The sequence below is a fragment of the Sphingomonas sp. CL5.1 genome, from assembly GCF_013344685.1.
Classification (GTDB): domain Bacteria; phylum Pseudomonadota; class Alphaproteobacteria; order Sphingomonadales; family Sphingomonadaceae; genus Sphingomonas.
In genome coordinates, this window is sequence record NZ_CP050137.1 from 2625022 (window position 1) to 2736112 (window position 111091).

113 protein-coding genes and 6 pseudogenes (2 of these 119 running past the window's edge) are annotated in these 111091 nt (G+C 65.4%); 59 read left to right on the plus strand and 60 right to left on the minus strand.

The window, feature by feature from the left end:
• The 6 genes from F9288_RS12700 to F9288_RS12720 form a co-directional block, all read right to left on the minus strand.
• A protein-coding gene (locus tag F9288_RS12700; protein ID WP_174837127.1) for a site-specific DNA-methyltransferase crosses the window boundary here: on the minus strand, positions 1-50 show its 5' portion. Its footprint begins 721 nt before the window's first position; the window shows 50 of its 771 coding nt (coding positions 1-50); the start codon lies at positions 48-50; its stop codon lies beyond the left edge, outside the window.
• A 217-nt stretch (positions 51-267) separates the two neighbouring features.
• A complete protein-coding gene (locus F9288_RS12705) occupies positions 268-1158 on the minus strand; it encodes a replication initiator protein A (protein WP_174837128.1) in 891 nt (296 codons plus the stop codon).
• 3 nt (positions 1159-1161) lie between these two features.
• Positions 1162-1425, minus strand: a complete 264-nt coding sequence (locus tag F9288_RS12710; RefSeq protein WP_174837129.1) for an AlpA family transcriptional regulator — start codon at positions 1423-1425, stop codon at positions 1162-1164.
• Positions 1426-1551: 126 nt separating this feature from the next.
• Complete coding sequence (locus F9288_RS12715) at positions 1552-2037, minus strand: DUF2285 domain-containing protein (RefSeq protein WP_254620867.1); 486 nt, start codon at positions 2035-2037, stop codon at positions 1552-1554.
• Complete coding sequence (locus tag F9288_RS22175; RefSeq protein ID WP_254620868.1) at positions 1997-2329, minus strand: DUF6499 domain-containing protein; 333 nt, start codon at positions 2327-2329, stop codon at positions 1997-1999. The genes F9288_RS12715 and F9288_RS22175 overlap by 41 nt, the downstream gene beginning before the upstream one ends.
• Before the next feature lie 129 nt (positions 2330-2458).
• A complete protein-coding gene (locus F9288_RS12720) occupies positions 2459-2770 on the minus strand; it encodes a DUF736 domain-containing protein (RefSeq protein WP_174837130.1) in 312 nt (103 codons plus the stop codon).
• Between the two features lie 523 nt (positions 2771-3293).
• On the opposite strand from F9288_RS12720, the gene F9288_RS12730 reads away from it, so the two are divergent.
• Positions 3294-3791, plus strand: coding sequence for a MucR family transcriptional regulator (locus F9288_RS12730; RefSeq protein WP_174837132.1), 498 nt, complete (start codon positions 3294-3296; stop codon positions 3789-3791).
• Between the two features lie 281 nt (positions 3792-4072).
• On the opposite strand, the gene F9288_RS12735 is transcribed toward F9288_RS12730, so the two are convergent.
• The 3 genes from F9288_RS12735 to F9288_RS12745 form a co-directional block, all read right to left on the minus strand.
• Positions 4073-4402, minus strand: a complete 330-nt coding sequence (locus F9288_RS12735) for a hypothetical protein (RefSeq protein ID WP_174837133.1) — start codon at positions 4400-4402, stop codon at positions 4073-4075.
• 288 nt (positions 4403-4690) lie between these two features.
• Positions 4691-5146 carry a hypothetical protein gene (locus F9288_RS12740; RefSeq protein WP_174837134.1) on the minus strand — a complete coding sequence of 152 codons (456 nt, stop codon included), beginning with the start codon at positions 5144-5146 and terminating at the stop codon, positions 4691-4693.
• A 135-nt stretch (positions 5147-5281) separates the two neighbouring features.
• Positions 5282-5446, minus strand: coding sequence for a hypothetical protein (locus F9288_RS12745; RefSeq protein WP_174837135.1), 165 nt, complete (start codon positions 5444-5446; stop codon positions 5282-5284).
• 402 nt (positions 5447-5848) lie between these two features.
• On the opposite strand from F9288_RS12745, the gene F9288_RS12750 reads away from it, so the two are divergent.
• Entirely contained in the window at positions 5849-6124 is a 276-nt protein-coding gene (locus F9288_RS12750; RefSeq protein WP_174837136.1) for an HU family DNA-binding protein, read from the plus strand.
• A 48-nt stretch (positions 6125-6172) separates the two neighbouring features.
• Here the strand turns inward: F9288_RS12750 and F9288_RS12755 are convergent, their stop codons facing one another.
• Together F9288_RS12755 and F9288_RS12760 are read right to left on the minus strand one after the other, a co-directional pair.
• Positions 6173-6481: a hypothetical protein gene (locus F9288_RS12755; RefSeq protein ID WP_174837137.1), complete on the minus strand. Its 309-nt coding sequence runs from the start codon at positions 6479-6481 to the stop codon at positions 6173-6175.
• Between the two features lie 68 nt (positions 6482-6549).
• Entirely contained in the window at positions 6550-6870 is a 321-nt protein-coding gene (locus tag F9288_RS12760) for a DUF736 family protein (RefSeq protein ID WP_174837138.1), read from the minus strand.
• A gap of 623 nt (positions 6871-7493) precedes the next feature.
• Between F9288_RS12760 and F9288_RS12765 the strand changes: the two genes are divergently transcribed.
• Both F9288_RS12765 and F9288_RS12770 read left to right on the plus strand, forming a co-directional pair.
• The gene (locus F9288_RS12765) at positions 7494-7766 is read left to right on the plus strand and encodes a hypothetical protein (RefSeq protein WP_174837139.1); all 273 of its coding nucleotides are present in this window, start codon (positions 7494-7496) and stop codon (positions 7764-7766) included.
• Positions 7756-8208 (plus strand): PIN domain-containing protein, encoded by a 453-nt coding sequence (locus tag F9288_RS12770; protein ID WP_174837140.1) that lies wholly within the window; start codon positions 7756-7758, stop codon positions 8206-8208. Before F9288_RS12765 ends, F9288_RS12770 begins: the two co-directional genes overlap by 11 nt.
• Before the next feature lie 169 nt (positions 8209-8377).
• On the opposite strand, the gene F9288_RS12775 is transcribed toward F9288_RS12770, so the two are convergent.
• From F9288_RS12775 to F9288_RS12785, 3 genes are read right to left on the minus strand one after another with little or no spacing between them, the layout of a single operon-like run.
• Entirely contained in the window at positions 8378-9235 is an 858-nt protein-coding gene (locus tag F9288_RS12775) for an aldo/keto reductase (RefSeq protein WP_174837141.1), read from the minus strand.
• A 19-nt stretch (positions 9236-9254) separates the two neighbouring features.
• Entirely contained in the window at positions 9255-10271 is a 1017-nt protein-coding gene (locus F9288_RS12780) for an aldo/keto reductase (RefSeq protein ID WP_174837142.1), read from the minus strand.
• 23 nt (positions 10272-10294) lie between these two features.
• Entirely contained in the window at positions 10295-10639 is a 345-nt protein-coding gene (locus F9288_RS12785) for a carboxymuconolactone decarboxylase family protein (RefSeq protein ID WP_174837143.1), read from the minus strand.
• A gap of 89 nt (positions 10640-10728) precedes the next feature.
• Here F9288_RS12785 and F9288_RS12790 point away from each other — a divergent pair, with 89 nt between their 5' ends.
• Both F9288_RS12790 and F9288_RS12795 read left to right on the plus strand, forming a co-directional pair.
• Positions 10729-11652, plus strand: coding sequence for a LysR family transcriptional regulator (locus F9288_RS12790; RefSeq protein ID WP_174837144.1), 924 nt, complete (start codon positions 10729-10731; stop codon positions 11650-11652).
• A pseudogene (locus tag F9288_RS12795) lies at positions 11619-11717 on the plus strand (IS5/IS1182 family transposase); the annotation flags it as partial. The gene F9288_RS12790 and the pseudogene F9288_RS12795, both read left to right, overlap by 34 nt.
• 194 nt (positions 11718-11911) lie before the next feature.
• Here the strand turns inward: F9288_RS12795 and F9288_RS12800 are convergent.
• From F9288_RS12800 to F9288_RS12810, 3 genes are read right to left on the minus strand one after another with little or no spacing between them, the layout of a single operon-like run.
• On the minus strand, positions 11912-14944 hold the full coding sequence (locus tag F9288_RS12800) for an efflux RND transporter permease subunit (protein ID WP_174837145.1): 3033 nt from the start codon (positions 14942-14944) through the stop codon (positions 11912-11914).
• Positions 14941-15963, minus strand: coding sequence for an efflux RND transporter periplasmic adaptor subunit (locus F9288_RS12805; protein ID WP_254620869.1), 1023 nt, complete (start codon positions 15961-15963; stop codon positions 14941-14943). Before F9288_RS12805 ends, F9288_RS12800 begins: the two co-directional genes overlap by 4 nt.
• Positions 15960-17303, minus strand: coding sequence for a TolC family protein (locus tag F9288_RS12810; RefSeq protein WP_174837146.1), 1344 nt, complete (start codon positions 17301-17303; stop codon positions 15960-15962). The genes F9288_RS12805 and F9288_RS12810 overlap by 4 nt, the downstream gene beginning before the upstream one ends.
• A 118-nt stretch (positions 17304-17421) precedes the next feature.
• On the opposite strand from F9288_RS12810, the gene F9288_RS12815 reads away from it, so the two are divergent.
• Genes F9288_RS12815 through F9288_RS12825 form a run of 3 tightly spaced genes read left to right on the plus strand, consistent with a single transcriptional unit; the run spans position 17422 to position 20460 of the window.
• Positions 17422-18420, plus strand: a complete 999-nt coding sequence (locus tag F9288_RS12815) for a YncE family protein (RefSeq protein ID WP_174837147.1) — start codon at positions 17422-17424, stop codon at positions 18418-18420.
• A gap of 20 nt (positions 18421-18440) precedes the next feature.
• Positions 18441-19115 (plus strand): response regulator transcription factor, encoded by a 675-nt coding sequence (locus F9288_RS12820; protein WP_174837148.1) that lies wholly within the window; start codon positions 18441-18443, stop codon positions 19113-19115.
• Complete coding sequence (locus F9288_RS12825; RefSeq protein ID WP_174837149.1) at positions 19108-20460, plus strand: HAMP domain-containing sensor histidine kinase; 1353 nt, start codon at positions 19108-19110, stop codon at positions 20458-20460. Before F9288_RS12820 ends, F9288_RS12825 begins: the two co-directional genes overlap by 8 nt.
• On the opposite strand, the gene F9288_RS22180 is transcribed toward F9288_RS12825, so the two are convergent.
• From F9288_RS22180 to F9288_RS12910, 17 genes are all read right to left on the minus strand, one after another.
• Complete coding sequence (locus F9288_RS22180; protein ID WP_254620870.1) at positions 20453-21133, minus strand: phosphatase PAP2 family protein; 681 nt, start codon at positions 21131-21133, stop codon at positions 20453-20455. The two genes, F9288_RS12825 and F9288_RS22180, sit on opposite strands and share 8 nt — an antisense overlap.
• Positions 21133-23427, minus strand: a complete 2295-nt coding sequence (locus F9288_RS12835; RefSeq protein ID WP_174837150.1) for a TonB-dependent receptor — start codon at positions 23425-23427, stop codon at positions 21133-21135. The genes F9288_RS22180 and F9288_RS12835 overlap by 1 nt, the downstream gene beginning before the upstream one ends.
• Positions 23428-23910: 483 nt before the next feature.
• Entirely contained in the window at positions 23911-24849 is a 939-nt protein-coding gene (locus F9288_RS12840) for a nucleotidyltransferase domain-containing protein (protein WP_174837151.1), read from the minus strand.
• 69 nt (positions 24850-24918) lie between these two features.
• On the minus strand, positions 24919-25857 hold the full coding sequence (locus F9288_RS12845) for a DUF2493 domain-containing protein (protein ID WP_174837152.1): 939 nt from the start codon (positions 25855-25857) through the stop codon (positions 24919-24921).
• A 274-nt stretch (positions 25858-26131) separates the two neighbouring features.
• Positions 26132-27226: a toprim domain-containing protein gene (locus F9288_RS12850; protein ID WP_174837153.1), complete on the minus strand. Its 1095-nt coding sequence runs from the start codon at positions 27224-27226 to the stop codon at positions 26132-26134.
• 11 nt (positions 27227-27237) lie between these two features.
• Positions 27238-31584: a strawberry notch family protein gene (locus tag F9288_RS12855; RefSeq protein WP_174837154.1), complete on the minus strand. Its 4347-nt coding sequence runs from the start codon at positions 31582-31584 to the stop codon at positions 27238-27240.
• 91 nt (positions 31585-31675) lie between these two features.
• Entirely contained in the window at positions 31676-31870 is a 195-nt protein-coding gene (locus F9288_RS12860; RefSeq protein WP_174837155.1) for a hypothetical protein, read from the minus strand.
• Positions 31871-32053: 183 nt separating this feature from the next.
• Positions 32054-32353, minus strand: coding sequence for a DUF4326 domain-containing protein (locus F9288_RS12865; protein ID WP_174837156.1), 300 nt, complete (start codon positions 32351-32353; stop codon positions 32054-32056).
• Positions 32354-32570: 217 nt separating this feature from the next.
• The gene (locus tag F9288_RS12870) at positions 32571-33374 is read right to left on the minus strand and encodes a hypothetical protein (RefSeq protein ID WP_174837157.1); all 804 of its coding nucleotides are present in this window, start codon (positions 33372-33374) and stop codon (positions 32571-32573) included.
• The gene (locus F9288_RS12875; RefSeq protein WP_174837158.1) at positions 33371-33661 is read right to left on the minus strand and encodes a hypothetical protein; all 291 of its coding nucleotides are present in this window, start codon (positions 33659-33661) and stop codon (positions 33371-33373) included. Before F9288_RS12875 ends, F9288_RS12870 begins: the two co-directional genes overlap by 4 nt.
• Positions 33658-34134 (minus strand): hypothetical protein, encoded by a 477-nt coding sequence (locus F9288_RS12880; RefSeq protein WP_174837159.1) that lies wholly within the window; start codon positions 34132-34134, stop codon positions 33658-33660. The genes F9288_RS12875 and F9288_RS12880 overlap by 4 nt, the downstream gene beginning before the upstream one ends.
• A 71-nt stretch (positions 34135-34205) precedes the next feature.
• A complete protein-coding gene (locus tag F9288_RS12885; RefSeq protein ID WP_174837160.1) occupies positions 34206-34952 on the minus strand; it encodes a hypothetical protein in 747 nt (248 codons plus the stop codon).
• A gap of 83 nt (positions 34953-35035) precedes the next feature.
• Positions 35036-35254, minus strand: a complete 219-nt coding sequence (locus F9288_RS12890) for a hypothetical protein (protein ID WP_174837161.1) — start codon at positions 35252-35254, stop codon at positions 35036-35038.
• The gene (locus tag F9288_RS12895; RefSeq protein WP_174837162.1) at positions 35251-35637 is read right to left on the minus strand and encodes a hypothetical protein; all 387 of its coding nucleotides are present in this window, start codon (positions 35635-35637) and stop codon (positions 35251-35253) included. Before F9288_RS12895 ends, F9288_RS12890 begins: the two co-directional genes overlap by 4 nt.
• Positions 35638-35647: 10 nt before the next feature.
• Entirely contained in the window at positions 35648-36112 is a 465-nt protein-coding gene (locus F9288_RS12900) for a DUF6878 family protein (protein WP_174837163.1), read from the minus strand.
• A gap of 84 nt (positions 36113-36196) precedes the next feature.
• The gene (locus F9288_RS12905) at positions 36197-36391 is read right to left on the minus strand and encodes a hypothetical protein (protein ID WP_174837164.1); all 195 of its coding nucleotides are present in this window, start codon (positions 36389-36391) and stop codon (positions 36197-36199) included.
• 59 nt (positions 36392-36450) lie between these two features.
• Complete coding sequence (locus F9288_RS12910; RefSeq protein ID WP_174837165.1) at positions 36451-38592, minus strand: ParB/RepB/Spo0J family partition protein; 2142 nt, start codon at positions 38590-38592, stop codon at positions 36451-36453.
• A gap of 231 nt (positions 38593-38823) precedes the next feature.
• On the opposite strand from F9288_RS12910, the gene F9288_RS12915 reads away from it, so the two are divergent.
• The 8 genes from F9288_RS12915 (at position 38824) to F9288_RS12950 (ending at position 42056) form a co-directional block, all read left to right on the plus strand.
• Entirely contained in the window at positions 38824-39084 is a 261-nt protein-coding gene (locus F9288_RS12915; protein WP_174837166.1) for a ribbon-helix-helix domain-containing protein, read from the plus strand.
• A gap of 3 nt (positions 39085-39087) precedes the next feature.
• Positions 39088-39507 carry a putative toxin-antitoxin system toxin component, PIN family gene (locus F9288_RS12920; RefSeq protein ID WP_174837167.1) on the plus strand — a complete coding sequence of 140 codons (420 nt, stop codon included), beginning with the start codon at positions 39088-39090 and terminating at the stop codon, positions 39505-39507.
• A gap of 72 nt (positions 39508-39579) precedes the next feature.
• Positions 39580-39849 (plus strand): DUF6771 family protein, encoded by a 270-nt coding sequence (locus F9288_RS12925; RefSeq protein WP_254620871.1) that lies wholly within the window; start codon positions 39580-39582, stop codon positions 39847-39849.
• Positions 39850-40049: 200 nt separating this feature from the next.
• Positions 40050-40244 (plus strand): hypothetical protein, encoded by a 195-nt coding sequence (locus F9288_RS12930; RefSeq protein WP_254620872.1) that lies wholly within the window; start codon positions 40050-40052, stop codon positions 40242-40244.
• A 56-nt stretch (positions 40245-40300) separates the two neighbouring features.
• Positions 40301-40501: a hypothetical protein gene (locus F9288_RS12935; RefSeq protein WP_174837168.1), complete on the plus strand. Its 201-nt coding sequence runs from the start codon at positions 40301-40303 to the stop codon at positions 40499-40501.
• 70 nt (positions 40502-40571) lie between these two features.
• Entirely contained in the window at positions 40572-41051 is a 480-nt protein-coding gene (locus tag F9288_RS12940) for a thermonuclease family protein (RefSeq protein ID WP_254620873.1), read from the plus strand.
• Between the two features lie 8 nt (positions 41052-41059).
• Positions 41060-41767 carry an NRDE family protein gene (locus F9288_RS12945; protein ID WP_174837169.1) on the plus strand — a complete coding sequence of 236 codons (708 nt, stop codon included), beginning with the start codon at positions 41060-41062 and terminating at the stop codon, positions 41765-41767.
• Between the two features lie 151 nt (positions 41768-41918).
• On the plus strand, positions 41919-42056 hold the full coding sequence (locus F9288_RS12950; protein ID WP_174837170.1) for a hypothetical protein: 138 nt from the start codon (positions 41919-41921) through the stop codon (positions 42054-42056).
• A 170-nt stretch (positions 42057-42226) separates the two neighbouring features.
• Here the strand turns inward: F9288_RS12950 and F9288_RS12955 are convergent, their stop codons facing one another.
• Positions 42227-43699 carry an integrase family protein gene (locus F9288_RS12955; RefSeq protein ID WP_174837171.1) on the minus strand — a complete coding sequence of 491 codons (1473 nt, stop codon included), beginning with the start codon at positions 43697-43699 and terminating at the stop codon, positions 42227-42229.
• A 597-nt stretch (positions 43700-44296) separates the two neighbouring features.
• Between F9288_RS12955 and F9288_RS22185 the strand changes: the two are divergent.
• Positions 44297-44431, plus strand: a pseudogene (locus tag F9288_RS22185) (IS110 family transposase); the annotation flags it as partial.
• 230 nt (positions 44432-44661) lie between these two features.
• On the opposite strand, the gene F9288_RS12965 reads toward F9288_RS22185, so the two are convergent.
• On the minus strand, positions 44662-44979 hold the full coding sequence (locus F9288_RS12965; protein WP_174837172.1) for a hypothetical protein: 318 nt from the start codon (positions 44977-44979) through the stop codon (positions 44662-44664).
• On the opposite strand from F9288_RS12965, the gene F9288_RS12970 reads away from it, so the two are divergent.
• Positions 44957-45685 carry an APC family permease gene (locus tag F9288_RS12970; RefSeq protein ID WP_174837173.1) on the plus strand — a complete coding sequence of 243 codons (729 nt, stop codon included), beginning with the start codon at positions 44957-44959 and terminating at the stop codon, positions 45683-45685. The two genes, F9288_RS12965 and F9288_RS12970, sit on opposite strands and share 23 nt — an antisense overlap.
• Positions 45686-45700: 15 nt before the next feature.
• Here F9288_RS12970 and F9288_RS12975 read toward each other — a convergent pair whose 3' ends face one another.
• Entirely contained in the window at positions 45701-45853 is a 153-nt protein-coding gene (locus F9288_RS12975; protein ID WP_174837174.1) for a hypothetical protein, read from the minus strand.
• 328 nt (positions 45854-46181) lie between these two features.
• Here F9288_RS12975 and F9288_RS12980 point away from each other — a divergent pair, with 328 nt between their 5' ends.
• The 3 genes from F9288_RS12980 (at position 46182) to F9288_RS12990 (ending at position 49245) form a co-directional block, all read left to right on the plus strand.
• Entirely contained in the window at positions 46182-46703 is a 522-nt protein-coding gene (locus tag F9288_RS12980; protein WP_174837175.1) for a DUF3830 family protein, read from the plus strand.
• An 18-nt stretch (positions 46704-46721) separates the two neighbouring features.
• Positions 46722-48017: an FAD-binding oxidoreductase gene (locus F9288_RS12985; protein ID WP_302675297.1), complete on the plus strand. Its 1296-nt coding sequence runs from the start codon at positions 46722-46724 to the stop codon at positions 48015-48017.
• Positions 48018-48078: 61 nt separating this feature from the next.
• Positions 48079-49245 (plus strand): pyridoxal phosphate-dependent aminotransferase, encoded by a 1167-nt coding sequence (locus tag F9288_RS12990; protein ID WP_174837177.1) that lies wholly within the window; start codon positions 48079-48081, stop codon positions 49243-49245.
• Positions 49246-49292: 47 nt separating this feature from the next.
• Here the strand turns inward: F9288_RS12990 and F9288_RS12995 are convergent.
• From F9288_RS12995 to F9288_RS13005, 3 genes and pseudogenes are all read right to left on the minus strand, one after another.
• Positions 49293-50006 (minus strand): annotated as a pseudogene (locus tag F9288_RS12995) (ABC transporter substrate-binding protein); the annotation flags it as partial.
• Between the two features lie 304 nt (positions 50007-50310).
• The gene (locus F9288_RS13000; protein ID WP_174837179.1) at positions 50311-51300 is read right to left on the minus strand and encodes an ABC transporter substrate-binding protein; all 990 of its coding nucleotides are present in this window, start codon (positions 51298-51300) and stop codon (positions 50311-50313) included.
• Between the two features lie 108 nt (positions 51301-51408).
• Positions 51409-52356, minus strand: a complete 948-nt coding sequence (locus F9288_RS13005; protein ID WP_174837180.1) for a LysR family transcriptional regulator — start codon at positions 52354-52356, stop codon at positions 51409-51411.
• A 110-nt stretch (positions 52357-52466) separates the two neighbouring features.
• Here F9288_RS13005 and uraD point away from each other — a divergent pair, with 110 nt between their 5' ends.
• From uraD to F9288_RS13020, 3 genes are read left to right on the plus strand one after another with little or no spacing between them, the layout of a single operon-like run.
• Positions 52467-53021, plus strand: coding sequence for a 2-oxo-4-hydroxy-4-carboxy-5-ureidoimidazoline decarboxylase (gene uraD / locus F9288_RS13010; protein WP_174837181.1), 555 nt, complete (start codon positions 52467-52469; stop codon positions 53019-53021).
• Positions 53014-54450: an MFS transporter gene (locus F9288_RS13015; protein ID WP_174837182.1), complete on the plus strand. Its 1437-nt coding sequence runs from the start codon at positions 53014-53016 to the stop codon at positions 54448-54450. The genes uraD and F9288_RS13015 overlap by 8 nt, the downstream gene beginning before the upstream one ends.
• Positions 54447-54941: an ureidoglycolate lyase gene (locus tag F9288_RS13020; RefSeq protein WP_174837183.1), complete on the plus strand. Its 495-nt coding sequence runs from the start codon at positions 54447-54449 to the stop codon at positions 54939-54941. The genes F9288_RS13015 and F9288_RS13020 overlap by 4 nt, the downstream gene beginning before the upstream one ends.
• Positions 54942-54962: 21 nt before the next feature.
• Here F9288_RS13020 and alc read toward each other — a convergent pair whose 3' ends face one another.
• The 3 genes from alc to uraH are packed head-to-tail and all read right to left on the minus strand — an operon-like array spanning position 54963 to position 57234.
• Complete coding sequence (gene alc, locus F9288_RS13025) at positions 54963-55955, minus strand: allantoicase (RefSeq protein ID WP_174837184.1); 993 nt, start codon at positions 55953-55955, stop codon at positions 54963-54965.
• Positions 55952-56890 (minus strand): allantoinase PuuE, encoded by a 939-nt coding sequence (puuE, locus tag F9288_RS13030; protein WP_254620874.1) that lies wholly within the window; start codon positions 56888-56890, stop codon positions 55952-55954. Before puuE ends, alc begins: the two co-directional genes overlap by 4 nt.
• Before the next feature lie 2 nt (positions 56891-56892).
• The gene (gene uraH / locus F9288_RS13035) at positions 56893-57234 is read right to left on the minus strand and encodes a hydroxyisourate hydrolase (RefSeq protein WP_174839076.1); all 342 of its coding nucleotides are present in this window, start codon (positions 57232-57234) and stop codon (positions 56893-56895) included.
• 248 nt (positions 57235-57482) lie between these two features.
• Here uraH and F9288_RS13040 point away from each other — a divergent pair, with 248 nt between their 5' ends.
• The 4 genes from F9288_RS13040 to F9288_RS13055 all read left to right on the plus strand — a co-directional run bounded on the left by F9288_RS13040 (position 57483) and on the right by F9288_RS13055 (position 61187).
• Positions 57483-58403 carry a TonB-dependent siderophore receptor gene (locus F9288_RS13040; RefSeq protein WP_174837185.1) on the plus strand — a complete coding sequence of 307 codons (921 nt, stop codon included), beginning with the start codon at positions 57483-57485 and terminating at the stop codon, positions 58401-58403.
• A 27-nt stretch (positions 58404-58430) separates the two neighbouring features.
• A complete protein-coding gene (locus F9288_RS13045; RefSeq protein WP_174837186.1) occupies positions 58431-60323 on the plus strand; it encodes a TonB-dependent receptor in 1893 nt (630 codons plus the stop codon).
• Between the two features lie 140 nt (positions 60324-60463).
• Entirely contained in the window at positions 60464-60937 is a 474-nt protein-coding gene (locus F9288_RS13050; protein ID WP_174837187.1) for a MarR family winged helix-turn-helix transcriptional regulator, read from the plus strand.
• Between the two features lie 94 nt (positions 60938-61031).
• The gene (locus F9288_RS13055) at positions 61032-61187 is read left to right on the plus strand and encodes an IS3 family transposase (RefSeq protein ID WP_174837188.1); all 156 of its coding nucleotides are present in this window, start codon (positions 61032-61034) and stop codon (positions 61185-61187) included.
• Between the two features lie 357 nt (positions 61188-61544).
• Here F9288_RS13055 and F9288_RS13060 read toward each other — a convergent pair whose 3' ends face one another.
• Together F9288_RS13060 and F9288_RS13065 are read right to left on the minus strand one after the other, a co-directional pair.
• Entirely contained in the window at positions 61545-62126 is a 582-nt protein-coding gene (locus F9288_RS13060; protein ID WP_174837189.1) for a GSU2403 family nucleotidyltransferase fold protein, read from the minus strand.
• A gap of 522 nt (positions 62127-62648) precedes the next feature.
• A complete protein-coding gene (locus F9288_RS13065) occupies positions 62649-63230 on the minus strand; it encodes a DUF4142 domain-containing protein (protein ID WP_254620875.1) in 582 nt (193 codons plus the stop codon).
• Positions 63231-63365: 135 nt separating this feature from the next.
• Between F9288_RS13065 and F9288_RS13070 the strand changes: the two genes are divergently transcribed.
• From F9288_RS13070 to F9288_RS13085, 4 genes are all read left to right on the plus strand, one after another.
• Entirely contained in the window at positions 63366-63767 is a 402-nt protein-coding gene (locus F9288_RS13070; protein WP_174837190.1) for a DUF3597 domain-containing protein, read from the plus strand.
• Positions 63768-63793: 26 nt separating this feature from the next.
• A complete protein-coding gene (locus F9288_RS13075; RefSeq protein WP_368076156.1) occupies positions 63794-64984 on the plus strand; it encodes a DUF2252 family protein in 1191 nt (396 codons plus the stop codon).
• Between the two features lie 794 nt (positions 64985-65778).
• Positions 65779-66072 (plus strand): hypothetical protein, encoded by a 294-nt coding sequence (locus F9288_RS13080; protein WP_174837191.1) that lies wholly within the window; start codon positions 65779-65781, stop codon positions 66070-66072.
• A gap of 31 nt (positions 66073-66103) precedes the next feature.
• Positions 66104-66721, plus strand: a complete 618-nt coding sequence (locus tag F9288_RS13085) for a hypothetical protein (protein WP_174837192.1) — start codon at positions 66104-66106, stop codon at positions 66719-66721.
• Positions 66722-66956: 235 nt separating this feature from the next.
• Here the strand turns inward: F9288_RS13085 and F9288_RS13090 are convergent, their stop codons facing one another.
• On the minus strand, positions 66957-67244 hold the full coding sequence (locus tag F9288_RS13090; protein WP_254620876.1) for a VOC family protein: 288 nt from the start codon (positions 67242-67244) through the stop codon (positions 66957-66959).
• A gap of 493 nt (positions 67245-67737) precedes the next feature.
• On the opposite strand from F9288_RS13090, the gene F9288_RS13095 reads away from it, so the two are divergent.
• The 11 genes from F9288_RS13095 to F9288_RS13145 all read left to right on the plus strand — a co-directional run bounded on the left by F9288_RS13095 (position 67738) and on the right by F9288_RS13145 (position 84200).
• Positions 67738-68895, plus strand: coding sequence for a dipeptidase (locus F9288_RS13095; RefSeq protein ID WP_174837193.1), 1158 nt, complete (start codon positions 67738-67740; stop codon positions 68893-68895).
• 224 nt (positions 68896-69119) lie between these two features.
• Complete coding sequence (locus F9288_RS13100) at positions 69120-69677, plus strand: bacterioferritin (protein ID WP_174837194.1); 558 nt, start codon at positions 69120-69122, stop codon at positions 69675-69677.
• Between the two features lie 85 nt (positions 69678-69762).
• On the plus strand, positions 69763-70986 hold the full coding sequence (locus tag F9288_RS13105; RefSeq protein ID WP_174837195.1) for an FAD-binding oxidoreductase: 1224 nt from the start codon (positions 69763-69765) through the stop codon (positions 70984-70986).
• Between the two features lie 561 nt (positions 70987-71547).
• The gene (locus tag F9288_RS13110; protein ID WP_174837196.1) at positions 71548-73335 is read left to right on the plus strand and encodes a PLP-dependent aminotransferase family protein; all 1788 of its coding nucleotides are present in this window, start codon (positions 71548-71550) and stop codon (positions 73333-73335) included.
• 98 nt (positions 73336-73433) lie between these two features.
• A complete protein-coding gene (locus F9288_RS13115) occupies positions 73434-74309 on the plus strand; it encodes a carbon-nitrogen hydrolase family protein (RefSeq protein WP_174837197.1) in 876 nt (291 codons plus the stop codon).
• 22 nt (positions 74310-74331) lie between these two features.
• Positions 74332-76692 carry a TonB-dependent receptor gene (locus F9288_RS13120; protein ID WP_174837198.1) on the plus strand — a complete coding sequence of 787 codons (2361 nt, stop codon included), beginning with the start codon at positions 74332-74334 and terminating at the stop codon, positions 76690-76692.
• A complete protein-coding gene (locus tag F9288_RS13125) occupies positions 76692-78170 on the plus strand; it encodes a sulfotransferase (RefSeq protein ID WP_174837199.1) in 1479 nt (492 codons plus the stop codon). Before F9288_RS13120 ends, F9288_RS13125 begins: the two co-directional genes overlap by 1 nt.
• Positions 78167-80272, plus strand: a complete 2106-nt coding sequence (locus tag F9288_RS13130; protein WP_174837200.1) for a hypothetical protein — start codon at positions 78167-78169, stop codon at positions 80270-80272. The genes F9288_RS13125 and F9288_RS13130 overlap by 4 nt, the downstream gene beginning before the upstream one ends.
• A complete protein-coding gene (locus F9288_RS13135) occupies positions 80269-81447 on the plus strand; it encodes an MFS transporter (protein ID WP_217482514.1) in 1179 nt (392 codons plus the stop codon). Before F9288_RS13130 ends, F9288_RS13135 begins: the two co-directional genes overlap by 4 nt.
• A gap of 9 nt (positions 81448-81456) precedes the next feature.
• Complete coding sequence (gabT, locus tag F9288_RS13140) at positions 81457-82734, plus strand: 4-aminobutyrate--2-oxoglutarate transaminase (RefSeq protein ID WP_174837202.1); 1278 nt, start codon at positions 81457-81459, stop codon at positions 82732-82734.
• Positions 82735-82781: 47 nt separating this feature from the next.
• A complete protein-coding gene (locus tag F9288_RS13145) occupies positions 82782-84200 on the plus strand; it encodes an NAD-dependent succinate-semialdehyde dehydrogenase (RefSeq protein ID WP_217482655.1) in 1419 nt (472 codons plus the stop codon).
• A 55-nt stretch (positions 84201-84255) separates the two neighbouring features.
• Here the strand turns inward: F9288_RS13145 and F9288_RS13150 are convergent.
• Positions 84256-84483, minus strand: a pseudogene (locus tag F9288_RS13150) (transposase); the annotation flags it as partial.
• Positions 84484-84823: 340 nt separating this feature from the next.
• Positions 84824-85471, minus strand: a complete 648-nt coding sequence (locus tag F9288_RS13155) for a TetR/AcrR family transcriptional regulator (protein WP_174837204.1) — start codon at positions 85469-85471, stop codon at positions 84824-84826.
• A gap of 112 nt (positions 85472-85583) precedes the next feature.
• Between F9288_RS13155 and F9288_RS13160 the strand changes: the two genes are divergently transcribed.
• The 3 genes from F9288_RS13160 (at position 85584) to F9288_RS13170 (ending at position 90848) form a co-directional block, all read left to right on the plus strand.
• A complete protein-coding gene (locus F9288_RS13160; RefSeq protein WP_254621202.1) occupies positions 85584-86966 on the plus strand; it encodes an aspartate aminotransferase family protein in 1383 nt (460 codons plus the stop codon).
• Between the two features lie 295 nt (positions 86967-87261).
• Positions 87262-89457 (plus strand): TonB-dependent receptor, encoded by a 2196-nt coding sequence (locus F9288_RS13165; protein ID WP_217482515.1) that lies wholly within the window; start codon positions 87262-87264, stop codon positions 89455-89457.
• Positions 89457-90848 carry an APC family permease gene (locus F9288_RS13170; protein ID WP_174837207.1) on the plus strand — a complete coding sequence of 464 codons (1392 nt, stop codon included), beginning with the start codon at positions 89457-89459 and terminating at the stop codon, positions 90846-90848. The genes F9288_RS13165 and F9288_RS13170 overlap by 1 nt, the downstream gene beginning before the upstream one ends.
• A 9-nt stretch (positions 90849-90857) precedes the next feature.
• On the opposite strand, the pseudogene F9288_RS13175 reads toward F9288_RS13170, so the two are convergent.
• Positions 90858-91617 (minus strand): annotated as a pseudogene (locus tag F9288_RS13175) (IS5 family transposase).
• 821 nt (positions 91618-92438) lie between these two features.
• On the opposite strand from F9288_RS13175, the gene F9288_RS13180 reads away from it, so the two are divergent.
• From F9288_RS13180 to F9288_RS13190, 3 genes are all read left to right on the plus strand, one after another.
• Entirely contained in the window at positions 92439-92915 is a 477-nt protein-coding gene (locus tag F9288_RS13180; protein WP_217482516.1) for a hypothetical protein, read from the plus strand.
• Between the two features lie 337 nt (positions 92916-93252).
• A complete protein-coding gene (locus tag F9288_RS13185; RefSeq protein ID WP_174837209.1) occupies positions 93253-94287 on the plus strand; it encodes a helix-turn-helix domain-containing protein in 1035 nt (344 codons plus the stop codon).
• A gap of 169 nt (positions 94288-94456) precedes the next feature.
• Positions 94457-95089 carry a PEPxxWA-CTERM sorting domain-containing protein gene (locus F9288_RS13190; protein ID WP_217482517.1) on the plus strand — a complete coding sequence of 211 codons (633 nt, stop codon included), beginning with the start codon at positions 94457-94459 and terminating at the stop codon, positions 95087-95089.
• A gap of 606 nt (positions 95090-95695) precedes the next feature.
• Here F9288_RS13190 and F9288_RS13195 read toward each other — a convergent pair.
• A pseudogene (locus tag F9288_RS13195) lies at positions 95696-95806 on the minus strand (pyruvate, phosphate dikinase); the annotation flags it as partial.
• A 357-nt stretch (positions 95807-96163) separates the two neighbouring features.
• Between F9288_RS13195 and F9288_RS13200 the strand changes: the two are divergent.
• On the plus strand, positions 96164-96352 hold the full coding sequence (locus F9288_RS13200) for a hypothetical protein (RefSeq protein WP_174837211.1): 189 nt from the start codon (positions 96164-96166) through the stop codon (positions 96350-96352).
• A gap of 104 nt (positions 96353-96456) precedes the next feature.
• On the opposite strand, the gene F9288_RS13205 is transcribed toward F9288_RS13200, so the two are convergent.
• Entirely contained in the window at positions 96457-96723 is a 267-nt protein-coding gene (locus tag F9288_RS13205) for a GNAT family N-acetyltransferase (RefSeq protein WP_254620877.1), read from the minus strand.
• A gap of 391 nt (positions 96724-97114) precedes the next feature.
• Between F9288_RS13205 and F9288_RS13210 the strand changes: the two genes are divergently transcribed.
• The 3 genes from F9288_RS13210 to F9288_RS13220 all read left to right on the plus strand — a co-directional run bounded on the left by F9288_RS13210 (position 97115) and on the right by F9288_RS13220 (position 97756).
• Complete coding sequence (locus F9288_RS13210) at positions 97115-97327, plus strand: cold-shock protein (RefSeq protein WP_174837212.1); 213 nt, start codon at positions 97115-97117, stop codon at positions 97325-97327.
• Positions 97328-97400: 73 nt separating this feature from the next.
• Entirely contained in the window at positions 97401-97613 is a 213-nt protein-coding gene (locus tag F9288_RS13215) for a hypothetical protein (RefSeq protein WP_174837213.1), read from the plus strand.
• Positions 97610-97756, plus strand: coding sequence for a hypothetical protein (locus tag F9288_RS13220; RefSeq protein ID WP_174837214.1), 147 nt, complete (start codon positions 97610-97612; stop codon positions 97754-97756). Before F9288_RS13215 ends, F9288_RS13220 begins: the two co-directional genes overlap by 4 nt.
• A gap of 182 nt (positions 97757-97938) precedes the next feature.
• Here the strand turns inward: F9288_RS13220 and F9288_RS13225 are convergent, their stop codons facing one another.
• The 3 genes from F9288_RS13225 to F9288_RS13235 all read right to left on the minus strand — a co-directional run bounded on the left by F9288_RS13225 (position 97939) and on the right by F9288_RS13235 (position 99799).
• Entirely contained in the window at positions 97939-98118 is a 180-nt protein-coding gene (locus F9288_RS13225; protein WP_174839079.1) for a hypothetical protein, read from the minus strand.
• 38 nt (positions 98119-98156) lie between these two features.
• On the minus strand, positions 98157-98606 hold the full coding sequence (locus tag F9288_RS13230) for a YaiI/YqxD family protein (protein ID WP_174837215.1): 450 nt from the start codon (positions 98604-98606) through the stop codon (positions 98157-98159).
• 152 nt (positions 98607-98758) lie between these two features.
• A complete protein-coding gene (locus F9288_RS13235; RefSeq protein ID WP_174837216.1) occupies positions 98759-99799 on the minus strand; it encodes a cytochrome c oxidase assembly protein in 1041 nt (346 codons plus the stop codon).
• Positions 99800-99922: 123 nt separating this feature from the next.
• On the opposite strand from F9288_RS13235, the gene F9288_RS13240 reads away from it, so the two are divergent.
• The gene (locus F9288_RS13240; protein WP_174837217.1) at positions 99923-100909 is read left to right on the plus strand and encodes a cytochrome c oxidase assembly protein; all 987 of its coding nucleotides are present in this window, start codon (positions 99923-99925) and stop codon (positions 100907-100909) included.
• A 6-nt stretch (positions 100910-100915) separates the two neighbouring features.
• Here the strand turns inward: F9288_RS13240 and F9288_RS13245 are convergent, their stop codons facing one another.
• Positions 100916-101533, minus strand: a complete 618-nt coding sequence (locus tag F9288_RS13245) for an SCO family protein (protein WP_217482519.1) — start codon at positions 101531-101533, stop codon at positions 100916-100918.
• A 12-nt stretch (positions 101534-101545) separates the two neighbouring features.
• A complete protein-coding gene (locus tag F9288_RS13250) occupies positions 101546-104221 on the minus strand; it encodes a winged helix-turn-helix domain-containing protein (protein ID WP_174837218.1) in 2676 nt (891 codons plus the stop codon).
• Between the two features lie 169 nt (positions 104222-104390).
• Here F9288_RS13250 and F9288_RS13255 point away from each other — a divergent pair, with 169 nt between their 5' ends.
• Together F9288_RS13255 and F9288_RS13260 are read left to right on the plus strand one after the other, a co-directional pair.
• A complete protein-coding gene (locus tag F9288_RS13255) occupies positions 104391-105113 on the plus strand; it encodes a hypothetical protein (RefSeq protein WP_174837219.1) in 723 nt (240 codons plus the stop codon).
• Between the two features lie 23 nt (positions 105114-105136).
• The gene (locus F9288_RS13260) at positions 105137-106315 is read left to right on the plus strand and encodes a hypothetical protein (protein WP_174837220.1); all 1179 of its coding nucleotides are present in this window, start codon (positions 105137-105139) and stop codon (positions 106313-106315) included.
• Positions 106316-106322: 7 nt separating this feature from the next.
• On the opposite strand, the gene F9288_RS13265 is transcribed toward F9288_RS13260, so the two are convergent.
• Positions 106323-107021 carry a DUF4336 domain-containing protein gene (locus F9288_RS13265; protein ID WP_174837221.1) on the minus strand — a complete coding sequence of 233 codons (699 nt, stop codon included), beginning with the start codon at positions 107019-107021 and terminating at the stop codon, positions 106323-106325.
• A gap of 234 nt (positions 107022-107255) precedes the next feature.
• On the opposite strand from F9288_RS13265, the gene F9288_RS13270 reads away from it, so the two are divergent.
• Positions 107256-108557: a chloride channel protein gene (locus F9288_RS13270; RefSeq protein ID WP_174837222.1), complete on the plus strand. Its 1302-nt coding sequence runs from the start codon at positions 107256-107258 to the stop codon at positions 108555-108557.
• A 20-nt stretch (positions 108558-108577) separates the two neighbouring features.
• On the opposite strand, the gene F9288_RS13275 is transcribed toward F9288_RS13270, so the two are convergent.
• Genes F9288_RS13275 through gntA form a run of 3 tightly spaced genes read right to left on the minus strand, consistent with a single transcriptional unit; the run spans position 108578 to position 110664 of the window.
• Positions 108578-109333: a DUF72 domain-containing protein gene (locus F9288_RS13275; RefSeq protein ID WP_254620878.1), complete on the minus strand. Its 756-nt coding sequence runs from the start codon at positions 109331-109333 to the stop codon at positions 108578-108580.
• Between the two features lie 45 nt (positions 109334-109378).
• The gene (locus F9288_RS13280) at positions 109379-109981 is read right to left on the minus strand and encodes a DUF1989 domain-containing protein (protein WP_174837224.1); all 603 of its coding nucleotides are present in this window, start codon (positions 109979-109981) and stop codon (positions 109379-109381) included.
• On the minus strand, positions 109978-110664 hold the full coding sequence (gntA, locus tag F9288_RS13285; protein ID WP_174837225.1) for a guanitoxin biosynthesis heme-dependent pre-guanitoxin N-hydroxylase GntA: 687 nt from the start codon (positions 110662-110664) through the stop codon (positions 109978-109980). Before gntA ends, F9288_RS13280 begins: the two co-directional genes overlap by 4 nt.
• Before the next feature lie 398 nt (positions 110665-111062).
• Between gntA and F9288_RS13290 the strand changes: the two genes are divergently transcribed.
• Positions 111063-111091, plus strand: partial view of an O-methyltransferase gene (locus F9288_RS13290; protein ID WP_254620879.1) — the beginning only. The gene runs 613 nt beyond the window's last position; the window shows 29 of its 642 coding nt (coding positions 1-29); it begins with the start codon at positions 111063-111065; the stop codon falls past the right edge of the window.

Below are 111091 nucleotides of genomic sequence, written 5' to 3' on the forward strand. Positions count from 1 at the left end.
GGCGCGCGGCCGGGCATGATCGCGCGGCAGTCGCCGACCAGCACCGTCATCGCCTCCTCCATGCGCGGCGATGGGGGCGGACGGCCGGCGCGAGGCGCCGATCGCGATCCGTTAGAAGGAATCCGAAGGATTCTATTCTATTAGCATGGTTATAAGGGCACGGATTCGGCCAGCGATTTCCGCATGTTACAAGGCGCTCCGGTTCCCGATAGGACGAGCCTGCGGTTCCTGATCGGACGACTCCGGCGGTTCCTGATAGGACGACCGTCATGCCCGTCCATCCTCGGCCGGAAGCCGGACGCGCCGCATCGCCGCCGCGAAAGTATCGATCGGCAGCGGCACGAAATTGAGCCGCTCGCGGCCCAAGGCGTGCTCGATCGAGAGCGTGTAGCCGGGCAACGGCTGGCGGCGGACGATCGCGCGCAGCTCGAACGCGAACCGCTTGAACGGGGAGAGCACGCCGGACTTCAGGTGGAGGTGAGCGAAGTCGAAGCTCCACCCGCCGGCCTGTCGCCCGCCGTGCTTGCGCACGATCCGATAGAGCCAGCGTTCAAGCCCGCCGGTCAGGTCGAAATAGGTGCGGTCGATGGTGAGGATCAAAGAGCGGTCGAGGACACCGGCATAGAACCAGTCGGGCAGGATCAGCTCGATGCCCTGCGGTCGCCCATGGGGATCGAGCCGTTCCTGCCATTCGTTGATCCACGAGAAGCGATGCCGGCGGCGCTGATGCTGCTGGCGGATCGAGGTCGCGACCGTCGTCGACTGGAGCCGGTCGAGCCCGGCCTTGAGGCGATCGTAATTGTCGCGCCCGGTGCCGCGTCCGATGAAAGTAAGGATTTCGTGCGGGGTGGTCGCCATGAGCCGCGAGGTCGGACGCTGCGCATCGCGCGCGCCGACGAGCTGGCTCGCCGCCCAGATCAGGACGTCGGCATCCCAGATCGTCGCCATGCCATGTTCGGGGACGGCCTCGACCGAGATCCATGTCGCGCCCATCCGGAAATCGATCGGCGCGGTGCGGCGGGACTTGGCGAGGCTGAAGAACGGCCACGCCATGAGATCCTGCGCGTCGCGCGCCGCGACGGTGCCGGGGATCGAGCGGAACAGGTCGAGCTGGCCGCGTTCGCCGGAATCTACCGCCAATGTCCGGGATCGGCTCATCGCTCAACGCCGGACCGGACCGTTGCGGCGCTTGGCGGGAAGGCAGACGCCCGTCCCCGGATCGGAGGTCGACCGGCGCAGACCGAGCTGCGCCCATGCGTCGAGCGCTTCCACGGTATAGACGACGCTGCCGCCGAGCTTGTGGTAGGCCGGACCGGTGCCATAGACGCGATGCTTTTCCAGCGTCTTGGGGCTGAGGCCGAGATGCAGCGCCGCATCGGGCGTTTTCAGATAATAAGCGGTCGGCCGGGGCGGTGGCGTGTCCATGGGATGCTCCAGAGTGAACGGGATGCCGCGCGCGCAGTGCGGACGGGGCTGGAGCGCTGTGGCGGACGGGGCTGGATCAGGCGGAGCGGCTATTTCGCGGCGTGGCTTTTTGTCGCACCGCGCGCCTCATCCGCGCAGCAGGGTGCGATATCCGCCCCGCATCAGCGCGAAGGCCTCGTCGATCAGGCGCTGGGTGCGACGCCGTTCGGCCGACGATTTCCATTCGGCCCCGCGCCCGATCGTCATCCCCGGATAGACGTAGCGGCGCGCGATATCGTGGGTGGTGGGCGGCCGCCCGGCGGAATCGAGCGACGCGTCGAGGATCGCGAGGAGCATCGACAGGCGGCGGCGCTGGAACGGCGTCGGCTGGAAGCCCGGCGGCAATTTCGCCGGCGGCGCGCCAGCGAGCCGCCGATCGAAGCGCTGGAGGGCGGCGAGACGGAGCGGCAGCGCGTCGTCCCGCACGACGACATAAGCGAGCGGCTGGCCGGCGAGGATATCCCGAATCCAGAGCCGATGCGGGCCGTCGATGTCGCCCAGCACGATATGGCGACCGCTGGAGAGGGTCCGGTCATTGAGGATGATCGGCCAGTCGGTGAGATCGACCGGCACCGCCGCGGCGAAGCCGGGCGGGGCGACGTCGAGGATGATCGTGCCGGGCGCGACCGCCGCGAGCCACAGAGCCGGCTGGTCTGCCGCGAAGACGTCCGGGTCGCATGGGAAACGAGAGGCCCCATCGCCGGGCCATCACCTCCGGCGCCATCGAGGGGGTGGAGTCCGCAGGATGGCGCATCAGCTCGCGATATTGTGCCCGATAGTCGGCGTTGCGGCGGAGGAACTCCTGTGCGAACCCGGCAAGGTCGAGAGCGCTTGGTCGCGCGGCGCTCTGTTCCCCTTGCTGCATCCGCGACCCCTCTCGCGCGTGGGCTTGCAGCCTGATCGGGCGTCGCGGGATGCTCCATTCCCATAATTGGGGAGCCGCCTCCCCAGAAATGGTGACCTCCGCCGGCCGGGGCCGGCGGAGGGGTGACGATCAGTCGCGGCGGGCGGGCCGCGTCCAGGTCAGGTTGAAGTTGCCGTCGTCGCCGTCCCACAACTGGGCGTAGATCGGAGCGACGAAGCTGGGATCGTCAAGCTTGAGCGAGAGGAAGGGGCGTTCGTCGTTGGTGCGCTTCGGCCATCCCGCGCCGATCTCGACGTCGCCGACAAATACCCGATGGGTCGGATTGTTGCCGGTGACTTCCGCCTCGGGGACGATGCGGACCGACTTGGCCTTTATGGCGAGGGTGGCAATCTCGCCGCGGAGTTCGCCCGAAACCTTCTTGAAGGTGCCGATCTTGGCCATGTGCTGTTCCTTTCGTTTCGAGCCGCGCCATTGCGGTCTCGATGCGCTGGTTGGGCCGGCAGGCGACCGGCGCTGCAGCCGAAGGCCCGGAGCGAAGCGGAGGACGGCGTGGGCCGGGCTTTCTTGTCGCGCGAGGAACGGCGGCACGCCGGGGGAAGAAAGTTTGGTCCCACGCTGTTGCAGCAAGCCGGGCGAGCGTCAGCGACCCTGCCGGCATCAAGCGCATCGATACGAGACCGCTTTGGCGTGGCGCGGAATGAAGGGGGCGGCACTGGCCATGGTCGACGCGTGAGGGTGGTTCGGGCGAACTTCGCGGCGAGGTTGTCACCCTGACATGGGTGGGCAATGTCGAAATCGCGTCGTGCGAGGCGGAAGTCATCGGCGACGATCCGGTCGGGTCGAGGAACGTCGGCAAAGTCGAGATCGGTGCGGGATGGACGCTCGCCCACGGCGAGGTCGCTTGCTATCGTCAGCCGGCGTGACCGGGATGGGGTGCTCGATCTACGCGCAACTGGGGGACGGCATGGACGATCAATTCAACCGGGTCAGGATCGCGGCTCGCCTCGCCGCGGCGTGGTTGTCGAATCCGAGGACGGTCGCGACGGCGGAGTCGATCACCGACATTCTGTCATCGGTGCATGCGGGCCTCCTCAGGATCGAGGAAGGTGCGCGTCGCGAGCGCGATGCTGCTGCGGTGCCAACTTATGTCCCGGCGGTGTCCGTGCGGCAGTCGCTTGCCTCACCGATGCGGATCATTTCGATGATCGATGGCAAGCCCTATGCAACCTTGCGCCCACACCTCGCCGCGCACGGCCTGACCCCGGCCGCCTATCGGGCGCGCTATGATCTCAAGCCCGATTATCCGATGGTCGCGCCGGCGCTGACCGAGCAGCGTCGAGCCGTTGCCGCCCGGATCGGCTTGGGCCGATCGCGCGGCAAGGCGGCGATCGCCGAGGCTCCGGTCGAGCCGGTCGCTGCGGCGCCCAAGCGACGGAAGCTCACGCTGGCGCTCAAGGGCTGACCACGCTTTCGGCGCTTCCCGGCGGCGCGGCGGGGTCAAGGATCGCGGGGCTCGTCCCGCGACCGCGTGCGGCGATGGGGGAAACGATTTTCCTGTGCGCGGTCGGCGGCAGCGCCGCTGCGCGCAGGAAAATGGTGGGGCCCCGTCGTCCTTGAGGCCGCCGCGCCGCCCTTCCGACGATCGGTGCCGTCGGGGAATGATCGCCATTCCCCGGCGCGGAGCTTTCCGGGCGACCGAAAGCCGTGGCGGCTGGGCGCCGCCACGACCTTGGTCTGCTGCGCCTAGAAGGGCACGTCGCCCTCGCGGTGCGGCAGCGGCTCCTGATCCTTGCCGATCTCGATGACGTGGGCCGCTGATATGACTGCGTGATGGTCGATGAAGCTGCCCATGTAGCGCGGCGAATCGATGATCGTCAGCGCGTGACCCCGCGCCGCGATCTTCGCGAGCTTCCACATCTTCCTGATCGCCTTGTCCCGCTTGTGCCCCTTGAGCGGACGCGCATGATCGAGCGCCTCGCGGACCGCGTGCAGCATGACATAGGCGCGCGCCATGGTGAGCAGATATTCGGGATCGTTCTCGCCAGCGCGGCGATCGTGGATCGAGAGTTTCATGGTCGTTCTCCTCTGGTGTTGAGGAGATCAGCGTGTCTCGCGCAGTGGCGCGGGTCGGGGACGCGGCCTTGGCCGCGCCGCGAAGCGGGCAATGGTGGAGCCGATTTTGTTGCATCATGACAAAAAGGAACGCGCGCGAAGCGCGCTCCCCTTTGCAAGAAAATTGGGGGACCGTTGATCCTCGACGCGTGACGCAGCGTGAGATACGCTGATCTCCCTGGCAGTTTTCCGACACGCGCCACACGCTCGGAATCCGCGGCGGCGAGATTCGGCCCGACCCCGAAAATGCTAGATCGAGGTGGTGACAGACGGCGCCCTGGTCGATTCAGCCGGTGATGTCGCGACGTCCAGCGTCGTGAGCCGCCGCCACGCGGCGGCTGCTACGACAAAGGCGCCGATCCAGCTCAGGATCGTCACTATCGCCCCCGCGCCGATCGCCATGACGCCGATGCCGTAAACGGCGTGATAGCCGGCAATCCCGGCCGGGACGGCATAAAGGAGCGCGAGTCCGAGGCGTGCGAGCGGCGAGCGCACCGTCGAGAACAGCACCTGGCCGCCGGCGAGCACGAGAATGGCAACCGCGAAGCCGCCGAGGATCGAGGCGACCAGGCCCTGGCTGTGATTGTGCATGAAGAAGGCGGTCGTCACGCCGGCCCAGAACGGAAGCGCATAGATCGCCAGGCTGAACACCAGCCAGAGCATGTAGAGACCGGCGAAGACGCCAAGGATGAGAATGATGGTCATAGAGCGTCCTTCTCTGACGAAAAGTTGGACGCGCCTGCCACCTCCTCCACAGCGCTATGTCCTCGTAGGATAGCGCCGCCGGCGATCGAGCGAAACCGAATTCTGCCCGATCGGGAAAGCGGATCGGCGCGCCGATCAACCGGGAAAGGGGTCATATTCACGCACGACCTGCGCGTCGTTGCCGTCGAACTCGTCCCACGGCATCACGGCATAGCCGTCGTCGGTGCGGACCAGGACGATGACCTTCATCAACGTCCGCGCGAGATTCCAGGCGAGCCTCTGGGCGGTGGTGAGCGGCATGGGAATGGCTCCTGTCGGTGGAGCGGGACCATTCCCGCTCGACAGGCGCCCCCAGGGCGGAAGGCTGGCCGCAATCACCGCGCCCCGTAGGGCGCGGCCGCACGCCGCGCGTAGCGGACCCTTTACGGGTTGATTGGCCGAGGTCAGCCTTCCACCAGGGGAACAGCGCTTGCGATGCGGGTGGTCCGGTTCATCCGACCGGTGCTGTTTGCCGCTCTGCGCTGCCGGATGCCCGGATGGATCGCGATCGGTGTTGGAGGTTCATCGTTGCCGGGAGCTGGCGCCGGACGGGCATGGCCGGGATGGGGCGTGACAAGGGCGGGCAGATTGATATGTCGGCGGTCCGCGCGCTTAGGCCGGCCAGCCTCGGGGTGCGTATCTCATCAACGGGAGCAATGTTGCGTGAACAATAATGACCTCGCCGAGGCGCTTGCCGCGTCCAACGGCATCACCAAGGCCAACGCCCGCAAATATGTCGACGACATGTTCGCCGCGATTGCCGCCGCCGCGGCCAAGGGCGATGAGATCGCCTTGTCGGGCTTCGGCAAGTTCAAGGTGAAGCGCACCGAGGCGCGCGACGGACGCAATCCGTCAACCGGCGAGACGATCAAGATCGCCGCGTCGAACAAGCTGACCTTCGCGCCCGCGAAAGCGGTCAAGGACCGGCTAAACGGCTGATGCATGCTGTCGGGGCGGCCGCGAAACCGCCCCGACGGTTCCGGCGCGTCAGGTGAGTGGCCAGCCGAGGCGCTCCATCAGCGAGCGGCCGCGCGGTTGCGCCGCTTCGCGCGCCATGTCGACAAGGATCTCGTCGTCGAGCGTATCTAGGTCGAAGCCGCGCTCCTTCGCCGCAGCAATGAGTGAGGCGAGGTCGGGATATTGATCGAAGCGCGTGCCGAGCCACAAGCGCGGCTGCTCGGTCGCCGGATCCTCGAACGCCTGGAGGAAATAGGTCCGCATCGGGGGATCGTAGCCGATGATGGCATTCTCGTCGGTGCGATCGGGGGAGCGGACGATGACGGGGTGACGGCTCATGTCATTGCCTTTCAGCAAGAGGTGGCAAGAAGGCGGCCCCATCTTGCGATGGGGCCGAAACCGGCGCGTCAGGCCGGCGGATTCCAGATCGCGACCTTCTTCGTCGGGTCGTCGCCGGGCGCGTTGGCGATGTTGGCGTAGATCGTCCCGAACTCCGGTGCCGACAGCGAGAGCGAGGTGTATTCGGCGCCGGTGCTCTGGGACTCGCGATCCCAACCCGCTCCGAGTTCGAAGCTGTTCTTCCGGCTGAGGACGCGCCAGTCGGGGTCGTTCTCCTTCATCTTACGCGCATTACGGATGATCGTGATCGGCGCCGTGACGTTGAGGGTGGTCAGCATGCCGTCCATCGTGCCGTCCGGCTTCACGGTCAGGGTCGCAACGATAGCCATGTCAAATCTCCTTGGGTTACCCGGAGACCATTCCCCGGTGTCGCCCATCGGAGGGGCCGTGGCCCGCCGTCACCGAAGCGCAGCGGAGGGCGAACCCCGAACGGGGTTGACGGCATAGGGGCTCGCGCCCCGCAGTCAGGCGGCAAGGAGGGGATTGGTCACGGGCAATCTGGGAGCTGATACGGCTATCGTTTCCGGTCGGTGATCTGACGGACAGTGGGATTGTCGGTGATCGACACCACCCGATGGGTGGCATCGTGACGGCCGAACCGCCGCATTGGAGGAGAGATACACGCTCTGGCCGCAGGCGGGGAACGGCGTGATTGGGGCGTGGGAGGAAGGTATCCTGGCCCCGTGGCCGATGATCCGAACAGCGTCCCGTGCGTCGGTTCGGGCGGATCGGACGGCGCGACCCCATCGCGGCGAGCACCATCGAGGAGGGAGCGCATGGGGTATCTCGCCGTCGCGGCGTTGCTGGGAGCACTCGCATCGGGGGCCGCCCATGCAGACCGGCCCGGCCGCAACTGGATCAGCAGCGCCCGACAATGGGTGAGATAGCAAAAATCGCGTATTGCTAGCAATCGGCGTCGCGACGCCCTATATGGAGGGTCAGGAGATTCCCCATGGCCCGTGCCGCCGATAATGTTCAGCTTAACGTGCGCTCGGCGTTCGCGCGCGATCGTGTCCATGCGCTCAGCAAGCTCACCGGCATGACCGCCAGCGAAGTGGTCGAGGATGCGCTGCGCGGTTACGTCCCGCCCGGTCTTCCCGCCAATACCGGAAAGCTGGTGCGGCGCGGCGCGCTGCTGGTCCGTCCGTCGACGGGCAAGCGCATCAGCCTCGAGGAAGCCAACGACGCCCTCGACCGCAGCCGCGAGCGCGACCTTGAAGATTGATGCGCTGGTCGACAGCAATGTGATCATCGCCGCGCTCGCCGGCGAGCATGAGCATCATACCGCATCGGCCGATCTGTTCGACGGCGCGCGCGGCGCGACGCTGGGCATTGCCGCGCACAGCTATGCCGAAGCTTATAGCACGCTCACCCGGCGCGGACCGCACGCCCCGTTCCGGTTCACGGCGGAGGAAGCCTGGGCGGCGCTGGAGAGCGTGCGGAGCATCACCCAGTTGATCGGCCTCACGCCCGCGCAGACCTTCGAGACCGTGCGCAGTTATGCCGGGGACGGCGGGATCGGCCCGCGCCTCTATGACCGGATGATCGGCGAGGTGGCGGTCGCCCACGGCATCCCGACGATCGTCACCTGGAACATCGGCCATATGCGCGGGCTGTTTCCGGCGCTCGAGGTCAGGACGCCGGGCGACTTCTTGCAAGTTCACTAGATCGTTGCCTGATAAAACTATTTGTCGACAAACGCCCGATAGCTAAGTCCGAGGAGGCAAGCAGTATTCCAGTGGACTACGACGTATTCTTGCCGCCAGGGCATTATCCCATTTGCGCAACCTGAAACTCTGGCGGAGGTAGGCGTGGCAGGTAATGAGCCGGACGCCTTTACAGCTTTCGCGTGCCGAGCCACTTCACTTTCTCGGGGTCGCGGTGGTCGAAGAAGCTGCTGGTTTTCTGGTCGAGCGTTGCGATCAAGGCGAGATCGTCTTGATCGAGCTCGAAATCGAAGATCGCGAAGTTCTCGGCCATGCGCTCCTTGCGCACCGACTTGGGGATGGCGACGATACCACGCTGGTTCAGCCAGCGTAGCACGACCTGCGCGATGCTCTTGCCGTGCTTATCCGCGATCGACTGGAGCATCTCGTTGGAAAACAGCCCGTTCCTCCCCTCGGCGAACGGCCCCCATGCTTCGGGCTGGACCTTATACTCTTCGAGAACCTTCAGCGCGTCGCCCTGCTGGTGGAAGGGATGAATCTCGATCTGGTTCACCGCCGGCGCGATCGCGTTATGGAGCACAAAATCCACCAGCCGGTCGGGATAGAAATTGCTGACGCCGATCGCGCGGATGCGGCCGGCGCGATAGAGTTCCTCCATCGCCCGCCAGGCGCCATAGACATCGCCATAGGGCTGGTGGATCAGCCAAAGGTCGAGATAGTCGAGTTGGAGCTTGTTGAGCGAGCGCTCGAACGCGGCCTTCGCGCCCTCATAGCTCGCGTCCTCGATCCAGAGCTTGGTGGTGACGAACAGGTCACTGCGATCGATGCCGTGGCTGCGGATCGCGCTGCCGACCGCTTCCTCGTTTCCGTAGGAGGTCGCGGTATCGAGGAGCCGGTAACCAACATCGATCGCGTCACGCACGCTGCGCTCGCATTCGGTGGGATCGGGGACTTGGAATACGCCGAAGCCGAGCATCGGCATCTCGACGCCGTTCGCGAGGGTCGCCGTGCGGGTGTTGTTGGTCATGGTCCTGTCCTTCCTCGATTCAGATATTCTTCTCGGGCGCCTCGCGGCCGACCATCTCCATCTGCTGCGGTGCATACCGCTCGCCCGCGGCTTGCAGACTGGAAGCACCAGCGCTGATTTCGCTGACCTCGGCGTCGGTCAGTGTCACGGCAGCCGCGGCGATATTCTCCTCCAGGCGGTGCAGCCTGGTCGTGCCGGGGATGGGCACGATGTAGGGTCGCTGTGCGAGCAACCAGGCAAGCGCGATCTGTGCCGGCGTGGCGCCCTTGCCGTCGGCGACCAATTTCAACAGATCGACAAAAGCTTGGTTCTTCTCCATTGCGTCGGGCGAGAAGCGCGGCACGCTGCTGCGGAAGTCATTCGCCGGCAGCTTCGTATCCTTGCTCATCGCTCCGGTGAGGAAACCCTTGCCGAGCGGGCTATAGGGTACGAAGCCGATCCCGAGTTCGTCGCAGGTGTCGAGAATGCCGTTGGTTTCCGGCGCGCGCCACCACAGCGAATATTCGTTCTGGAGCGCGGCGACCGGCTGGACGGCATGCGCCCGGCGGAGTGTCTGCACGCCCGGCTCCGACATGCCGAAATGTTTCGCCTTGCCCTCGGCGATCAGCTCCTTGACCGTGCCGGCCACATCCTCGATCGGCACGTTCGGGTCGACGCGGTGTTGATAGAGTAGGTCGATCGTCTCGACGCCGAGCCGTTTCAGCGACCCTTCGACGGCCTGCCGAATATGCTCCGGCCGGCTGCTCACGCCGCGGTTCTCGCGCGTGTCGGGATCGATGTCGAAGCCAAACTTGGTCGCGATCACCACCTGGTCGCGGATCGGTCGCAACGCCTCGCCGACCACTTCCTCGTTGACGAACGGGCCGTAAACCTCGGCGGTGTCGAAGAAGGTGACGCCGCGCTCGGCAGCGTCACGAACGAGCTTCACGCCGTCCTCTGTCGAGAGGCTCGTTGCGTAACTGAAGCTGATGCCCATGCAGCCGAGGCCGATGGTGGAAACATGAAGGCCACTGCGGCCGAGTTCGCGATTCTGCATATGAAATCTCCGTCAAGTGGCGATCAGGCGACCGACGCCGACCTGGCGTCCGCCTCGGCGAAAGTCCGGCGCACGAGGCCGATCGCGGTGCTTGCCGTCGGCCAGCCGGCATAGAAGGCGAGGTGAGTCACCATCTCGACGATCTCGTCGCGCGTGACGCCGTTTTCGAGCGCCTTGCCGAGATGGAAAGGCAGCTCGTTGATGCGATAGAGCGAGATCAGGCTGGCTACCGTGATCATGCTACGGTCTCGTGCCGAAAGGCCAGGCCGCCGCCAGACGTCGTCGAACAGAATTGTATCGGTGATCTCGGTCAGCTTGGGTGCGATATCGCCCCACGGTGCCCGCATCGGTTTGGTCTCTTCGGTCATGGCTGCTCCTCGTCGCCAGGCATCTAGGCTTCCGCCGCCGGGACGATTAGACTGCACAATCGGGAAATGGCTTTGAGTAGAATTCAACAATGGCGCGCAAGGACTTCCACGACCTGCTAGCCTTCCGCGCTATCGCGATGGAGAGAAGCTTCACCCGCGCCGCCGCGCGGCTCGGCGTCTCCACATCGGCGCTCAGCCACGCGCTGCGGGGGCTGGAGGAGCGGATCGGTATTCGCCTGCTCAACCGCACCACCCGGAGCGTGGTGCCGACCGAGGCCGGCGAACGCCTGCTGACGACGGTATCGGCGCTGTTCGACGGCGTTGAAGCCGAGCTGGCGAGCTTGGCAGAGTTGCGCGACAGGCCGGCCGGAAACATTCGCATCACGACGAGCGCGCATGCGGCCAAAACCATATTGGAGCCGGCTCTGCTCCCGCTCCTCGCGGCTTATCCCGACCTGAAGGTGGAATTGAGCGCCGAGGCTGGCTTCGTCGACATCGTCGCCGAACGCTTCGATGCCGGCGTTCGGCTGGGGGAGACGATCGCGCAGGACATGGTCGCCGTCCCGATCGGGCCGGACATGCGCATGGCGGCCGCGGCATCGCCGGACTATTTCAAGCGGCGCCCGCCGCCGATGACGCCTCATGATCTGAGCGATCACAACTGCATCAACCTGCGATTTCCGACCTATGGCGGACTCTATGCATGGGAGTTCGAGAAGGACGGCCGCGCGCTGAACGTCCGGGTGAACGGGCAGTTGACGGTGAATGACACGGCTCTCGCACTTCAGGGGGCGATGGATGGTCTTGGCATTGCCTATGTCACCGACGATCAGGTGCTTCCGCTGATCCAGGAAGGTCGTCTGGTCCGCGTGCTCGATGACTGGTGCCCGCCGTTTCCAGGCTATCATCTCTATTATCCCAGCCGCAGGCAGCACTTATCGGGCTTCGCCGCCGTCATCGAGGCGCTGCGCTACCGCTCGGAAAGCCTCGGGCAGTCGATCGCCGGGTGTTAAGCGGCCTCATTTTCGTGAACCGCAACGGGCTGCGGTGGCGGGACGCGCCGAAGGATTATTTGCCGGGTCGGATTGGTCAGCCGGGCCAGAGCGGTGTGGATATCGTCGACCACATCCTCGATCTCTACTCGCCCCAGGAGTGCGCAAACTACTTCGCCGCCTGCGGCTATGATGCAAAATGATCGAAAACCGCTCTAACCGGCGCGGGATGCATTGAGGCTTGGTTGTCACCATCGGTCACGCCGTCGCCCAATCTACTTCAAACGGCGTTACCCGTTTTTCCTCGGGTGAGGCCGATCAGCACCGGCATGGCGAGCAGCACTAGCGGATATTGCAGCAGCAGGCCCGCGATGATGGCGATCGCCAGCGGCTGCTGGATGCCCGCCCCGCGCCCGATCGACAGCGCCAGCGGCAACAGGGTGAGGATCGCGGCGAGCGTCGTCATGGTGATCGGGCGCAGGCGGTTGCGGCTCGCCTCGCGCGCTGCGTCGCCGTGAGGCATGTGGCGGGCCAGTTCCTCATATTCGCTGACGTAGAAGATCGCCATCTCGGTGCCGATGCCGATAATCATCGTCATTCCCATCAGCGCGGTGATGTTGAGATCGACGCCCGTCAGCCACAGCGCCGTGAACACCGCCGTGGTGGACAGGAGCGAGCAGCCGATGATGACGAGCGGCGTCGCGAAGCGGCGATAGAGGATCAGCAGAAGGATAAACTCCGCGATCAGCGCGGCGAGGAACACGCGGGCCAGCCCCGCGAAGGCGATCTGCTGCTGCTGATAAAGCCCGCCGAGGTCGTAGCGGATGCCAGGCGCGAGCATTCCCGGCTGCGCCAGCACCGCCTTGATATCCGCGATCGTCGCGCCCAGCCCGCGCCCTTCGATGCGGCCGGTGACGGCGACTATCGGCTCGAGATTCTCGCGTGCGATCTGCGGCTGGCCGGTGACGGGCTGGAGATCGGCGACCCGCGACAGCGCGAAGACATGGCCATCGCCCGCGCGGATCGGGAGGTCGGCGAGGCCTTCACGGGTGATCGTCATCGCTTCGGGAAGTCGGATGCGGACGTGGATCGCCTTGATCGGCTGGGGGAGAGTGGTGGCGACCGCTCCGTTGAGCGCAGCGTCGATCGCATTCTGCACCTCGGCCGGCGTGACGCCCTCGAACCCCGCGCGGATCGGATCGATGCGCACGTCGATCGCGTCACCGGCGAGTTGCACGCCATCCTTCACCTCCACCACGCCGGAAACCTTGCCGATCGCGGCGGCGACCTTGCGCGCCTGATCGGTGAGGATCGTGGGATCGGCGGCGAACAGCTTGATCTCGATCGGCTGCGGCACGGCGGTCAGGTCGCCGATCAGGTCTTCTATCAATTGCGCGACCTCGACCTGCACGCCGGGCACTCGCGCCTCGACCTGATGCGCGATGGCCGAGGCGACTTCCTCCGTGCCGCGCGCGTGATCGGGCTTGAGCCGGACGAAATAGTCGCCGTGGTAGCTCTGCCCGAGATCGCCGCCGAGGCCGGTGCCGAGCCGGCGCGAGAAGGTCAGCACGTCCGCATCGGCGCGCAGCAGCGCATCGACCTCGGCCATCCGCCGCTCCGTCTCGATCAGCGAGGTGCCGGGCGGGGTGTAATAGTCCATCACGAACCCGCCTTCGTCCACCTTGGGCATGAAGCCGGTCGGGACGTTGGCGTAGCCGATATAGCCGAGAACCAGCAGCGGCGCACCGACCGCGGCGAGCAGCCACGGCCGGGCCAGCAGCAAGTCCAGCCCTCGATCGTGCCAGCGCGACAGGCGTCCCTCGCTCGCGGGATCGTGCGTCGTGTCGAAATCGACCAGCCGGGCGGTGAGGGCTGGGACGACGAAGGCGGTCATCGCCCATGAGATCGCCAGTGCCGCGCCCATCGTCAGCGACAGCGCCTTCGAGAACGCCCCCGTCACACCGCTGAGGAAGGAGAGGGGGAGGAACACGATCAGCGTCGCGAGGCTCGATCCGGTGAGCGGGGCCATGAACTCTCGCGCGGCGGGCAGCACCGCGGCCTTGCCGCCCGATCCTTCCGCGCCGGCACGGCGGACGATATGCTCGACCATCACGATCACGTCGTCGATCAGCAGGCCGACGGCGGCGGCGATCCCGCCCAATGTCATGATGTTGAAGCTCATGCCGCAGATCGTCAGCACCAGCACGGTGATCGCAAGCGTCGCCGGCACGATGATTGCGGCGACAAGGGTGATCCGCCAGCTTTTGAGGAACATCAGCAGCACCAGCGCCGCGAGCACCAGCCCGATCAGCACCGCCTCGCGCACGCTGGCGACGGATTCGGTGACGAGCTGGCTCTGGTCATACCAGCAGACCAGCCGCGTGCCCGGCGGCAGCTTCACATGCGCGAGCTTTTGCTCGACCGCCTTTGCGATCTGTACGGCGTTACCGTCCGGCTGCTCGTAGATGTTGAACAATACCGCCGGCCGCCCGTCCTCGCTGACGCGCAGCCATTGCGGCATGATGCCCTGCTGCACGGTCGCCACGTCGCGGACGCGTACCACGCCGGCGGGATCGGCCTTCACCACCACCTCGCCGACCGCCGCCGCGCCGGGCAGCGTGCGGTCCGCGATCACCAGCGACAGCCGCCCGCGATCCTGCACCCGGCCGACCGCGCCCAGCACGTTGCCGTTGGCAATCGCGGCGGAGAGGTCGCCCATCGCAAGGCCGTGCGCGGCGAGGCGGGCGGGATCGGCCAGCACCTGGATCTCCGCCGTCTCGCCGCCCTGCACGTCGACGCGGGCGAGGCCGGTGATGCTGCTCAGGAGGGGCACGACCTGATAGCGCGCGAAATCCTGCAATTGCGTCGGCGTCGCCTGTTTCGATTCGAGCGCATAGGAGATGATCGGGAAGACCGTGGGGTCCATCCGCCTCACGCTATAGGTGGTGCCGGGCGGCAGCGCTCCGAGCGCGCGCGACATCGCGCCTTCGACCAGCAGCGTGCTCGCCACCATGTCGCGGCCCCAGCCGAAGTCGATCGAGATTTGCGCCGCGCCGCGCGTCGTTTCCGATCGCACGCTCTGCACACCCTGCACCGCGCGCAACGCCTGCTCGACCGGCGTGGTGACGATCAGCGCGGTCTGATCGGCGGGGCGCGATCCGGCGTCGACGTCCACCACCACGCGCGGGAAGGAGACCTGCGGGAACAGTCCGATCGGCAGCGAGAAGGCCGCCACGACGCCCGCGATCGCCAGTGCGACCGCGATAGTGAGGAAGGCGCGGGACTGGCGCTGGAGCAGGGCGGCGTAAATCATCGCCGGACGGCATCCCCATCCGCGAGCTGATACGCGCCGTCGACGATCAGCCGCGCGTGGGCATCGAGCTTGCCGGAGACGAGATCATTGTCCGCGCGCGCCACCTCGACCGTGACGGGCACCGCCTTCGCCTTGCCGCCGGCGATCTGAAACACCTGCGCCTTGCCGTTGCTATCCACCACCACCGCGCGATGCGGCACGAGCCAGCCTTCCGCGCGGCCCGTCTCTATCTCGACGCGCATCGCCTCGCCGGAAAGGATCGTGCCGGCGGGGTAGGCGATGTCGACGTCGATCTGGCGCGTGCGCGGGTTGAGCATCGCGTCGATGCGCTGGACCCGCCCGGCGACGCCCGCACCGCCGTCAAGCCGATTGAGCGAAACCGGCGCGCCGATGCGCAAATCCGCGCGGCTGGCGGGATCGACCCCGACCGTCACGATCATCGCCCCCGCCCGCGCGATCGTCGCCAGCGCCTGCCCCGGCTGGGTGCGATCGCCGGTGGCGACGGGCAAGGTGTTGACGACCCCGGCGAAGGGCGCGCGCAACGTGATCGTCGCCGCGCCCGCGCCCTCCTTGGCGAGCGCGGCGCGCGCGACGCGGGCGTCGACGACGGCCTTCTCCGCCTGCACGAGCTGGTCGCGCGTCGCGAGCTGCTGGGTGACGAGCTGCGCGGTCGTGGCGCGCTGCGATTCCGCCGCTCTCACCGCGCCTTCAGCCTGAAGGTAGAGGCTGCCCGCTGAGGGAGCGACAGCGAACACCACCACCGGCTGCCCCGCCGCGACATGCGTGCCAGCAACGGCGGGGATGGCGGTGACCTGCCCCGGCTGCTGAACGCTCAATGTCGCCACGCCGTTCGCCGAGGGCGTTGCCTGACCATAGCCCTCGATCACGCGCGGCAGGCTGCCGCGTCGCGCGAGCATGGTGGAGACGAGCGTCGAGGATTGCGCGCCCTCATCCGCCGGTTCGGACGCGCCGCATCCACCGAGCGCCAGTATCAGCGACAGGATCGCGAGCCGCCTCACCGCGCCGCCCCCTTCGCGCCGGGATCGGGCAAGCCGAGCGTGTCGACGCTCGGCAGGCCGGTGCCGAGGAGCGCCTCGATCGCGATCTGCCGATCGAGCAATGCGGTTTGCAGCACGGACACTTCCTGTTCCTTGGTGAAGCGGTTCGTGATCAGATCGACATAGGCGCGCTCGTCCAGCGCGGCGCTGCCGAACGCGGCGCTCGCCCGCGTCGCGGCGGCGCGGACGGCGGGAAGATCGCGCTCGACGAGCGCGAGTTGCGCGCGAAGCTGCTCCATCTCGGAAAGCAGCGCGCCGATCTCGCCCGACGCCGCATCGAGCCGCGCGGCATATTCGGCGCGAAGCTGCTCCCGGGTAGCGCGGGCGATGGCGATATTGCCCTGGTTGCGATCGAACAAAGGCAGGCCGATCTGCGCGTTCGGACCGGCGTTGACGACCTTGCTGTTATCGCTCGATACGCTGCCGCCGAGGATGAAATCGGGGAATTGCGACAGGATCGCCCCGCGGAACGCCTCATCTTGCGAGGCATAGCCGAAGCGCAGCGCGAGCAGATCCGGCCGGCGCGCGGCGAGCGAGGGCACGGCGGCGCGGGCGGCCGCGATATCCAGCGGAGCGATATCGGGCGCGGATTGCAGCGGGACGATCGCATCCGGAGCGAGGGCGAGCAGCGCGTTGAGCTTGTGCCGATCCTGCAGTTGCTGCTGATCGAGCGCCTGGAGATTGGCGCGCGCCTGCTGATAGCCGAGCGCGCTCGGCGCGGCCGTCACCAATGTCACATTGCCGGCGCCGAGCGCGCGCTGCGTCACCTCGTAACGGTGGCCGAGGATCGCCAGGGCCTCTTCCAGCAACGGGCGCTCGCGCGCGTGCTGGATGATATCCGTCGCCAGTTGCCGCGCCTGGCCGGCTACCTGCCATTCCTGCCACAGCAGGTCCGCGCGGACCTGCGCCACCGCATCGCGCGCGCCGCGCAGCTTCGGCCCGCGAATGATGAACGCCTTGAGATCCTGCGCCAGCCCGAAATTCCACGCCGGAACGCTCCCCGCTCCGGAGACGAGGGGCAGGAAGGCCCCCGTCAGCGCCGGATTGGGCAGGACGCCGGCCTGCACCAGTTGCGCCTCCGCGACGCCCCGTTTCGCGCGCGCCGCGACCAGATCGGGCGACCGCGCGACGGCAAGCGCGGCGATTTCCGCGACCGAAAGCGGGCGATCCGGCACACCGGGCAAGGCGCGAACCTCACCGGCCAGCGCGGCCCGCTCGGCGAGCGGCGCTGGCGCATAATGCGCGCAGCCGCCCGCCAGCATGGCGAGAAGCAACGCAACGGCCGGTCGGAGGGTCGTCATGGCCGTTTGCGTTAGCCGCCGCCGGGGCCGAACCCACATTGTATTATCCCAATGTTGGGGAAAGCACTGGCGCCGCGGGGGCCGCTTCCCGAAAATCGAGGCGAAGGAGACTCGCCCGATGTTCCCCGCCCGCCCGCTCGCGCTGGCCCTTGCCGCGCTGCTCGCCACCGCCGCCGACGCCCCGCCCTATCAACTTGCCGCGCCGATCCCCGCGCCCGGCGACGGCGGCTGGGATTATGCGCGGGTCGATCCCGCCGCGCGCCGGCTCTACGTGGCGCATGGCGACGAAGTGGCGGTGATCGACCTCGCGGCGAGGCGCGCCATGGCGCCGCTCGGCCCGATCGCGCACGGGCACGCCGTCGTCCCGCTCGCGACGAAGGAACTGGCGGTGACGAGCGGCAACGACGCGACGGTGCGCTTCTTCGATCCGGCGACCGGCAGGCAGACCGCCAGCGTCGCGGTGGACGGGAAGCCCGATGCCGCGATCGTCGATCCCGTCACCGGCCACCTGCTGACGATGAACGCCAAGGGCGGGACGGTCGGCGAGATCGACATCCACGCACACCGCCTGATCCGCGCGATCCGCGTGAAGCCCGGCCTCGAATATCCCGCGATCAGCGGGCGCACGCTCTACGTCAACAACGAGGAAGCGAACGAGATCGAGGTGATCGACCTCGCTACCGGCACGGTCCGCGCGCCGATCGCGCTGCCGGGATGCGAGGAGCCGAGCGGGCTGGCGCTCGATGCGGCGCGCGGGCGGCTGATCGGCGCCTGCGCCAACGGCGTCGCGGCGGTGGTGGAGCTGAAGGCGCGGCGGCTGACGCAGACGGTGCCGATCGGGCGCGGGCCGGATGCGGTGCTGATCGACGCGCGGCGCGCGGTCGCGCTGATCCCTGCGGGGGCTGACGGAATGCTCGACGTGCTCGATCTCTCGGGCACCAGAGTGACGCGCAAGGCGAGCATCCGGACCGAGCCGGGCGCGCGCACCGGCGCGCTCGATCCGGCGAGCGGCGCCGTCTATCTCCCCACTGCCCGTCTCGCCCCGCTCGTCGCCGGTAGCAAGCGCCCGACCGCCGCGCCCGGCAGTTTCCATATCGCCGTGGTGAAGCCGCTTTGACCTTATGCTAGGGTTCGGCGATGCGCGTGCTGCTTGTCGAGGATGATGCCGAAACCGCCGCGCTGATCGTGCGCGGGCTGGGCGAGGCGGGGCATGAGGTGCAGGTGGTCACGCGCGGCGACGAGGCGCTGGCCGTGAATGCCGGCGCGCACGACCTTGCGATCATCGACCGGATGCTGCCGGGGCTGGACGGGCTGGAGGTGGTGCGCCGCTGGCGGGCGGAGGCCGTCAGGACGCCCGTGCTGATGCTCACGGCGCTGGGCAGCATCGGCGATCGCGTATTCGGCCTGAGCGCCGGGGCGGACGATTATCTGGTGAAGCCGTTCGCGCTGGCGGAGCTTTCCGCGCGCGTCGGCGCGCTGCTGCGCCGCCCCCCGTTCGCCGATACGCCGACGCGATTTCAGGTGGGCGACGTGACGCTCGATCTGCTGCGGCGCGAGGTGCGGCGGAGCGGAAACGAGGTGCGGTTGCAACCGCGCGAATTCGGCATCCTCGAACAATTGATGCGCAATGCCGGCCGCATCGTCACGCGGACGATGCTGCTGGAAACGGTATGGGGTTTCCATTTCGATCCGCAGACCAACATCGTCGAGAGCCATCTGAGCCGGATGCGCGGCAAGCTCAACGAGGGTTTCGACAGCGACCCGATCGAAACGGTGCGCGGCGTGGGATATCGGATGCGCGGCCATGACTGACTGGCGGCGCAGCGCCGCCTATCGCATCGCCTTCACCTGTTCGGCGGCGTTCGCGCTGGCGGTGACGTTGCTCGGCGGGCTGGTCTATCTCGCGGCCCATCGCGCTTTTCGCGCGCAGCAGGATATGGCGCTGGCGGAGGCAAGCGCCGCGCTGGTGCAGGATTATCGCCAGCAGGGGCTGGCCGTGCTGGCTGGAACGATCCGGCGGCGCAGCGCCACCAACGGTGTCGTCACCTTCGGCTATGCGCTATTCGACGCCGCAGGCAGGCGCATGGCGGGCGATTTCGAACTTGCGCTGCCGCCCGTCGGCTATTCCGATGCGGTGTTCCGTGATCCGGTGGAGGGGCCGGACAGCGCGCGCGTGCTGACCACGCGGCTGGATCGCGATCACCTGATTGTCGTCGGCATCGATTCACAGGCGTTGGAGCGGATCGATCGCGTCATATTGTCGCTGTTCGCGGGCGCGTTCGTTCTGGTGCTGCTGGTTGGTGGAGCAGGGGCGGTGCTGCTTGGTAATTATCTCCGCCGCAGGCTGGAGCGGATCAGCGGCACCGCGCAGGCGATCATGGAGGGCGACATGCGGCGGCGCGTTCCGGTTTCGCCGCGCGGCGACGAGTTCGACCGGCTGGGCCAGGTGCTCAACCTGATGCTGGACCGGATCGCCGGGCTGCTCGACAATCTGCGGCAGGTGTCCGCCGACGTGGCGCATGACCTGCGCACGCCGCTGGCGCGATTGCGCGGCGGGCTGGAAGCCGCGCTGGCGCAGCCCGACGATGCCGCGCGCGAGACGGCGATCCGCGATGCGGTGCGCCAGAGCGACGCGCTGCTCGCGCTGTTCGGCGGCATCCTGCGCATCGTGGAAGTGGATGCGGGCGATATCCGCCAAAGCTTCGCGGCCGTCGATCTCAGCGCGCTGGCGGAGGATCTGATCGACAGCTACGCCCCCGCCATCACCGACAGGGGGCGCCATCTGAGCGGCGATATCGCGCCCGGCGTGATCGTCGCGGGGGATCGCGAGCTGATCGCGCAGGCAACGATCAACCTGCTCGACAATGCGCAGGCGCATACGCCGCCGGGCACGGCGATCCGGCTTTCGCTGCGCGCGGAAAACGGCTTTGCCCTGCTCGATGTGTCCGACGACGGCCCCGGCGTGCCGGAAACCGATCGCGCGCGGATCGTCGAGCGCTTCGTGCGGCTCGATCCCAGCCGCTCGGCGCGCGGGCACGGGCTTGGCCTCAATCTCGTGGACGCGATCGTGCGCGCGCATGGCGGCGCGATCGCGATCGGGGACGCCGCGCCGGGGCTGCGCGCGGTGCTGCGCCTTCCGCTGGCCGCCGCTACCTGATCCCGGCCGCGGCCAGCTCGGCCGCCGCGGCATCATAAGCGGCGCGGAATTCCGCCTTCGCCATCAGCCGCTCGGAGACCATCATCCCCAGCGCTTCCCCGGCGGTCACGTCGCTGCGGAAATGCTGGAGGCAGACGACACGGCTCTGCCCGTAGCGTGCCGCGCGGGCGAGGATCGCCGGCGCCTTCGACGGGATCAGCCGCGCCAGCACGGCGCCCATCGAGAAGGCCATGGTGGTATGGCCGCTGGGATAGCTGGTCAGCGGGTCGCCGCGCTTCTGCGAGCAGATGTCGAGCGCATGATCGATATCCCATGGGCGCGGGCGTTTGAACTCGTCCTTGCCGCGATCGGCTGCGTCCTTGGCCGTCGCGCGCACCAGCTTCATCAGGTGGACGGTGGCGGGAAGCGCCTGGAGATCGAAGGCCGGGCCGATCGCGCCGGGGAAGATCGAGGCGCTCTTCGTCTCGCCGTCCAGCGCCGCATCGGCCTTTTCGTCCGCCGATCGCGCGCGCTGGACCATGCGCAGCTCGTCCATCTCTGCGCGCGCCTGCACGCCGTTCGCGGCCGGCGGGGGCGGGAGCACCAGCGCCGGATCGAGATCGGCCTGCGTGAGCAGCGGCACGGGCTTCGGCGCGTCGGCGCCCGCGAGCAGCAGCGCGAGGAGCGGCAGCATCAGAATTTCACCGTGATGTCGCCCGTCACCGTGCGGCCGACCTGATAGAAATATTGGTCGGACGCGGCGGTCTTGCCGGTGTTGATGTTGGTGACGCGCTGCGAGTCGAACAGGTTGTTCACCTCCACGCCGAAACGGATCTTGCCCAGATCGTAGCGCGCGGAGAGGATCGCGCTGTTGTAGCCGTTGCTGCGATAGAAATTGTAGCTGCTGAGCGACTTCGCATCGCCGGGGACGATCGTGCTGGGATCGGTGAACCACTGCCGGCCGGTCCATTTGTCGATCAGCGAGAAGACCATCGGCCCATGCTTGAACAGCACGCCGCCCGCGGCCGTCCATTCCGGCGCATTGGCGACCTGAAGCGACAGGAAGTTGGCGTTCTGTGTCTTGGCGTAATTGCGCGATCCGTTGGCGAATACCGCGAGGCCACCGGGGAAGGCATAAGTGATCTGGCCCTCTATGCCCTTGTATTGCACCGATCCCTGATTGAACCAGATCGTGCCGACGCCGGGGATGGGCGATGTCATCGAGGCGAACTTGTTCGAGAAATCGATCTTGTACATATCGGCGTCGATGCTCAGCCGTTCGCCGTGATAGACGACACCCGCCTGATAATTGGTCGACTTTTCCGGCTGCACCGTGGAGCGGCCCGGAATATCGACATAAAGCACGCTGAGCGACGGCGCGAGGAAGCCCCGCGCATATTGCCCATAAACCGAAAGCCCCGGCGTGATCGCATAGTTTACCGTCGCGAACGGCAGGTTGGCGCTGTAGTCGCTGCTCAGTTGCTGGGCGTAGCGCGTCGTCTGGTTGTAATCTGCATCGACGCGGCGGTTGAAGTCAACATGCTTGAGGCCCGGCGTGATCTTCAGCCCCGGAATGGGCCGCAGCTCCAGCTCGACGAATTCCTCAGTGTGGTTGGTGTTGCTGTTCTGGTCGAACTTGATGTTCTGCGGGGTGGCCGCGCCGGTGACGGGGTTGGTCACCTTCTTCTCGATATAATTGGGTAGCATCGTCACCAGATCGACATCGCGCTGCTGGCGGTATGTATCGGACCATTCGATCCACGCGCCGGTGGTCAGCGTGCCGAAACCGAAATCGAGATGAACCTTCGCGATATCGCCATACACGCGATATTTGTTGGTCTTGGTATAACCCGGCACCCCCGGAACTGTGACCTTGGAGCCCGGAGTGAGCGTCACCGTGTTCGATTCGGGTGTGGCGTGGCCGTAGGCGGTGACGTCGCTGCCGCTCAGGGTCTCATTATCGTAGCTGTAGGTATAGGCGCGGTTCTCGAAGCTGGATTTTTCGCCGAGATCGGCCTCGAACTTGATGATCTCGAAATCGGTGGTCTTGCGGGTGTGGTTATAGCCCCAATAGCCCTGGCTCGTCGGATCGTTGTTCAGGCTGTAATATTTGCCGTATTTCGCGATCTGGTCCTGCGTCGCGCCGTCCTTGTCCGGCTGGTTGAAGCGGTTGACGTTATAGGTGCCCAGGAACGTCAGCCGCGCGTGATCGCCCAGCGGCACCATCACCTTGCCGAAGATGTTCCACGAGCGGAACGGGCTGTAGGTGCGCGCGCCGTCGGACTTCACCCATTGCGTGCTGAACACGGCTTCGGTTCCGCCGAGCTTGTCGATCGCGCCGGTCTGCGCGACGGCGCGGAGCAGATAGGTGTTGAAGCTGCCATAGGCGGCCTTGCCCTCGAAGCTCGCATCCTCGCGCGTGGCGCGGCTGAACAGGTTCATATTGCCGCCGAACGTCGCCTGCCCGAGCGTGGAGGCATTGCCGGGGCCGCGATCGACGATCAGCGTCTCCACCGTGTTCGAGGGGAAGAAGGTGTTCGAATGGTGCGTCGGGTCGTTGGTGTCGCCGAACGGCACGCCGTCATAGGTGACGTTATATTCGCCGTCCTGGAAGCCGCGGATCTGCGCCTTGGATTCGGACAGGCCGGAGCCGTTGGCGTTGCCGTAATTGGAAACGCTCGGCGCGATCAGCGCGATCTGGTTGAAATCGGCGGTGGCGGGGAGCGAATCCTCGATGAAGGAGCGCGAGATGATCGATTGCGGCTGCGTCGTCTTGAGCGAGGCGGTGACAGGCGCGATCTCGTTCGCCCTCGTGCCGGTGACGACGACGTCAGAGCCTTCGGCAATCCCGTTGTTCTGCCCGTCCGGCGCATTCGCGGCGGCATCCGCGTCGGTGGGAGTGGCGGAGGCCGGCGCGGTGATGGACAATGCATAAGCGATAGCGGTCGCGGCCAGCAGATGCCGGCGCGTGGAAAACGCGAACTTCATGATGATGCCCTTTTGGCCGGAAACGGCTGGCGCGTCGCTAGATCAAGCGTGTGACGGATTCGTTGCGGTCATATGTCAGGATGAAGATTGTGATTTTGCAATCTTCCTGAACCCGGACGGGTTGCCTCGCGCGAGGTGGCCGAGCTTCTCGGCTCTCGGGACGCCGCGCCCGGATGTCGGCGTCTGCGGCCCAGACATTTGGACACACGTGAACGACAGATTTTGGCATGAGCGGACATCTACAATGTCTGCCGGGTACGACCGGCATGGGTCGCTTGCCGCCGTAAGCCGCCGCCAGCTCGTGGGGACTAAGCCGCTATTCGCGACCATGATCGCGATCGGTAGGTTTCGGATGAAGCGGTCGTTCGCGATTCGGCGGCAGTGAGCCAGGGAACGAGCAAGCCTAGGCCGATAACGGTCGTTTACGAGTTCGCAACCTAAAGCCTATCCAACGGTGCCGAGCCTCGAGATGGGGAGGCGAGGTCAACCGCTCGCCCGCGCCGCGTTCGCTTTCGTCTCCAGTTCGGCGATTCGTTCGGAGCAAATCTCGTGCACGGCGCGCCCGAGCTCCTCAACACGGTATCCGAGCCAGCGCAATTCTTCTTCGGATATCTGATAGTGCTTCGAGTAGCGTGCCTTCACGTAAGCTTCCTTGAGCTTCTCCCAAGTGCGCTGCTCGAACCGGTTCTCGCGTGGCCAAGCATCGACGAGCCGGCGGTCGAGCCGTTCCGCCTGCGTGCGCAGGAAGCCGATATTGTGAACATGTGGCGTGTAGAAGGTCTTTACCAGCAACACGCAGTGATAGAGCGCCTCGGTGCCTTGATGGAGTAAGAACGCAGCCTTTTTCCAGCTTCTTCTCCCCATATAGAAATTGTAGCCCTCGATGAATTCGGCGGCGCTAGGCATCCACTCCTCAAAATACTCCCGCGCCATCTCCAGCGCCTTGGGCGGCGTTTTGGGCCTGGGTTCATGCAGCTCAGTCGGCAGCGTCTGGTAGATCGCGATGCCGTCGCGCTTGACGTCCATGAAGAAGTAGCGGCCGTGCGCGAGCCCGTCGTTCACCTCCTGGAGCGTGTGGACGATGAAATTGACCGGCGTGCGCAGCGTCTTGGTAATCGCCAACTCGCGGTTGAGCCGCTCCTCCAGCTTGAGCCAGTAATCGACCCGATCGGTCAGGCGCTTGTCGTTGACGATGATCAGCAGGTCATAGTCCGACTGATAGCCCTTGGCGGTGTGCGGCTCATCGACCCAGCCGCCGCGCGCGTAGCTGCCGTAAAGGATGATCTTCTCGATCCGCCCCTGCTTCTTCCATTTGTGCTTCGCCAGCGCCAGCGCGTCGGCGAATTCCTCGAAGATGATCTGGACGACCCGCTCAAGTTCGCGGCGCTTCTGGGCAGGTAGGTGATCGAGATCGGTCCGCATTGAGAACAGCCTAGCAACAGATGAGGAGGGATGCACGGTGGAAAGCCGATGCGGCGCACGGCCGGGCGATCAGGGCGCCCGGCGCTCGCGGAAGTCCCAGACCTTGATGCCGAGCTTGCGCGCCTTGTCGGCGAGATTGTCCTGGATGCCCGAGCCGGGGAAGACGATGACGCCTTTGGGCATGACCTGGAGCATGACGTCATTGCGCTTGAACGGCGCCGCCTTGCCATGCTTGTCCCAGTCGGGCTTGCGCGGATCCTGCGGCACGTCATGGTTGCGCGCCCAGCACGCGGCAATGTGCTCGCCACCCGTCGGCGTCTTGCCGTGCACCAGCACCATGTCGGGAAACTGCGCGAGCAATTTGTCGAGCGTGCCGCAGATGAGCGCATGGTCCTGGTAGTTCGGACCGGCGCTGAGGACGAAGCGGGGACCATCGGGGTTGAGGACGCGGGCGTCCTGATAGGCGCGCTTGTCGATCTGCTTGCGGCTGTCGAGCACCGCCGAGGTCAGCGCCTTGTGGTTCACCATCGGCCCCGACCACGGCATCCACGGCTTGCGCAGATATTTCTCGAATTGCTCGGCGCCCATGTCGCGGAAGGATTCCATCGTGTCGCGGCGTTCCATCATGGTGATGCCTTCGGCGATCTTGCGTTCCAGCTCGACCGACTTCACCTCGCTGCCATCCTGTTGACGCTGGAGCCGCTTCTGCGCCTGTTCATTGTCATCAAGCTCGCGCTCGATCCGCTCGCCGGTGCGCTGGAAGACGTTGACGATGTTCCAGGCGAGGTCTTCGAGGTCGGGCTCGATCCGCGTGTCGGTCAGGCAGGCTACCATCGCGTCGAAGGTGTCGGCGATCGCGCCTTCCATCATGCAGGCGTCGGGAAGCGGGCGGGCGTCGGGTTCGTCCTCGAAGGGACGGTAGCCGTAGAGCTGCATCTCCTGAAGGACATAGGCGGTGGAACCGGGCTGGGGTTCGTCCTGTTCGGGCTGGTCGAGATCGATCGCCATGGGAAGTCTCCGGATGAGCCGCGCCTGTCGCGGCCTTCGCGGCGACGACCGGCGGCGGGCGGCACGCGGCTGCACCGCGTCCCCGAAGGGGCGCGGCCGGAGCGCCAGCGGAGGATGGCGGGCCAAGGCTATTTTGCTTCGCGATGCAAAGGGGCTGCGGCCTCAGCCCGCACCCCGGCGGAAAATAGCCGCCGGCCCCGCCATTGCCGCCGCGAGCCGCTTGTCGCAGTCGCCCTCTATCGAAGGCCGACGGCGTGGCCTCTGTCGGGGATGGTCATGGCGATGATCGTTGCCGGCCGATCTGGGGAACCCGGCCGGATCCATCGCCGGTGTCGAGGAACTGCGCGGCGTCTTCGGGCCAGAGCTGGGCGGACAGGCTTTGCGCGATGCACCGGCGTCCGAGATTGACGAGATCGCTGTTGAAATCGTCGAGACAGGGGTCGAGCGGCAGGATGTCGATCCCGACCGGTAGCGCGCGCTGGACCAGGGTCGTGAACGCGGTGGCGCCGGCTGGATCGTCGTCGCGCGCGACATAGAGACGGCGCAGACCGGCCGGGAATAGGATGGCGGCGAGATGCGCGGCGGAGAGGCCCGCGATCGCCGGAAGCATGGGCATGACCTGGCGCAGCGACAGCAACGTCTCGATGCCTTCCGCGGCAAGCATGACGGGACCGCTCGCGCCGAACCGCACGCCGTTGCCGAGCAGATGCCCCATGGCGCGGCGGGGATAGGCGATCGGCGCCTTGGCCGAGCCGTCGCGCTGGAGCCAGGTGCGGTGGACGCCGGTGACGGTGCCGTCGAGATCGGTCACCGCCGCGATCATCGCCGGCCATGCGTTGCGGACATCGGGCTGATCCTCGTCGGACGGCCGATACCAGCAGCGTGGGTGGAAGCGCAGCGCGTCGCAGCCGCTGAGGTCGGTGATGCCGCGTGAAGCAAGGTGGACCGCCGCAATCGTGCCGGCGATCGGTTTCGACGCGGCCAACAGCCGTCGCGCCGCTTCCGGCGTCCCGGTCGGCGCCTTGCTGCGACGTGGCGAGGGCGTGACGCTCGGCGGGGGTTGCGGCAAGCTCAGGAAGCGTCGCGCCTCATCGAGCGTGTCGCGCAAGGTCCGATGCCCACAGGAGACGGCGATGATATCGAGCAGGTCGCCGTGATCGCCATTCTGGGCATCGGTCCATTTGCCGGCCAGCCCGCGCCCGTCGGTCGAGGCGACCAGCCGAACATAGAGGCTGCGCCCGGCGGCATTGTGGACGTCGCCGACCAGCCAGTAGCGGCCTTCCTTGCGGCCATTGGACAGATAGCGGCGACAGACCGCCTCGGCCTGGTCGGCAAGGGCGGCGGCTATCTGGCTGGCGGGGCTTTGCATCACGGGGCTCCTCAGGCGGCCTTGCGCGCCGAGACCCGCTCGATCAGATAGCGTTCGAGCAGACGCCCCAGCACATCGGCGCCGACAGCCCCTGTCGGCACATAGAGGCGGAGTTTCCACGAGACGATCTCGGAGATCAAGCCCATCGCCTTGAGCCGCTCGACGCCGAGATCGTTGAATCCGGTCAGCTCGATCCGCCAGTCACCCATCGCGCGCACGCGCTTCAGCACCTGTCCATCGGCGAGGAGCAGCACGGTGTCACCTGAAAGCAGCATCGTGCGCGCCTCGTCGCCCGAGAGCTGCACCGGCTTATTGTCATTGGCGACGGTCGCGGCCCAGGCGGGCGACACGCGGCGGCCTATGATCCGCTCGCCCTCGTCGGTCTGGAGCCGATAGACCCGCGTCGACTCGTCGGGGAGCCGCTTCCAGATCGGCAGCAGCAGGCCCGACACGATATGCAGCGTCGACGTCTCGAACGCGGGGAGGTCGGCCAGCTCCGCCGCCCATGCCGCGCTGAATGCCGTGCGATCGGCGGGCTGCCACGCGCTTGCCGCGAGCGGCTCGGCGCGCATCACCGCGTCGGTCAACGGCCAGACCAGGCGGACGCGCGGATGGACCGCACCGTCATCGTCGGTCACGCTGCGCGCCCGGCGCCGGAGCGCCGCGCGGCCGGTCTGGGCGTTGACCAGCATGACCGCGCCGCGATCGTCGACCAGCGCCAGCGCGTCGTAGAGCGACAGCGGGACGAGCTTCTCCTTGCGCTCGATCGTGAGCAAGGCCGTCTGCGCCCCGGTCCCGGGATGGCTGTAGATCGGCGCGCGATCGATGACGCGGAAACTCGCGGCCTGAAGCGTTTCCAGCCCGAGTTCGAACGTGCCGCTGGCGATCGCGCCCTCGATGCGGGCGCTGAGCAGGCCCTCGAAGACGCCGAACAACAGATCCTGCATCGCGATGGTGAGCGCCAGCATGCGATTGAGGAAGGTGGTGATGCCGGGCAGTTCCTCACGCATGCCGCCCTCGCCGGTGAGCAGGGACAGGCCGGTCGCCGCCTCGAAGTCGTCCAGCGAGCAGCCCGCGACCGCGCCGCGCGCGATCAGCCGATAGAGCTGGTTGAGGGCATCGCGCGCATAAGCGGATTCGAGATTGTCCTCCGGTCGGAACATGTTCTGGCTGCCGGTCTGGCGCTGCCCGCGCGTGATCGCGCCGAGCGAATCGAGCCGGCGCGCGATGGTCGAGATGAAGCGTTTCTGCCCCTTCACGTTGGTCGTCACCGGCCGGTAGCGCGGCGGCTGCTTCTGGTTGGTGCGGTGATCGCGGCCGAAGCCCTGGATCGCGCTGTCCGCCTTGAACCCGAATTCGAGCCCGTAATGGTTGCGCAGGCGCTGGTTCCGGCACGCGAGGTCGGCGTGATAGCTGCGGCCGGTGCCGCCCGCCTCCGAGAAGATCAGGATCGGCTTCACGTCATCCATGAACGCCTGCGTCTCGGCAAGGCTCGCCGATGCCGGGCGGTTCTCGACCGCGAAGCGGATCGTGCCGTCCTCCCGGCGTTTGGGCACGATGCGCCGCGACCGGCCGGTCACCTCGGCGACCTTGTCGCTCCCGAAATGCTGGATGATCTGGTCGAGCGCGCCGGGCACCGGCGGCAAAGCCGCCAGTTTCTCGATCATCGCCTCGCGGCGCCGAACCGCCTCGCGACTGATCACCGGATTGCCGTCGTCGTCGCGCGCCGGCCGGGACGCGAGATTGCCCTCCTTGTCGGTGAACGGCTCGAACAATTGCACCGGGAAGCTGTGCTCAAGGTAATCCAGCACATATTCGCGCGGGGTGATATCGATCGAGACGTCGTCCCATTCGGCGGTCGAAATCTCGGCAAGGCGGCGTTCCTGCAGCGCTTCGCCGGTCGAGACGATCTGGATGACCGCCGCCTCGCCCGCGGTGAGATCGCGCTCGATATTGGCGATCACGCTCGGCGTCTGCATCGCGGTAATGACGTGATTGAAGAAGCGCTGCTTGGTCTGCTCGAACGCCGATCGCGCGGCGGACCTGGCCTGGGCGTTGAGCGTGCCGTGGCTCGCGCTGGTGATGCCGGAGGCCTGCATCGCGGCATCGAGATTGTTGTGGATGATCTGGAACGCGGCCGCATAGCTGTCGTAGATGCGGACCTGTTCGGGCGTGAGCGTATGTTCGAGCACCTCATATTCGACGCCGTCGAACGACAGCGACCGCGCGGCATAGAGCCCGAGCGCCTTGAGGTCGCGCGCCAGCACCTCCATCGCCGCGACCCCGCCATTCTCGATCGCGGTGACGAATGCCGCGCGCGTCTCGAACGGAAAATCCTCGCCGCCCCACAGACCGAGCCGCTGGGCGTAGGCGAGGTTCTGGACCGTGGTCGCGCCGGTCGCCGAGACATAGACGATCCGCGCATCGGGCAACGCGTGCTGAAGACGAAGCCCCGCGCGCCCCTGCTGCGACGGTGCGACGTCGCCGCGCTCGCCCTTGCCGCCGACCGCATTGGCCATGGCGTGCGCCTCGTCGAACACGAGGACGCCGTCGAAGTCGCGGCCGAGCCAGTCAACGATCTGCTCGACGCGGGATTTCTTGCCGCCGCGATCCTGCGAGCGCAGCGTCGCATAGGTGGTGAAGAGCACGCCTTCCTCGAGCCGGATATCGCCCTGACGGAATCGCGATAACGGCGTCACCAGCAGGCGCTCCTGGCCGAGCGCCGACCAGTCGCGCTGGGCGTCTTCGAGTAGCTTGTCGGACTTGCTGATCCAGACCGCCTTGCGACGGCCTTTGAGCCAATTGTCGAGGATGATCCCGGCGACCTGCCGCCCCTTGCCCGCGCCCGTGCCGTCACCCAGGAACCAGCCGCGACGGAAGCGGACCGCGCCCGCGGCGTCGTCGGGCGCAGCCGAGACGATCTCCCATGTCTCATCGACCGTCCAGGCGCCCGAAAGATGACCGGCATGCGCCTCACCGGCATAGATCACGGATTCGAGCTGGGCGTCGGACAGGATGCCGAGCGTCACCAGCGACGGCAGCAGATGCGGGCGGTAGGAAGGCTTGGGCGGGGCGACCGACGCCATCGCGGCCGACTGGACCAAAGGTGAGGGGTGGGGGAGGGCGCCGGGAATGGCGAGCGACTGGAGCGCATAGGGCTCGTAGATGCTGTCGCCGAGACGCCCCTCCGGCGGCGTCCAGTCCCGCGTCTCGTACGCGAGTTCGACGCCTTCGGGCTCGGAGACGGCCGGCGCTGGCGTAGCGGTCGTTGTCGAAGGCTTCGCGCGGACCGCCGTGGCTGACGCGCTGATCGGCAACGCCGCGACCGGCGCGGGCGTGGTCGGCGTGCGCGGTGGCATTTGATCGAGCACCCATGCGAGGAGCGTCGCGGTGTCGGGCGCCTTGCCCGCGCTTTCGGGGAAGCGATCGGGGTCGTCGGCCGGGATCTTGTCGATGACGGTGAGCCGCGTGGCGATCGACGTCCCGTACCGGGCATAGACGCTGCCGTCGATCGCGGCGGTGAACTGGACCCGGCCTTGCTCCTGAAGCCGGGCGAACGCGCTGCGCCATGCCGGCGCGGCCGGTGCGCAATTGGCGCCGGTAATCGCCACCAGCCGCCCGCCGGGTTCGAGCCGGGCGAGCGCCGACGCGATATGGCGCAACGCGGTGTCCTTCATCGCGCGATCGACGTCGGCCGTGGCTGAGAAAGGCGGATTCATCAGCACGACGGTCGGGCAAATCGCCGGCGACAGCCGATCGTCGATCGACGCGGCATCATGGTGCGACACCGCGATGCCGGGGAAGAGGTGGCCGAGCAGCGCGGCGCGGACCTCGGCCAGCTCGTTGAGCGCGAGATCGGCCCGCGCCAGTTCGGCATGGATCGCGAGCATGCCCGTCCCGGCGGACGGTTCGAGCACGCGATCGTTCGGGCCGATCGCGGCCGCGACCGCGGCGACATAGGCAAGGCCGGGAGGGGTGGAGAATTGCTGGAGCGCCTGGCTCGTCTCCGATCGGCGCGTATGGGTGGGGAGCAATCCGGCGATCCGCTCGATCAGCGCGAGCGAGCTGGCGGGCGTGCGGGCAAGGATCGTGCGGCCATATTTGCGCAGGAACAGGATCGTCGCCGCCTCACAGGCATCATAGCCGGTCTTCCAGTCCCACGCGCCTTCGGCATCGCCGGCGTTGAAGGCATGCGACATGGCGGCGCGCAGTTCGGCGGCGTCGACCTGTCGGCCGGCTTCGAGCGTGGGCAGGAGCCGGGCGGCGGCAAGAAGGATCGCCGCGGCGGGGGTGGCGAAGGCGGACGCGGCGGCGGCTGGCGCGACGTCGGGCGCCGCGTCGGACAGGGTGCGGGTCATGGAAAGTCTCCGGGAGGGTGGGTTGGCCAGCCCGCGGATCTCTCCCTCTGGTCCTACCGGGCTCGCCCCTTTCCGGCCAGCCCTCTCCCTCTCACCCGGGTCCGATATCGGGATCCTGCTCGACGCCGAGAGCCTTCAGCCGCGCATGGTCGAGATAGCTGACGATCTCATAGTCGTCGGACATATGCGCAGAGTCACCCGCCCGGACCTCGCCGAGCGTTGCCCAGGTGCCATCGGGCCAGACGGCGATATCATCGCTGCTATGGGGGTGTGCATTGCGGTTCATGGCTGTCTCCGTTCCGTGCGCGGGACGATTCCCGCCGACGCCGCGGACAAGGGGCCGGACGAAACTGTCACCGAGCGTTGCGAGGGGAACCCGCCTGCGGGTTGACGGTGGCGACGCCATGCCCCTTACCGGGCGTCGTTCGGGCGGGATGGCAGACGCACGGGACGGGGGTGACCAGGATCGCTACGCCGCCGCGCGCCACCAGGCGATCCGCTCCTCCCGACTGGCATTGGCCAGCTTGAGCAGCAGATCGCCGTGACAGGGCAGAGGCGCGCAGAAGCAGACGAGATCGTACCCGCGCAATTCGTCGAGCGCGCGAAGCAGATGATGCTGGGTGCGCAGCCAGGCCGCATATTTCGCGATGACCATGGCCCGGTCGCCGTCGGTGCCGATCCTGAACGGATTGCCCCATTTCGAGCCGCGGCCGATATAGATCGCACCAGTCGCGTTTGCCGCCGACCGCTTGTTGAGAACCCTGCACATGCGCCGTCTCCACGCCGCCAGCACGGCGGCACGAGAGCGGGTTGGGCGCGGCCGCTCACGCCGACCGTCACCGAAGGGGAACGGCTTGCCCGTTGACGGACGGCGAGGCCGCGCCAGACCTCGTGCTGCCGAAGTGCGGGCGTGAGATGCGGATGATCAGGGCCTCTGGTCGGCGGGCATGGAAAAAGCCCGTCCCGACGTGCGGAACGGGCTGAGGTCAGGCGGCGAGCCGCGAATGGCGTTCGAGGTCGATCACGAAGCCGTGTCGGCCGATGACATATTCATGCTCCGCAACGAGAAATTGTCGTCGCTCGGCTTGGTCGCGGCGGCCTCCCAGGGTCGCGACCGTTTCGACGAAGCCGGGATGGCGATCGGATCGTGCGGCCGCGATCACGACCCAGTCGTCGGCATGCTCACGCTCGAAGCGCTGTCGATCGCGGGCGAATGACTCCTCCGCCGTCAGCGGCCGGCCATGGACAGCCTCCCAGGCATCCGGTTCCCAGTCGCGTAAAGTGCGATCGGCCTGCGCCTTCTCCCGGTCGGTAAAAAGGTCGGGATAGCCCATAGCGACACGCGCCCAGTCGCTATCCTCTTCATACCACCCGCCCCTGATCCGAAACGCAGGATGCAGGGCGGCATTGCGTGCCCGGTCGAGCTTGAACCCGCCGTGCGAAGCGGTCGAGTGGAAGACGACGCCCTCCGCATAGATCGTCGCGCCCTGCGACATGCCCCAGGGCGTCGAGATCGGCGTCCGTTTCTCCCGACGTCCGAACGCGGCGCGCTGGGTAAGATGGACCGCGATGGCCTCGACATGCGCGCGGAAGCCGGCCTCGTCGGCGACCGTCCCTTCGTTGCCGAAAACATCGGCCGCAGTCCATTCGCCGATTGGTTTCGAGAGGCGCCAGCCCGACGCGAGACGAAGCCCGTCCCCCGCCGGTATGGCGATATAGCCCAGGTCGCCGACCCGGGCCGCGAGCAGGTTCCCGGCGGTCCTGCCATAATTGACGAGAACCGCGCTCATGCCGCCCGCCTGTCGTTAGAGATACGGGCGGGCATGAAATCGGGGCCATAGTTGCGCGAGCGCGCGAAGTCCGGGTCATCGGCCTCATCGACCAGATATTCGGTGACCTCCTCGGCATAATCGGCGTCGACGACCGCCGTATGGACGGGACTCAACTCTACGGCATGCCTGTCGCCGAACACGACCGCGTCGGCTGCCTGCATCGCCGCGCGATGATTCTCGGCATCGACCGCGACCTTGATCCGGATGGTCGTATAGACATGCACGAAATGGCGCCGGACCGTCATGCCGCCCTCCCCAGACGAGAGGGCAACACGACCGGGTCGGGATCGTTCACGACCTCGAACCGCGCGTCGGTGTAGCGGTTGCGATCGAGCCAGTCTTGCGCCGAGGTCATGTCGGGCGCGAGGAAACGCAGCTCATCGCGCCCGGCGTGGCTGGTCAGCACACGGACCATGCCGGGCTTCGGCGTCTCGGCGATCTCGAAATGAAGCGCGCTCTCGACCGAATAGTGGCGGCGCACGACGATCGCGATGATGCCCTGGCTGCCATAATTGCCCAGATGGAGACAAAAGCCTGCAGGGGATCGGTATGTCGGACGGACCTCCTCGGCGGTGCGTTCGACGAGGCGGCCGATGCCATTGTCGTTGTTCCACGCCTTGAGCTTGCGGGTGAAGCGCTCGGGCGGACGCGGTTCGCCATTGGAATAACGGATCAGGCTGCCGAGCGGCGCGGTATCGTAGATGTCTTGAGCAAGCATGTTTCAAGTCCTTGAAACGCGAAAGCCCGGCACGACGGCCGGGCTTTCGCGGGATGGATGGGGTGAAAGGGTCAGGCGTTGCGGTGTCGAGCGATCGCGATGGCAGCCCGTGCCGCCACGGCGGCGATGGCTCCGTGCTGGACGGCGAGATCAGTCGCCTCGACCGTTTGCAGGCAGGCGGCCCGGATATCCTCGTCGGTGACGCTCGACGCATCGGGCCCGGCGGGGAGATCAGCGTCCGCGATCGCCGTGATCGCGCGGCGGACCTCGGCTTCGTCGAGACGCAGCAGCGCATGGCTGCCGTGACCGGGCGCGCAGCCGAGTTCGCCATATTCGGCGCGATCGAGCAGCTCGCATTCCATCTGACCGGTCGTGGACGTCAGGATATGATCGGCGGTCACCACGGTCACGCCGCCGCCAAAGCCGTCGGGCCGCATCTTGCTGCACATCCAGGCGGAGGTGATGGTGACGTGATCGAGCTGGTCGCAGCGCCGGACGATCGCCTGAAAGATGCGGTCGTCGCCCTGATCCGCCAGATCGAGTTCGACTTCATCCTCATCGGGTCCGAGCGCGGCAAGCTCGTCCCGAACCAGCTCGGCGACGCTGCCGGGGGCGATCGTCTCGCCCGCCAGAACCTCGCGAAGCTCGGCGGCCTTGAACCACAGGCAGTCGTTGGTTCCGCCGCTGGCGAAGAAATAGACCGCATCGCCATCGGGTTCGTTCTCGTAGATCTGGGTCAGGAGCACCAGTTCGAGCGGGGTGATCGCGTCGGCCGGAATGCTCGGCCAGACGACGGTCGGAAAGAAATAGTCAGCCATGTCATGTCCTTCGATAAGAACGCGAAAACCCGGCGCGGCGGCCGGGTTTCGCAAGGGTTGCAACGGGGGTCGGAGGATTGCCGCTAGTCGGGCGGATCGGGTTCAGGCGGACCGTCGCGGATCGAAACCCGCAGCGTCCAGGTCCGGACAAGGGCATCGGCGTCGAGGAAGCCGTCGCCCATCAGCCGCGAGCGAATGGCGCGGTCGGTGTCCTGGGCCGCGAGATCGAGCGTCTCGCGATCGACGACCGGCACGCCGGCCCAGTCCTCCAGGTCGAATTCGAGGATGGCCTGGATCTTCATGCCGCCTTCCTTTCGATCGGAGGAGGCACCGCGAACGGATCGACGTCGCGATGGATCGGCTGCGCGCGGCCCATCCACGGTTCGGGCCGGATGCAGCGGACCCAGTCGGCGAAGCCCGGGATGTAGCCGAGATCCTCGCGGACATGCTGTTCGCCGATCAGCCGGACGGGCACCGTGCGCCCGGAGGCGATGGTGATGGTCGGGCCGAAAAAGCGTTCGAGCATGAAGATGCCCTCGGCATGATGGCGCAGCGCGCGGTGCCGGAAATCCGCCGTGATCAGCTTCGACGGCTCATCGAACCATTGATGGAGCGGCAGATAATCCTCCGGCGCGCCGCCCCATTTCCGGACCGAGGACAGCGCGTGATGGTAGCAATGTCCCATCATCCCCTCCTCACAGGCTGTATTGATGATGTTCCGACGACATGAACCGCTCGTTGTAATCGAGCGTGATCGTGCCGGCGGTCACATCGAAGGTGAACTCGCCATAGGCGCCGTCCGAATTCTCCCAGCCCGCGTGCTCCTGCTGGAGGAGGTCGTAAGCGAGATATTCCAGCGCCTGGCCGGCGCTGAACTTGCGCTGCTTCGGTTGGGCCTCGCCATAGGGCAGATCGAGAAAGGCAAGCTTGCCCTTGGGGAGGTCGACCAGCGTGTCGCCATTATAGGGCTGGATGTCCTCGATCTGGCCGCTGTCGCCCTCGCCGTCGAAGGTGACGATGACGCGCGTGATGGGGCCCAAGCCGAGGAAGGCGAACAGCCGCTGTCGGTTTTCGGGAACAAGCTGTGCCGCGGCGGCTTCCCAGGCCGCGTATCGTCGCATCGCCTCGGCTATATCGATGGGCGCATGGGTCTTCGTCATTGCGGTTCTCCAGAAACGGCAAAGCCCGGCGCGATGGCCGGGCTCGTCGGGTTGATGGGATGAAATGTCGGCGGCGGCGTCGCGTCATTCTCGCAGGCCGCCATCGGCGATCGTCTCGATCCAGTCGGCCGCTTCGTCGAAATCGGCATCGCCATCGTCGACGATCCGGGCCAGCGCGACGGCGCCCTCGCGGCCAAGCTCGCCGAGGCGCTGAAGGGCGGCAAGGAGCAGCGGCGCCAGCTCGTCGGCCGTGGCGAACGGAATCTGGGAAAGTTTCACGATCAATCTCCTGATGGTGGGGAAAAGGACGGGGCGACCGAAGCCGCCCCGCCAGAAGGTCAGGCCGCGGTGGCGATCGGCGCGCCGTCGTCGTTGTCGGCCTCAGGGGTGCCCTCGTCGTCGAGGAAGGCCGGGAGCGGAGCCGCTTCCTCCTCCCCGGTCGCGTCCGCCGCCGAGAAGGCATCGGCGATGTTCGGCGTGCGCATCGGCTCCGGAAGCCAGCTGGCGTCTTCGAGCAGGCGTTCGGCCTCGCGCGCAATGTCGCCCTTCTTGAGATGGTCGATCATCTCGGCGAACCGCGCGCCCTTCGCCTCGGCCACGTCCGCGAGGATGCGCGGCTTGGTGATCGAGGAGAAATAGCCCGCGACCGTCGGCCGCCAGCCCGCGCCCACCAGATCGAGTCCGACCGCCCGCGCCAGGATGTCGCTATGCGCGATGCGCCGCTCGATCATGTGGTGCGAGATGCGCCCGGTGCCGTATTTGCCGACAACCTCCTGCTGGGCGTTGACCGTGAGCGAGGCGCAATGCGCGAACAATGCGGCCTGCTCGGCGGCATCGAGCTGGAGCAGCGCGTCCCACAATTCCTTTTCGGAATCGGGCAGGCGGTCGGCCCAACGCTTGTGACGCTCGGCGATCGCCTTCGCGGGGGCGCTGTCGCGCAGGCCGGTCGGGGAGAAGCCGAACGACGGCTTGTTGAGCGAGATCTGGAGGCACGATTCGCTCGACGCATAGTAAAAGCTGGCGATCACGAAGGCGTGCAGCACGGCGGCGAACGCGGTCGTCGGACTCTGGGCGAAGGCGTCCTGAAGCGCGAGCGTTCGCCACGCCGTCAGTTCCGCCACGAGCCGGTCGTTGAGCGGCTTGACGACTTCCTCGTCGGCGTCGTCCTCCTCGTCGGATGATTTGCCGATCGCGACGACCGTGGTCGCCGAACCCGCCTCCTGCTCGTCCGGTTCGGCGCGCTGGTCGGGCGCAGCATCGACGTCCTGCTCCTCGTCGGTATGAACGACCGGCTCGTCCTCGGCGCGCACATAGCCGCGGTCGATGGACAGCGAGCCATCCGAGTCGATCGAGACGAACACGCCGGCATTGGCCATGTCCTCCGGAGCAAAGGTCATCGGCCGGTCGACCAGCGCACCGATTTCCTCGTCGAGCGCGATCAGGCGCGTATTGACCTCGTCGGGGAAAGCGGGAGCGTCGGCCCATTCGGCCTCGAGCGCGTCGGCTTCGTCCTGAAGCGTGGCGAGACGTTTCTCCTCGTCGGGGGGCATCGGCGTCTCGACGCCGTCGAGCTCGCGCATGCCGTTGGTGACGCCCCAGGGCATGTCGACCGCGGTCGCCACCCATTTCCAGCCTTCCGCGCCGATTTTCTCGCCTTCGGCCTGGAGCTTCTCGGTGACGAGGCGGTCGAGCAGAGCCGGATCGGTCAGCCAGCCGCCATCATCGGGTTGGAACAGATCGCGCATCGCCTCGCTGCCGCCCGCGGCGAGATAGGCCTCGATGCCGATGAAGCGGACGCGCTTGTCGGCGACGCGCACCGCGCCCTCGGTGAGCTTGTCACGGATGAACTGCGGTGACTTGTTGTAGCTGTGGGCGAGCAATTCCCACACCTGCTCCTGGCGTTCATGGTCATCCGACACCGAAAAGGCCATGAGCTGATCGAGCGTCATGCCGTCGTCGGCATAGATCTCGTGGAGCTTCGGCGAGACCTTGGCCAGCCGGAGCCGCTGATTCACGACCGCCGGGGTGACCCTGAAGTGCGCGGCGATCGACTCGACGCCTTCGCCCTTGTCGATCATCCTCTGCATGGCGCGGAACTGATCGAGCGGGTGAAGCTGCTCGCGGAAGGTATTCTCGGCGAAGCTGTCTTCCTCGGCCGAAACATCGTCATTGGCGGCTTTGACGACGCAGGGGATCGGCGTGTTCTTCGCCAGCCGCTTCTGCTTCACCAGCAGTTCGAGCGCGCGGAACCGTCGCCCGCCCGCGGGCACCTCGAACCGGCCGGTTTCCTGACCCTCGCCGTCGAGGATGGGCCGGACGTTGAGGCTCTGAAGGAGCGTGCGGCGGACGATATCCTCCGCCAGATCGCCGATCGAGACGCCGGCGTTCACCCGCCGAACATTGGACTGGGACAGGACCAGCCGGTCGAAGGGAATGTCCCGCGAGCCGCTGAGGACGATCTTCTGGGGCGCTTTGGCCATGGGTGTTCTCCGGACGGGCCGCCGCGAGACTCTCTCCCGGCTCCAAGCCCGTCATGAAGCCCCGGCCTTCCTTTCCCTCTGGCGGGCCGCCCCCCGGGCGGCCCGCGCGACGCGGCGCGGTTTGTCGGCATCCAGGGCTTCGTGGATCGGGCGGGGAGGGGGCCATCCCGGGTTTGCACGCATGGGTCTGCATGTTATAAACGTCTAGACACATAGACGTATAGGTGTGTGATGGCCGAGCTTGCCCGCTGGAGTTTGAAAGTCTCGCGCGAGACCGATGTTGCGCTTCGCACGCTGCTGGCGACGCGCGGCGGGAAGAAGGGTGATCTGTCGCGCTTCGTCGAGGACGCCGTCAACCGCGAGGTGCTGCGGGAGACCGTGCAAGACATCCGGGCGCGAAACGCGGACCTTCAACCTGATGAAATCGCGCGGCTGGTCGACGAAGAAACCCGCCTGGGTCGCCCGTCGTTCTGGAATGAACGCCGCCGTTGATCGATGCGCGTCATCCTCGATACCAACGTGCTCCTGAGTGGGCTCATCTCCCCCTCTGGCGGACCGTCGCGTCTGATCGACGCCTGGCTGGATCACAGATTCACGCTGATCAGTCATGCGATACAACTCGATGAGTTTCGCGAGGTCAGTCGTCGCGACAAGATTCGCGCGCTGCTGCGACCGGCAGAGGCTGGAAGGTTACTGAACCAGATCACGCTCGTGGCGGACATGCCGGATAAGCTCCCGCCCGTTCAGCGTTCTCGCGATCCACGCGATGATTTCTTGCTTGGCCTGTGCGAGGCAGGCGGAGCGGATTGGCTCGTGACCGGTGACAAGGATGATCTCCTTTCCCTTGACCGTCACGGACGGACCCACATCGTCACGGTGGCAAAACTGCTCGCTGAACTGGCGCTGGATCGCTAAGTTTCAGCCAGTCTGTCCCGCAGAACTGAAGAGCCGAGATACTCCCGGCGCTGGTCCGCGAAACCCCGGAAAATGACACTGCTCGTCGCAAGCGAACAACGCGCCCCCACGAACCGCATTGCCACGATGTTCATTATTTGTTCTTATGGTGACATGGAACGAATCGAGCAAAAGGAACTCGCCGCCATCCTGCTCGCCGCCCCGGGATGGGCGCGTGTCGGGTTGACGATGCCTGATCCGCGGCTGCGCGAGCGTGCGGCGGACACGCTGGCGGCGACGATCATCGAGAAACTGCGGCGCGAGGCTTTGCCCGATATCAATCAGTTCAGGTTGCCGCTGTAGCGCGGCTGTCGTGCCGCATCGCCGGGGGTGGCGTGATCTGCTGTCAGGCCGATATGGGCAGCGCTGGTTGACAGCGTGGTCGGTATCGTAACGGTCCTGCATGAACGTAGGCACCAACTGGATCGCTTTCGCGAAGATGGCGAGGTCTGCTTGCACACGGTGAAGATCATTCCAGAAATGGACGATGCAGGACAGCGGGAATGATGACGCCGGAGCGGGAGCGGCTGGCCGAGGCCCTGACGATCGAGCGGCTGCATGGCGATGGCGCCGAACTCTATATCGCCGAGCGGATCGGTGCACTCGCGTTGACCGGCGATACCGTCGGTGTCGCAAGATTTCGGGCGATCGCAGCAGCACTCGACCGGCTTCGCCGTCCGCCCGCACGTTCCAGTTGATCCGCGCGCATCGCGCGATAGTCTCCGCGCGTCCGACGATGGACAAGGAGATCAATATGCGTTCGATCATCGCCGCTCTCGCCGCCGTGACGCTGGTCGCGGGCGCCGCGCCGGCACTCGCCGCGCCATGCAAGGATGCCAAAACTGGCAAGTTCGTAAAGTGCCCGCAGAAAGCCGCCGCCAAGCCGACCAAATGCCGCGACGCGAAGGGCAAGTTCGCCAAATGCGGCATTCCCGGCGCAAAACCGGTGAAGTGATCTTCGCCGTCATTGACGCCGCCGGCCGATGTCGGCGGCACCTTTGTGATACCGAACAGGCCGAGCGCGCATGGGGGAAATGATCCGATTCCGGTGGAAACGCCCGCGCGGAAAGATGCGTCCTCCCGGTATGCTCGGCGCGGTCATTGTGAGCGGGATCATCCTCGGGACGGGCGCATCGGCAATCGCCAAGAGGCCGGCGGCAGCTGATCCTACGCCGGTCAAGGCGGTCTTTGCTTGCGACAATCCGCGCGTCGTTGACGGCGATACGCTGCGTTGCGGCGCGACCCGCGTTCGTCTCTCCGGCATCGACGCGCCGGAGCTTCCCGGTCATTGCCGGCAAGGACGCACCTGCGTTTCGGGCGATCCCTACGCCAGTATCGGGAACCTGCGCCGGCTGATCGGCGGTCGTCCGCTCACCTGCCGGCAAACCGATACCGATCGCTATGGCCGCGTCGTCGCGCTTTGTTCGGTTGGTGGTCGCAATCTGTCATGTGAGCAGGTTCGGGGTGGCTATGCCGTCAGGCGCTACGCACCGCTGAGCTGCTGATCGATCGCATGTGCGTGCTCGCGATCGCCTGGAAGGCTCATCCGCGCTGGAAGCTGGTGGTCGCCGCCAACCGTGACGAATTTCATGACAGGCCCGCCGAACCGCTGCATCGCTGGGATGATGGCGAGACGATTGCGGGGCGCGATGTCAGGGCTGGGGGCACCTGGCTCGCGGTATCGGAGAAGGGCCGGCTCGCGGCCGTGACCAACCTTCGCGGGCATGGAGACCCCGATCCTTCACTGGCATCGCGCGGTGTGCTGGTGATTGATCTGGCGCGGGGCGACCTTCCCCCGAATGACAGGCTGGGCGGGTTCAATCCATTCAACGCCGTGACCATCGGACGCGATGGCGCGTATTTTCTTTCCAATCGGCCGGGATCTGTTCGCCACTCGCTGGCACCGGGATTTCACGCCATGTCCAACGGACCGCTCGACCCGCCGTGGCTCAAGACGGTTCGATTGAGCAAGGCGATCGAAAGCTGGCTCGGCAGCGACGATCATGATCCCGAGATGCTGTTCGCCGGATTGCGCGATGGAAGCCCGTCAACCGGCACGGCGGACGATCCCGCGCCGATCTTCGTGGAAAACCCAATCTACGGCACTCGCTGCGGCACGATCGTCCTGGTCGATACCGATGACGCCGGCCTGATCATTGAGCGCCGTTTCGATCGAACGGGGCAGGCTGTGGGTGATACCGCTATTCCGTTCCGGTGGTGATGAGGGGCGGCGTTTGGAGGCAAGTCTGGAAGCGCGAGGTGCTGGTCTATCGTAGAAGGTCGAGGAGGCCGTGTGCGCCTTACGTTTCAACCTTTCATCTGCCATTGTATTAGATACCCAATGCTCCAATGATCGGGAAAGGAGGGCTATAATGGCAACTGCGTACCGCGCTCCTGTGGAGCAGCACCGGAAACTCAAGGCGCGTCCGCGTCGTGATATCGACGTGAAGGCCCTTCGCAACGATATCAACGAGCGTTACGAAAACACCCTACGCTACCTTGGACGATGAGCCGAACGCCCCGTTGTTAGGTCAATGGGCTGAAAAGCTTACCACAAACGCATATTCGGAAGCAGCGCTCTACGACATCCTTGAGCATTTCATTCAGGAAAGCCGCGACTAGGCTCGCATGATCGAGAGAATTTCATAACCCGAGAGCATGCGCGTTCGGGAGAAGGCTGCTAGTACTGCCCGTCCGCATTGTTTTCGCGTGCTTGCAGGGCCTTCCGACGCCGCACCTCATGAAGATGGGCATGAGCGGTCCTGGTTTCTTGCGCCAGCGCTATCTGTGCTCGCGCCGATCGAGGCCGAAGCCAGGTCGCGACCGGACCATCCTTCTCGCGCAGGTCGCGGATTGGCGCGAAGATGACGTCGGTGATGGCCTGCTGCTGCTGGCGCAGGTGATCTTCGAGGATCTTCTCCCGCGTGATATAGCCTTCGTTCACGCCGGGGATCGCATGGTTCATCAGCAATTTCGCGTCGACGCCATTCACCTTGGCAATGGTTGCGATCGTTCGGTAGGTCTGCCGCAGATCGTTCCCCCATTTCGATAGGTCGGCGCGGTCCTCCTGTGTGGTGTAGATATGACCGGCTTTGCTCTCGGCCGGGAACAGCCAGATGCGCGCCTCGACCGGATGCTGGGCGCGCCCAAACCGGATCACGCGCATCAGCGACCGGATCATCTCCCGCGACAGCGGAATATCGAACGCGCGGTCTTCGCCACCCTTGGGCGCCGGAATATGAAGGATGCGCCTTCTGAGATCGAGGTGGTTGAGGCGCGCACGCTTCAAGGCGGCCGGACGCGATCCCGAGAGGACTTCCATCAGATGGAATTCACGTCGTATCGGATTCTCCAGACGGGCAAGCTCGTTGAACCAGCCGGGCAGGTCGCTGACACCCATGCCGGAATTGCGGCGCCGTTCCTTGTTCCAATCGACTGCATCGACTGGATTGTCGCGCGACAGCACCTTCTTGTTCTTCAGCCACGCATGATTGTAGATCGCCCGCAACGTCCGCATCGCGCCATTGGCCGCATATGGACCGCTAGCCAGGGTGATTGCGTCGTGCTTCCTCGCGACAAGGTCTGGGTCTTCTGCAAGGTCTTTAAGGGGCCTGTCGATCCAGATCTTGAGAACGCGGGTGACATGATCCTCATAGCCGGCAATCGTCCCCGCGCTGCGCCCCTTCTTGATCAAGGCCGCTTTATAGCGCTCCCACGCTTCGCGGAGCGAAGGACCTTCCGCGTCCTCCCGGGCCGTCTTGTCCGAGGATTGCTGCTGTTCGACCCTATCCGACACGGCACATGGCCGTTTCACAGCGTCGGGCCTGGGATGGCGGCCTTGCCGCATCTCGGAAAGGTATCCCTCCGCGATCGTCCGGGCCTTTGCGACGGTGATCTTGCTGCAATCGCCGATCGTCACGCGGGCGCTCGCGATTCGCTTGCCGGCGATGCGAATTTCCGACCTGACCATGAAGGTCTTTCGCTTCCGGCCGACGACAACCTGGAAGCCTCCGAGCTTTTCGTCGAAGGCGAAATACTGGCCCCGTTCGGCAAATGGCAAATGCGCGATCGAGCGATCGGTAAGCGGAAAGCGAAGATTCCCGGCTGCGCTGGCTGGTTTCGACTGCGTCTCGATCGCTTGCTGCTGGGGCATGGTCAATCCCTTCCTCCGGGCTGCAATCATAGCATGGAGGGCCGGCAGGCCAAAATTTTTATGGAGGGGAATTTGGTATTTATGGAGGGTTTTTTCGGCCGATCGATCACGACGAGTTTTGGCTGCTCGCTTTTCTGTACCTTGCTATCGTTTGAAAATCATCATTATATCAGTATATTAAACATGACATGTTGAAGGCAATGGGATAGTCTGGAGTGGATTATAGTGGGAAAAAGATTAGACTACGAATCTGAGGGTCGGACGTTCGAATCGTTCCGGGCGCGCCATTTTTCTCCTAATGAAATCAATGGCTTAGGCGGTACTGCGAAAGCGATATCGTCATAATTTTTCATTTTATGACGTTATTTTTCGCGGCATACGGCGAATTGGCCTGACGGCGACGCGATCCGAAGACCGGAAATCGGCGTCTTGTCCGCGTTGGCGCCCGCATTCGGCCATCCATGTTCGGCATGTTCGAAGCTTGTCGGCAGGCTTGTTGGAAGACAGGCCGCCCGCATCCTCGGCGTGCTCGCTTGGTCGCCGCTTCATCCCGAACTGCTTATCGGCGTGCTCCAAATCAATCACGCCCGAGGTCCCTGGGGCGTGCGGCTCACGAAGCGGGTTGGCTCGCGCAAGGCGCGAGTCGCGGTCGCCCGGAAAATCGCGGTGATCCAGCACTGCATCTGGGTGGACGGCACCGAGTTCGAGTGGGGCAAGCCGGTCGCCGCCTGAAAGCGCTCTTCGGTTTCGCTCGATCGAGCGGATCGTCCGGCCGGGACGATGGGGCCGGTGACCTCGCAGCGATCGTCGTGGCCGACAGGACCACGTGGGTAACGATGAGACGCCGCACCGACGCAGCCCATGATGAGGCGACAAGCTCGACCTCGGAAAGAACGAAGAACCCGGCAGATGATGACATCGATCGATGGAGCGGCAGGAGTGACCCTTGACACCAACCGCTGTTAAAGAACGATGCCTTGATGCCGGAGCGCGGCTCGAACACGCCGCCAGCCATAGGCTTCGAACTCGTCGCAGATCGCGGTCAGCAGTTCGACTTCACCGGCTCGCGCCGCAGGCGCATCATAATAGGTGGATCGCGCGATGTCGATCAGTCGGCACCCCACAGTGATGGAGAGACCGTCGGGCCGGTTATCACGGATGTAGCCGCGCTTCTCGACCGCGCCGTGCTTTGCAGAGTCCCCTTTAGAAACTCCGCTGGCGGTCGGCCCGCTGGCGATCCTGTCGGCCGTCCCGCTGATGATAAGCCTGTTCCTGGGCATCGAATCCGCAGTGGAGATCGGCGAGGAGGTCGAGGATGCGCAACGCAACATCCCGCTCGGCATCGCGCTTGCGATCGGGCTCACCGCGCTGGTCTATGGGTTGGTCTCGTTCACTTCGTTGGGGCTGGTCGGTCCCACGAAGCTGGCGGCGAGCAGCGCGCCCCTGTTGATCGCCGCGAGGGTGACGCTCGGCTCGCTCGCCGTGCCGCTGATCGTCGGGGCGGCCTGTCTGTCGATCGTCAAGTCGATGAACGCGACCGCGCTGGTCTTTTCGCGCAGCCTGTTCGCGATGGGGCGCGACGGCGTGCTGCCGCCGACCTTCGGCGTCATCCATCCGCGCTTCGGGACGCCGCATCGCGCGGTCCTGCTCGCCTATGCCTTCGCGATGAGCGGATTGCTGCTGCCGGAGAGCCTGATCTTCCTGCTGCTCGCGGTGAACGTGCCGACGATGCTGAAATATCTCGCCTGCTGCCTGTCGGCGACCCGTGTGGCGAAATACCATCCCGAGATCGCGAGCCGTTCGCGTATCCGGCTCGGCTCGGGCGCGGCGCAGGCGATCGGCTACCTTGGCGCGGCACTGGCGCTGCTCATCATCGTCATCGGTCTCAACGCCGACGTGCGGCCCTACCTGCTCGTCGGCGGGTGGCTGCTGCTCGGCGTGGTCTATTGGCTGGCGCGTGGAGGGCGACCGCACGCGGATCGGTGATCCGCGCCGGTGTCTTCACAGCAACGGGGTGAGCGCCGCCATGAGCGGCTCGATCATCCAGTGCTGCAACCCCGCCAGATTGGCGCGGCCATCGTCCGTGATATAGATGGCGTGATCGCGGCGCAGCGCCTGCACCGCGTCATGGTCGATCGGCAGCATCGCGAACATGCCGGTCTGTTCGCGCAGGCACGCCAGCCTGGGGTGCGATCCTGATTGCCGTCTGCTGATCGGAGCGCCGCTCCGAGCGCGCGAGAATGCTCCCGGCCGGCACGGCCCGCTGCCAGTCGATATTGGCCGGGTCAATGAGTCGGGATCAGGGGCGAGATTGCACAGGTCTGATCGGGCGGAGAGCTTGGCAACCGCCGCGATGTCGTCACCCACACCTTCCGAAAGGAGCCAGGACTGCAGGCTAGCGAGGTTCAAGGCTTGAGCCCCTCTTGACGATTGGATAAAACATGTAATATCGCGTGAAAATGCAAATAAAATTGAGAGCCGAATGATGAACTCGCCTGAACGGGTTGATGCGGGAGCGGATGCGCGCTTCGTGCGGTTCACCGAGGCGCGATCGAGCCTTGATATACGGTGCCGGTTGCTTGATGCGGCGGCGCCGGTCAATGCGGATTTGCTGTGGGAACTGGCCGGTCTGGATCGGCGGTATCCGGCGATCCATGCGATGTGGACGGGGCCAGAAATCTCCGTCCCCATTGCTGGAAACGACGTTCTGCCGAGCCGGAATCTCGGCGCCGTCTCAACCGAAAACGCGACCAGCTATCCGCGTGCCGGGGATATCGTGCTCGTCTGCGCACCGCAGGGAACATGGAAGGAAGGGCCGCCCTTCGACCTGATCGATATCGGGCTATTCTATGCGGAAGGCGCGCGGCTGCTGATGCCGATGGGATGGATCATGGGCAGCGTATGCGCGCGCATCGTCGATGAGGATGTCGCCAACGCTGCGGTGGCCTGCGCGGCGATCCGCCATAACGGCGCCTGTGAGCTGCATCTCTCACGTTGTGATTGACAGGGCGGGTACCCCGAAATGACGGAGGGAGCGAGTCCGGATCGATCGGCTTGGGCGCTCGATCGTCCCGCGCCTGCGCGCCGTACGCCGCTGAGTGGCGCACACGACGTCGAGACGGTGATTGTCGGGGGTGGTGTCGCTGGGTTGTCGGTGGCTTTGCATCTGGTGGAGAACGGGCGGCCGCCGCTGCTGCTGGAAGGCGCGGCGATCGGCAGCGGGGCGACCGGCATGAGCGCGGGGATTGTCGCGCCGCAACTCGTCCGCGCCACGCCGTCGGCGGTGCTCGCGAAATTCGGCGTGCCGCGCGGCGAGGCGCTGCTGCGGCTGGTGAGCGACAGCGGACGCTACCTGTTCGACCTCGCGACACGCCACGCGATCGATTGCGACCAGAGCGCGGCCGGCTTCCTCGCCCCGGCGACCGGGCACGGCGCCCTCCAGCGGCTTGGCGAGCTGATCGGGCGATGGCGGCCGTACCGCTCCGATCTCGCGCTGTGCGGCGCGGCCGAGGTCGAGGCCCTTTCGGGATGCCGCGGCTACGGCGCGGCGATCCTCCACCAGACCGGCGGATCGATCGACCCATTGCTCTACGCACGCGGCCTCGCGGCGCGCGCCGAGGCGCTGGGGGCGCGCATCCATGAGGACACGCACGTAACGGCGATCACGCGCGAAGGGCGGAGCTGGATCGTTTCGACCGGTGCCGCCCGCGTGCGCGCACAGCAGGTGGTGCTGGCCGCGAACGGCGGCAATGGCGCGCTGCATCCGGCGCTGACGGGGACGGTGCTGCCCTTGCCGGTGTGCGAGATGTCGACCGAGCCGCTGCCGCCGGAAATGCGCGCGGCGATCCTGCCGTTCGGCCACAGCCTGACGGACATGGAGGCGGACGTGTTCAGCATCCGCTACACCGCCGGCGACCGGCTCGTCACCGCGCATCCGATGTCGAGCCGTCATTCGATCGGGCAGATCGCAGAAGCGGTGAATCGCAGGCTCGCCGCCACGCTCGTCGCCTATCGCCCGCTGCGGCTCGAGCATGTCTGGCACGGCACGGCGTGGGTGAACAGCAACCTGCTGCCGCGCCTCGTTCGTCCGGCGGAAGGGGTGATCGCGATCCAGGCGTGCAACGGCCGCGGCCTCGGCATCAACACAATCATCGGACGGGAAGTCGCGCGGACGCTGCTCGATCCGGGATCGTCACCCGATATCGGCTTCGAGACGCCCCGCCGCATTTCCGGCTTCGCCTTCGCCCGCCATGTGCCGCACCTGCTGATGACCGCGGCGCTGGCGAGCAAGGCGGTGCGCAACCTGTTCACGCGATGACCGCCCCGCGCCGCCCCGGCGCGCGGCGACCGCGCCTCCTCCCGATCGAAGGATTTCACGGATGACCCGACCCGCGCAACGCATCCTTTCCGGCTCGAAGAAGAGCTTCGGTATGTACCAGCGGGCGCAGGCGCTGGCGAACGAGGGCGTGGACCTTATCCACCTCGAACTCGGTCGCCCGTTCCACGACACGCCGCAACTCATCAAGGACGCGACGATCCGCGCCCTGCGCGACGGGCTGGTGCATTATTCCGACATGCGCGGCGAACCGCCGCTGCGCGAGGCGCTGGCGGCGAAGCTGCGGCGGTTCAACGCGATAGAGGCGTCGCCCGACACGGTGCTGGTGACCAACGGCCTGACGCACGCGTCCTATGCCGCGTTCATGGCGGTAGTCGATCCTGGCGACGAGGTGATATTGCTGGAGCCCTATTATCCACAGCATCTCGGCAAGATCGAGCTGGCCGGCGGCAAGGTGGTCATGGCCCCACTCGATGCGGCGGACGATTTCCGCATCCGCGCGGATTTGATCGCGCCCCGCATCACGCCGCGCACGCGCGCGATCGTGCTGGTCAATCCGGCGAACCCGACCGGGCGGGTCTATGCGGGGGAAGAGCTGGAGGAGCTGGCGCGGCTCGCGATCGCCCACGATCTGATCGTGATCTCCGACGAGGTATACGAGCAGATCACCTATGACGCGCCGCACATCAGCATCGCCTCGCTGCCCGGCATGGTGGAGCGGACGATCTCGCTTTTCGCCTTCACCAAAGCCTATGCCATGGACGGATGGCGGCTCGGCTATAGCGCGGCATCGCCCGAGCTGACCGATGCGATGCTGAAAATCTCCACCAACATGGTGACTCACGTCAACACGTTCATCCAATATGGCGCGCTGGCGGCGGTGACCGAGGGCGAGGCGGAGATGGACGCGATGCTGGCCGAGGATCGTCGCAAGCGCGACATCGTACTGCGCGCGCTCAACCAGATGCCCGGCGTGACGTGCAGGGCGCCCGAGGGGACGATCTACGCCTTCCCCGATATCACGGGCACCGGGCGCGGGGCGCAGGAACTGGCGGACTCGCTGCTGACGCAGGCGCATGTCGTGGTGGAGGCGGGCAGCTTCTACGGGCCGGCCGGTGAAGGGCATCTGCGCGTCTGCTTCGGGTCCGAAAGCGCCGAGCGTATCGAGGAAGCGATGATGCGCATGGCGCGACACCTCAACACGCTCTAGGACTGATCCGCGAGGCGCGCGCGGCACGCCCCGCGCCCGTGATTTCGTCAATCCGGCACGCGGCTCATATCCGTCACCCGCTCCGCCAGCGGGGGAAGGAAGGAGCGGTCGAACACCTCGTGGATCGCGGGGGTCCTAGGCAGTTTCTTCGCGGCGACCACCAGATCGATCATCCGCCTCAGCCGCGCATCGTCCATGTCGCCGACGCCGAGGCGCCGGCCCTCCGGATGGCCCATGTCGCCGCGCAACGTGCCGATCAGCCGCGCGCGATCCACCGCGCGCGGCGCGCGCGGTGCGCGCCGCATCAGTGCATCGATCGCCGCGTCCGGGTCCGCTGCCGTCTCGCGCAGCGCGCGGTTGAACGCGGCCACCATGCCCGCGAGCGCGGGTTTGTCGCGCTCATAGAATTCCCGCGTGACGAACATCGTGTTGCCGTACATGTCGGGCAGGTATTCTGCATAGGTCAGGAAGCGTAGCGTCGCGACGCCGTCGATGCCGACCACCGCCGCCTTGGCGATGATGGTGTTGACGAAGCCGAACACCCCGTCCACGGCGCCCTGCCGCACCATCGCCGCGATCTGCCCCTCCATCGTGTCGGGCGACTTGACGACCGTGACCCTGCCGGCGTCGATCCCCGTCGCCGTCGCGAACATGTCGAATGTTTGCAGCGCGGCGTCCACCGGATAGCCGGAGATCGTGCGCCCCTCGAAATCGCGCGGCTGGTGGATCGGGCCGTCGGCCGGCACCGCGATCGTGAAGGGACGGTGTTGAAGGTGGAGAAGATCGCCACCGGGCCACGGTCAGGCGGGCAATTGGCGATCCGCTCGATCAGCGCGGTCATGTCGCCATAGCCGGCGTCGAATTCCGGCGACATGACCTGCGGCACAATCCCCGCCGCGCCCGCCCCCTCGACGAAATCGAAGGTAAGGCCATGTTCACGCAGATAGCCGCGCTCGTCCGCCATCAGCAGGAACGCCACCGGACCGGCAAAGGGGGTGTGCAGCAGCATCCTCACCCGGCGGTTCGCGTCCTGATCGTTCCCGTGGGTCGCCATTGGTTCTTTCCTCATTGCGGTGAAGGTGCGAGAAAGCGGTGGGTGAACACCTCGTCCGCGCGCGGCGCCCTCGGCAGGCGTTCGGCGCGGGCCATCAGGTCGATCGAGCGGCCCAGTCGCGCCATGTCCGCCCCCCCGGTGAAATCGAGCCGGGCGAGCGCCGCCATCTCGATCTCCAGCGTGGTCTCGAGCCGAAGGGCTTCCGCCGCGCGCGACGCATCGGGCCGGCGTCGCAGTACCGCGTCGATCGCGGCGGCGGGGTCGGCGAGCATATCGCGCATCCCGCGACGCAATGCCTCGACCAGCGCAGCCAGCGTTTCCGGCCGCTCGCGGACCATGCGGCGCGAGGCCATCAGGCACGAGCCGAACAGCTCCGGCGCGTGATCGGCGAACTTGATGAAGCGCAGCGCCGCGTCGGCGTCCATGTCCGCCACCGCGAGCGCCGCGCGGACCGTGCTCACATATCCGAACATGCCGTCGAGGCCGGGCGTGTCGAGCAAGGCGCGCGCCAGATCGTGCAGCCCGCCGGGAAGCGCGCGGCACGTCACCCGCTCCGGATCGATCCCCGCACGCAGGCAGAAGGCGCCGAACGTCCGCAGCGCGACGTCGGTGTCGTGGCCGATGATCGTCCGGCCGATCAGGTCGGCCGGGCATCGTATCGGGCCTTCCGCCTTCACCGCGATCGCCGACGGCGAGGCGTGGAACATCATCATGATTCCGGTCGGCGCGCTATCCGGGCGCCGCGCCGCCAGTTCGATCAGGGCGTTGATATCGCCATAGCCGAGATCGAAATCCTCATTCGCCATGCGCCCGGCGGCGGTATAGGCGCCTTCGCCGGCAACGAGGTCCAGCGCGATCCCGGCTTCGGCGAGATAGCCGCGGTCCTGCGCCAGCAGCAGCCATGCCTGCGGCGATGAGAACATCGTATTGAGCACCATCCGGAAGCCCGTCCGGCCTTCCGGTGCGCTGGCCGACGATCCGTCGCACGCTGCTTTCATCATCCAGTCCTGATGATCTTTCGCAGGGGCGACTGGCGCCCCGGAGCCTGAAACATGGGCCGGTCGAGCATTGCCGTCTATAGCAAGCTTATCAGTATATCGTTCTATTAATCAGAATGATTGACCGTTGCTGCCTCCGGCCCGCATGGCGGCGAGCAGGCCGGAAAGGTCGCGTTCGAGCGCGTTGCAGGTGATCTGCCCGATCGGGTGGAGCTTGAGGCGGGTATTGGTGGCGATGCTGATGGTCTGCGTTTCGGCGGCGTGATCGCGCAACGGGATGAACCGGACCTCCCCGGCGATGATCTCCGTCGCGGCGTCCAGTTCCGAGGTCAGCGCCACATATTCGCCGCCCGCGACCAGCGCCTTCAGCAGCTGGAGGGAGTTGGTGACGACCGGCATCCGGCCCTTCTGGAACATCCAGTCATTGTGCGCCTCGATATAGCGGCGGATGGTCAGCGCGCGGCTTTGCAGGACCACGGGCAGGCTGGCTACGTCCTGCAATGTGACCGCCGTCGCGCCGGCGAGCGGATGATCGCGTGCCACCAGGCAGCCCAGCGGCAGGCTGCTGGTCCAGGCGACATGTATCTCGCGATGGGGCTGGAGGTTGAACGCGATCGCCACGTCGGCCTGGGCGTTGACCAACGCCGATCCTGCCGCGTCGGGCGTCACGATCTCGATCTCGAGCGTGATACCGGGATGCTCGCGCCGCAGCCGGCGAATCGTGCGCGGCAGGATGCCGTTCGCCATGCTGTCCATGGCGACGATCCGCAGATGGCCGCGATTCTCCCCGTCGAGATATTTGATCTCGCTCCCCATCCAGCCCAGTTCGGTGCGCCAGCGCCGGGCCAGCGTCGCCACGAGCGTGCCGGCAGAGGTCGGTCGCATCCCGCGCGGCAGGCGCTCGAACAGCGCGATGCCCAGTTCGTCCTCCAGTAGCAGGATCTGGCGATTGATCGCCGAGGCGGAGATGTTCAAATCACGCGCCGCCGCCTGGATCGATCCGCATCGGACGACCTGGTCCATATATTTCAACGACGTGGGGAGAAGGCGTTCTGACATGGCTGCATCCTGAAAAACAGAATGATGAGTGATCTATTATGCGATAGACGGCAATTGGATTTCACGGCAGCCTCCGTCCCGATCATCGTGGGAAGGCATCGCGGCAAGGCATGGTGTCCACTTCTGAAATCCGGCGCGTCACCTTGCGCGAGCTGAATCAGGCCGCCCGCGCCGCCTTCGTCGCCGTGCTGGGCGACACGGTAGAGAATGCGCCGTGGGTTGCCGAGGCGCTGGAGCGGCGGCGGCCGTTCCGCTCGGTCGACGCCGTCTGGTGCACGATCATGGACATCCTGATGACGGCGCCACGCGACGCGCGCCTCGCGCTGTTCCGCGGGCATCCCGAACTGGCGGGGATCGAGGCCGCGGAACACCGCATGTCGGCGCATTCGACGCGCGAACAGGATCGGCTCGGCCTCACTGCGATGCCGCCCCGCGACATGCGGCGGCTGCACGAGATGAACCGCCGCTATCGCGAGCGATTCGGCTATCCGTGCATCGTCGCGCTGCGCCGGCAACCCGATCTGCCGGCATTGCTGGATGCGATCGCCGCCCGGCTGGATAACGATCCGGCGACCGAGCATGACCTCGCGCTGGGCGAGATCGGGGAGATCGTGCGTGGCCGGCTGGACATGCGGATCGCGGAAGCGGCGGCCTGCGATGGCTAGCGCGAGCGCCATCCCCCCGGCGCTGGCCCGCGAGGATGCGGCGGCGGCCCGCATCCCGCTTTCGATCCGGCTGGGCTGGGGGCAGGCGTCGCTGGTCCTTTCGATCCTCACCAACATGGTGAACGCGGTGTTCCTGCGGTATCTCACCGACATGGTGGGACTGCCCTCCGGCTTCGCTGGCTCGGCGGTGGCCGGCGCGGCGCTGGCGGCGGCGGCGGCGCATCCGCTGGTCGGCTCGTTCAGCGACCGGTTCAACAGCCGCTTCGGCCGGCGGCGGCCCTTCATCCTGGCGGGGGGCGTGGTCTGCGCGCTTTCGACGATTGGCGCGTTCAGCCTGCACCACATCCATGCGCTGCAATGGGCGATGGTGTTCACCGTGCTGGCGCTGCTCGCGTTCGGCGCCGGCCTCGCGCTGGTGCTGATCCCGACGATCGCGATGTCGGCGGAGATGACCGACGACGTCGACGAGCGGATGCGGCTGGTGTCGGTGCGCGTCTATATGATGGCGATCGGCGGCTTCGCCGGCTCGTCGCTCGCGCCCGTGCTGCTGTCGGTCGGCGGATCGCCGGCCTTTTCCTATACGCTGCTGGCATGGCTTGCCGGAGCCATCGCGCTGGCCGGCTGCACCTTGTGCTTCTTCATGACGCGGAACGCGCACGCGACGCACGAGACGGCCCACGAGGCGATTCCCCTGGGAAAGCGGCTCAGGCTGGTGGGGGAGAACCGGCCATTCGTGGTGCTGATCACGATCAAGTTCCTGTTCTGGACCGGCGTCGCGATGACCAACGGTATGTCGGCCTATTTCACGCTCTACGTCCTCAAGGTTTCGGACGCGTGGCTCGGCATCTACAACGGGCTTAAGATCGCCGGCTGGATCCTCGCGCTGCAATTCTGGGTCTGGCTCGCCGCGCGGAAGGGAAAGAAATTCAGCTTCAACCTGTCGGTGATCATGTACGGTCTCGTCTACGCGACCTGGCTGTTCGCCGGACCGGAAGTGTCGAGCGCCGATATCGTCGTGCGCGCGCTGCTCGGGGGCATCGCGCTGGGCGGGGTGGGCTTCAACGTCCAGGCGATGCTGCCCGATGCGATCCAATATGACCATTATCGCACCGGCTTGCGGCGCGAAGGGATATTCTCCGGCATCTACAGCCTGATCGAATCCGCCGCGCTGTCGAGCGGGATCATGCTGATCGGGATGCTGTTCGCCAGCGCGGGCTATGTTTCCGGCACCAGCGGCCTGCGCCACGTGCAGCCGGAGAGCGCGCTGGAGATGATCCATTATTCCTATGTGCTCACCCCGGTGATCTGCTCGATCATCGCGATCGTCGGCATCCGTTTCTACGGACTCGACCGGGCCGAGATGGTCGCGATGACGCGGGAGGAGCATCGCGCGGAGGATGAGGGCCAGATGCCGATGGCGCGACCGTGAAGCGCATCGCGCCGCAGCCGCTGACCGCGGCGGCGTTCGCGCCGTTCGGCGAGGTGATCGAGGTCGACGCCGGCGCGCAGCCCCTCGTCATCAATCGCGGGCAGACGCTGCGCTTCCACGATCTGGCGGCGATCGACGTCGAGGCGGGCGGCGGCCGGCCCGCGCTGAGCGTTTTCCGAGGCGAGCCGCTCGATCCGTGTGTCCTCGCCATATTCGAGCGACACCCGCTGGGCAGCCAGGCGTTCGTCCCGCTCGACGGGAATCCGTATCTGGTCGCGGTCGCGCCCGCCGGCGCGTTCGATCCCGCCGCCGTGCGGATATTCCGCGCCACGGGGCGGCAGGGCGTCAACTACCGCCGCAACGTATGGCACCATTTCCTGTTGCCGCTGACCAGCGGCGCGCACTTCCTCGTGATCGACCGGGAAGGCCCAGGCGTGAACCTCGACGAGCACGAGTTGCCCCTCGCGGACCGGATCGCGATCGACGGGTGACGCGGCGGCCCGTCCGCGCGTCTACCTCGCCCGGCCGAACAGCCGCAGGCGGCTGACCCCGCCGTCCGGATAGATGTTGAGGCGGACGAAGCGCACCGCGCCGAGCCGCGCGATCTCGTCGCGGAACACGTGAACCCGATCGGCCTCCAGCTTCACCTTGGGCAGCAGCACGTGCCAGTCCCCGGCTTGCCGCGCGATATCCTCGGGCGCGCCATCGGCCGCCATGCTCGCCTGAATGGAGCAATGCTCGGGGTAGTTGCCCTTGAAATGGGCGGTGTCGATCTCGATCCGCTCGATCGTCCCTGGTGCGCCGAGCGAGAAGATCGCCCAGTCGTGACCCGGCTCGCGGCGGCGGCGCGTTTCCCATCCGTCGCCCATGTCCGCGCCGCGACCGGGCGCGGTCAGGTTCTCCAGCCGGCCGTAATGCACGTCGTTGGCGATGATGCCGCGCCCGCCGTGCTCCATCGCGAGCAGGTCGATTGGCCCCGCCCCGGTGATGGCGGGCCAGTCCGGCGCCACGCGGCCCCACACCCTGAGGCGCGCCACGCCGCCATCGGGGAAGATATGGAGCCGCACATGGGTCACGGGTTCGGCATGGTCGATCGGTACGTAGATCCGGTCGTCGCCGCGCAATTCGAGGCGCGGCGTCACCTGCACCCATCCGTCCGCCGGATTGATCTCGTCGGATCGGCATAGCTCGATCTGCGCGCCGGGTGGATAGTTGCCGGTGAAATGGCTGGTGTCGATCTCGAATCCGGCCACCTGTCCGGTGACGCCCAGCCGGATGACGCACCAGTCATGGCCCGGCGTCCGCTTGCGGCGGCTTTCCCACCCGTCCATCCACTTGCCGTTGTCGTCATATTTGCCGGGGATGAACGCGGGCGGCGCCGGATCGATCAGGCGCGCCTTGTCGGCGAAGAAATCGTCCGTCGCATAAACGACGGCCGAGCCGAGGCGCGGCTGTGCGAGATCGACATAGTCGCGGCGCAATGCGTCGATGTCGGATATGTTCATGAATGCCTCTCTTGGATAGGGCGGTGGGGATGTCGCGCGCGCCAGTGGCGCGCGATGTCGATGCGGCGGGCGAACCACACCTTCGGATGATCGAGCGCGTGGCGGATGAAGCGTTCCAGCCCCGCGATCTTGCCGGGCCGGCCGGACAACCGGCAATGCAGGCCCACCGACATCATCCGCGGGTGCGTCGCGCCCTCATCGTAAAGCACGTCGAACGTGTCCTTCAGATAGGAGAAGAATTGCTCGCCCGTGTTCAGCCCTGTGCCGGCGAAGCGCATGTCGTTGGTTTCGAGCGAATAGGGCACGATCAGATGCGGCCCCCCCGCCTCTTCGACCCAGAAGGGCAGGTCGTCGGAATAATCATCGGCATCGTAGAGGAACCCGCCCTCTTCGGCGACGAGGCGGCGGGTGGCGGGGCTGGTGCGCCCGGTGTACCAGCCGAGCGGGCGCTCGCCGGTCAGCCGGCGGTGGATCTCGATCGCGCGCGCCATGTGCTCGCGCTCGAGGTCTTCCGCCACCCCCTGATAGTCGATCCAGCGCAGGCCGTGGCTGGCGATCTCATGTCCCGCGCGCAGGAACGCCTCCACCGCCGCGGGATTGCGCTCGAGCGCGGTGGCGACGCCGAATATCGTGGTCTTGACGCCGTATCGCTCGAACAGGCGCAGCAGCCGCCAGACCCCGGCGCGGCTGCCATATTCGTAGATTTGCTCCATGCTCATGTGCCGTGCGCCGCGAACGGCCGGGGGCGAGATGATGTCGGAGAGGAAGGTTTCCGCGCCTACATCGCCGTCGAGAATGCAATTCTCACCGCCTTCCTCATAGTTCAGGACGATCTGCACGGCGATCCGCGCATCGCCCGGCCAGTCGGGCAAGGGCGGCGTCGCTCCGTAGCCGACGAGATCGCGCGGATAGCCGCCGCTGGCGTCGATCGGCACGGTCAACTGCCGCGATAGGTGCTGTAGGCGAACGGGCTGATCAGCAGCGGCACGTGATAATGCGCGTCGCCGTCGGCCATGCCGAATTCCACCGGCACCATATCGAGGAAGGCCGGCTCGGGCAGGCTGACCCCGATCCCCCGGTAATAATCCCCGACATCGAATTCCAGGCGATAGCGGCCGGGCAGAAGCGCGTCGCCGGCCAGGATGGGCGCGACGGTCCGGCCGTTCGCGCCGGTCCTCGACTCGACCAGCAATTGACCGCCATGAAACAGGCGAATCCGGACGCCGGCGCCGGGGCGACCGCTTAGCGTGTCGAGCACATGTGTCGTCAATTGTCCCATTATGTCAGCCTCCTCGCCGATGATCCGGCGGACCACGCATATGCTGGAATAACCGTCATTTTCCTTGCACTTCCGTCGGGCCGGCGACGGCGTGCCCCGTTTTTCCGAAAGCACGTCCGGCCCGATCCCCGGCTTCTCCGCCCGTTTGTCATATTCCCGTTGAATATGTCAAATTTCACATGTATCATCACATAAATTTTGCCGCATTGAACGCCGGCGCATCAGGAATCTATGGAAGGGGTGGATACATGAAGCAGGTAACTTCATTTCAGGATTCCGGCCGGTTGTACGGGGTTTCGACTATCGCGCTGGCCGCGTTGCTGGCCTGCCCCGCCGCGGCGCAGCAGGCAGCGGGTGACGCCGGTACGGCCGCTGCGGCCGAGATCGTCGTGACCGGATCGCGCATTCCCCATCCCGATGTCGAATCGAACAGCCCCGTCAGCGTGGTCTCGGCAGAGGCGATCAAGCTGACCGCGACCAACGAAACCGATCGTGTGCTGGATATGCTGCCTCAGGTGGCCGGTAGCACGGGTGCCGGCTCCAACCTCGGCAGCGGCGCGGCGACGGTCAACCTGCGTAACCTCGGCGCGGTGCGCACGCTGGTGCTGATCAACGGCCGCCGTGTCGTTGGTTCCTCGCCGGACGGGGTTGTCGACATCAACATGATCCCGCCCGCGCTGCTCGAGCGCGTCGACGTGCTGACCGGCGGCGCTTCCGCCGTTTACGGCTCCGACGCGATGGCCGGCGTGGTCAATTTCGTGCTGAAGGACAATTTCACCGGAATCCAGCTCGGCGCCAATTCCGGCATCAGCGATCGCGGCGACGCCCGGAACTATCAGTTCGACATCACCGCCGGCACCAATTTTGCCGGCGGCCGCGGCAATGTCGCGGTCTATGCCAGCTATTACAATCGCGACCCGGTTTATGCCGCCGCGCGCGATTACGCGACGCGCTATCTTGTCGATGCGACCCAGAACGGGGTCGGCGTGCTCGTGCCGGGAGGCAATGCGACCACGCCGCAAGGCACGATCATAGCGCCCGGTCTGGTCGGCAAGCAGGATCAGTTCGGCAACCCGATCGGCACCGGGGGCGTCTTCTTCGCCCCGGGCGGATGGCGGGCGTATACCGGCGCCGACGCCTATAACGACAAACCCTATTCCTATATCTAGATGCCGCTTGAGCGCTGGGAAGCCTCGATGAACGGCCATTACGAGCTGGCCGACAACGTGACCGCGTTCTGGGAAGGCACCTATGCCCACACCAGGACCGGCTATTCCAACGCGGCGGTGCCGATGGGGACCGCCTCGTTCATCAACAATTTCCAGCTCGACCTGCGCAATCCCTATCTGCCCGCTTCGCTGCGGACGTTGCTCGGCGCGCTGGATACGGACAACGACAGTCTCGTGTCGGTGAGCATGAATCGGCGGCTCAATGAGCTGGGCTTGCGCTCCACCGACCAGCGCCGTGATTTCTGGCGCCTGGTCGGGGGGCTGAAGGGCAATCTGACCGACCGATTGAAGTGGGAGTTCTTCGTCAACTACGGGAAGAGCACGATCGAGGACCATCAATATGGCGGGGTCCGCCTCGATCATTTCCAGGCGGGGCTGCTGACCAATCCGGCCAATCCGATGGCCTGTGCCTCCGCCGATCCGGGCTGCGTCGTGCTCGACCTGTTCGGCGCCAATTCCCTGACCCCGGCGATGACCAATTATCTTTCCGCCGGCGATCTGGTGAACCGCACCCGCGTAGAGCAGACGCAGATCGGCGGCGACATTTCGGGTACGTTGTTCTCGCTGCCGGCGGGTGACGTCGGCATCTCGGTCGGCGCCGAATACCGCCGCGAAAGCTCGGCCTTCATGCCCGACCCGCTCTACACGCAAGGGATCGTCCTGGCGCGCTTCGCCGGTCTCCAGCCGACGCAGGGAAGCTATGACGTGAAGGAGGCGAACGCGGAGCTATATGTCCCGATCCTCGCCAACACGCCGGGATTCCAGCTCCTCGCCTTTGAAACGGGCGTCCGCGTTTCCGATTATTCATCGGTCGGATCGGTCATCGCCTACAAGTTCGGGGGTGAATATACGCCGTTCGAGGGGCTGAAGCTGCGCGGCTCGTTCGAGCGCGCGGTGCGCGCGCCGAACGTCAACGAACTCTATGGCGGTCTCACCAGCACCGCGCCGCTCGCCACTGATTTCTGCAACGCGACGGCATCGCGCACCACGGCGCAGCGGACGTTCTGCCAGCAACTCGGTGTGCCCGCCGCGCTGCTCGACGTGTTCACGCAGCAGAACGCCTTCATCACCGTGGTGAGCGGCGGCAATCCCAACCTCAAGGCGGAAACGTCGAACACCTGGTCATTCGGCGCCGTGCTCCGGCCGACTTTCGTGCCGCGGCTCCAGATCACCGTCGATTATTATAATATCGAGGTGAACAACGCGATCGCCGGCTTCGGCGGCGGGTTGGCCGGCACGATCGGGGCCTGCGCCGCGAACATGTCGCTCAGCAACCCGTTCTGCGCGCCGCTGACGCACCGGGCGGAGGACGGCCAGCTTTTCCAGGTGCCGTTGCTCAACGCCAATATCGCGAACCTGACCTCCGAGGGCGTGGACTTCGCGCTGTCGTACAACTTCCCGGTCGGCGCGGGGAAGCTCGCCTATTCGCTCGCCGGCACTTATCTGATCAAAAACACCTCGCAAGGCGGGCCGGGGCTGCCGGTGATCGATTGCGCGGGCTTCATCGGCGGCGGCGCATGCGGCGACGTCAATCCGCACTGGCGGCTGAACCAGCGGCTCACCTATAGCATCGACAAGGTGCAGGTGACGCTGAATCACCGCATGATCGGCAGCGCGCAGGACGGGCGCATCGCCAGCGCCATCGCCAATGGCGTGACGCCGCCGTCGCTCGCGGTTCCGTCGACGCCAAACATCCACTATTTCGATCTTGGCTTCTTCCTCGATGTGAACGAGCATTTCTCGATACACGCCTCGGTCAACAATATCTTCGATAGGCTGCCCCCTTATCAGCTATTCGAACTGGACACCTACGACCCCATCGGGCGCGCCTTCACCGTCGGCGCTAACGTGAAATTCTGATCGATCCGGGGCGGCGGCGTCCGACGGCGCCGCTCCGGGTTTGCTACCTGCTGGTTTCAGGGCATATGCGGGTACGGGCTTGCGAAACCCGTTTGAATGGGCGTACGAAAACCTGCCAAGGGTGCAGGGGCGAAAAGTCGATGCGGATCAAGAAGATATACGATCCCAGCAACAGTGATTTTCGCTTGGAGAGTTCGCCATTCTATTTGATGGCTCACGCTGATTATAAATATCATGAAGATATGAATGTGGTATTGCATAAGTATGGCGTGTCAAAATCCATCTATAGAATCATGACCGTCTTGCGCGAGACAGATACCGCCAGTATCGGGTTTATCGCTGACGCGGCTCTCATCAAACGCCCCACGGTAAGTAGGATCCTCGATCGGATGCTCGAACAGGGGTTGGTGACGAGTCAGCCGAACGTCGAAGATAATCGCATAACCGATGTGACGCTGACGCCGGCTGGACAAGAAATGCTTACGAAGCTCACGCCCATTGTTAACCGGCAGTTTCTTCGGGCAATGGAAGGTGTAAGTAACAACGATCTTTCCCAACTTGTGCGGATACTGCAAAAAATTGGTAGAAATCTTAGCAAGCTGCCGATTGAATAATATAGCGCAGTCGGGCGTATTGCTCGACGATATCGACGCAGTCTCGGTGAAGCTACCTTCCTCAACTAAGGCTTGAAGCTATTCGAGCCCTCCGATGGCACTCGAAACCTTCGAGGACGTCGCCGAGCAGCTTCCGTGCTTCATCAACGACACGTACAACAATCGCCGCCTACATTCCGCGATCGCCTATCTCAGTCCCGCGCAGTTCGAAGAGCAACTTACCCGGCCAGCGGTCAAATCCGCCGTCTGAACCTGCCGGCACCAGGGAACCACTCCAATACGGGGTCCCGTTTGCGCGCCGTTTGACAGCCCGATGCTCAAGGGTTTTCATCCCTTATGTCGCCCGATACCGGCCGCGCCGGCCAGACGCTCGGCGGCCGATGGAACCGGCGGGAACCAATATCCGGCCGTAGGGGGAGAGTGGTGTGCCGCTTGGCGCGCCAAAGACGAATCGCGGCTCGTTCCATTTTCGGGGGGACTCGATGCCTCGCGCCTTCGGGAGTTCTTCCTCGTGCATCGACGCCGCCTGGTCCAATATCTCCGGATAAGGCTACGATCGGAAAGCGAGGCCGAGGATGCCGCGCAAAGCTCCGGGGAGATGTGTAGATTACGTTGTCGAGCCAGCTCTCTGCCCACCTTTGCGCGGGTGCTGGGTCGCGGTCAGGCCGGTGGAACGGGCAACGGCGCAGGAGGACAGGTGCGCACGGCTGTGGCTACCAGCGAACCTACGCGTTTCGGTCCCGCTGTTCGTGCCAGCGAACATAATATGGGGCGATGGCACAGGGCGCGGACGGTCGGTGCGATCCATCGTTCCTGTGCGTGACGGAGCCACCAGGATTTCGACTTCATACGCCCTGGCGTTCCGCGCCTGGAAGGTTCGCTCGGTGTTGATCGTGAATGTGGGATCGACCGCCTTCAACATCTCCCATAAGGTCTGCTCGCCATCGCGTGATTCGGGTTGCGCCCAGGCGAGGTCGAAATCTTCCGTCTCTTGCGGGATTTCGGGAATGAAGCCTGCCGCCTCGAGCGCATAGGCGGCGATGGCGTTGGTGCCCACCACGATCAGCGATTGGTCGAGCAGGCCGCGGCGGTCGGCTTCGCGAAGAATCGGGCCTGCGTCGCTGGAGATCATCGGTACCCGAAGCGCGCGAGAGACGTGCGGATTCGTCGAGCGATACCTTGCTTGCATCACGCCGCTCCTTGGCGGCCGATTTTTCTGTGCGATAGGTCGTGAATTTCGCGGCAAGCTTGTCCGACCAGGGGCCGAGGCTCCGGCCATTTCCGCTGCGGTCCCTGATTTCATACAGATAGGCGCGGCCGCCCACTTCCTTGCGTCTGAGGTCATAGGGCAGGGATGCGAGCACGCGCTCGGCCTCCATCCACACGTCATATCGCTGCCGAAGATTGACGAGCGTGTGCGCTTGCTCGTCCGAGAAGGTTCGAACCGCATTCATGGGGTGTGTATCCCACATTCTCGAAAAAGTACCAAACGAAGGATAATGCGACAGGGTGTCGATAGAATGTGTCGGCCTATCCTCGAAAATTATCCCACATATTAGAGTTTTTCCTGAAACGCGGGACAAGGCGATTCAGGTGAACCTGTACAACGCTGTGTCCTTCCAAGCCGGCAGACGATCCGCAGGGTTGCCTGTAATGTGAATCAGATCCTTCGGAGGTGAGCCTGAACGCGGTCATCTCCACCCGGCCACTCTCATGGCTTCAGGCCCTTTGCCATGTTGAGATGGGCGGTCACTGTCGGGATGAGTCCGGTCGCGAACGTCTTGAGCGGCGCGACGTCGCCAGTGGCCGAATAGGCATTGAGTGCGTCGAGCGCCGCCTGATGGCCGGCGACCTGGGCGTTGACATATGCCTTGTCGAAGTCTGAACCGGTCACGGCCTTGAGCCCATCGAGCTTCTGCTGCTGGTCAGGCGAGAGCGTGGGATCAGGAGTGATCGGCGGACTCGCGGACGCGGCTGCCGTCTTCAGCTTTGCCGTCGATCCCGTGTGCGCGTCGATCATCTTCTGGGCGAACCTCTTGATCGCCGCCGATCTGGAGGCGGTAAGCGCGAGCTTCGAGGTCGCGATCTCGAACGCGTCGCTGGCGGCCGCCGCGTTCGCGAACCCCTGCCCGGTAGCCGGCGCGGCTGCGATCATGCTCGCGTCTGTCGCGGTGGCATTGTCGACGGTCGTGACCACAGCGGTGTTGGTCGTGTCTGATGTCGTCTCCTTGTGACCGCAAGCAGCCAGGGCGAGCATCGTGGCCGAGGTGAAGGCGATGGTCTTGAAGCGCATGTGTCCGTCTCCCTGTCGTCGGCATCGCAAACGTGCGGTCGGGCCCGACGTTCCGGACGCGTGGACCTTTGCCGAGGTTTTCACGTTGTGCGTCCCGAACGCCGGCATTTCGCCTGCGACCAGGGAGTGGCGAACATGGGCATCTTTGGCTCGATCATGGACAAGATTTTCCACCATCCTGCCACCGCAACGCCCGCGCCGGATTCGGCGCAAACGAGTGAGCCGGCTCAACCGACCGCGCCAGCGCGGCCTGCGGCTGCAGATGCCGCGCCCACAAGCGTCGATGTGGGCGCCGTGCTTTCCGAAATGGCGTCGATGAAGGACGGCGGGGGCGGCAACTACCAGACGTCGATCGTCGACCTGCTGAAGCTGCTCGATCTCGATTCCAGCCTTACTGCCCGCAAGGAGCTGGCGAACGAGTTGAGCGTGCATGTGGGTGAAGACGGAAGCGCTGAGCAGAACATCGCGCTGCACAAGGCGGTGATGCAGAAGCTTGCCGACAACGGAGGCGTCGTGCCCGACAGCATGCGCGGTTGAGCATTGGAAACCAGGGGAAGCGCGCCTTGGCCAGCCGGATGAAGCTGCGCTTGAACGCGCTCATCCACCGGCGCGACCTGAAGATGGCGGAATCGGTGCACGCCTATGTGCGTGGCAACACCGCCAGGTTCTATGAATGGCTCGTGGCGTCGCCGGTCTACAAGAACATCCCGATCGGGCCCGCGGTCTGGATCTGCGGGGACTGTCATCTCGGTAACCTCGGACCGCTGGCGGACGCGCAAGGACGCATTGATGTCCAGATTCGCGACCTCGACCAGACCATTATCGGTAACCCCGCGCACGACCTCATTCGCCTGGGACTCTCGCTTGAGACGGCTGCCAGGAGTTCGGACCTCCCCGGCGTCACCACCGCGCGGATGATGGAGGCCATGATCGACGGCTATGCGCGAGCGCTCACCATTGACGAAGGCGACGATCCACCCGAACCGGAGGTCGTGCGCTCGGTCCGGCGTGTCGCGGTAGGCCGCCGCTGGCGTCACCTTGCGAGGGAACGCATCGACGGCGTCGAGCCGACGATTCCGATCGGGAAGCGATTCTGGAAACTCGCCCGTGACGAACGCGAGGCAATCGAAGCACTCTTCCGCGAACCGCAGGTCCTGGACCGGGCCCGCCAATTGGCCGGGGTTGGAAAGAAGGCTATGATCCGTGTCGTGGATGCGGCCTATTGGCGCAAAGGATGCAGTTCCCTCGGCAAGGCGCGATACGCCGTCCTGCTGGGAGTGGGCGGGCATAAGTCGGGACACGAGCACTACGCGCTGATCGACATCAAGGAGGCGGTGCCTACGCTGGCGCCCGCCGCGGAAGGGGCGGTTGTGCCGAGGGACGCTGCCGAGCGCGTCGTGGCGGGCGCACTGGCCCTCGCGCCCAATCTCGGGGAGCGAATGATTGCGGCGAGGCTCCTCGGAAGACCAGTGGTGATGCGTGAGCTCGCGCCGCAGGACCTGAAGATCGAGGTGGAGCAGTTCTCGCGGAAGGAGGCTGTCGAGGCGGCGGCCTATCTCGCGTTCGTGGTCGGGGTCGCGCACGCGCGCCAGATGACCTCCGTGCAGCGCTCCATCTGGCACGGCACGCTGCTCGAGCGGCAGGCTGGCAATCTCGAAGCGCCATCCTGGTTCTGGCGTTGCGTTGTCGACCTCGCCGCATCGCATGAAGCCGGATACCTTGAGCATTGCAGGAAGTTTGCATTGGCGGCGTGATCGAGCGTGGCGCGGATGGCCAAGTGGCTGGACCGCGTCGCCTCGGGTGGGTTTACCATGAGCCAGCGGGTGTGTTCGTCGCAGGGTGACACCAAGTGCGCGCGTAGGTGTCGCGGTGGTACAACGTGCATGACGGCCGGCCGAGCGATGCTGGCTGCGATCTGTTCGCGACGAGCCGGTACCTATCGAGGCCCTTCGCTGGCAAGTCTGGCGATTCTGACCGCGTCTCGGGTTATCACTTCGAAGCGTGTTCAAGCATTCTGGAGGCTATATGACCAGAGTTCACGAAACGCCGTCAGATGTCGTATCCTTGGATGGACACGTCCTGGTCGACGGGCCCGGTGGCGTTGCCCTCACTCTTACGCCCCATGCGGCCGTGAAGACCGGTGAGCGCCTGATCGAACATGCCGGTCACGCGCAGCGGCAAACCGACGGCAAACCGGGCGGTGAGCGATAGTTGCAGTTCGCCAAGGCGGCCAAGCCAGACCCGGCCATCGCAGCCGATGATTAGTCGAAGTATATTCCGTCATCAGATGGACCGGAATATCGCTATCCTGGCGAGCAGTTCTTCGTTTAGTCGGATGCATCCGATTTTGTTTCAGTCGCTCCGCCCGTTGCATGCGAACGGTCGGTCTCAAAGAGCGTAGGCGCTCCGGCTGATTCACGGTCAATCAATCTCGACTGAAAACAGCGCGGCATCTTCCGGAACAGATCGGCTGCAGCCAAGTTATTAGCCGAGCCAGGCGAAGCCTCGAAAAAAAAGGCTTTGTAGCTTTGCGAAGGAGTCAGGATTTATGAAACTTCCGATTTTCGGAGCCATGGCGGCTGCCCTTGTTACAACTGCGGCATATGCAGATTCCCACAATCCCGCGGTCAAATCCAGCAAGCCGATTGCAACCCATGTCGCGGCCAAGGGGCATAACTCTTTTACCGAGGCGCAGGCGCGGGGCCGCATCGAGAAAGCGGGTTATACCGACGTCGGCAAGCTCAGCAAGAACAGCAACGGCATCTGGCAGGGAGCAGCGATCAAGGACGGCCAAAAAGTGAAAATCGGACTGGATTACAAGGGTAACGTAATCCTGCGCTAATCCCCGTTCACCGAAATATCAGGAGAGAGAGATGTCAAAAACCGTTACTGCGCTTTTCGATCACTATTCGGAAGCAACAAGCGCCGTAGGTGATCTTGAAGCCATCGGCATCGATCAAGACGATATCAGCATTATCGCGAATAATGCGCACGGGCAGCATGACGCCAACGAAAGGTCCGGTGATCACACCGGGCTGGGCGGTGGCACCGCGATTGGTGCCGCCGTTGGCGGCGCTGGCGGACTGCTCGCCGGTCTCGGATTGCTTGCAATTCCTGGGCTCGGACCGATCGTTGCGGCTGGCTGGCTGGCCGCCACCGCGGTGGGCGCCGGTGTCGGCGCGGCTGCCGGAGCTGCAGCCGGGGGCATCGTGGATGCCCTGAAAAACGCCGGACACAGCGATGACGATGCGAACTTCTATGCCGAAGGTCTGCGGCGAGGCGGCACGCTTGTGAGCGCCAAAAGCCCGGAGAGCAAGGTCGCCGAGGCTGAGGAGGTGTTGCGGCGGCACAAGGCCGTCGATCGCGAAACGCGTTCGGCAGCCTATCGCACCGGAGGATGGACGCGGTTCGATCCGGCTGCTCCTGCCTATAGCGCGGAAGAAATCGAACGTGAGCGCGCCACTTACGGCTCGATTGCCGACCGGTACTGATCGGCAATTGGGGCGGACTCTGTCCGCCCCTGCTGCTGCAGAATTCGCTCAACATTCTCCCGTTTATACTCAGTGACCAGATCGCTGAACGCTATAAACAAAAGAGCACGCCAAATACCGCCGGCTGGCTGCTACTTTTAGCGTCGTGCGCGCCTCAATCGGGTTCGTCAACGCTATGGGTCAATACGCTGACAAGCTTACCGAAGGGATCGCGCACATAGAAGCGGCGGACGCCCTAGGGTTCCTGCTGTGGTCCATATTCAATATCGAACCCTGCTTCCTTGGCACGGCCGAGCACGTCGTCGAGGTCATCCACCTCGATCGAAAAATCGGGGACTGGAGTGCTCGAGCCCCCTTCGCTTGCGATGCTGATCTGTGGTGCGATTACGACAGGTGTAGCTGCGAAGGTCATGATCCAGCCGTGATCCATGACAACTTCGAGGCCCAAAACACCGCCATAGAAGGTGCACGCGGCGTCAGGTCGGGTTGTCGCGACGTTCGCGATAATGCGCTTGGCCACCATCCACGTTCTCCTCGTTGAGCCGTGTCTCCGTCTCGATCATAGCCAAAAGGCAACGGGAACTGCATGTCAGCAATCTGCACGTTGGCAACATTCTCGATGTTTTTGGCGTTCTTTCGATCTGCGGGAAATTTCATACGGAGTGCTACGTTGATCAGGCGCCGGGCCGCGCAAGCATGGCGCGCAGCCGGGATTATGTCCCGGCTGCATTTCGTTCGCGTGTCCTGAAAGTCATTGCGTTGATTAGCGGCATCACGACCAACTCGCCTTGCAATCAGGGTATCTCCAAGAGCGCGACCGGGTTTAATGACGGCCCCCGGTCGTACTCTTCCTGGACTCGTGGGTGGCCTTCGTATCGGATTGCCAATCCCGCCTCATCGCCGCAGCGGGAACTAATAATGGGCGCAGGAGGTAAAAAAGCTCCCCTGGTTGCACGAAGTCTAGCCCGAAACCGTAGGATTTTGCACAAACCCGGAGACTCATATCGGAGCGGGTGATGAAACTTGTCGATCGGCGGACGATGATTCTGACGGCTGGCGGGATTGCGGTGGCCGCAATCGCTGTCAGGGCAACCGCTGGTGGTGGCGATGCTCCGCTCGGATTCGCGCCCGATCCGGCTTTTCTCGAACGGGCAGAGCATCTCCTTGCCCGGTATCCGGCGATCGATCTCCACGCGCATCCGGGTGACACCTTCGCCCGCGATGCGATTGATCTCTCCCCGGACGTGCGCGCCATCGCGGCCGCCGGACCGATGGAGGAACAGGCGGTCCGCGACATGCGTGCTGGCCGGATGGCGGGCGGAAGCTTTGCGGCCGTTGCGGATGTGGAGATACTCGGCACCCGCAACGGCGCCATGGGATGGTTGCGCGAGTTCCGACCCGGCGAGGCGCGGGCGAGCTATGAACGCCAGATCCGCAACCTCCGCAAGCGGGTAGGCGAGGCCGGCGCGAGCATCGCGCTGACGCCGGCGGATATCGTGCGGCTGCACCGCCAGGGGAGGATCGCGGCGTTGCTCACGGTCGAGGGCGGCGATTTCCTCGCGGGCGACGCATCCTATCTGGATACGGCATTCGCCGACGGGGTGCGCGCAATCACCCTGGTGCATTACCATCCCAACGAACTGGGCGACAACCAGACGGCCCCGCCGAGGAGCGGGCTGACCGCGTTCGGGCGGGAGGTCGTGCGCGGGATGGACCGGCTCGGCATGGTGATCGATGTGGCCCATGCCTCCGAAGACACCGCGCGGGGGGTGCTCGAAACCTCCTGCAACCCGGTGATGTGCTCGCATACCGTCCTCGCCAGCGATACGGACCGCTATCCGCGCTTCATCAGCGCGGGGCTGGCGAAGGCGATCGCGGCGAAGGGCGGGGTGATCGGCGTCTGGCCGTCCGGCTTCGGGGCGGCCACGATGAACGACTATGTCGAGCGAATATTCGCGCTGCGCCGCGCGGTTGGCCCGGAATTCGTGGCGCTCGGCACGGATATGGATGCGAACTACAAGCCGGTGCTGACCAGCTACCGGCAAATCCCGCTGCTGGTTTCGGAGCTGTTGCGACGTGGGTACGGCGAGCAGGAGACGATCGCATTCGCCGGAGGTAACTTCCTGAGGCTCTTCGGTGCGGTCTGGAAGGGGCGTTCGACCAGGCAATCATGATGGGCATGGCCGATTGTTACGCGACCTGAATATTGTTGCTGTCCTCGCCGATCGAGTGAAGGTGCGTTGGCCTCACCAGCATGGAAGACGCGAGGTTGAGAAGAGTAGAAATGCATAATGCACTGGTGGCTATCGTCATTTGAGAATCGCTCGCCACAGGAACATCGCCGGTCGCTGCTCGTAACGTTCCATGCGCTTCGCAAGGATAACGAAAGGGCGATGTCATGGCTGACGATACGGCTTTCCTCACCGACGTTAAAACATTGAGAGCGCGAGCGAAGCAGTCGCTGGACGAGGGCGCCGTCGTCTCCAGCTACAAGGCCGATCCCGAAAAGACGATCGAGTTGCTCCAGATAGTGGTGGCGACGGAACTGGTCTGCGTCCTGCGCTATCGCATGCATGCCATTTCGGCCGAGGGCATCACCAGCAAGAGCGTCGCGGCGGAATTCGTCGAACATGCCGAGAGCGAACACCGCCATATGCTGATGGCGGCGGAACGCATCGATCAGCTGGGTGGCGTCCCTGATCTCGATCCCGAGGGTCTCGCGAGCCGTTCCGCCACCGAATACGGCAAGGGCGGCGATCTCGTTCAGATGCTGAAGGACAATCTGGTCGCTGAACGGCTGGTGATCGAGCATTATCAGGAGCTGATCCGCTATTTCGGCAATGACGATCCGACGACACGGCGGATGCTCGAGCATATCCTTGCCGAAGAAGAGGATCACGCTTCCGACATGCACGATCTGCTGGTTGCACACGAAGGGAAGCCTTTCCTGAAGTAGCCTGGGAGGGGTTGTGGAACTGACGGAAAACCGCGACCTTCGCGGCGGACGCCCCTGCTGGTCGGCGGACGACATTGAGTGCGTGGTGAGCGACAAGCTGCCGGACACTTTCGTCGACGTGGCTATCGTCGGCGCAGGCGTCATGGGCGCGATGCTGGCGGAGCGCCTTTCCGATGATGGAAGGCGCGTGTTGCTGCTCGATCGCCGCCCGCCCGCGCACGGCAGCACGGCCGCTTCTACGGCCTTGGTAATGTGGGCTGCGGACGTGCCCTTGACCCACTTGTCCGCGCGGATCGGTGCTGCGGAAGCGGCGCGACGCTGGCGACGCGTTTATGCTGCTGTGCAGCGTCTGGCACAGAAAGCCTCGTCACTGGAGTGCGGCTGGATAGCACGGCCGGAACTCTATCTGGCCGGTACGCTGCTGGACGAAGCCGGGTTGCGCACCGAAAAACGAGTGCGGCGCACGGCGAAGTTGCCCACGGAGTTTCTCGATAGCGACACGGTCGCCGCGCGCTTCGGTATCGCGCCGCGTGCCGCCCTGCTGTCGCAGGGATGCTATGAGGTGGATCCGGTCAAGCTTACGCTGGCATCGCTCAGTCGTAGCCGCCGTCATGGCACTGCAGCCTGCTTCCCGGTCGATGTGACGCGGCTGGAACCGGCCGGTGATGCAATCAGGGTCTGGATGGGTGATGGCGCGAGCATATGTGCGGGAGACGTCATTCTCGCCACCGGCTACGAGCGGGCGAAGTGGTTCTTGCCGCCGCAATTCACCGTCGGATCGAGCTATGCGATCGCCACGCCGCCCGGCTGTGCCCCGTTGTGGCGCGAGAACGCGATGATCTGGGAGGCCTCGTCTCCCTATCTCTATGCTCGCGCCACCAGCGATGGCCGCGTGATCGTCGGAGGCGAGGATGAGGATTTCGCCGACGCGCATCAACGCGATGCGTTGATAACCGCGAAGAGCGGGGCGATCCGTGCAAGGCTGGAAGCGATGGCGGCCAAGCCGGAGATCGCGATGGATTGCGCCTGGGCCGCCACTTTCGGATCGTCGCCCGACGGTTTGCCCGCGATCGGAAGGGTAGGGGGATATGATCACCTGTGGCTCGCCAGCGGTTTCGGCGGCAACGGCATCACCTTCGCCGCGCTGGCGACCGAATTGCTGGCCGGCGCTCTGAACGGGAAGCCAGACGCGGATGCTGGGTGTTTCGATCCCTATCGCTTCGGCCCGCATCACATCGGCCAGACGGCGGTGATCAACGGGATTTCCAGCACCAGCAGCACGGACGAGGGCACCCCGAGCTACCAATAGTCCCCGACCGATAGGCGCCCGAGGCCGTCACCAGCACCGTTGGCGCGTTATGGAGGAACCGTGAGCAGGCCATCGCCACCACCCAGCGGCGGGCATTGTGCGATTGGCGGCACGCTCGGTGCGCCGATTGGCGCTGTCCATTTACCGCTCGGCGCTTCATATCGGGAGGCCGTTAATTTCGTGAGACTTGCATTGCAGGCTGCTGCGAATGCTTACCGGAAGGTCAGATGCTTGCAGCATTCTTCTGTTCATTTGTGCCGCAGACATGGATTTGCTCGACGATCAGATAGGAACCGAATCGATTCGGCAGGCTGATGAGGATTTGCGAGTCGTTGTCCTTGCCCCGGCGCGGCCCATGCCTTGGCGTGGTTATCGGCGATAGTTCAAGTGTCCGTATCTCTTGCGAGTTCCCATCGCGTCGATATAGCGACTGGTACGCGGGGCGGGCATTGCTCTTGGCAGCGCGGTCGCTCGACTATTCCCGTAATTGGCCGTTCGTGCTCTTCCCGATCGGTGGCGTCGCGGCTTGCCAACCTACCGCCTGATATCATCAATGTCGCCATGCGCCCCTCCTTCGTCCTCGATCGCGCCAGCGACGTCTCGTTGCAGGATCAGATCCGCACCGGAGTGATCGCGCTGATCCTGTCGCAAGCGTGGCTGCCGGGGCATCGCCTGCCGTCGTCGCGCGTGATGGCGCGGGTGCTGGGGGTGGCGCGGAACACGGTGACGATCGCCTATCAGCAGCTTGTCGCAGACGGCCATGTCATCACGCGCGATCGCAGCGGGCTGTTCGTCGCGGGCGATCTCGCTATCGCCCGCCATGGCTCCGGCGGCATCGCGGGGATCGCGGATCGCGCACCGGCCGACCATTTCCAGTGGAGCCGCCGTCTGCCGCCGCCGCCGAACCTGCCGGAGCCGCGACTGGCCAACTGGCAGCAATATCCCTATCCCTTCCTCGACGGCTGTTTTGACGACAGCCTGTTCCCCGCCGACGAATGGCGCGAAGCGGCGAGCCTGTCGCTCAAGCGGCGGCAGATCGTGTCATGGTCCGGCATCGCCGACGACGATCCGGCGCTGGTTGAGGAGATACGGACCAAGATCCTGCCCCGGCGCGGCATTTATGCGCGGCCCGACGAGATATTGCTGACGCTGGGCGCGCAGCATGCGCGGGTGCTGTCGCTGGAGCTGTTCTGCCGCAAGGGAAGCCGGGTAGCGATCGAGGAACCGGGCCTTGCCGAATTGCGCGCGCTGGTCGCGGCGCGGGGCGGAACGGTGGCGCCGCAGCTGGTCGACGGAGACGGGCTGATCCCCGGCCCGTCGCTGGCGGATTGCGATGTGGTGATGGTGACGCCCAGCCACCAGCTTCCCACCGGCGCGACGTTGTCGCTCGAACGCCGCTCGGCGCTGCTGGCGCTGGCCGATACGCACGACCTGATCGTCGTCGAAGACGATTTCGAGTGCGAGACCAATTATCTCGACCGCGATTATCCCGCGATGCGCGGCATGTCCGGCGGGAATCGCGTGGTCTATATCGCCGGCCTCGCCAAGGTGCTCGATCCTGGGCTGCGGCTGGGCTTCATGGTCGCGGACCGTGAGGTGATCGCGCATCTGCGCGAACTGCGCCGCCTGTCGGTGCGCCAGCCGCCGCCCAATAACCAGCGTGCCGCCGCGCAATTTCTCTCGCTCGGTCATTACGACACGATGATGCGGCGGCTGGGGCGCGAGTTCCGCGCGCGACAGATCGCGCTGCGCGACGCGCTCAACCACTATCTGCCGCGTGCGATCGCGATCCAGCCGTTGCGCGGCGGCACCACCATGTGGGTGCGCGGCCCGGACGGGCTGGACGTCGAGGATTTCGCGCGCGCGGCGGAACGATGTGGCGTGCTGATCGAGCGGGTCGAGCATTATTATGCGGAAACGCCGCCGCCTGCCTTGTTCCGGCTGGGCATCACCAGCCTGCCGATGGAGCGCATCCGCCCGGGCATCGCCGCGCTGACCGCCGCGTTCAACGACGTCGCCGGGAATCGCGCCGCGCCGCCGCCGATCCTGACTGGCCGGGCCCTGCGCGAGAAGATGAGCGGCGCGCGGCTCGACTGCCGCACGATCTACGGCGATCCTTGCACCATCCTGTTGCTGCCCGACGGCACGATGACTGGTCGCGCCGGCTATGAGGACGAGGATCGCGATACCGGCCGCTGGTGGACCGAGGGCGATCGCTGGTGCCGCCAGTGGCAAAGCTGGTCCTACGGTGAAATCTCTTCCTTCGCCGTCGCGGTGGAAGGCGGCATGGTCCAGTGGATCGGCGCGGACGATCGCGTGGTGGACTGGGCGCTGATCAGCCGTGCCTGAATCTGGCTCCATGAAAACTGCAAAACTGGCTCTATCGCTGCGCCGCGCCTGCCCGCACCATTGTCCCTGGCGACGGATCAGACGCGTCGGGGAGGAACATGAGCCATTTCGCGATTGCCGGGTTGCAACTCGATCTGCCGCGCGGCGACAATCTCGCGCGCATCGCCGATGAGGTGCGCGGCGTCCGGCGGCGCTTCGGCTGGATCGACATGGTCGTGCTGGGCGAGCTTTCCTGCTTCGGCCCCGCCACCGCCCATGCACAGCAACTGCCCGGCCCGGCGGAGGACGCTTTCGTCGCGATGGCGCGGGAGAACGGACTGTGGCTCGTCAACGGGTCCCTGTTCGAGCGCGACGGCGATGCGATCTACAACACCACCACCGTCATCGCGCCGGATGGCCATGTCGTGGCGCGCCACCGCAAGGTCTATCCCTTCTATCCCTATGAGCAGGGCGTCGCCGGCGGCGCGGAAGCCACGGTGTTCGACGTGCCCGGCGTCGGCCGGTTCGGGCTGGCGATCTGCTACGACATCTGGTTCCCCGAGCTGATCCGTACGCTGGCGTGGCGCGGGGCGGAGGTGATCCTCAACCCGGTAATGACCAACACCATCGACCGCGACGTGGAGCTGGCCATCGTCCGCGCGGCGGCCGCGACCAACCAGGCCTATGTCGTATCTGTCAATGTCGCGGGCGATCTGGGCCATGGCCGCTCGCTGGTCGCCGGGCCGGGAGGCGAAGTGGTCCATCAGGCGGGATCGGGCCGCGAGATCGTCGCGGTGGACCTCGATCTCGCACATGTCCGCCGCTGCCGCGAGCGCGGCTGGCACGGGCTGGGCCAGCCGCTCAAGAGCCTGCGCGACGGTCCGCAGATATTCGAGGCCTATGCGCGCGGCCCGGCGGCATCGCCGGCGTGGCAGGCGCTCGGCCCGCTGGAGCAACCGCCGACGGCGGACGCGCTTTCAACCGACAGAAAATAACAAGGACAAGGGGGTTAAGGATATGACAAGCAGGACACTCTGGACCACCACCGCGCTCACCTGCACCGGCGTGCTGGCGGCGCTGTCGTCGCCGGTCGCCGCGCAGCAGCGGACGGATGCGGCGGCCTCCGATGCCGATATCGTCGTCACCGCAACGCGGCGCGAGGAACGCACGATCGACATCCCCTATAATATCTCGGCGGTCGGCGGGGATCGGATCGACGCCAACAAGACGCGCGATCAGGCGGAATTGCTGCGCTCGATCCCCGGCGTCGCGGTGGTCGATCGCGGGGCGCGCAATGCGGGCGTGCTCAACACGGTGACGATCCGAGGCGTCAACGTCGATAGCGCGGCGCTGGGCGACTATGCGGTGTCGGCGGTGTCGCCCGTCTCCACCTATGTCAACGATACGCCATTGTTCGCCGCCTATCTGCTGAAGGACCTCGAACGCGTCGAGGTGCTGCGCGGGCCGCAGGGCACGCTCTACGGCTCCGGCGCGCTGGGCGGCACGGTGCGGTATATCCTGAAGAAGCCGGTGCTCGGCAAGTTCGAAGGGCGCGTCACCGCCGGGTTGAGCCATGTCGATGGATCGGGTAGCGTCGGCTATGACGGCGACGTTATCCTCAACATTCCGATCGGCGACCGTTTCGCGATCCGCATGGTCGGCAGCCGGCAGCATTATCCGGGCATCACCGATTATGTGAACGTCTATACGCTGGACAAGAACGGCATCCCGGTCGCGCCCAAGGGCGTGCTGGCGCCGGACGCCGAATATCACAGCGTGAAGGATGCCGATTTCGTCCATGTCTGGTACGGCCGCATCGCCGCGCGCTGGCAGCCGAGCGACGCGGTGGATTTCACCCTGACCTACAATCATCAGAGTGACGATGTCGGCGGACGGCGCCAGATCACGCGCGGGCTGAACGGGTGGGGGCAGCCCTATACCGGCTACCAGAACGGTTCGGTCCAGCTCGAACCCTCGACGCGCCATGTCGATTCCGTCGCGCTGGAAGCGAATGTCGATCTGGGCTTCGCGACGCTGACCTCCAGCACCTCATGGTACGATCACGAGGGCGACAGCGTGAGCGAGAATACCGGCTTCTATGCGCAGGCCGGGTTCCTCAGCTTCTATTACAATTATCCGCGCCCGATGGCGTCGGCGGTGCGCAGCTATCGCGACCGCTCGTTCATTCAGGAACTGCGGCTGGTGTCTAAGCCGGGCAAGGTCTTCGACTATGTGGTCGGCGCTTATTATCAGGACCAGACCCTGTTCGGATCGCAGGACAGCTATCTGCGCGGGTTCAAGAACTGGTGGGACGCCGCGACCGGTATGCCCGGCGTGGTGACGAGCGATCAGGATTTCTTTTATCGCCGCAATGAGAAGTTCAGGGATCGCGCGATCTTCGGCGAATTGACCTGGCACGTCACGCCCAGCGTCGACCTGACCGGCGGCGCGCGTTATTTCTGGAACCGCTCGCGCAACAACACGCAGATGGACGTGCCGATCTACACGGCGCTCTCTTCGCCCACCAACGCCTATTTTCCGACCAGCGAGGACAAGCCGCTGTTCAAGGGCAACCTCTCATGGAAGTTCGCCGAGCGCGGGCTGGCCTATGCCACCGTCTCGCAAGGCTATCGCCGTGGTGGATCGAACGCGGTGCCCATCGTGGGCCGCTATGCCGAAGACCCGTCATGGCAGACCTACAAGGCGGATACGCTCGTCAACTACGAGGCCGGTGTGAAGGGATCGGCCGGCGGCCTGACCTATAACCTCGACGTCTTCTATATCGACTGGAAGGATATCCAGCTCAACACCGCGACGCCGAACTGGGGTTTCTATGTCGTGCAGAACGGCGGCAAGGCAAGCTCGGCCGGGCTGGAGGCGCAGATCGAGGGGCGGATCCACGGGCTGCATTACGCGCTGGGCTACACCTATGTGGACGCCAAGCTGACCCGCAATTTCTACTCGCCCGACCCCAGCCATGTGCTGATCGGACGCGACGGGGATCAGTTGCCGGGATCGGCGCACCATATCATCACTGGCAGCGCGGACTACAGCTTCGACCTCGGCGACGACACCAGCCTGACGCTGCGCGGCGACGGCTTCTACCAATCCTCGACGCGCAACGCGGTGAGCACCTCGCCGAAATACAATGTGCGGCTGCCCGGCTTCTCGATCTGGAACGCGGGCGTGACGCTTCGGAAGGGGAATTACGCGCTGACGATCTACGGCAAGAACCTGTTCAACGCGGCGGGCGTCACCGGGCGGTTCACCGAGGCCTATATGGGCACCGATCCGGCGGTGGGCTATTATGGCAACGGATCGAAGGATCTGATCAGCCTGCCGCGCACGATCGGCCTGTCCGCCGATATCCGCTTCTGATGACTGTTCCCGCGCCGATAGCCGAACTGCTGGCCGCGGCGCGGCGCGCCCAGCGCGCGGGGGATGTGGCGGGCATGGCGCGGCTGGTCGAGACGGCGCTTGCGGCGCATCCGACGGATTTCGACGCCGGGCTGATGCGCGCGGAGGCCGCCGTCCACGAGGGCCGCTACGCCGATGCGCGCGCGGCGCTTGCGGGGCTGGAACCGGCGGCGTGGGACGATCCGCGCCGACTTCTCCGTCTCGCGGAATTTCATAGTCACATGGGGCGGCCGATCGAGGCGGAGCGGTGCTGCGCCCGCGCCGTGGCGCTATCGCCCAACGACACGCGGGCGCTTTACGATCTCGCGGCGGCGTCGATCGCCCTGGGGCGGCTCGATGCGGCGGAGGCGCTGTTCGACCGGGTGATCGCCGACCGGTCCGATGACTGGGACGCCTGGGCCAATCGCTCGACCTTGCGCCGTGCGACGGTGGAGCGCAACCACGTCGCCGCGCTGGAAACGGCGCTGGCGGAGAGCGGCGGCGATGCGGAGGCGCGGATCGCGCTTGGCCATGCGTTGGCGAAGGAACTGGAGGATCTGGGGCGATACGATGCCGCCTTCGCCCACCTGAAGGACGCCGCCGCCGCCCGGCGCGCGCGCCTGTCCTACCGCGTTGCGGACGATGCGGCGACGATGGAGGCGATCGCGGCCGCGTTCCCGGCCGATCTTCTGCGCGATGCTCCCCCGCCGTCGAGCGAGCCGGGGCCGATCTTCGTCCTCGGCCTGCCGCGCAGCGGGACCACGTTGGTGGATCGTATCCTTTCCTCCCACAGCCGGGTGACGAGCCTCGGCGAGATTCAGGATTTCGCCCTGGCGCTGATCGCGCAGGCGCGCGGCGCGCGCGACAAGGGCGATCTGATCCGCCGCAGCGCCGCGATGGACCATGCCGCGCTGGGCCGCGCCTATCGCGCGCGGACGGCCGGGCGCACGCCGGACGCGCCGTTCGCGATCGACAAGACGCCGCTCAATTTCCTCTACATCGGCCTGATCGCGCTGGCGCTTCCCGAAGCGCGGATCGTCCATGTCCGGCGCGGGGCGATGGATGGCTGTTTCGCGATGTTCAAGACGTTGTTCCGGATGGGCTATCCGTTCAGCTACGACCTCCACGACCTCGCCGCCTATCGCATCACCTATGAGCGGCTGATGGCGCATTGGCGCGCCGCGTTGCCGGGGCGGATGATCGAGATCGATTATGAGGCTCTGATCGCCGATCAGGCGGGCGAGAGCCGGCGGCTGATCGAGGGATGCGGGGTGGAGTGGGAGGAGGCGTGCCTTGCCTTCCACGCCAATCCCGCGCCGGTCGCCACCGCCAGCGCCGCGCAGGTGCGTATGCCGATCCATGACCGCTCGGTGGGCCTTTGGCGGCGCTACGAGCAGGGGCTTGCCCCGCTGGCCGTGGCGCTGTCCGCCGCCGGGATCGCGCTGGACCATCGCGCATGAGGCGGATGCTCGTCGCCATGCTCGCGCTCGCCATGTCGGGGACGGCCGGGGCGGAGGAGTTGTTCCGTAGCGATTTCCAGCACGGCACGGCCGCCCCGTGGCAGGCCAGCGGACGCGGCGACGTGCGGCTGACCAGCTTTGAGGGCAATGTCTCGATGCGCCTCACCGCCGGCGCAAGCGCACTGGCCGAAATGCCGGTGCGCGGGATGCGACGGCTGTATGTGACGGTGAAGATCGCCGGCGACGGCCTCGATCCGCAGGCGGCGTGCGTTGCGGAAGCCTCACGCGACGGCGGGCGAAGCTGGGCTGCGATCTTTGCGATCGACCGCAAGATGGCCGACGGCGTGACGCTGACCGCCGGAGGGGCCGCGCTGCCCGATGTGGACGGAGGATTGACGCTGCGGCTCGTCGCGCGCGGAGGACGGGCGACCTGCTGGTTCGACGATATCGCGGTGAGCGGCGTCGCGCTGGCCGATATCTCGCCGACGCGCCGGGCGCTTGGTCGCGCCATGCTGACGGCGGGCGGCGCGTTCGAGCGGCCGGTCGACCTTTCCGCCTTCGCGCCGGCCGCCGACGCGGGCAAGTCCATCGCGCGCTGGGAAGGGCGCCTTCGCCTGACCGGCGCGCGCGCCACGGGCTTCCGCATGATCGCCGAGGACCCGGCCTTCGCGCGCGGCGACACGATCCGCTCGCTGCCCGATCTCGATCTCGCGCTGGTGCAGTCCGGCGACGTGCTGCTCCCGGCGCAGCGCGGGCTGATCCCCTCGACCCATCCCGACTGGAACTGGATCGTCGAGCCGGGCCGCGTCTGGTCGGAGCCGGGCGATGGCGGCACCGCCCGCGCCGCGTTGCCCTTCGCGCTGCAGGAGCGCAACGCCAATTGCACGCATAACGGCATGCTGACCTTCCTGTTCGGCGTGGACGGCACGATCAGCCATGCCGCGTTCGAGATCGCCGGGGAGACGTGCCTTTACCGCAAGTTCGACGCCTGGGGGTTGCTCGTCGCGCGCTACCTGCCCGGCACGGTGGCGGGCGCGGCGGAGCTGATCCGCGCGCATGAGGAAACGAACGCCGCGCGCCTGCCGATGAAGCGGCTGGAGGATTTACCTCCGGCCGTCGCCGCCGCGCTCGCCACCGCCGCCGGGCCGGAACCGACCGTCTATGGCGCGGTGATCGGCGGCGTGCATTACCGCAGCGCCTGTGTCACCCGGCACGGCGATTATCCGGCGTGCGACGTGATCGACCTGCCATCCTATTCCACCGCCAAATCGGTGTTCGGCGCGGTCGCGCTGATGCGGATGGGGAATCTGTGGCCGGGGACGGCAGCCGAAACCGTTGCCGCGCACGTCCCAGCCTGCGCAGCCGCGAAAGGCTGGGCCGATGTGACGCTCGAAAATGCGCTCGACATGACGACCGGCCATTACCGCTCGACCGCCTATCAGGCCGATGAGGACGATCCCTCGATGGCGCGTTTCTTCGATCCCGCCGATCATGCGGCGAAGATCCACTTCGCCTGCACCTTCTACCCGCGCAAGGCCGCGCCGGGCACGACCTGGGTGTATCACACGTCCGACACCTATCTGCTCGGCACCGCGATGGCCGATGCGCTGCGTGCGAAACGGGGTGAGAAGGCGGACCTCTACGACGATGTGATGCGCCCGCTGTGGGATCGGCTGAAGCTCAGCCCCACACTGTCCACCACGCGCCGCACGGAGGATGCGGCCGCGCAGCCGTTCGTCGGCTGGGGCCTGACCTATCAGCCCGACGATATCGCCCGCATTGCGCTGTGGCTGATGAAAGGGGCGGATGGGTTGCTCGACCGGCGCCTGCTCGATGCGGCGATGCAGCGCGCGCCAGCCGGCGGCGGCAAAGTCGCGGGCTTCCCCGCCTATCGCTATCGCGCGGGCTTCTGGGCACGCGATATTGCGCCGAAGCTCGGCTGCGCGGTGCCGTCATGGGCGCCGGCCATGTCCGGTTATGGCGGGATTTCGGTGGCGATGCTGCCGGAGGACACGCTGTTCTACAGCTTCGGGGATAGCAACCACTGGGATTGGGGCGCGGCGATCCCCGCGCTGGTCACGAAGGATGGAGGATGCCGATGAGCGCGCGCCTGCCTCGCGTCGCGCCCGACGGGCTGGCGGCGGCCGTGGTGCTCTCGTTCCTCGCGACCGCCGGCCTGTTCTACGTCAACATCATGGCCGCTCTCGTCACCGGCCTTTCGGACGGGCTGGGCATCAAGCCGTCGAGCGCGGGCCTGATCGCCTCGGCCAACGTCTATGGTGCGGCCGCGGGGGCGCTGGCCGCGGTGTTCCTGATCCGGCATCTGCGCTGGCGCATCGCCGCCACCGCCGCCTTGTGCGGGATGATCGCGGTCGATTTGATCTCGACCCGCATCACCTCCGTGCCTTTGCTGACGGTATTGCGGCTGTGCCACGGGATGATCGGCGGCCTGCTGGTCGGCGTCGCCTTCGCCGTGATCGCGCGGACGCGCTTTCCCGATCGGGTGTTCGGGATGCTGCTGGTGGTGCAGTTCGGCATCGGCGGCATCGGGCTGTGGGCGCTGCCGCCGCTGGTGCCGGTTTACGGCACCGCGATCCTGTTCCTCGCGCTCGCCGCCTTCAGCGCCGTTGCACTGGCCATGCTGCCTTTCCTGCCCGATTATCCGATCGAGGCGCCGGCGCAGGGCGGCGCGCCCACAATCCCGATCGCCTGGAAACCGCTCCTCGCCACCGCAGCCGCGATCCTGCTGTTCCAGGCCGGCAACATGGGGCTGGCCGCCTTCATCATCGCCCTCGGGCGCAATGCGGGGCTGAGCCAGGATGTGATCGGGCCGACGCTCGGCACGGCGAACTGGCTGGGCGCGATCGGGTCCGTCCTGGTGATCGTGATCGGGACACGCTTCGGCAGGACGAAGCCCATCGCCATCTCGATCGCGGTGACGGTGTTCGTCACCGCTGCCTTTCATCGCTCGGATATCCCCGCCGTCTATATCGCAGCCAACATCGGCACCGCGATCCTCTGGGCGTTCGCCATCCCCTATCTGCTTGGCCTCGCCGCCGCGTTCGACAAGGTCGGGCGGACGGCGGCGCTGGGCGGCTTCATGTCCAAGATGGGGCTGGCGAGCGGGCCCCTGCTCTCCGGCTTCCTGCTCGATCACGGCGGCTATCCGGTGGTGATCGACGTCGCCGTGCTGCTGCTCGCGGCGAGCGGCGTGGCGGCCCTTTTTCCGGCGCTGCTGCTCGACCGGCGGCAACGCGCCATTCTTTCCACACAATGAGGTAATCAGATGGACAACAGCAACCTGCTCGCGCGCCGCGCGGACGCGGTACCGCAGGGCGTCGCCACGGCTACCCCCGTATTCGCCGATCGCGCCGGAAACGCCGAGATCTGGGATGTTGAGGGCCGCCGTTATATCGATTTCGCGGGCGGCATCGCCGTGCTTAACGTCGGCCACCGCCATCCGCGCGTGATGGCGGCGGTGCGTGACCAGCTCGATCGGTACACGCACACCGCTTTTCAGGTGATGGCCTATGCGCCCTATGTCGAGTTGGCCGAGCGGCTCAACGCGCTCGCGCCGTTCGACGGCCCGGCCCGGACGATCCTGTTCACTACCGGCGCAGAGGCGGTGGAGAATGCGGTGAAGATCGCGCGTGCCGCGACCGGCCGGTCGGGCGTCATCGCGTTCGGCGGTGGGTTCCACGGCCGCACGATGCTGACCATGGCGATGACCGGCAAGGTGCTGCCCTACAAGCGCAGCTTCGGGCCACTGCCGGGCGAGGTCTATCACCTGCCGTTCCCGATCGCGCATTACGGCGTCGGCGTGGAGGACAGCCTGCGCGCGCTCAATCTGCTGTTCGCGGCGGATATCGAGCCGTCGCGTGTCGCCGCGATGATCGTCGAGCCGGTGCAGGGGGAGGGGGGCTTCCACACCGCGCCGCCCGCATTGCTCGCGGTCTTGCGTCGCATCTGCGACGAGCATGGCATCGTCCTGATCGCGGACGAGGTGCAGACCGGCTTCGCGCGCACCGGCAGGATGTTCGGGATCGAGCATGGCGGGATCGAGCCGGACCTGCTGACGGTCGCCAAGTCGCTGGGCGGCGGCTTCCCCTTGTCGGGGGTGATCGGCCGCGCCGGAATCATGGACGCCGTGCAGCCCGGCGGACTGGGTGGAACCTATGCCGGATCGCCGGTCGCCTGCGCCGCCGCGCTCGCCGTGCTCGACGTGATCGAGGAGGAAAAGCTCTGCGCGCGGGCCGATGCGATTGGCGAGCGGCTGCGGGCCACCCTGGGCCGCTTCGCCCGGCGCAACGACCTGCTGCCGATCGGCCATGTGCGCGGTCCCGGCGCGATGGTCGCCTTCGATCTGCTAACCGAGCGCGGCGGCGACGCGCCCGACGGCGCGGCGGCGAAGCGGGTGACGGCACGCGCGCTGGAACTGGGGCTGGTGCTGTTGAGTTGCGGGATACATGGCGAGACGATCCGGCTGCTGATGCCGTTGACCGCATCCGACGCCATCATCGATGAAGGCATGGACATTCTGGAACAGGCGCTCACTTCGCTATGAGCACCGCATCTGCCACGCTGAAGCTCGCACGCCCCGATCTGCTGCGCATGGACGCTTTCGTCGGCGGCCGTTGGACAGGGAGCGGCCAGCGCTTCCCCGTGACCAACCCCGCAAACGGCGCGGTGATCGCCGACGTCGCCGACATGGGCGTCGCCGAGACGCGGCAGGCGATCGATCTCGCCGCCGCCACGATGCCTGCCTGGGCGGCCACTCCCGCCAAGGCGCGGGCGGCCATCCTCCGGCGCTGGTTCGATCTGATGATGGCGCATCAGGACGAACTCGCGGCCCTGATGACCGCCGAGCAGGGCAAGCCGTTGGCCGAGAGCCGGGGCGAGATCGCTTATGCCGCGTCGTTCATCGAATGGTTCGCGGAGGAAGGGAAGCGCGCCTATGGCGACATCATCCCGGCGCATGTCGCAGACCAGCGCATCCTCGTCCTGAAGCAGCCGGTGGGCGTGGTCGCCGCGATCACCCCGTGGAATTTCCCGGCGGCGATGATAACGCGCAAGGTCGCGCCGGCATTGGCCGCCGGATGCGGCATCGTCGTCAAGCCGGCCGAGCAGACGCCACTCTCCGCGCTGGCGCTGGCGGTGCTGGCGGAGGAAGCCGGTCTGCCCGTCGGCCTGCTCAGCATCCTGCCGACCTCCGACGCGGCGGCGATGGGCGGCGAGATGACCGCCAATCCGGTTGTGCGGAAGCTGTCCTTCACCGGCTCGACCGAGATCGGCAAGCTGCTCTATCGTCAGTCCGCCGATACGGTGAAGAAGCTCGGGCTGGAACTAGGCGGAAACGCGCCTTTCATCGTGTTCGACGACGCCGATCTCGATCAGGCGGTGAAGGGTGCGATCGCGTCCAAATACCGCAATGCGGGGCAGACCTGCGTCTGCGCCAACCGGCTCTATGTGCAGGCAGGTGTCCACGACGCTTTCGTCGCACGGCTGACAGAGGCGGTGCGGGCGCTGAAGGTTGGCGACGGCGCGGTGGCGGGCACCGATATCGGCCCGCTGATCGACGCGGCTGCGGTGGAGAAGGTCGAGCGGCATATCGCTGACGCGGTCGGCAAGGGCGCGACATTGGTGTGCGGCGGCGAACGCTCGACGCTTGGCGGCACCTTTTTCGAGCCGACGTTGCTCACCGGTGTCACCGCCGCGATGACTGTCGCGCGCGAGGAAACGTTTGGCCCGCTCGCCCCGGTGTTCCGGTTCGAGGACGAGAGCGGCGTTATCGCGCAGGCCAATGACACGCGCTTTGGCCTCGCCGCCTATTTTTACGCGCGCGACCTGAAACGCGTGTGGCGCGTCGCCGAGGCGCTGGAATATGGCATCGTGGGCATCAATACCGGCATCATCTCGACGGAAGTCGCGCCGTTCGGCGGGGTTAAGGAATCAGGTATCGGTCGCGAAGGTTCACGATATGGGATCGAGGATTATCTGGAGATCAAATATCTCAGTGTCGGAATATCATGAATATAGAGCACTTTCGGGATAAAAGCGACGATTGTCCTGCGATGCGAACTGGCTGGATCCTGAGCGCCCCGCTCTTCAGCGCGAAGCCCTGCCTGGTGCGGGTCAGGATCGAATTAGCTACCTCGTAGAGGAGCTTGCGGACCGTGCCGTCGCCCTGCTTGGTGATTCGCCCGATCCAGTCGAGTTCGCCGAACTGGTGCCGGTGCGGGACAAGACCGAAGTAGGCGCCGGTGGTCCGGGATCGCCTGAACCGGCTCGCGTCGTCGATGGCGGCGGCGAACGCGGCCTAGGTCTGCACACCTAGGGACGGCCGATAACGTCGGCGCTGCGATCTCGTTTTACTACCTCGGGCAACGTCTCAAGGATGGCATCCAATACGCCGCTGCTAGCCCAGCGCCGGTAACGGCGGAAACTTGCCGTACTCGACTGGCAGCGCAGCCACGCCCGGCCGGCAACAACGGCTTGATCAGCGCCTACTCATCAACCGGCAACCCGATCCGCTCGCCCGAGCTGGACTCCAAAGCCAGCCTTGAATCAAAGCCAAGTCATGCCGTCGACCTTTGTCTACGAAGCGTGGATCGTTAATGCGTCCTGATCTTTGCGGAGCAGCATGAGGCTGGCGTTCACGAACGCTCCAAGCGCGCGATAATGTCTTCGTTCGAGAGGGATGAGGGAGCGCGGAGAACCACGACAACGGATGAATCCGAAATAGCATCACCGCCGTTGACAATGCCGCGCACCGCTTTGTCAAACAGCTCGACCGCGCTTTCCGGATCGAGACATTCGGCATCCACCGCGTTGATCGCGGCGATCAAGGCTGCTCCGACGATGCTCGCACGAACCCGGTCCTGCGGCCGACCGCCCAGTTCCGCACCGTAGGCATCGGCGAACATCTGGGCGATTTCGGCGTCCGCGTCACGCTCCACCGAGGCGAGTGCCGGGGTAGAGCGGATCATTCGGGCCCGAAGGTCGCGTCGCGCTCTGTCCCTGGCGGCCCAGAGAATGACCTGACGCGCGCCCGTAACGAAGAGATCGAACGTCGAAGCGTTCGGTGGTCTGTCAGCGAGTCGCTCCCGCCAGTTGGTACGATACAGTTCCTGTTCAAACAGGATGACGGATTCCTTGCGGGGAAAATGGCGAAAGAACGTCCGGCGCGACACACCCGCCGCGGCGGCGATCTGGTCCACGGACGTCGCGGCAAAGCCCTGGCGGTCAAAAAGCTCCAGCGCGCATCCCGCAATCCGACGCCGTAATTGATTCTGTTGGCCCATGCGGATTCTCTCTTCCTGACGGTTGACACTGGGTGTCAATTATGGGTAACTCAGTGCCACATTAGGCGCGCGCTTTCCCTAATTCCCACCTCTTGCACTGGCGGTGCTCGACATGAATCATCACATTTCCACCAACTATGGTCCGCTTGCGCCTGAAGGCGATTGGGCCCGCGCCTTCTCATATCATCCGTTCAGCCCGGAAATCGATCGAGCGGAGGGCTTGTACATCTTTGACACCCAGGGAAATCGCTACATCGACGCCACGGGCGGCCCGTTCTGCGTCAACCTTGGACACGGCCATCCCCGGGTCAAGGCCGCCATCGCATCTCAACTCGACAAGTTCGCTTATGCTCATCCGACCCTGGCCAATCGGCCGCGCGCCGAACTTTGCAAGGCAATCGCTTCGATCACGCCCGGCGATCTCAACACCAGCTATCTGGTGTCGGGTGGATCCGAGGCCGTCGAGACGGCGGTCAAGATCGCGCGTCAGTATCAACTCGCCGCTGGTCGACCGGGAAAATACAAGATCATCAGCAACTATGACGCCTATCACGGGATGACCCTAGCCACGATGTCGCTATCCGGCAATCCTGGCACGGTGGGCCGTTATGAGCCGATGATCAGCCAGTGGCCGAAGTTCAATCAATATAGTGACTATACCCGCCCCGCCAACATGAGCCGCGAGGATTGGGCCATCGCGACGGCGCGGAAGCTTGATGAAATCATCAGCTATGAGGGCGCAGATTCCGTGGCAGCTTTCATTGCCACACCGCACGGCAGCGGACCGGATTACGGTACGGTGCCCCCCGCGATCTATTGGCGCGAGATTCGGCGCATCTGCGACGAAAACGACGTGCTGCTCATTTCCGACGAGGTCGTTACGGGCTTTGGTCGCACGGGCAAGTGGTGCGGCATGGAGCACTTCGATGTCATTCCCGACATCATGACCTTCGCCAAGGGTATCAACAGCGGCTACCTGCCACTCGGTGCCGTCACGGTCAGCGACAAGGTCAACGAGCCGTTCAAGGCCGGAACGCCGTTCATTCACGGCTTCACCAGCGGCGGCAATCCTGTCGCCGCGGCATCCGGTGTCGCCACGATCGACGCAATCAGAGATGAGGGATTACTCGAGCGAGTGAACGAGCGCGGCGCGCAGCTCTTTTCACACGCAGAACGCCTGCGGCGACATCCAACGGTCGCCGACGTGCGAGGCTGGGGCCTCTTCATGGTGCTCGAACTTGTCCAGAACGCTGAAGATCGCTCCTATTTCCCGCCGGAGGCGGGTGCTGAGCAGCGCTTTCAGGAGATCGCGCTCTCGAATGGTCTGGTCTTCTATTCGACGCTCTATGGTGCAAACCGTCGACCCGTGATCAAGCGCGGGCTACCGATGTGGGTCTCCCCGGCCTACACGGTGACCTCCGAGCAGATTGAAGAAATCGTCGACCGCCTCGACCGCACGCTCCATCAGTGGGAGCAGGCGATGAGCGCTGGATAGATCGCAGCTCGTATCGTCGCTCAACCGATCACATTGCCTATCCGTGACACTCGAAATGCGTCGGACCTCAGTCAGCGCATCTCCCGATGCCACCATCACTTGCAGGTCATTTCTTCTCCAAACTCACAACGAACAGGGGGCTACAGTGGCGACTACTTTTGGTATTCGGACCCGTCTGTATCGCGGAACGGCGATCTCCTTGCTTGGATTGTTGCCACTTCCTGCAGCCGCGGCTGAGGGAGCTCCGGCGCGATCGGACAACAACCCGACTGTCACGACTGACCAGGATATCGTAGTGACTGCGACGAAGCGCGCCTCGACCGTCCAGAAGATCCCCGCCGCAATATCGGCATTCAGCGGCAAGGATCTCCTCGCGCGCGGCGTGACCAGTGTTTCCGACATGGTGGCCGAAATCCCGGGGGTTTCGATGAAATCCAGCGGCCCGGGCCAGACGGAATTCGAGATGCGCGGCCTCAGTTCCAGCGGCGGCTCATCGCCCACGGTAGGCTTTTATCTGGACGACACGCCGTTGACAGCTCCGGCCGGGGCTCAGAATGGCAAGGTCACGATTGATCCGAACCTCTACGACCTCAATCGGATCGAAGTCTTGCGCGGGCCTCAGGGCACTCTGTACGGATCCGGTTCCATGGGCGGCACCATTCGCCTCGTAACCAACAAGCCGGACCCCAATGCCTATCAGGCTTCGGCGCAAGTTGTTCTGTCCGGTACCGACGGCGGTGGCTTCAACCACACCGAAAACGCTATGGTTAACCTTCCCGTGGTTCAGGACGTTCTGGCTCTGCGGGTGGTGGGCTCCGAAGCCCGCACGAGCGGATGGATCGATCGCATTGTCGTCGGGGACTTCCCAGTAGCGACCGATGGGGGCGCCAAGCGGGGTGACATGCTGTCGGCGCCGGTCCAGGGCAGCTATCGCGATGTAAACGACGTTCAGCTCTACGGCGTTCGCGCGTCCATGCTCTTCAAGCCGACGGACCGGCTCAGCATAACCCCGTCCGCCTTCTGGCAGAAGATGAATCAGGGCGGCCCCAGCACATTCGACAGCGACCCCGGCACACCTGCGCACTATGAGGCGTTCAATATTCCGGAGCCATTCTCGGATAAATTCCTCAGCTTTGAAGTTCCAATCACCTACCGTTTCAACGGTTTTGACGTCACGTCAGTGACGGCGAACTGGAACCGGACACAAAATGCGGTTCAGGACTCCAGCGAAAACGTTCAACTTGGTTTTGGCCTTCCCAGCGTCTACTCCTCCGACGGTGGCCTGGGCCCGAGCAGCTTTCAGGAAATAGATAAAACTAGGCAATTTTCGGAAGAGCTTCGCCTGACATCTCAGGGATCTGGAAAATTCCAGTGGCTCCTCGGAGCATTTTATAGCAAGTATCGATTCACGACGATCATGAGCGACGTTACCCCGGAGACCGTACCGATATTCGGGACCAAGAACAATTTTTCATTCCATCAGAATATCGATATAAGGCAAATTGCTGGTTTCGGCGAAATATCGTATAATTTCACAGACAAGCTGAAGTTTACAACCGGTCTCAGATATTATTCCTACGATACGTCGGTCCATACATCAACATCTGGCTATGGGTCGCAGACCGGCTCGGATGCATCGGCGTCCGACACTGGCGCGGCGAGCAATTCAGGGTTCAATCCCAAATTCAATCTGTCTTACCAGGCGCGAAGCGACCTGATGGTTTACGCCAACGTCGCAAAAGGCTTTCGACCCGGCTCGGCCAACGAACCGGTGCCGAGCAATCCGGAGACAATTCAGGGAGCCAATTGCCTGAATTCCCTTCATGCGCTCGGCAGAACGGCAGCTCCCACTGAATACGGCCCTGACGAGGTGTGGAGCTATGAGCTGGGCGGGAAATTCAATCCATCAAATCGCCTGCTGGTGAACGTGGCTGTCTATCATGAAAACTGGAAGAATATTCAGCAATATATCCCGCTGACATGCGGCTTCCCGTTCACCGACAATGCAGGCACGGCCGCGGTGTGGGGTGCGGAACTCGAAACGCGGCTGGTCCTGACGCCCGGACTGTCGCTTTCGGGGAATATTGCCTACACCGATGCACATCTGACGCAGAATGTAACGGAGGCCGGTCTCCATGCCGGTGATCCGGTACAGAATGTCGCGCGGTGGAGCGGCAGCGCGGCACTCAGCTACGTAAAGGGGATAGCAGGCGGCTGGAGCCTCAATTCAAGAGCTTCATACGATTACGTTGGCAGCCGCATTGATGCGACTTACGGGATCAATCATCTGCCCGCCTACGGCCTGGTGAATCTGAGGATCGGGGTCACCAAGGGGCTCTGGAACTTCTATCTGTTCGACAATAACGCCATGAACAAGAAGGCATGGATCAGCAACAATCCATCGCTCTCGATCAATCTGCCGACATTTAACCGCGTCTCGAGCAATCAGCCGATGACGATCGGCATGGGTATCGAGCGGCAGTTCAACTGATGGATGTGGGGAGGTCGGATGTCGTTCCTGCGCAGGCTCGCGCTGCGGCGCCTGCATTGGGAGACAGCCCGGCCGACTCTCAGCACGCCCTAAAGCGTTCCCTCAGTTTCTGGGACCTGCTTGTCTACGGCCTGCTCATCATCACGCCGACCGGGCCATGGAGCACCTTCGGCTTTGTTTTCAACGCCAGCCACGGAATGGTTCCGCTGGTTTATGCGGTCGGCTTTGTCGCCATGTCGTTCACCGCGCTCAGCTATGCAACGATGTCGGCAGCCTTTCCAACCTCCGGCTCGGTCTACGCCTATGTTGCCGGCGGCGTCGGAGAGACTGCCGGCTTCCTTGCCGGCTGGACCTTGTTGCTCGATTACCTGCTCTCTCCGACATTGCTCTTCGTGATCTGTGCGGTCGCTGTACATTCCGTCATCCCCGCGATTCCAAAGCCGCTGCTGGTCATGCTCTTTGTCGTGCTCAATACGGCAATAAGCCTGCTTGGCATCGAAGACACCGCGCGGCTGGGCGCGGTATTGCTGACCGTACAACTGATTCTACTGGCGGTGTTCGTCATCCTGGGCCTGATAGCGCTCGCTCACGGCATGAACGGCGCTCACCTTAGCTGGGCCCCTCTCTACGACCCGCAAAAGGTTTCTTCCCGAGCGGTTCTCGGCGCCTTGTCTCTGGCAGTCCTCAGCTTTCTCGGCTTCGACGCCATTTCCACACTGGCCGAGGAGGCCAAGGGCGGCGCCCGGTCTGTCGGCAACGCGACGCTGCTGTCGCTACTTCTCACTACGGTCCTGTTCATGGGGCAGACCTATCTTGCGTCGCTCTTCGTCCTGAATCGCGAAGCCTTCGCGCCCGGCGCGCAAGCTGACACGGCATTCTATGCGATTGCGCAGACGGTTGGCGGGATGCGATTCCGGTTTGTCGTATCGATTCTCGGCGTGTTTCTGACCGCCATGCCATGCGCCTTGAATACTCAAATCGCCACGTCGCGGCTCATCTACAGCATGGCACGTGACGGCAAATTGCCGCGAATCCTGGCTCGCGTGAGCGTCACGCGGCGTGTTCCCCACTACGCAATTATACTGATCGCGGTGGTCACGCTTGTCCTCGGGACATGCCTGGTTGATCACCTCGAACTGCTGACTTCGATGGTTAACTTCGGCGCCTTGACCGGCTTCCTGGCCTTACACCTATCGGTCATCACCCACTTCACGATCCGCCGTCGCAGCAGAGACTGGCCGCGCCATCTTGTCGCGCCGCTCTGCGGCTTCGTCATCATCGCTTATGTGCTGATCAATGCCCAGACGACCGCCAAGATTGCAGGCCTTTGCTGGATGACGGTGGGCGTCGCCTTTATTCTGACGACACGAATCAGGAGCGCCTCAACCTAAGCTCAGGACTCATTGATTGATCCAGAAGATGATGGTCGCGGCGATGCAGATGGCGGACATGAAGGTGTGCGCGCATCGGTCATAGCGAGTGTGGATGCGCCGCCAGTCCTTGAGCTTTCCGAACATGTTCTCGATCTTGTGGCGCTGGCGATAGCGCACAGGATCGTGCGGGATCGGGACCTTTCGGTTCTTCTTTGACGGGATGCAGGCGGTGATGTCGCGCTGCGCGAGCGCCTTGCGGAACCAGTCGGCGTCATAGCCTCGATCGCCGAGCAGGGTTTTAGCGCGTGGCAAGGCGTCGAGCATCAGGGCAGCGCCTTTGTAGTCGCTCATCTGTCCCTCGCTGAGCAGCATGACCAACGGTCTGCCCTTGCCGTCGCAGACGGCGTGAAGCTTCGAGTTCAGGCCGCCTTTGGTACGTCCGATACGTCTGGGAACAGCCCTTTTTTGAGCAGGCTGGCGGCCGTCCGGTGCGCCTTCAGATGCGTCGCATCGATCATCAACTGGTCAGGCTTGCCGCCCTGCGCCGAGAGGGCGGAGAAGATCTTGTTGAACACCCCGAGCCGGCTCCACCGCATGAAGCGATTGTAGATCGTCTTCGGCGAACCATAGTCCGCTGGCGCATCGCGCCATCGCAAGCCATTCCGGATCACGAAGATGATACCGCTGATGATCCGACGGTCATCCACCCGTGGCACGCCTGCGACAGCGGAAAATACGGCTCGATCCGGCGCATCTGCGCCTCCGAAAGCCAGATCAGATCACTCATCGCGACGCCTCCTCGCGCCGCCATTGAATCAACCGATCCTCATCACCGCAAGCGATTTAATAGGTCCTGAGCCTAACTATTCAGCGCCCATACCTCCCTCGCTCTCATAGAAATGGGCATTATGTCCGGCTGACATTCATTCTCACGCAAGTACCAATCTGATTGTTGTGAGTCAGGCTTTGATTTTCACATTCCCAGAGAAAGGGGTTAATTTTGTTGCCTAGTCTAAGTGGCGGCGTAGGATAGAGATGGCATTCGAGAGCATAGTATTCGATGGATGTAGTCGTGACTATCGTAAACCATCGTGGCGTTGCTTTTTTCATCGGTTTGAGACCGGTACGTTTTAAATCTGAAGATAAATCCACCCTGCGAAGAGTGAACGATCCAATTTTGGCTTGTCGCTTTGCTCAATGCCGGTGTCAGCGTCTGGTTCACCATTTAAGTGTCGTGAGCCCGGTGATTCCCTGCAAAATGCGGTTAGAATTCGGTCTGATGATTCGCGAAAGCGGCAGGTTTATCGATCCTCAAACCAGAAGCTGCCAAGCAAGAAGCCACCCAGCCCAAGCCATTCGGCGCGAGCGCGCGGAGCGCACCTGTGAGAAGAACCTGCCTGACGGGTTTCGGGAACGGCGCGAACCCAATCGAACGTCGTAAAATGGGTCGGCTGCTGCTGCCTCCGCGCTGGCAGAGCCGCCGATGAAGCTGATTTATATAATCCGCGAACCGTTCGACGTCCGCCTAAGCCGATCCGTTGCAGTCCTCTTATGATGCGCTAGATTTGGTCAATGTGCCAGGCAACGGAAGTCGTCGTTAACGATCGAATGCAGCAGGGCTATGCCTACACCCGCTCCGTGGCCTTCGGACAAGGCTTCGATCCTGACTTTCTCCCGGAACTGACACCTGCCGAAATTCTGAGCTTGGGCGTTTTCTGCGGCAAGTACCTGACGGACTGCCGCGCCGAATTTCCGGAAGATTGGTTCAAGAGCGCCAAGCTGGCCGCCGGTCGCCCGGATTGTTCGTTGAACTATTTCGGCGTGCGGGCGAGCGTTCCCCTTCGCGTCTGGATCGAGAAGGGCTGGATATACCCGGATGACCCGCGTGGATGGTTTCAATGGTATTGTCGATATTATTCGGGGCGCAGGTTGCCACAAGAAGATTCCCGCCAGATCGCACGCTGGAAAGCCTTCAAACGCCATGCCGCTCAAATTGTGAAGCACTGCAATCCGGGAGATCCGTTTTGCCGCCCGCGGCAGAGGCAGGCTCTTCTTCAGTGGGCTTATGATAGCCGGCTTCTCTAGCTGGAGGTTATTCGACGGTCGCTCTCGCCTTAAATCTCGCTCGTAGCGGCACCAGAATGAGGGAACTCCCTGAACGACAGGCGAAACAACTCTATGCCAACAATCTCCAGGCCAATGACCGGTTCCGGCCCAACATACACCGTTCCGTTGCGGCAGCGGGAACGTCGACTTTCGTCAGAACCGGTTAACCGTAGGTTCGAAAGTTGACGAGCGGTTGCGCTTCAATTGTCGTCGTTCCGACCTGCAATAGTGCTCCCCTCGCACGACGACGCCAGCCTTGCACAATCGTGACGGATAATCGACACGCCGGCCTGTCGCTCAGGGGATCGCGATGCATATGAGAAGCTGCGACGATGCTGGGGAAGTTACGGTGGAAGGGGACTGTTTTTCGCCGCTTCGGTTTGACAGCGCCGATCTGCCCGTCGCGGACCAATATCGAACCTTCGCGTCCGCCATGGTCAATTTCGACATGGCGCGGGATTCAACGGGTCCCTTCGCGGCGCGCGCGCTGATCTGGCGTATCGGCGCTCTGGTCGTCACCCAGGTAACGGCCGGACCGGTCCAGTACGACCGGCCACTGTCGCGGGTCCGCGGGGACAAGGTCGACCACATCTATCTCAACTATCACTTCCGAGGCGCGGTGCAGGTCGATTGCGGACGCGGGGCGGCGCGCGCCGGCCCCGGCTCGCTGCTCGTCATCGACATGCGCCAGCCTTGTCGGATGGATGTCGGCAGCATCGAGGAAATTTCGGTCGCGGTGCCGAGGCACCTGATCATGCCGCGCCTGGAGTCGTTCGATCCGCATGGCCTGATCGCGACCGGCGGAATGACCGAATTGCTGGGCGCCACGCTGCGGACGATCTGCACCAGCCTTCCGAAAGTGGAGCCTGTCCACGCCTCCACGCTCGAAAGAGCGATCATGGACCTTGCCGCGGATGCAGTGCTTGAGGCCCTCAGCAAAGCGGAAGCGACGACGAAGCGGCAGGAAGCGCTCGCGAGCCGCGTGCGATCATATATCGATGCGCATCTCGCCGAGCCACTTGACGTCGCCGCGATCTGCGCTGGTGTGGGCGTTTCCCGCTCCTCCCTGTACCGCGCATTCGGCGGAAGTGGGGGCGTGCTGCGCCAGCTTCAAAGCCGGCGGCTCCGGAAAATGCACCAGCTGCTGGATGACCCGGCCGAAACCCGCTCGATCGCAGCGCTGGCCCAAGTCACGGGCTTTGCCGACAAGTCCCATTTCGCGCGTCTGTTCAAACGCGCTTACGGGACGACGCCCGGCCAGTTCCGTGCCATGCCCGGCGCGCGCGACCGGAAGGTGCGCGACCACCATGTCGCACAAGTCTTCGGCGATTGGGTCAGCGAGCTCGGCTGACGTCCCAGCCCGGAACAGGCGGAACGGAGGTTCAACATTTTAGGGACTTGGGGCTGATCGACCTTGCCCCCTGCAGGAAACTATCTCCAGCACAGGATCAGGCGGCGAGTAACCCACTCGCAAGCTTCGAGAAAAAGCGGAGAGCGTCATGAAAAAGGGTTTATTCGTCTTGGCTCCGGTCCTTCTGACCGGGATGCCGGCCAGTGCCGCGGTCGTCATGCGGGATTATCAGACCGCGGGCGACCAGAACCTCGCCTATGACAGCGACCTCGGGCTGGAATTCCTGAAGCTGCCTTTGACCTATCAGGTCGGGCAGGCCGATCTTTCGGCCCGTTTTCCGGGCTTCAGGATCGCCAGACAAAGCGAGATCGAGAATTTCTTCGGCGATCTGGGGCTGACCGGATTTCGGTCGGGTGGCTTCTTCCCGGTCGCGCAGGGCCAGGCAGTGATGGACGCCATCGGGGCGCTGGTCTATCGGGATTTCGGGCGCGGATCGACCATGCAGGCTTCCTACGCCTATTTCCTGACCGCGAGCGGGAATTATGCGTCCTTCAATATCAACTTCAACACGGGTTTCGTGCAGCCGACCGGAATGAGTATCATCTTCCAGGACTGGAGCTTGAGCAACAATCCGTACATGGCACAGCGCGCGACCTATCTCGTCCGCGAGGCCGCAGCGGTGACGGGAGTGCCGGAGCCGTCGACTTGGGCAATGCTGATCGCGGGCTTTGGCCTGATCGGCGCGGCGATGCGCTTCGGTCGCTTTGGCAATCTTGTCTCTCGCCGTCCGATAGAGGGCTAAACTCGGGGCGGCGCTGGAAAACGTTACTCATCCAGTTGAGGATGGAGAAGCCGCAATCGAGCCCCGCTACCTTGAAGGAAAAATCGGTGCCGCCCTCGCACCTCCAAGGCATATGCGGCGCTGGAAAACGTTACTCATCCAGTTGAGGATGGAGAAGCCGCAATCGAGCCCCGCTACCTTGAAGGAAAAATCGGTGCCGCCCTCGCACCTCCAAGGCATATTAGGCTACGCAAAAGCTGTGATTGCCGGTCTCCCATGCATCGCAGGTATCTTTATGATATCATAGACACACGAGCTTTGTACATCTTGATATTGGTAACGACGCACCATTGTCGTTTTAGCTTGGTGTCGGATTGATCACGCCTGCCGCGTTATTTAGAATTTGGTGATTTAGTCCCGCGAACGACGGAAAACGGGTGAGATGCTGATGCTATTGAAACGCGGACAGCAGTTCGCCTCGATAGATGAAATTTGTGGCAGCTATCGGGGGGTGTTTCAAACTTCCATATCGTTGAATGGAGATATGAGCAGGCTGTCCGTCGTCAGAACATTTGGCGCAACTCGCGGCGTAGATTAGCGGAGTTCGGGCCTCGTCTGGGGGTAATGTTAAGCGGCGAGCTTGCGGTGCTGCAAGGGCCGATGTTCGATGGTTTGTCGCTTGATCCTTTCGCGCTGTTGGATGATGGTCGGAGCCCTGCCGAAGTAGGCGTCGGCGGGTGCGAAGCCCTCGCGCGGGCGACGATCGCGCGAGGAGATCGATGTGGGCGTCGGCTCGTTCTACAACAACTTCACCTCGAAGACTGAGGGGCGGAGATCATCTTCCTCAAGCATGCCGACGAGCTGCGGGAAATCAACGAGAAGATCTTCGCAACCGCGGGCGATCCGGCACTCTCCGTCGCCTATATTCAGAAGGTTCCTCACCAAGGCGCTGGCCGATCCTGTCTGGGGATGGTTCGTGGTGAACGCATCGACCGACCTGCCGCAGATGTGGTGCGTCTTCGCGACTGCTAGCCGGACGCATATCGAGAAAGGCCGCGAGCTTAAGCGGTCCACGCCTCCGATCCTGACGTCGTGGTGCGCATCACCTTGATCTCGCTCGTGGCCGGGACGCGCGACCTGCTCGAAGGCGATGTGCCTAAATCCTGGGGCAGTAACATCATCCAGTCGATCCTCCAGATGCTCGGCGTGCCGTTCGACGAGGCGAAAGCGCTCAGCCGCAAGAAGCTGCCGGCTTATGTGACGCGGATATTCGATGAAGCCTGATAATCCGCTACTTGGCTCGACACGCTGTTGCGTGATGCCGGGGTCGGGTATGAGGCACAGGGCGCAGGCGTGGTGGCAGCGGCTGGTGGAGGCCGGGAACCGATCTAGTCGAGTGTCGCCTGCACGGCCTCGATCGGCAGCAACGGGAACAACTCGCCGAGTGGTGAGCGCGTAAAGCCGTGGCGCTCGTAAAAGGCTGCCGCGTCGGCATTGATCGCATGGACGATCACGGCGCGCGCGCCCGCGATCTCCGAAGCCGCCACGCATCGCCGGAGCGCATCGGCCAGCAAATCCGCGCCGAGACCGATGCCTTGAAATGCCGCGTCGACCGCGAGCCGTCCGATCAGCAGCAGCGGCGTCGCGTCCGGCATACCCCGGCAGCTTTGCGGTCGGGAGAACGGAGCGCTGCTCTTGATCAAGGCCGCCTTGTAGCGCTCCCACGCTTGCCGTAGCGTTGGCCCCACCGGTCGCCTCGGTCTTCTCATCCGCGGATTGTTGCTTCTCTACCATGTCCGCGACAGCAGACAGTCGCTTTACCGCGTCGGGCTTATCCCGGATGATCTAAAAATCGGGGAGGCGGAATATCAATATTGATGTAGCTGCGTGGAATAGTCTTGCATATTCCTCATTCTTCTCCATATTGACGCTGCTACAGTCGCAAATCGACGGTCTTCGGTGCTTTGCGGCCCTTCTTCCTTCTTTATGCCCTTGCAGCCACAGGCGCATCCGCATGGGGCGCGCCGTCAAAGAAGGAATATTTTCATGAGTCAGATCGGCACCGTCAAATTCTTCGATGCGACCAAGGGCTTCGGCTTTATCTCTCCCGACAGCGGCGGGCAGGATGCGTTCGTCCATATCAGCGCGGTCGAGCGCGCCGGCATGAACACCCTCAACCAGAGCCAGCGCGTCAGCTATGAACTCGAGGCGGACAAGCGCGGCCGTCAATCGGCCTGCAATCTCGAATCCGTCGACTGAGGAGCGATTCTCAACGCCAGGCGGCGCTCCGCGTCAATTCGGAGCGTCGTCAACTTATCGAAGGGAGATGCCCTTGGCCCAGCCTTCCGATTTCCGGGCGCAGGCTGTCCGCTGCCGCGCCGAGGCGGAAGCCGCAACGTTGCACAACGTCCGTGAGCGGTGCCTTCGCGCCGAAGCCGCGTGGCTGGAAATGGCGCAACGTCATGAACGTGTCGCCAGTGCCCGCGCCGCGCGGGAATTGCGCCCCGGCATCGCTGGCGGCGATCCACTACAGGAACCTGCATGAACTTTATCAACAAGACTGCCAACACCACGAACATCCGCCGCAAAGCGCGAATATTCCCTCCGCTTTCGCGTCGCGACCCCTCATCTTCCAAGCCATGTCAGCGCGCCATCGCCCGCGCGACGGTGCTGGAGGTCCTCGGCTGAAATAAAGCCGTCCGCATTCGCCCGCTCTCGCCGACTGTCCTGATTCGGCTCGTTGCCGATTGTCCGACCAAGCCGAAGCGCGCGAATGCCCGCCCGTCGGAACGGCTCTTGCGGAACTTCCCTTCGATGCGGAAGCGAGCGCGAGCGGCCGTCCGGCGCCTTATACGGCGAGCCGCTTAGCGTCAGTGCAGCTTCGCGAGCTTGAGTCCATCGAGCTTGGCGCGCTCCTTCACCGATTCCTCGCTTCGTGTCAGCGCCTTGGCGATTGCCTTCAGGGCCATTCCTTTCTTCGCAAGGGTATGGAGCTTCTGGATCTCGTCCGCGCGCCACGGTTGGCGATGTCGTTCGAAGCGATCGGCCATGCGCTTCATTAATCCATCGCCCCGCCGATCGCCACCGCTCACTTTCGCGCGAGGCGCACGAGCGCTTCGTCCAGCGCCTGGAGGAAACGCGAGCGATCCGCCTTCGCGAAGGGGGGCGCGCGATTGACCTGATCGCCCCCCGCGCGAAGATCGGCCATGATCGCGCGGGTGGCGATGGCGGCGCCGATCGAATTTGCCGTGAAGGGCCTGCCGGCGGGCGAGATCACCGCGGCGCCGGCCTTCAGGCAGCGATCCGCGAGCAGGATATCGGAGGTGATCACCACCATCCGATCGTTCGCGCGCCCGGCGATCCAGTCATCCGCCGCGTCGAACCCGTCGCCGACGATGACGCGATCGATCAGGGGATGGGCGGGGATGCGGATCGGGCTGTTGCTGACGATGGTCACGGCCACCATCCGCCTCAACGCCACCTTGTAGATCTCGTCCTTGACCGGGCAGGCATCGGCATCGACGAGGATATTGGTCATGAGGTCTTCCCCGAAGGATGCCGGTTTGCGCCCACGCGATCCCGGCAAGGTTCCGCGTTCGCCTGATATAGCGGATGCGCTGGCGATCCCCAGGCCTCGGCGGGGCGATTTCGAGGGCGGCGATCGTCCGGCTCCTCGCGCCGCGCGGGCGCTCAGCAATGTGGGCCGGCGCAGCGGGACAGCATATAGAGCCGCATGTTCTCGCGCCGGTTGACGCGATAGGCGCCGGTGACGACGCCGCACACGGCCGCGAAGATCAGCAGCGCGAAGCTGGCGAGGCCGATCGCCATCCGCTTGTTCTTCGGCTCGGCCATCGCGCGCAGCGCCCGCCCGGTCTGCGGATAGAGCAGGATCGCGGAATTGGACGGCGACCATTGCGTGCGCTTGAGGTCCATCCGCGTCTCGTGGCGGCCCCACATATCGATCACGACGATCATCGCGAGCAGCGAGAGGAGCGCGCTCGGCACCCAGATCATGAAGCCGCCGCGCTGCTCGTCGACGATCGGCGCGATCATCGCCAGCCGCTCGGTCGCGGCATAAGCGTGATACAGCACGCTGCTCTTGACCGTGAGATAGGCGCCGAGAAGGATCTGCGCGAGGATCGCCAGCCAGATCATCATCAGCCGCTCGCCGTGGCTCACGCCCAGCGGCGCCGGCCTGCGTCCGGCGATCCGGCTCCAGAACAAGAGGCCGGTGAACAACAGGCTGAGGTGCATCGCCAGCCCGATCGCGGCATTGTCCAGCGCGGCGGACTGGAGGGCGGGAAGCTCCCAGAGATAGAAGGTACCGATATAGAGGAGCAGGGCGACCGCCGGATGGGCGATGCTCCGCCATGCTCCCCGCGTCGCTGGCGCGAGCAGCGCGGGCCGCAGGACGCGCCGCCGCACCGGCCGCGGCAGGCCGGCGACAAGCGTGGCGGCGGGCCGCGCGACCGCGATCAGGATCGGGGTGACGATCCGGGCGACGATGATGCCGATCTGGTGGACGTAGAACAGTTCGTGCGCCCATTCCGCGAACGGCCATTGCAGCGACAGGAACAGCATCGCCAGCCCCGCCGCGAAGGCGCAATGGCGCGGGATATCGGTCGGCCGCCGGCTCGCCCCCCGCCGCCGCGCGCCCCGCAGATAGACCAGGGCGACCAGCAGGATCGGCGCGCCGCCCGCCACGAAGAAGAGGGGGCCGGGAAGAGTCATGGGCCTTGCCCCTAGGCTGCGCGAATATGACGGTCCAATGAAAATCCCGTCATCTTTCGCTGCTTGGTCGCGGGCTTCCGAAGGTCTAGCAAAAGCGCGGACAGGCAGGCCGAGTCGCCCATTATGACTGATATCCGTGGCCGATCCGGTCCGCTTTCCCCGGAGCTGTTCGCATCGCCGGACGCGCGCGCGGCGCTCGCGCTGGGGGCGGCGAGCCTGGTCCTGTGGTGGCTGTGCCGCTTCCATGCCGCCGCGCTTCCGGCGATCGCGCCGTGGGATTTCTCCTTCTCGTGGTTCTTCGCCACCACATTCCCGCTGTGGTGGTACTGGCGCGGCTTGCGGGCGACCGCGCCGGCGGAACGTCCGTCGCGATGGCGCTCGGCGGCGTTCCTGATCGGCATGGCGGTGATCTACGGCGTGCTCCAGACGCGGTTCGAATATCTCGCCGAGCATATGTTCTTCCTGAACCGCTTCCAGCATGTGGTGATGCACCATCTGGGGCCGTTCTTCATCGCGCTCGCCTGGCCGTGGCCGACGATCCTGCGCGGGATGCCGGCGCGGATGCGGCGGCTGGCGGTGGCGCCTCCCGTGCTGCGCTTCCTCCACGTCGTCCGCAAGCCGTTGCTCGCCGCGTTCCTGTTCGTCGGGCTGATCGCATTGTGGCTGGTGCCCGCGATCCACTTCCGCGCGATGATCGACCCCCGGCTCTATCTGGTGATGAACTGGTCGATGGTGGGCGACGGCGTGCTGTTCTGGAGCGTGGTGCTCGACCGGCGCGACCGCGCGCGGGCCGGCATATCCTTCGGGATGCGCGCGGCGCTGGCGATCGGGGTGATGTTCCCGCAGATCCTGATCGGCGCGATCATCGCGCTGTCGCGCCACGATCTCTATGGCTTCTACGCGTGGTGCGGCCGCATCTATCCCGGCATCGGCGCGCTCGACGATCAGGCCTATGGCGGGCTTATCATCTGGATTCCGCCGGCGATGATGAGCGTCGTCTCGCTGCTGCTCGTGCTCGATGCGCTGCGCCGCGCCGAGGAAGCGGCGGAGAAGCCGCGAGCGCCGGGCGACGGCGCGCGGATATCGGCCTCGAGCTGGACGGGGCGCTGAACCGCGTCAGCCGTTGCTTTCGACCAGCCGCCGCAAATCGGCGGCGGCGCCTTTCACGTCCGCGTCCTGCGTCGAAAGCGAGCTGACCAGCAGCCGTGCCGCGCCGCCGCGATCGAAGACGTAGATGCCGGAGCTGTGCGTCACCTCATAGTCCGGCCCCGGCCGCACCGAATAGGCGACGCGGTATCGCCGGGCGAGCGCGGCCAGCGCATCGGGATCGCCGCGCAGGCCATCGACCTGGGGGCCGAACGCGGCGACATATTGCCTGAGCACCGGCAGCGTGTCGCGATCCGGATCGACCGTGGCGAACAGCACGCGGACCGCGCTGGCGTCGCCCCCGATCCGGCGCAGCACCTGCCCGACATTGGCCAGCGTCATCGGGCATATGTCGGGGCAACTGGCGTAGCCGAAATAGAGCAATGTCACCTTGCCGCGATAGTCGGCCGCCGTCACCGGCTTGCCGTCATTGGCCCTGGTCATGTCGAACGCCAGCGTCGGCAGGCCGGTGACGACGGTGTTATGCCACCCCGTCTGCCGGGCGCAGGCGCTCGCCAGCATCAGCATCAGCGAGGCGGCGAGCAGGCGGGCCACGCTCCGCCGGACGGGGTGATGATCGGTGGGCACGGGCGGCTCCTTTCAACGGCCGCTCATCGGCGCAATGGAGTCGCGATGCAACGCCTGCCTCAGCATCAGATATTTTCGATGCTGGAACACATCGGCCCGCGGCGATCCATAGGCGGCCGCCACCGCATCCAGCTTCGCGGCGGCCTCCGCGCGGCGGCCGGCGTGGAGTGCGATCTCCGCCTGCGCGAGATCGACGTTCGCGCCCCAGTTGCGGTCACCGGACAGATCGGCGACCGCCTTGCGATCGACCCCGACGAGAAGCGGCGCGGCTTCGGCGTTCTTACCGCCCTCGATCAGGCATTGCGCCAGCGCCGTGGCGACGCCCTGCGTCAGCGCGGCATCGTCCCCGAACGCGCTGCGCGAGGCGAGCCATGCGCGCCGCGCGTCGGCGATGCCATGCGCGGTGTCGGGGATGCGGCATTCGCTGGTCGCGAGATCGGAGAGCGCGGCGATGGTGCGGAACGCGCCCATCCCCTGCTGCGCCAGCGCGATCGCATAGAGCTTCCGCCCGTCGGCCACGGAATCGCGATAATCGCCCATACCGCCGTAAGCCTCCAGCCGTGCGGCGAGCGTCTGCTGCGCGAGCCGGTGGTTCGGGCCGAGCTGCCGCTCGATCAGCGGCAGCACCGCCGACAATTCCGCCACCGCTTCGGGAAAGCGCCGCTGGAAAAGATAGGCTTGCCCGAGGTTCATCCGCAGCAGCAACACATCGGGATTGAGCGGCCCGAGCAGGGTGGTCTGCGCCGCGAGCAAGGGCTTGATGAGCGCCTCCCCGCGCGCGCCGTCGCCCGAGCGGATATAGGAGAAAGCGAGGCGCTGGCGGAAATCGTTGCGCGTCCGCTCGTCGAAGCGATCGGGCAAGGTGTCGGCGAGCCGCGTGGCGAGCGCGAAACGGTCGCGCGCCACTTTCATGTCCCCGCCGGCCAGTTCGACCATCCCCTCGGCGGTGGCGAGCCATACGCGGGTTTCGGGGTCGGCGGCATCGGCATCGCCGAGCCGCTTGCGCTCCGCCGCGATCAGCGCGCGGGCGCGCTCGACCGAGCCTTGCTCATAGGACAATGCCTCCATGAAGGCGTGCTGGAGCCGCGACACGATCGCCGGCTCGCTATCGCCGAGATGCGCGCGGGCGAAGGCGTCGTCGGCCTTGCCATAGGCTATGCGCGCCGCCTTCCAGTCCGATTGCTGGGCATAGACGCGCGCCAGCGTGTGATAGAGCTGGGCCGCGATCCGGGGCGCGTTGGCGAAGCGGCGGTCGATCTCCGGCTCGGCGCGATGAGTGGCGTCGATCAGCGTCTCGCGCGCGTCGCCGCTGCGCGCGGGATCGCCGCGCCCGAGCAGGTCGTCGGCGAGGAAGCCGTTGATCGCCAGCGTGATCGCGGTCTGCCGCTCGGCCTCGTCGCGCTGGCGCGCCGCCTGCCATGCCGCCGCCGAAGCCGCCACCACGCCCAGCGAGAGCGCGACACCCGCGCCGATCACCCACGGCCGCCGCATCCGCGCGCGCTCCGCCTCGCGGCTCGCCTGTTCGGTCGCGCGCGCTTCCTCCGCCTCGCGCCGCGCCGCCTCGCGCCGTTGCTCCAGCGTGGCGAGATGCCCGGCCAGCGTGTCCGCCGATGCGAACCGGTCGCCCGGATCGAGCGCGCAGGCGCGGGCGATATCGACGCGGAGCAGCGGGTCGTCGATCAACGCCTCCCAGCCCGGCGCGAGCGGGCGGTGGAGATCGCCGACGACCAACTGGAACAGCAGCAGCCCGAGCGCATAGATGTCCGACGCGACCGATGGCGTGCCCTCGCCGATCAACTCAGGCGCGCGATAGAGCGGCGTGCCGGCGGGGGAGGGGGCGTCCGGCTCGGCGGTTTCGGTCAGCGCGAGGCCCGGCGCGCGCGGAAGATCGAGCAGGGCGCTGCTGCCGAAATCGATCAGCCGGACATGCGGCGGCCCTCCCGCCATATCGGTCACGAGCAGATTGGCCGGCTTCAGGTCGAGGTGCAGCACGCCCACCGCATGGGCCGCCGCAGCCGCGCGCGCGGCTTGCCCTGCCAGCGCGATCCGCCCCTCGCGATCGAGCGCGGCGCCATGCCGCACGAACCATTGGCCTAGGTCGATTCCCGCATCCGGAAAGGCGAGCCACGCCGGCACGCGATCGAACGCCTGCGCGATCGGCAGGACGAAGCGGCTCGCCGCGTAGGCGGTGCCGGCGAGGACGTGGCCGACCCGCGCCTCGCGCTTCAACTGGCGCAGCCGGCCCGGCGTCTCGGCGAACTTGAACACCCGCGCCGCGCCCGCGTCCGATCGCGCCAGCCATACGTCGTCGGCCTCGCCGCGCGCCAGCATCCGCTCCAGCCGCCAGCCGGGTGCGCCGGGCACCGCATCGCCCGCGACCAATCCGATCAGCGGCCGGTCGCCAAGCTCGGTGCAGCGTATCTCGCATCCCGCCGCGATCCGGTAGCCGAGGCGCTGCACCGTCTCGACGATCGACGCGTCGTCGCCCAGCGCGCGGCGCAGCTTCGCGATCGCCGTCGGCAGCGACGAGGCGACGACCGTCACGCCCGGCCACACCAGATCGAGCAACTCCTCCTTGGTGACGACCTCGCCGTTGCGGTGGAGCAGCGCGAGCAGCAGCTCCATCGGTTTCTGCTCGATCTCCACGCCGCGACCGCCGACCCTGAGCCGCCAGCTCGACTCGTCCAACTCGACCGATCCGACCGTCCAGATCAGTCTCGCCCGGCGGGAGTTTCCCGATTTCAAAGACATGGGGATCGACCAGCCAATCTTGAGAACTTCTTCATCAGCGTCCGGCCGCCATGTGTGCATATCCTGCGGCGCGGGATCAATGATCCGTGGATGATGGGAGATGACGATGAAGGGCAAGGTTCTGGGATTCTCGGCCGACGCCGGCACGGGGGCGATCGCGGGCGACGACGGCAAGCGCTACGTCTTTTCCGTCGCGGACTGGCAGGGCGGCCAGCCAGTCAATCCCGGCGCGCGGGTCGATTTCGAGGCGGATGGGCAGGTGGCGCGCGGCATCTACGCCGAAGCGGGCGGGGCCGGCATCGACATGGGGGCGATCGCCGCCTCGCCCGCGGTGGGCAGGGCGAAGTCGCTGCTCACCGGCACGATCGCGGTGCCGATCGCGATCGTCGCCCTGCTGGCCTGTGTGATGCCCGCGCTCTCCATGCCGCAGAAAAGCGTGTCGCTGCTCGATCTTCCGTCGATCCTGACGATCCTCAACCCGTTCGGCGCGCTCGGCGGCGGGGACGAGGGCGCGGGCGGCCCAAGCGCGGGATTCAAGCTGCTGCTGATGCTGCGCTTCGCCGCGCCTCTGCTGTCGGCGCTGCTGCTGTGGCAGGCGTGGCGCGGCGGCGCGCTCCGTATGGTGACGCTGGCGGCGGGCGCGGCGTCTATCCTCGCCTTCCTGCTGGTGATGCTGGTCAGGACGGGGATCACCTCGCAAGGCGGGATGTTCGGGGAGGCGATCGGCTCGGCGCTGAGCACCGGCTTCGGCGCGTGGCTGTTGCTGTTGTGCGGGATCGGCCTCATCCTCGCCGGGCTGGGCAAGATCACCAGCCCGTTCAAGGCGTGACGCGGCGAAGGGAGGATCAGGCGATGACCACGCATTCACGCACGCTCGCATCGGCCGTGCTCGTCTTGCTCGGCGCGGCGATCCCGGCGGTCGTCGCCGCGCAGGCGCAGCCGTCCCGCCCGGCGGCGGTGGCGCAACTGTTCGCGCGCTTCCTGCTGCCGGCCAACGTCGATTATTCGCTCGGCGACTGGGACACGGCGCGCAAGGTCTCCGGCGTCCAATGGGGGAAGGGGCCGCTGCCGCTCGACAAGGCGACGCCGGACGGCGATTTCTTCGCCATGCCGGGCCGCGCGATGATCGGTGGCCAGCCGGTGACGCTGGCCGCCAATGGCGCGCGGACGATGGTGGGAAGCGTCTATCTGCTCGATCCGCAGCCGCTCCCCTCGCCGGAGGGGGTGGTGGCGGGGTTCCGGGCCGCCGGCTTCACGCTTGCCCCGGCGCGCTGCACGATCGGCAACCGGCCCTATCCCGACGGGCGGCGCTGGTATCGCATCGGCTATCCCGCGAAGCGGGCGGCGTTCCTCTACGCCGCGCCGCTCAGGTCCGGCGGGACGGGCTATATCCTCTATCTCGGCGGCCTGCCCGCGATGTCGGAACGCGACGCCGGCCTCTACACCGAAGATTGTTCCGGCAAGGCCGCGCCCACGCCGGGCGCTCGCACCGGCACCGAGGCGGTCGTGACGCTGATCGACCGGCTGATGCGCCCGGCGGGCGCGCCGCCCGCGCTGAACTGGGCGGAGGTGCAGAAGCTGCCGGCGCTTTCGTGGCACCCGCCCGTGAAGAAGCTGACGGTGCCCTATCCGCCCGGCGGGGACGATCCCAATCCCTATACGCTGGACGGCGCGCTCGATACGCCGACCACGAAATCCGAGGCGCGGGCGACGGGCAATGCGCAGATGGCGACGCGCTTCTATTTCCTGGGCCTCGATCACATGCGGCCGACCGAGGTGTTCGACCGGCTCCGCGCGCAGGGCTATCGCATTGCCGCCGTCCGCTGCGGCAAGCCCTATACGAAGATGAGCGAGAACTGGTTCGCGATCACCGCGCCCGGCAAGCGGCCGGCGATCCTCTATCGCTCCGCCTATCTCGATACCGGCACGCCGGTGATGAACTATGTGCTGCGGATCGACAACGTGATGCCCCCGATCGCGCAGGGCCAGCGCCCCGCGCCGTCGGCGGGCTGCCCCGATCTGTTCCGCTAGGGCGATGCTACAATAGCCAGGAGAAAGCGCGGCGCAGGTAATCCTCGCCCCCGGTCCGGGCTATCTCGCCGTGCGCCACGATGACGCGCTCGGGATGCGCGTCGAGCAAGGCGCGCATCCTGGGCCGGGCTGCCGCGCGATGCCGAAAGCTGAGGCGGTATTCGGGCGGGGGATAGCCCCAGCCTTCGACCATCTTCGCCATTCTGGCGATCGTCCGCAGCCACCACGGCCAATGGTCCGCCAGGAACGCCTTGCCGAACGGCTGTGACAGGTCCGCGATGATCGCGGTGCGCGAGGCGCGATGATAGAAGATCAGCTCGTCGAGCAGCGGCGAGTTGGTGAAATGGAACTGGTCGATCTGACCCGCCCATTCCGGCGGCGGATCATCCCCCAGCGTTCCGGAGAAGCTCAGGGCCTCAAGCTTCGCGATGGTCGATGGAGTGCCCCACATGCGCGCATCGGGGAAGGCCCGCTGCCACGCGCCGAGGAACAGATAATGGAGCCTGTTCGGGCTGACGAGGTGCCGCACCGGCCCGAGCGCCCGCACCTGCCGTTCGATGTCCGCCGTCAGCTCGACCGGCGACCAGATCCACAGGTCACCGTTGTCGAGGCGCACCACCGCCATGCGGGTGGGATAATCGTATCCGAAGAACGGAACGATTCCGCCATCTCCCGTCCAGATGTCCGGCCCCAGGGGTTCCAGCATGACGACTCACCAAGGAATGAAAAACCGGGATTGCCGCGATATTGTCCCCGAACGCCGTCCGATGAAAGGCCCGTCGTCCGTGCGGGGCGGGAAGTCGGCAGAGACAAGTCCGCCTTCGCGCGGGCGCGTCGAAGGCGGATTGTCGAGGCAATGCGGGGAGGCTGGTCGCCCGGTTCGGGAAACCGGAATCATCCGGGGTGTAAACGGCGCGTCAAAGCCCTAAGCGGGCCGGATATGATCGACTCGCCTCCCGTGAAGCGCGACACGATGCGCCGGACCAGGGTCCTGCTCCGGCGCCACGGCCCGACCGCCCCGGTGTGGCGCGGCCGCGCGGCGATCATCGGCGGGGCGGTGTTCGTCGGCCTCGCCGCGATTTCCTTCGCGTGGCTCGCCGACCGGGCGAACGGGTTGTTCCACCTCCTCGTGATGCATTGCTGGTGGTTGCCGCTGCTGGTGACGCCGGCCGGCTATGTCCTCATCATCTGGATCACCAACCGGCTGGCGCCCGCCGCGCGCGGATCGGGCATCCCCCAGATCATCGCGGCCAAGCGTGACCCGGCCGGCGCCATGGGCGATCTCACCTCCGGGCGCACCGCCGTGCTGAAGGCGATCCTCACCGCCGGCGCGCTGACGATCGGCGCGTCGGTCGGGCGCGAGGGGCCGACCGTCCAGCTCGGCGCGACGATCATGGCCTATGCGCACCGGCTGCTGCGGGTGCCGCTCAACGCCTCGGTGCTGGTGGCGGGCGCTGCGGCCGGCGTCGCGGCGGCGTTCAACACGCCGCTGGCGGGCGTCGCCTTCGCGATCGAGGAGCTGGCCGCCGCCTATGAGCAGCGCATGACCCTGCTGGTGATGACCGCCGTGCTGATCGCCGGCATGGTCGCGCAGGGCGTGGCGGGCGATTACGTCTATTTCGGCATCGTCGGCCAGACCCTGCCGTTCACCGCCGTGGTGATCCTGGCCCCGGTCGCGGGGGTGCTGGGCGGCGCTTTCGGCGGCCTGTTCTCCAGGCTAACCCTGTGGTTCGCGCGCGGCGGCGCCAGCCGCATCTCGGGCGGGCGGCCGTTGCTGCTCGCGGGCGTGTGCGGGCTGATCGTCGCGGGGATCGGCGTTGCGAGCGGGATGACATGGGGGACGGGCTACGGCCCCGCGCGCGCCATCATCGAAGGGCATGATGCGCCGCTCTCGTTCGGCGCGGCCAAGTTCGTCAGCACGCTGGCGACCGCCGCCGCCGGATTGCCGGGCGGAATCTTCGCGCCGAGCCTCGCCACCGGGGCGGGATTGGGGAACCTGCTCCACGCGCTCTTCCCGAACGAGCCGACCGGCGCGCTCGTGCTGCTGGCGATGGCCGGTTACTTCACCGGCGTCGTGCGCGCGCCGCTGACGGCGGTCATCATCATGTCCGAGACGACCGGCAGCCGCGGGCTGATGCTCCCGCTGCTCGCCACCGCGCTGATCGCCGAACCCGTCGCCTCGCTCGTTTGCCGGGAGCGGCTGTATCACGGTCTGTCGATGGGATTCTTGCGGCCTCGTTGAGGCGCTGTGCCGGCCGCCCGTCACGATCGGCAGCCCGCCGCGCGAGGCGCGCCAGCGACGTTTTGATGCAGGAATTCCCTTATCGACAGCGCGTTGCCGGTGGCGGCGAACGCGGCGGTGTTGTCGAATATGCACCACGGCGTCAGTCCGCGACCGGTCTCCGCGCGAAGCCGCTCCGCGTAGCGCGCGATCGCCTGCGTGTCGTATGGCGAGTGATACATTGCCGGCGATCCGTGCAGGCGCCAGTAGGCCAGCCCGCGCCATCCTCCCGGAGCGGCCGCCGCCGCTACGGGCGCGGGATCGGCTGCCACCCGCGCGACCCGGAGCCGATCGAGCGCCGCATCGGCCGCGCCGGTGAACCACGTCGCATTGCGCGGCTCACAGGCGATTTCCGCGTCGATCGCATCCCGCAAACCGGTGAAGAACCGCTCGGCCACGCTGGCGTCGTAGCGAAGCCCCGGCGGCAATTGCACGAGCAGGACCCCCAGCTTGCTCCCCAGTTGCGTCACTTCGCCGGCGAACCGGGCGATCAGCGGATCAACATCGATCAGCCTCGCGTGATGGGTGATCGCTCGCGGGACCTTCACCGAGAAGCGGAACCATCCGGGCGTGCTCGCCGCCCATCTTTCCCAGGTCTGGGGCCGGTGCGCCCGATAGAAGGAGGAATTCACTTCCACCGCGTCGAAGGTCCGGGAATAGCGTTCCAGCACCGTGCCTTCCGCCGGAAACGCCGCCGCGTCGTGGCGCGCGATGCTCCAGCCCGCTGTCCCGATCATCGCGCGAATTTCGCTCTTTCCGGGCGGACGCATAGCCGGTCCGCCCTACCCGAGCGGCGCATCGATGCGGTAATGGATCGGCTTGAAGGAGCCGCCATTGGAATCGGGCGCCGAACAGGCGGTCAGCCCGACGATCAGGTCCATCTCCGCGCGGAAGGAGATATGATCGCCGGCCTTGCTGATCGGCGGCAACACCCTGAGCCTGCCGGAATCCGCGTCGACGGGCACGTTCATGAAGCAATTGAACGCGACCGGAATGCGATCCGGGCCGATGCCATGGGGGTGCAGCGCTTCCGCCAGGTTGCCGAAGCATCCGCGATGCGGCGGCAGGTCGGGATAGAAATGCAGGAAGGTGTCGATCGAGCAGGGCGTCAGCAGGAAATCGTGGCACCCCACGCTGTCGTCGACGATCGTCAGCATGACACGCGAGCGGTTCGAATAGAGCTTGTACCCCACGGTGAGCCTTATCGTCTCGGCATAGTCGAGCGTGCGCCCTGACGAGATCACCTCATCCGTATCCTCGGCATTATAGGCCAGCAGATCGGCGACCTGCTCGCCGCGCGGATCGATCACGGTCAGCGTCGCGCCCAGCGGGAGGCGGAAGGCGGTGCCGCTCCGTTCGGGGATGACCTGCACGTCCGGGGTCATTCGCTCGCCCCACGATATTCGAACGGCGCTTTCCAGTCATGGTCGACCATCCGGCCCGAATATTGCCGCGCCTCGCTCGTTTCTCCGTGGCGGGCGAGCATCGGGTTGCTGGAACCGGCGAGCTGCTCGTCGCGAACGAGTATCTTCTCGCGCAACCCTTCATATTTGTCGGCGTCGCGCAGGCGCTCGAACTGGTCGTGCAGGTTGAACACCAGCGCGGGATGTTCGAAACGCCGCGCCGGGCGACTGGCGTTCGGGTGCAGCCCGACGATGAAGAAGGCCTCCCCGCCAAAACTCAGCGAGAAATGCGGGTTGGCCGGGTCCGCGCTCACACGATCATCATATTCCTGACCGCGCCAGACGTCCTTGTCGCTGAGCGATTGCACGCGTGCCCATAGCGCCGCCTCGAACTCTCGCTCGGTCAGCTTCTCGGGGCCGTTGAACACCACGGCATAGCTCTGGAAAAGGACGGGATCGGCGCGATAGCCCTGAACAAACCGCAGCAGTCCCTCATGGATCCTCAGGTCATCCCACGCACTGTCGATCCGGTCGCAGGCCAGGACGGTAAGCCTGCCGCGCGCGAGGGCGGATTTCGCCCCGACACATGGGAACGGTGCAGCCGCGACATGCGCGGAAAGTTTCCGCTCGAGCTTCGCCTGAGCGTCGTGAGTCCAATGGAACATGAATATGTCTCGCCGGAAATTGGCAGGGATTGCACACGATCGGACGAACGATCGGGATCGTCGGTGGTTTCAGGCAAGCTGGCGGGCGCCGATCCGTTTGCGGCCGTGTTCGGGAAAATATTGGTCGGGCGATCCGACGCGCGGTGGCGAATCCTTGCTCGCCTTCCTTCGCCAAAACCTGAACAGCGGCGTCGAGCACCGCCTCGACCAGCAGGTTGGATCGCACCTCTCCCGGCCCCTTCCGCGAGGAAAGGCGGGGGTTCCGGGCGGCCGTCATGCGGTTTTCCGCCAATGCGAATAGTCAAACCTGACGAATTGATCGTATTTTTCGTGGAGGCAAGCAAATCGAACCGCCTGCCGATCGGAGAATCCACATGACCACGCTTTCGAGCGCCCCCGTGGCGCCTCTTCTCACGCGCCTGTTCGC

What these genes read in the sequence shown, in the direction of transcription:
- F9288_RS12705 (WP_174837128.1), bottom strand. Translation starts at nt 1,158, where the DNA reads ATGAGCCGATCCCGGACATTGGCGGTAGATTCCGGCGAACGCGGCCAG.
- F9288_RS12710 (WP_174837129.1), bottom strand. Translation starts at nt 1,425, where the DNA reads ATGGACACGCCACCGCCCCGGCCGACCGCTTATTATCTGAAAACGCCC.
- F9288_RS22175 (WP_254620868.1), bottom strand. Translation starts at nt 2,329, where the DNA reads ATGCAGCAAGGGGAACAGAGCGCCGCGCGACCAAGCGCTCTCGACCTT.
- F9288_RS12720 (WP_174837130.1), bottom strand. Translation starts at nt 2,770, where the DNA reads ATGGCCAAGATCGGCACCTTCAAGAAGGTTTCGGGCGAACTCCGCGGC.
- F9288_RS12730 (WP_174837132.1), top strand. Translation starts at nt 3,294, where the DNA reads ATGGACGATCAATTCAACCGGGTCAGGATCGCGGCTCGCCTCGCCGCG.
- F9288_RS12735 (WP_174837133.1), bottom strand. Translation starts at nt 4,402, where the DNA reads ATGAAACTCTCGATCCACGATCGCCGCGCTGGCGAGAACGATCCCGAA.
- F9288_RS12740 (WP_174837134.1), bottom strand. Translation starts at nt 5,146, where the DNA reads ATGACCATCATTCTCATCCTTGGCGTCTTCGCCGGTCTCTACATGCTC.
- F9288_RS12745 (WP_174837135.1), bottom strand. Translation starts at nt 5,446, where the DNA reads ATGCCGCTCACCACCGCCCAGAGGCTCGCCTGGAATCTCGCGCGGACG.
- F9288_RS12755 (WP_174837137.1), bottom strand. Translation starts at nt 6,481, where the DNA reads ATGAGCCGTCACCCCGTCATCGTCCGCTCCCCCGATCGCACCGACGAG.
- F9288_RS12760 (WP_174837138.1), bottom strand. Translation starts at nt 6,870, where the DNA reads ATGGCTATCGTTGCGACCCTGACCGTGAAGCCGGACGGCACGATGGAC.
- F9288_RS12765 (WP_174837139.1), top strand. Translation starts at nt 7,494, where the DNA reads ATGGCCCGTGCCGCCGATAATGTTCAGCTTAACGTGCGCTCGGCGTTC.
- F9288_RS12775 (WP_174837141.1), bottom strand. Translation starts at nt 9,235, where the DNA reads ATGACCAACAACACCCGCACGGCGACCCTCGCGAACGGCGTCGAGATG.
- F9288_RS12780 (WP_174837142.1), bottom strand. Translation starts at nt 10,271, where the DNA reads ATGCAGAATCGCGAACTCGGCCGCAGTGGCCTTCATGTTTCCACCATC.
- F9288_RS12785 (WP_174837143.1), bottom strand. Translation starts at nt 10,639, where the DNA reads ATGACCGAAGAGACCAAACCGATGCGGGCACCGTGGGGCGATATCGCA.
- F9288_RS12790 (WP_174837144.1), top strand. Translation starts at nt 10,729, where the DNA reads ATGGCGCGCAAGGACTTCCACGACCTGCTAGCCTTCCGCGCTATCGCG.
- F9288_RS12800 (WP_174837145.1), bottom strand. Translation starts at nt 14,944, where the DNA reads ATGATTTACGCCGCCCTGCTCCAGCGCCAGTCCCGCGCCTTCCTCACT.
- F9288_RS12810 (WP_174837146.1), bottom strand. Translation starts at nt 17,303, where the DNA reads ATGACGACCCTCCGACCGGCCGTTGCGTTGCTTCTCGCCATGCTGGCG.
- F9288_RS12815 (WP_174837147.1), top strand. Translation starts at nt 17,422, where the DNA reads ATGTTCCCCGCCCGCCCGCTCGCGCTGGCCCTTGCCGCGCTGCTCGCC.
- F9288_RS12820 (WP_174837148.1), top strand. Translation starts at nt 18,441, where the DNA reads ATGCGCGTGCTGCTTGTCGAGGATGATGCCGAAACCGCCGCGCTGATC.
- F9288_RS12825 (WP_174837149.1), top strand. Translation starts at nt 19,108, where the DNA reads ATGACTGACTGGCGGCGCAGCGCCGCCTATCGCATCGCCTTCACCTGT.
- F9288_RS22180 (WP_254620870.1), bottom strand. Translation starts at nt 21,133, where the DNA reads ATGCTGCCGCTCCTCGCGCTGCTGCTCGCGGGCGCCGACGCGCCGAAG.
- F9288_RS12835 (WP_174837150.1), bottom strand. Translation starts at nt 23,427, where the DNA reads ATGAAGTTCGCGTTTTCCACGCGCCGGCATCTGCTGGCCGCGACCGCT.
- F9288_RS12840 (WP_174837151.1), bottom strand. Translation starts at nt 24,849, where the DNA reads ATGCGGACCGATCTCGATCACCTACCTGCCCAGAAGCGCCGCGAACTT.
- F9288_RS12845 (WP_174837152.1), bottom strand. Translation starts at nt 25,857, where the DNA reads ATGGCGATCGATCTCGACCAGCCCGAACAGGACGAACCCCAGCCCGGT.
- F9288_RS12850 (WP_174837153.1), bottom strand. Translation starts at nt 27,226, where the DNA reads ATGCAAAGCCCCGCCAGCCAGATAGCCGCCGCCCTTGCCGACCAGGCC.
- F9288_RS12855 (WP_174837154.1), bottom strand. Translation starts at nt 31,584, where the DNA reads ATGACCCGCACCCTGTCCGACGCGGCGCCCGACGTCGCGCCAGCCGCC.
- F9288_RS12860 (WP_174837155.1), bottom strand. Translation starts at nt 31,870, where the DNA reads ATGAACCGCAATGCACACCCCCATAGCAGCGATGATATCGCCGTCTGG.
- F9288_RS12865 (WP_174837156.1), bottom strand. Translation starts at nt 32,353, where the DNA reads ATGTGCAGGGTTCTCAACAAGCGGTCGGCGGCAAACGCGACTGGTGCG.
- F9288_RS12870 (WP_174837157.1), bottom strand. Translation starts at nt 33,374, where the DNA reads ATGAGCGCGGTTCTCGTCAATTATGGCAGGACCGCCGGGAACCTGCTC.
- F9288_RS12875 (WP_174837158.1), bottom strand. Translation starts at nt 33,661, where the DNA reads ATGACGGTCCGGCGCCATTTCGTGCATGTCTATACGACCATCCGGATC.
- F9288_RS12880 (WP_174837159.1), bottom strand. Translation starts at nt 34,134, where the DNA reads ATGCTTGCTCAAGACATCTACGATACCGCGCCGCTCGGCAGCCTGATC.
- F9288_RS12885 (WP_174837160.1), bottom strand. Translation starts at nt 34,952, where the DNA reads ATGGCTGACTATTTCTTTCCGACCGTCGTCTGGCCGAGCATTCCGGCC.
- F9288_RS12890 (WP_174837161.1), bottom strand. Translation starts at nt 35,254, where the DNA reads ATGAAGATCCAGGCCATCCTCGAATTCGACCTGGAGGACTGGGCCGGC.
- F9288_RS12895 (WP_174837162.1), bottom strand. Translation starts at nt 35,637, where the DNA reads ATGGGACATTGCTACCATCACGCGCTGTCCTCGGTCCGGAAATGGGGC.
- F9288_RS12900 (WP_174837163.1), bottom strand. Translation starts at nt 36,112, where the DNA reads ATGACGAAGACCCATGCGCCCATCGATATAGCCGAGGCGATGCGACGA.
- F9288_RS12910 (WP_174837165.1), bottom strand. Translation starts at nt 38,592, where the DNA reads ATGGCCAAAGCGCCCCAGAAGATCGTCCTCAGCGGCTCGCGGGACATT.
- F9288_RS12915 (WP_174837166.1), top strand. Translation starts at nt 38,824, where the DNA reads ATGGCCGAGCTTGCCCGCTGGAGTTTGAAAGTCTCGCGCGAGACCGAT.
- F9288_RS12920 (WP_174837167.1), top strand. Translation starts at nt 39,088, where the DNA reads ATGCGCGTCATCCTCGATACCAACGTGCTCCTGAGTGGGCTCATCTCC.
- F9288_RS12925 (WP_254620871.1), top strand. Translation starts at nt 39,580, where the DNA reads ATGACACTGCTCGTCGCAAGCGAACAACGCGCCCCCACGAACCGCATT.
- F9288_RS12930 (WP_254620872.1), top strand. Translation starts at nt 40,050, where the DNA reads ATGATGACGCCGGAGCGGGAGCGGCTGGCCGAGGCCCTGACGATCGAG.
- F9288_RS12935 (WP_174837168.1), top strand. Translation starts at nt 40,301, where the DNA reads ATGCGTTCGATCATCGCCGCTCTCGCCGCCGTGACGCTGGTCGCGGGC.
- F9288_RS12940 (WP_254620873.1), top strand. Translation starts at nt 40,572, where the DNA reads ATGGGGGAAATGATCCGATTCCGGTGGAAACGCCCGCGCGGAAAGATG.
- F9288_RS12945 (WP_174837169.1), top strand. Translation starts at nt 41,060, where the DNA reads ATGTGCGTGCTCGCGATCGCCTGGAAGGCTCATCCGCGCTGGAAGCTG.
- F9288_RS12950 (WP_174837170.1), top strand. Translation starts at nt 41,919, where the DNA reads ATGGCAACTGCGTACCGCGCTCCTGTGGAGCAGCACCGGAAACTCAAG.
- F9288_RS12955 (WP_174837171.1), bottom strand. Translation starts at nt 43,699, where the DNA reads ATGCCCCAGCAGCAAGCGATCGAGACGCAGTCGAAACCAGCCAGCGCA.
- F9288_RS12970 (WP_174837173.1), top strand. Translation starts at nt 44,957, where the DNA reads ATGATAAGCCTGTTCCTGGGCATCGAATCCGCAGTGGAGATCGGCGAG.
- F9288_RS12965 (WP_174837172.1), bottom strand. Translation starts at nt 44,979, where the DNA reads ATGCCCAGGAACAGGCTTATCATCAGCGGGACGGCCGACAGGATCGCC.
- F9288_RS12975 (WP_174837174.1), bottom strand. Translation starts at nt 45,853, where the DNA reads ATGTTCGCGATGCTGCCGATCGACCATGACGCGGTGCAGGCGCTGCGC.
- F9288_RS12980 (WP_174837175.1), top strand. Translation starts at nt 46,182, where the DNA reads ATGATGAACTCGCCTGAACGGGTTGATGCGGGAGCGGATGCGCGCTTC.
- F9288_RS12985 (WP_302675297.1), top strand. Translation starts at nt 46,722, where the DNA reads ATGACGGAGGGAGCGAGTCCGGATCGATCGGCTTGGGCGCTCGATCGT.
- F9288_RS12990 (WP_174837177.1), top strand. Translation starts at nt 48,079, where the DNA reads ATGACCCGACCCGCGCAACGCATCCTTTCCGGCTCGAAGAAGAGCTTC.
- F9288_RS13000 (WP_174837179.1), bottom strand. Translation starts at nt 51,300, where the DNA reads ATGATGAAAGCAGCGTGCGACGGATCGTCGGCCAGCGCACCGGAAGGC.
- F9288_RS13005 (WP_174837180.1), bottom strand. Translation starts at nt 52,356, where the DNA reads ATGTCAGAACGCCTTCTCCCCACGTCGTTGAAATATATGGACCAGGTC.
- uraD (WP_174837181.1), top strand. Translation starts at nt 52,467, where the DNA reads ATGGTGTCCACTTCTGAAATCCGGCGCGTCACCTTGCGCGAGCTGAAT.
- F9288_RS13015 (WP_174837182.1), top strand. Translation starts at nt 53,014, where the DNA reads ATGGCTAGCGCGAGCGCCATCCCCCCGGCGCTGGCCCGCGAGGATGCG.
- alc (WP_174837184.1), bottom strand. Translation starts at nt 55,955, where the DNA reads ATGAACATATCCGACATCGACGCATTGCGCCGCGACTATGTCGATCTC.
- uraH (WP_174839076.1), bottom strand. Translation starts at nt 57,234, where the DNA reads ATGGGACAATTGACGACACATGTGCTCGACACGCTAAGCGGTCGCCCC.
- F9288_RS13040 (WP_174837185.1), top strand. Translation starts at nt 57,483, where the DNA reads ATGAAGCAGGTAACTTCATTTCAGGATTCCGGCCGGTTGTACGGGGTT.
- F9288_RS13045 (WP_174837186.1), top strand. Translation starts at nt 58,431, where the DNA reads ATGAACGGCCATTACGAGCTGGCCGACAACGTGACCGCGTTCTGGGAA.
- F9288_RS13050 (WP_174837187.1), top strand. Translation starts at nt 60,464, where the DNA reads ATGCGGATCAAGAAGATATACGATCCCAGCAACAGTGATTTTCGCTTG.
- F9288_RS13055 (WP_174837188.1), top strand. Translation starts at nt 61,032, where the DNA reads ATGGCACTCGAAACCTTCGAGGACGTCGCCGAGCAGCTTCCGTGCTTC.
- F9288_RS13060 (WP_174837189.1), bottom strand. Translation starts at nt 62,126, where the DNA reads ATGCAAGCAAGGTATCGCTCGACGAATCCGCACGTCTCTCGCGCGCTT.
- F9288_RS13065 (WP_254620875.1), bottom strand. Translation starts at nt 63,230, where the DNA reads ATGCGCTTCAAGACCATCGCCTTCACCTCGGCCACGATGCTCGCCCTG.
- F9288_RS13070 (WP_174837190.1), top strand. Translation starts at nt 63,366, where the DNA reads ATGGGCATCTTTGGCTCGATCATGGACAAGATTTTCCACCATCCTGCC.
- F9288_RS13080 (WP_174837191.1), top strand. Translation starts at nt 65,779, where the DNA reads ATGAAACTTCCGATTTTCGGAGCCATGGCGGCTGCCCTTGTTACAACT.
- F9288_RS13085 (WP_174837192.1), top strand. Translation starts at nt 66,104, where the DNA reads ATGTCAAAAACCGTTACTGCGCTTTTCGATCACTATTCGGAAGCAACA.
- F9288_RS13090 (WP_254620876.1), bottom strand. Translation starts at nt 67,244, where the DNA reads ATGGTGGCCAAGCGCATTATCGCGAACGTCGCGACAACCCGACCTGAC.
- F9288_RS13095 (WP_174837193.1), top strand. Translation starts at nt 67,738, where the DNA reads ATGAAACTTGTCGATCGGCGGACGATGATTCTGACGGCTGGCGGGATT.
- F9288_RS13100 (WP_174837194.1), top strand. Translation starts at nt 69,120, where the DNA reads ATGGCTGACGATACGGCTTTCCTCACCGACGTTAAAACATTGAGAGCG.
- F9288_RS13110 (WP_174837196.1), top strand. Translation starts at nt 71,548, where the DNA reads ATGCGCCCCTCCTTCGTCCTCGATCGCGCCAGCGACGTCTCGTTGCAG.
- F9288_RS13115 (WP_174837197.1), top strand. Translation starts at nt 73,434, where the DNA reads ATGAGCCATTTCGCGATTGCCGGGTTGCAACTCGATCTGCCGCGCGGC.
- F9288_RS13120 (WP_174837198.1), top strand. Translation starts at nt 74,332, where the DNA reads ATGACAAGCAGGACACTCTGGACCACCACCGCGCTCACCTGCACCGGC.
- F9288_RS13125 (WP_174837199.1), top strand. Translation starts at nt 76,692, where the DNA reads ATGACTGTTCCCGCGCCGATAGCCGAACTGCTGGCCGCGGCGCGGCGC.
- F9288_RS13130 (WP_174837200.1), top strand. Translation starts at nt 78,167, where the DNA reads ATGAGGCGGATGCTCGTCGCCATGCTCGCGCTCGCCATGTCGGGGACG.
- F9288_RS13135 (WP_217482514.1), top strand. Translation starts at nt 80,269, where the DNA reads ATGAGCGCGCGCCTGCCTCGCGTCGCGCCCGACGGGCTGGCGGCGGCC.
- gabT (WP_174837202.1), top strand. Translation starts at nt 81,457, where the DNA reads ATGGACAACAGCAACCTGCTCGCGCGCCGCGCGGACGCGGTACCGCAG.
- F9288_RS13145 (WP_217482655.1), top strand. Translation starts at nt 82,782, where the DNA reads ATGGACGCTTTCGTCGGCGGCCGTTGGACAGGGAGCGGCCAGCGCTTC.
- F9288_RS13155 (WP_174837204.1), bottom strand. Translation starts at nt 85,471, where the DNA reads ATGGGCCAACAGAATCAATTACGGCGTCGGATTGCGGGATGCGCGCTG.
- F9288_RS13160 (WP_254621202.1), top strand. Translation starts at nt 85,584, where the DNA reads ATGAATCATCACATTTCCACCAACTATGGTCCGCTTGCGCCTGAAGGC.
- F9288_RS13170 (WP_174837207.1), top strand. Translation starts at nt 89,457, where the DNA reads ATGGATGTGGGGAGGTCGGATGTCGTTCCTGCGCAGGCTCGCGCTGCG.
- F9288_RS13180 (WP_217482516.1), top strand. Translation starts at nt 92,439, where the DNA reads ATGCAGCAGGGCTATGCCTACACCCGCTCCGTGGCCTTCGGACAAGGC.
- F9288_RS13185 (WP_174837209.1), top strand. Translation starts at nt 93,253, where the DNA reads ATGAGAAGCTGCGACGATGCTGGGGAAGTTACGGTGGAAGGGGACTGT.
- F9288_RS13205 (WP_254620877.1), bottom strand. Translation starts at nt 96,723, where the DNA reads ATGCCGGACGCGACGCCGCTGCTGCTGATCGGACGGCTCGCGGTCGAC.
- F9288_RS13210 (WP_174837212.1), top strand. Translation starts at nt 97,115, where the DNA reads ATGAGTCAGATCGGCACCGTCAAATTCTTCGATGCGACCAAGGGCTTC.
- F9288_RS13220 (WP_174837214.1), top strand. Translation starts at nt 97,610, where the DNA reads ATGAACTTTATCAACAAGACTGCCAACACCACGAACATCCGCCGCAAA.
- F9288_RS13225 (WP_174839079.1), bottom strand. Translation starts at nt 98,118, where the DNA reads ATGGCCGATCGCTTCGAACGACATCGCCAACCGTGGCGCGCGGACGAG.
- F9288_RS13230 (WP_174837215.1), bottom strand. Translation starts at nt 98,606, where the DNA reads ATGACCAATATCCTCGTCGATGCCGATGCCTGCCCGGTCAAGGACGAG.
- F9288_RS13235 (WP_174837216.1), bottom strand. Translation starts at nt 99,799, where the DNA reads ATGACTCTTCCCGGCCCCCTCTTCTTCGTGGCGGGCGGCGCGCCGATC.
- F9288_RS13240 (WP_174837217.1), top strand. Translation starts at nt 99,923, where the DNA reads ATGACTGATATCCGTGGCCGATCCGGTCCGCTTTCCCCGGAGCTGTTC.
- F9288_RS13255 (WP_174837219.1), top strand. Translation starts at nt 104,391, where the DNA reads ATGAAGGGCAAGGTTCTGGGATTCTCGGCCGACGCCGGCACGGGGGCG.
- F9288_RS13260 (WP_174837220.1), top strand. Translation starts at nt 105,137, where the DNA reads ATGACCACGCATTCACGCACGCTCGCATCGGCCGTGCTCGTCTTGCTC.
- F9288_RS13265 (WP_174837221.1), bottom strand. Translation starts at nt 107,021, where the DNA reads ATGCTGGAACCCCTGGGGCCGGACATCTGGACGGGAGATGGCGGAATC.
- F9288_RS13270 (WP_174837222.1), top strand. Translation starts at nt 107,256, where the DNA reads ATGATCGACTCGCCTCCCGTGAAGCGCGACACGATGCGCCGGACCAGG.
- F9288_RS13275 (WP_254620878.1), bottom strand. Translation starts at nt 109,333, where the DNA reads ATGATCGGGACAGCGGGCTGGAGCATCGCGCGCCACGACGCGGCGGCG.
- F9288_RS13280 (WP_174837224.1), bottom strand. Translation starts at nt 109,981, where the DNA reads ATGACCCCGGACGTGCAGGTCATCCCCGAACGGAGCGGCACCGCCTTC.
- gntA (WP_174837225.1), bottom strand. Translation starts at nt 110,664, where the DNA reads ATGTTCCATTGGACTCACGACGCTCAGGCGAAGCTCGAGCGGAAACTT.